This window comes from Bacillus sp. jun7, from assembly GCF_051034795.1.
In the GTDB taxonomy this organism is placed as follows: Bacteria; Bacillota; Bacilli; order Bacillales; family Bacillaceae; genus Bacillus; species Bacillus velezensis.
The window spans coordinates 1,547,501-1,662,843 of sequence record NZ_CP093219.1 but is presented as its reverse complement, the minus strand read 5'-3'; the positions used below and the strand labels follow the sequence as shown (position 1 = coordinate 1,662,843).

Below are 115,343 nucleotides of genomic sequence, written 5' to 3'. Positions count from 1 at the left end.
ACGGGAACAACCGGAGTGACTGGTGCAACAGGAGCGACCGGGCCAACGGGAGAGGCCGGTCCAACAGGAGTTACTGGCGCAACCGGATCAACAGGCTCAACTGGTGTAACTGGTTCAACAGGAGCAATAGGACCGACTGGGGTAACGGGACCAACCGGACCGACAGGAGAAACCGGCCCAACAGGAATCACGGGTCCAACCGGAGCAACCGGAGCAACTGGAGTAACAGGAGCCACTGGAGTGACTGGAGCAACGGGTGTGACTGGAGCCACAGGAGTAACAGGTTCAACCGGAGAAACGGGTCCAACAGGAGCCACTGGAGTGACTGGCGCAACAGGGGTAACAGGTTCAACCGGAGCAACTGGTCCAACTGGTGTAACGGGAATAACTGGTGTAACAGGACTAACTGGAGTAACAGGAGTAACAGGCCCAACCGGTCCAACGGGTGTGACTGGAGCAACGGGTGTGACTGGAGCAACGGGTGTGACTGGAGCAACTGGAGCAACTGGAGTAACAGGAGTAACGGGTGCAACCGGAGTAACAGGGCCAACAGGCTCAACCGGATCGACCGGAGTAACAGGAGCAACCGGAGCAACCGGTCCAACAGGGTCAACTGGTTCAACCGGAGAAACCGGAGCAACTGGAGTGACTGGAGCAACGGGGATAACAGGAGCAACGGGATCGACAGGCTCAACCGGCACAACCGGTGTAACGGGAGTGACTGGGTCAACGGGGATAACCGGAGCGACTGGAGTAACCGGGGCAACGGGGGTAACTGGAGAAACCGGCCCAACGGGAGAGGCCGGTCCAACCGGATCAACAGGCTCAACCGGAATAACAGGAGCAACAGGACCGACAGGAGCAACCGGTCCAACTGGAGTAACTGGCTCGACCGGGGATACCGGAGCTACTGGAGTAACCGGCCCCGCAGGAGCAACGGGATCAACCGGCGCAACAGGGCCAACAGGTTTAACAGGATCAACAGGAGCAACCGGAACCACGGGCTCAATTGGAGTAACAGGGACGACTGGAGAAACCGGCCCAACAGGGGCAACGGGGGTAACTGGAGAAATCGGCCCAACGGGAGAGACCGGTCCAACCGGAGTAACAGGTCCAACCGGCTCAACAGGTCCAACGGGTGTAACAGGAGCAACCGGGGCAACGGGGATAACCGGATCGACAGGAGCAACAGGAGCAACAGGTCCAAACGGCTCAACAGGTCCAACGGGTGTAACAGGAGCAACCGGGGCAACGGGGATAACCGGATCGACAGGAGCAACAGGAGCAACAGGTGTAACTGGCTCAACAGGCCCAACTGGCTCAACCGGAACAACCGGGGCGACGGGAGTAACCGGATCAACAGGAGTAACAGGCTCAACCGGTGCAACGGGATCGACAGGAGCGACTGGGGTAACTGGGACAACAGGAGTAACCGGTGCAACGGGAGAAACTGGGGCAACCGGAGTAACAGGGGCAACGGGGATAACCGGCGCGACCGGTATAACAGGTCCAACTGGATCGACAGGAGAAACCGGAACCACGGGCTCAACTGGAGTAACAGGGGCGACTGGAGAAACCGGCCTAACCGGAGTAACGGGTCCAACTGGTGTAACGGGATCAACCGGTGTAACTGGGTCAACAGGAGAAACCGGCGCGACCGGTGTAACTGGGTCAACAGGAGAAACCGGCGCGACCGGTGTAACTGGGTCAACAGGAGAAACCGGAGCGACTGGTGTAACTGGGTCAACAGGAATAACCGGAGCGACTGGTGCAACAGGAGTAACAGGCACAACCGGAGAAACCGGTGTAACAGGGCCAACAGGAGAAACCGGCGCGACCGGGGCAACCGGAGCTACTGGAGAAACCGGCCCAACCGGAGCAACGGGGGTAACAGGGGCGACTGGAGAAACCGGGTCAACTGGGGAGACTGGAGCAACGGGGATAACAGGAGCAACCGGCTCAACCGGAGTAACGGGTCTAACTGGTGTAACGGGCTCAACTGGTGTAACGGGCTCAACTGGTGTAACAGGAGAAACGGGATCGACAGGCTCAACCGGCCCAACCGGCACAACCGGTGTAACGGGAGTGACTGGGTCAACGGGGATAACCGGAGCGACAGGAGCAACCGGTCCAACTGGAGTTACTGGGGCAACTGGAGAAACTGGCTCGACTGGAGCAACAGGACCGACAGGACCAACCGGGTCAACTGGGGAGACTGGAGCAACGGGGATAACAGGAGCAACAGGCCCAACCGGAGCAACGGGTTCAACCGGAGTAACAGGTGCAACGGGAGAAACCGGTGCAACGGGAGTAACTGGAGCAACAGGACCGACTGGAGCAACCGGAGCTACTGGAGAAACCGGCCCAACAGGGGCAACGGGGGTAACTGGAGAGACCGGTCCAATCGGAGCAACGGGTTCAACCGGAGAAACTGGAGAGACTGGCTCAACAGGAGCAACCGGAATGACTGGAGTAACAGGAACAACCGGCTCGACTGGTGTAACAGGCCCAACAGGAGAAACTGGGGCAACCGGAGAAACTGGTCCAACCGGGATAACCGGCGCGACTGGCGCAACCGGTGTAACAGGCCCAACCGGCGCAACAGGGCCAACAGGAGAAACTGGAACCACAGGCTCAACCGGAGTAACTGGGGCAGCAGGAGAAACCGGTGCAACGGGAGTAACTGGAGCAACCGGTCCAACTGGAGTTACTGGGGCAACCGGTGTAACTGGAGAAACCGGCCCATCAGGGGCAACGGGGGTAACTGGAGAAATCGGCCAAACGGGAGAGACCGGTCCAACCGGAGTAACAGGAGCAACAGGATCGACTGGCATAACGGGTTCAACCGGCCCAACTGGTGTAACAGGTTCGACCGGAGAAACCGGCCCAACTGGAGTAACAGGTTCAACGGGAGAAACGGGACCAACCGGGGCAACAGGAGCAACCGGTGTAACGGGAGAAACCGGCCCAACGGGAGAGACCGGTCCAACCGGAGAAACGGGTGCAACAGGATCGACAGGACCAACAGGGCCAACAGGTGTAACAGGAGCAACAGGAGCAACCGGAACCACGGGTTCAACCGGAATGACTGGAGTAACAGGAACAACCGGTTCGACTGGTGTAACCGGTGCAACGGGAGAAACTGGCCCAACCGGCGTAACTGGTGCAACAGGAGTGACTGGGTCAACAGGAGAAACCGGCGCGACCGGTGTAACAGGGTCCACAGGAATAACCGGAGCAACGGGATCGACAGGCTCAACCGGCCCAACAGGTGCAACGGGAGTAACTGGAGCGACCGGAGTAACTGGCCCAACAGGAGAAACTGGTGCAACGGGAGAAACCGGCGAAACCGGCGCAACCGGTGTAACAGGGTCAACGGGAGTAACTGGAGCGACCGGAGTAACTGGTGCAACGGGAGAAACTGGCCCAACCGGAGTAACGGGTCCAACTGGTGTAACGGGATCAACAGGTGTAACAGGTGTAACAGGTGTAACGGGATCAACAGGTGTAACAGGTGTAACAGGAGCAACTGGAGTGACTGGAGCAACGGGGATAACCGGAGCAACAGGTGCAACCGGGCTAACTGGAATAACAGGCGCGACGGGCCCAACCGGTGTGACTGGACCAACAGGGGTTACTGGCTCAACAGGAGAAACCGGAGCAACTGGAGCGACTGGCGCAACCGGTACAACCGGCCCGACTGGTGTAACCGGCGCAACAGGGCCAACAGGAGAAACCGGAACCACGGGATCAACCGGAGTAACTGGGGCAGCAGGAGAAACCGGTGCAACGGGAGTAACTGGGGCAGCAGGAGAAACCGGTGCAACGGGAGTAACTGGAGCAACCGGTCCAACTGGAGTTACTGGGGCAACGGGGGTAACCGGAGAAATCGGCCCAACGGGAGAGACCGGTCCAACCGGAGTAACAGGAGCAACAGGATCGACTGGCATAACGGGTTCAACCGGCCCAACTGGTGAAACAGGTTCAACGGGAGAAACGGGACCAACCGGAGCAACCGGAGCCACGGGAGTAACTGGTTCAACTGGAATAACCGGATCGACCGGTCCAACCGGAGCGACTGGGGTAACGGGTGTAACCGGGGGAACGGGAACAACCGGACCGACAGGAGTAACCGGTCCAACTGGAGTTACTGGAGCGACCGGAGCAACAGGTTCAATCGGAGAAACCGGTCCAACCGGGGTAACAGGTTCAACGGGAGTAACTGGAGCAACAGGAGTAACCGGAACCACGGGTTCAACCGGAATAACTGGAGTAACAGGAACAACCGGTTCGACTGGTGTAACTGGAGAAACTGGCCCAACCGGCGCAACAGGGCCAACCGGAGAAACCGGAACCACGGGCTCAACCGGAGTAACAGGGGCAGCAGGAGAAACCGGTGCAACGGGAGTAACTGGAGCAACCGGCCCAACTGGAGTAACAGGTGCAACGGGAGAAACGGGTCCAACCGGAGCAATCGGCTTGACCGGTGTAACAGGCCCAACAGGTGTAACAGGCTCAACCGGAGCAACCGGTGTAACGGGAGAAACCGGTTCAACCGGAGCAACGGGTGCATCCGGGGCGACCGGCGCAACGGGAATAACTGGAGAAACCGGCCCAACTGGGGTCACGGGCTCAACTGGTGTAACAGGTCCAACTGGATCGACTGGTGCAACAGGAGTAACAGGCACAACCGGAGAAACAGGCTCGACCGGGGCAACCGGAGCTACTGGAGTAACCGGCCCAACCGGAGCAACGGGTTCAACCGGAGAAACCGGAACCACGGGTTCAACCGGAGTAACTGGAGCAACAGGACCGACTGGAGCAACCGGAGAAACCGGCTCAACCGGCGCGACTGGGGTAACGGGTATAACCGGAGAAACCGGCGCGACCGGCGCAACGGGAATAACTGGAGAAACCGGAGCAACAGGATCGACTGGGGTAACTGGTGTAACCGGGGGAACGGGAACAACCGGACCGACAGGACCGACAGGAGCAACCGGTCCAACTGGAGTTACTGGAGCGACCGGAGAAACTGGGGCGACGGGAGAAACCGGTCCAACCGGAGTAACAGGAGCAACAGGATCGACTGGCATAACGGGTTCAACCGGCCCAACTGGTGTAACAGGTTCGACCGGAGCAACCGGCCCAACTGGAGTAACAGGTTCAACGGGAGAAACGGGTCCAACCGGAGCAATCGGCTTGACCGGTGTAACAGGCCCAACAGGTGTAACAGGCACCACGGGTTCAACCGGCCCAACAGGAGTAACAGGAGCAACCGGTTCGACTGGTGTAACTGGTGCAACAGGAGAAACCGGAGCGACCGGTGTAACAGGAGAAACTGGCCCAACGGGAGAAACTGGCCCAACGGGAGAAACTGGCCCAACCGGAGTAACGGGTCCAACTGGTGTAACGGGATCAACAGGTGTAACAGGAGAAACCGGAGCAACTGGAGCAACGGGGATAACCGGAGCAACTGGAGCGACTGGCGCAACCGGTACAACCGGCCCGACTGGTGTAACCGGCGCAACCGGAGTAACAGGCCCAACCGGCGCAACAGGGCCAACAGGAGAAACCGGAACCACGGGATCAACCGGAGCAACTGGGGCAGCAGGAGAAACCGGTGCAACGGGAGTAACTGGAGCAACCGGTGTAACAGGAGAAACCGGCCCATCAGGGGCAACGGGGGTAACTGGAGAAACCGGCCCATCAGGGGCAACGGGGGTAACTGGAGAAACCGGCCCATCAGGGGCAACGGGGGTAACTGGAGAAACCGGCCCATCAGGGGCAACGGGGGTAACTGGAGAAACCGGCCCATCAGGGGCAACGTGGGTAACTGGAGAAACCGGCCCATCAGGGGCAACGGGGGTAACTGGAGAAATCGGCCCAACGGGAGAGACTGGTCCAACCGGAGTAACAGGAGCAACAGGATTGACTGGCATAACGGGTTCAACCGGCCCAACAGGAGTAACAGGATCAACCGGTTCGACTGGTGTAACTGGTGCAACAGGAGTGACTGGGTCAACAGGAGAAACCGGCTCGACCGGTGTAACAGGGTCAACAGGAATAACCGGAGCAACTGGAGTGACTGGAGCAACGGGGATAACAGGAGCAACAGGTGCAACCGGGCTAACTGGAATAACAGGCGCGACGGGCCCAACCGGTGTGACTGGACCAACAGGGGTTACTGGCTCAACAGGAGAAACCGGAGCAACTGGATCGACAGGCTCAACCGGTACAACCGGCCCGACTGGTGTAACCGGGGCAACCGGAGTAACGGGCCCAACAGGCCCAACAGGCCCAACAGGCCCAACCGGCGCCACAGGCAGTACACCAACCTTGCTCTTCACAAGAACCAACGGGCCGCTCACTGTTTATCCGCCGTTAAATACAGAAGTTCCCGTTGCTACGCTGGCAATCCCGGTTAATGCTTTGCAGAATGTAAAGCTGGATTATGCACTCAGTGCCGCGTTAACAACTGCAGCGAATTCAAACTTTGTTTTTGAAGTGAGATTATATAGGGGAGCAGTGCAAATTCATACAAGAACTCTGTCGCGAACTAATACTACCGCAGCTACGGATAGTTTTTCGATTGCTGATACAACAGTGGATACAGCGCCGACCGCAGGAACAAATACGTACCAGTTGAGAGTTGTTTTCACAACTGCAAATAATATAACAGCAGCGTCAGCTCTCAATATCGATTTTAACAGCATTCGTTTCCCGACAACCTAATGACAATAGCAGACTGATATTTTAAAGATGAAAGACCTGACTTATGCACAGTTAGGTCTTTTTTCTCTAAAAGCTGTGCATGGTGCAGCCTTAAGAACATTTGAAAATTCGCCCAATAGAAATGGGATTTTGCCACACCTTTTTCTTTTGCGGAAATATTATGCAAGAAGAGGTGGTGTAATGAGAAAAGGAGATACTTGGTATAACAGATACGACTCTTGGGATTACGACTGCCGGAATTGTAATGAGTGCTGCTGTCATTTTCAACATAAAAGAAGAAATCAAAGGCGCAGTTATCAAAAACGGGCCCATTGCTGTGAAGAATTCTGTTGCAAAACCTCTTGCTATCATGAAAGATGGTGTCCATGCTGTCATCCAAATCATTTTCATGTAAGAGGATTCACCGGAGCAACGGGGTGCACCGGAGCAACGGGGTGCACCGGAGCAACAGGGCTGACTGGAGCAACGGGGTTCACTGGAGCAACAGGGCTGACCGGAGCAACGGGGTTCACTGGAGCAACAGGGCTGACTGGAGCAACGGGGTTCACTGGAGCAACAGGGCTGACCGGAGCAACGGGGTTCACTGGAGCAACAGGGCTGACCGGAGCAACGGGGTTTACCGGAGCAACGGGCTCGACTGGTGTAACCGGTGCCACGGGAGCAACCGGCGTCACTGGAGATCCCGGCACGACTGGAGCAACTGGCGCCACGGGAGCCACGGGAGTAACGGGAGCAACCGGGGTAACCGGAGTTACTGGAGTAACGGGCTTGACCGGAGCAACCGGGATCACCGGAGTAACAGGCGCTACCGGAGTAACAGGCGCTACCGGAGTAACAGGCGCTACCGGAGTAACAGGCGCTACCGGAGTAACAGGAGCGACAGGAATAACGGGAGCCACCGGGGTAACAGGCGCTACCGGAGTAACAGGCGCTACCGGAGTAACAGGCGCCACCGGAGTAACAGGCGCCACCGGAGTAACAGGCGCTACCGGAGTAACAGGAGTAACGGGATCAACTGGAGTAACCGGGGTAACGGGAGTAACAGGAGCAACCGGGGTAACCGGAGCCATCGGAGCTACTGGAGTAACGGGCTTAACCGGAGCAACCGGAGCTACTGGATCTACCGGAATAACGGGAGCCACCGGAGTAACAGGAGCAACAGGAGATACTGGATCTACCGGAATAACAGGAGCCACCGGGGTAACAGGAGCCACCGGAGTAACAGGTGCTACCGGAGTAACAGGAGCCACCGGAGTAACAGGTGCTACCGGAGTAACAGGGGCTATCGGAGTAACAGGTGCTACCGGAGTAACAGGGGCTATCGGAGTAACAGGTGCTACCGGAGTAACAGGCGCTACCGGAGATACTGGATCTACCGGAATAACAGGAGCGACCGGAGTAACAGGAGCAACCGGGGTAACGGGAGTAACCGGAGCAACAGGAGCCACCGGAGTAACAGGTGCTACCGGAGTAACAGGCGCCACCGGGATAACGGGAGCCACTGGGATCACCGGAGCTACTGGAGTAACGGGCTTGACCGGAGCAACCGGGATAACGGGAGTAACAGGAGCTACAGGAGCCACCGGAGTAACAGGTGCTACCGGAGTAACAGGCGCCACCGGGATAACGGGAGCCACTGGGATCACCGGAGCTACTGGAGTAACGGGCTTGACCGGAGCAACCGGGATAACGGGAGTAACAGGAGCTACAGGAGCTACAGGATTAACGGGAGCAACCGGAGTAACAGGCGCCACCGGGATAACGGGAGTAACAGGAGCTACAGGAGCTACAGGATTAACGGGAGCAACCGGGGTAACAGGTGCTACCGGAGTAACGGGAGCAACCGGGATCACCGGAGCTACTGGAGTAACAGGCGCCACCGGGGTAACGGGAGTAACAGGAGCGACAGGAATAACGGGAGCCACCGGAGTCACCGGAGTAACAGGCGCCACCGGGGATACTGGAGCGACCGGAATAACCGGAGCAACCGGAGCTACTGGATCTACCGGAATAACCGGAGCGACCGGAATAACCGGAGCTACCGGAGTAACAGGAGCGACCGGAATAACGGGAGCCCCCGGGGTAACAGGCGCTACCGGAGTAACAGGCGCTACCGGAGTAACAGGCGCCACCGGGGTAACAGGCGCCACCGGGGTAACGGGAGTAACCGGAGTAACGGGATCAACTGGAGTAACCGGGGTAACGGGAGTAACTGGAGCAACAGGAGCAACCGGAGTAACAGGCGCTACCGGAGTAACAGGGGCTATCGGAGTAACAGGGGCTACCGGAGCGACCGGGGTAACCGGAGCTACCGGAGTAACAGGTGCTACCGGAGAAACGGGAGCCACCGGGGATACTGGAGCCACTGGGATAACGGGAGCCACTGGGATCACCGGAGCGACAGGAGTAACGGGCTTGACCGGAGCCACCGGAGATACTGGATCTACCGGAATAACGGGAGCCACCGGAATAACAGGAGCCACCGGGATCACCGGAGTAACGGGAGCAACTGGAGTAACCGGAGTAACAGGCGCCACCGGAGTAACAGGAGTAACAGGCGCCACCGGAGTAACAGGAGCGACAGGAATAACGGGAGCCACCGGAGTAACGGGAGTAACCGGAGTAACGGGATCAACTGGAGTAACCGGAGAAACGGGAGCAACCGGGATCACCGGAGTCACTGGAGTAACCGGAGAAACGGGAGCAACCGGGATAACGGGAGCAACCGGGATAACGGGAGCCACCGGAGTAACCGGAGTAACCGGGATCACCGGAGTAACGGGATCAACTGGAGTAACCGGAGTAACCGGAGTAACAGGCGCCACCGGAGTAACAGGCGCAACTGGGATCACCGGAGCAGGCGCGATCATTCCTTATGCTTCAGGTCTTCCCACTGCCGTGACGACCATTGCCGGCGGATTAATCGGAACGGTGAGCCTTGTCGGGTTCGGCAATTCTGTGACGGGCGTCAATGTCGGAGGGGGAGGCGCAATTGATCTTACCGGGGCTGGAGGAACTCTGCTGAACTTTGCTTTTTCTGCTCCGAGAAGCGGAACCATTACATCAATTGCCGCCTATTTCAGTACAACCGCAGCATTGTCGCTTGTCGGCTCGACTGTTACGATAACCGCACAACTATACAGTTCTACTGTGCCGAACAATACGTTCACGCCGATCCCCGGAGCATCCGTCACTTTAGCTCCTCCCCTCACCGGCGTATTGTCAATCGGCAGCATCAGCAACGGAATCACGACAGGGCTGAACATTGCGGTAACTCCTCAAACCCGGCTGTTAATGGTATTCTCCGCCACTGCGACAGGCCTTTCGCTTATTAATACAGTGGCGGGATATGCAAGCGCGGGAGTTACAATTTCCTGATAGATTGCAGACTGACTTCGGTCAGTCTTTTTTATGTGTTATATCAATTGTGTAAAAGTAAATATATACCTATCATCACCTTTTTGGTAAGCCGCAAGAGAAAAAGATCACGAAAATTCTCAAAAATGAGAAATAAAGATTTGAAAAATGGTATGATTTTAGGAGGAAAGGACGGCTGGTGCTGTGTTGGAAGCGAAGCGGTTTTATGTCTCTCTGCAAATGAAAATCGCCGGATTAATTACGGCTTTATTAATACTTGTTATCGGAACGCTCACGGTTATATTTGCCTTTCAGCAATTAAAGGAAGGGCAGAAGCAGGCTGAACAGCTGGCGGTGCAAACGGCAAAAACCATTTCATACATGCCTCCCGTAAAAGAGGCGTTCCGGCTTGCGGATCAAGAGGCTTTTACAAAGTTAGACGTCATTGAACAAATGAAAGAACAGGCAGGCGCGCACGCCGTCTACATCACTGATCAAAAAGGGCATGTTGCATTTCATTCGGCCCGAAGCAGTATTCCGAAAGAAAATCAAAATCTGCAAAACAAAACCGTCATGTTCGGCGGGTCTCCGGTTTCCGACGGAATGAAGGCCGTCCGGGGAAGCGCCCCGGTTATTTTGGAGGAAAAAAATCATAACGAAGTCGTCGGAACGGTGACAGTCGAGTTTCTACAAGATGAGATAGAAAAAGATATGAAAGCGCATCTGCGGCATTTAGGCTATTTTGCATGTTTGGTGTTTCTTATCGGCATCGGGGGAGCGGCGGCGCTCGCAAAAAGCATCCGTAAAGATACACTCGGCCTTGAACCGCATGAAATTGCAGCGCTGTACAGGGAACGCAATGCGATGCTCCTTGCGATTAAAGAAGGGATTATCGCCGTAAACAAAGAAGGCGCGGTAACCATGATGAATTTATCTGCGGCTGATATGCTGAATCTTCCGGAACCGATGATCGGAAGGCATATAAAAGAAATCATGCCGGGCGCAAAGCTCATGCCGGTGTTGGCAGGGGGAGAATTACCGCCGAACGTGGAGGTGCGTGCCGGAGATAAAGTATTTATCTTAAATGTGAAAGAAATGAAACAGACCGGACAAGTATACGGAGCGGTGATCAGCTTCCGCGAAAAAACGGAGCTCAAGAAACTGATCAACAAGCTGACTGAAATGAAAAAATACTCGGAGGATCTCCGGGCGCAAACGCATGAATTCTCGAATAAGCTTTACGCGATACTCGGTCTGTTAGAGCTGGGAGAATATAATGAAGCCATTGAACTGATAAAAGAAGAGTACGCCATCCAGAATGAACAGCATGAAATCCTCTTTCAAAACATTCATTCACAGCGGGTTCAGGCCATACTATTAGGAAAAATGGGAAAGGCGTCTGAGAAGAAAGTGAAGCTTTCAATAGATGAAAACAGCTTTTTAGAATCGCTGCCGGAGCATGTGGGTTCATCCCAGCTCATTACGATCATCGGAAATCTTATTGATAACGCTTTCGAAGCCGTCGCCGAAAAAGAGAAAAAAGAGGTATCCTTTTTCATGACCGATATCGGCAGGGATATCGTCATCGAAGTGGCGGACTCAGGAGACGGCGTGCCTCAGGAAAAAACAGAAACGATATTTGAAAAGGGCTACTCTTCAAAGGGGACTAGGAGAGGATACGGCTTAGCCAATCTGAAAGAAGCCGTCAGTGAATTGCAGGGATCGATAGAGATTTCGCAGCAAAAGAGCGGCGGTGCTGTATTTACGGTGTTTATACCGAAAGAAAGGCCAAAGGGGGAATCGGTGTGATTAACATCGCGATTGCAGAGGACGACTTTCGAATAGCGCAAATCCATGAAAAATTTATCGAACATCTTGATGGATTCAATGTCATCGGCAAAGCAATCAATGCCAAAGACACTATATCGCTGCTTGAGAAACGGCAGCCTGATCTGCTGCTTTTGGATATTTATATGCCGGATGAGCTGGGGACAGATCTGCTCCCGCTTATCCGCGGCCGTTTTCCTTCCGTTGATATCATCATTATTACGGCTTCTGCCGAAACAAGGCTGCTGCAGGAAGCGCTCAGATCAGGCGTTTCCCACTATGTCATAAAACCGGTGTCGGCACATAAATTTACAGAAGTGCTTTTGCAGTACCGTGAAAAAAGAGAATGGCTGCACTCACAGCCGGAGCTCAGCCAGTCTGTGATCGACATGTTTTTCGGAAGCGGTCAGAAAGAACAAAAACAGCACAATGATCTGCCGACAGGCATTAATTCGATTACGCTTCAAAAAATCAAAAACGCGCTCAGAACGGCCCAAAAAGGGATGACGGCTGAAGAACTGGGAGAAAAAATGGGCGCCTCCAGAACAACGGCGCGGCGCTACGCCGAGTTTCTCGTTTCTCGGGAAGAAGCGCTCGCTGAATTAGAGTACGGCATTATCGGCAGGCCGGAACGGAAATATTATTTAGCACATGAATAAGGGATGGGAGAAATGAAGCGGTTGGGAGTGCTTCTTGTCATGCTGGCGGCGCTGGTTTCTTTTGACGGACGGCAGATGGAGGGCTTCCGCTCAGCTGAAGGGCCGGTTGAAATTGTCGTCCCGGCAGCGCCTCAAGGGGGCTGGGACGTAACGGCAAAAGCTTTGCAATCGGTAATAGAGCGGAAGCAAATATTAGGCCGGCCCGTAAAGATCATCTATAAACCCGGCGGAGGCGGAGACAGCGGCTGGAAATATGTAAACGAACGAAAAACGGATGTCATCAGTATGAATTCAAGCCTGCTGTTAAGCAATGAAATTTTGGGACAAAGCCGGCTGAAGGCAGCTGATTTTACGCCTTTGGCCATTATCGCAAAAGAGTGGCAGACCGTCGCTCTTCCCAAGGATTCAAAGATAAAAAGCGGAAAGCGGCTGCTCGGCGATATTAAAGCAAATCCGGGCGGCATAAAAATCGGATTTGCGCCCGGCCTCGGAAATGATGACCAGCTCTCCTTTGCGAGAGCGGCGGAAATGGCCGGAATTTCTCCGTTTGATATCCGCTTTTTTCAATACGGAAGCAGCAATGAAGTCATTGAAGCTCTTATCAGTCACGAGATAGACGCCGCCTCAATGACCATTTCAGAAGCGAGAGACGCCTATCGGAAAGGGAAAATCACATTGGCGGCCGTTACGTCTGACAAAAGGCTCTCCGGCTTCAGCGATGTGCCGACATGGAAAGAGCAGGGGGTGCCGTTTGTCTTTGCGCACTGGAGAGGCATCATGGGGCCGAAAGACATGACCGAAGGCGAGATCGCCTATTGGGATCAGGCTTTGAAACAGATTACTTCATCCGCGGAGTGGAAGCAAATGTTGAAAAAACGGGATTGGGAGAGCTTTTATAAAAACAGCAGCGGCGCAAAACGCTTTTTAGAAGAGCAGACCGAGTTCTATAAAGAGATGATGAGCAGCGAAAAATAAGCCTTCCGCATATTTGCGGAAGGCTTTTGATTTATAAATGAACAAAATGAACGAAAAGGTTATAAAAAATTAAAAATCTTTAAAATCCAAAATATTTACTTCAATATCCAATTCTCATAAGATAGCAAAAAGGCGGATAAAGGGGATCGGGCCTTTAAAATGTAAGCGTATTCATAATAAGGGGGACATACTGTGTTAGCAATCTTAGGCTTTCTTATGATGCTTGTTTTTATGGTGCTGATTATGACAAAACGGCTTTCAGTGTTAACGGCGCTCGTATTAACGCCGATCGTGTTTGCGCTGATTGCCGGGTTTTCTTTTAACCGGGTCGGCGAGATGATGATCTCCGGCATTGAACAGGTGGCGCCGATCGCAGTGATGATTATGTTTGCGATTCTTTATTTCGGCATTATGATTGATACCGGTTTATTTGATCCGATGGTGTCGCGTATTTTAAAGCTGGTTAAAGGCGACCCGCTCAAAATTGTGGTCGGAACAGCCGTTTTGACCATGCTTGTCGCACTGGACGGAGACGGCTCGACGACGTATATGATTACGACAAGTGCAATGCTGCCTTTGTATATCATGCTCGGAATCCGTCCGATTATTTTAGCGGGAATCGCCGGGGTCGGCATGGGTATCATGAACACGATACCATGGGGCGGCGCGACGCCGCGTGCGGCGAGTGCGCTCGGCGTTGACCCGGCAGAGCTGACGGGGCCGATGCTGCCCGTCATCGCGAGCGGAATGGTGTGTATGATTGTGGTCGCTTATGTACTCGGAAGGATGGAAAGGAAACGGCTCGGGGTGATCGAATTAAAACAGCCGTCCCATACAAATGAAACGGCTGCGGCTGCGGAAGATGAATGGAAGCGGCCGAAACTGTGGTGGTTCAATTTACTGTTAACGCTTTCTTTAGTGGGATTTTTAGTGTCAGGAAAAGTGAATTTAACCGTGCTGTTCATCATTGCGTTTTGTATCGCGCTGATTGTCAACTATCCGAAACTTAACGATCAAAGGGAGCGCATTTCAGCCCATTCGAGCAATGTGCTTGCGATCGGTTCGATGATTTTTGCCGCAGGCGTGTTTACCGGAATTTTAACGGGGACGAAGATGGTTGATGAAATGGCCATTTCCCTCGTATCGCTTATTCCGGAACAGATGGGAGGTTTTATTCCGGCGATTGTTGCCTTAACGAGCGGTATCTTTACGTTTCTGATGCCTAATGACGCCTATTTTTACGGCGTGCTGCCCATTTTATCTGAGACCGCCGTGGCGTACGGTGTAGATAAGGTGGAAATCGCCCGCGCTTCGATTATCGGCCAGCCGATTCATATGTTAAGCCCGCTCGTGCCGTCGACGCATTTATTAGTCGGGCTTGCCGGGGTCACCATTGATGAACACCAGAAATTTGCGATGAAATGGGCGGTTCTTGCCGTTATCGTCATGACGGCCTTTGCGCTCATCATCGGCGCAATCACGATTTTTTAACATAAAACACCCGGTTCGTCGCACACTAAAGGCATCAGAGGAGGTGCCATGATGAGTGATCCGTTTATGCCGCTTTTTTCAGTGAGAAGCGGCGCCGGTTTTAAAGCGGCGGACGGCGTTTACGGACTGACCGTGCAGATTGCGAATGTTTACTTTATCGAAAATCCCTCAGCTCCGCGGGAAATCATTCTGGTTGACGCGGGAATGCCTCAATCGGCGGAGATGATAACAGAAGAAATGAAACGCCGATTCAAAGAGGGGTATGAGCTGAAGGCGGTCATTTTGACACACGGTCATTTTGATCATGTCGGTGCGATTGAAGAACTGCTTGAGCTTTGGGATGTGCCGGTTTACATTCATGAAAAGGAGCTCCCGTACGTCACGGGGAAAGCGGATTATCCGCCTGCCAGGCCCGATGCGAAAAAAGGGCTTGTCGCAAAGCTGTCACCGCTGTTTCCGCGCCATACGATCCGCATTCCGTCCGTTCAGGCACTGCCTTCAGACGGTACCGTTCCGTTTCTTGAGGAATGGAGATGGGTGCATACGCCCGGCCACACACCCGGCCATATTTCATTATTCCGGGATAAAGACCGCGTGCTGCTTGCCGGTGATGCCGTGATCACTGTTGAACAGGAATCGCTTGCGGACGTTGTCATACAAAAGCAAGAGCTTCACGGGCCGCCCGCCTATTTTACAGCGGATACGCAGACGGCGGCCGCATCCGTTCAGAAACTGGCGGAACTGGAGCCGGAAGCGCTTTTGACGGGTCACGGAATTCCGATGACGGGAAAAAACTACCGTGAGGATTTGCTTACACTGGCTGAAAAACTGCATTCCGTTTTGTGAAACACCTGCGAAAATCACAGGTGTTTTTTCTTTGCAGTTTCCAGTATGATACAAAAAAACCATTGTGTTCACACCTAAAAACGATACAATGGGAAACAGATGTAAATTGAAGGAGAGAGTTTTTTGAAACATACGGAAATACTTTGGGATGAGGCGAAGGATTTTATTGATGTCTGCTATCGGGAACTCGGAATGGAATCGCAAATCAACGCGCGACTGCACGCGATAAAAGATGAGATAGAGCGGACGGGAAGTTACGTCCATACGGCGGAAGAGCTTGAACACGGGGCGAAAATGGCGTGGCGCAACAGCAACCGCTGTATCGGGCGTCTGTTCTGGCAATCGCTGAACGTCATTGACCGGCGCAATGTGAACACGAAAGAAGAGGTGCGTGACGCATTATTTGAACATATTGAAATCGCCACGAACGGCGGAAAAATTAAACCGACGATTACGATTTTCCCTCCTGAGAAGAATGGGGAGAAACAAGTGGAAATCTGGAATCACCAGCTCATCCGCTATGCGGGATATGAGACTGAAAAAGGAAGAGTCGGTGATCCGGCATCATATGAGCTGACGGCTGTTTGCGAAAAACTCGGCTGGCGCGGGAAGCGGACCGATTTTGATATTCTGCCGCTGCTTTTCCGGATGAAAGGGGACGGGCAGCCGGTCTGGTATGACCTGCCTCAGACGCTCGTGAAAGAAGTGCCGATCACCCATCCGGATATTGAAGAGTTTGCCGATTTAAATCTCAGATGGTACGGGGTTCCGATTATCGCCGATATGAGGCTTGAAATCGGTGGACTGTCGTACAACGCGGCGCCTTTTAACGGATGGTATATGGGAACCGAAATCGGCGCAAGGAATCTTGCTGACGAAAAGCGGTATGATATGCTCAAAAAAGCCGCTTCGGTCATGGGGATTTCCGCCAGCCTGAATACTGACCTGTGGAAAGATCAGGTGCTGGTGGAACTGAATAAGGCAGTGCTCTATTCATACAAAAAACACGGTGTCAGCATTGTCGATCACCATACGGCCGCGAATCAATTTAAGCGCTTTGAAGAACAGGAACAAGACGCGGGCAGAAAGCTGACGGGCGACTGGACCTGGCTGATTCCGCCGATCTCGCCGGCTTCCACCCACATTTTTCATAAATCATATGACGATACGATTGTGAAGCCGAATTATTTTTATCAGGACAAGCCTTATCAGTAACTGATGGAAAAGGTGCGGTACCCTTTCAGACGGTGTGATTCTTCGATGGTTACGTTTGTGACATTTGAGAAGGGGCTGCCTTTTCTGACCGCTTCGGCAAATTGTTTTAACGACTCTTCAGGGCCTTCGGCAAGGATTTCCACCCGGCCGTCATCACGGTTTTTTACCCAGCCGGCTATCTTATGTCTGTCGGCTTCCATCTGGACGAAGTAGCGAAAACCTACGCCCTGAACCCGGCCGTCTGCAATCATATGATACTGAAGCATGGAAAAACCACCTTTTTCTTACTATGATAAAGGAAAGATAGGATATTTCGCAAAGGATGTGAACGAGATGACGCAAGACTATTCTGTCTTATCTATCAATCTCGGAAAGCCCGCAATTCATGAATTTGCCGGCAGACAAATCAATTCAGGCATCATCAAGCGGCCCGCAGATTCTCCCGTCATGCTGTATAAAACCCATTTTGACGGGGACGGGCAGGCTGATCTGAAGCATCACGGAGGTCCCGATAAAGCGGTGTGCGTGTATCCCGCCGAGCATTATTCATATTGGGAAACAACGCTCGCGAGAAAACTTCCCGCCGCCGCGTTCGGAGAGAATGTAACGGTCAAAGGACTGGCCGAACAAGACGTGTGGATCGGAGACGTCTTTCAGCTGGGGGAAGCCGTCGTTCAAGTAAGCCAGCCGCGCCAGCCCTGCGTCAAACTCGCGCTCAAATATGGCATCAAAGATATGGTGCTCCGTGTACAGCAGACGGGATTTACCGGCTTTTATTTCAGGGTGCTTGAAGAAGGATATGTCGATCCGCGTCCCGTCCTCAAGCGTCTGTCGAGAGGCAAAGAAAGCATTTCCGTCTGGTATGCGAACGAAGTGAAATACCGTGATTCAGGCAATCTGTCAGCGATTGAAGAAATACTGCGGGAAGAAGCGCTGTCAGAAAGCTGGAGGGGAGTCCTTCCTTAAAAAAAGGGACAGGCTCACTAATGTATAGAAAAAAAGCCGTGCTGCACTGACAGCACGGCTGATTTACGTTATGCTTGTTTCTTTGTTTCCAGCAGATTGGCAAGGAAGTACTTTTTGAAGCTTTGAAGCTTTCTTCCTTCATAGTGGGTAATTCCTTTTTTCTTTAACTCTTCTACATACCAGCCTTTGCTGCCATAATGCATGTCAGAAAACTCCTTTCTCCGTTCTCCCGCTGGGGAGAGTTTCTTAAGTTTTTGCCAAACTTTTGGCATTGTAACATCTATAAAAAGACGCTGAAAAGGGATAACGCAAAAACTGAGCCTTTCGATTCAGAGATGTAAAGCTTTCTTACATATATATGTAAAGGGCAGTCTTTTCATGCTTAATGGCCGGTTAATTTTAACAGCACCGTTCCGAGTGTCATGATTCCGAAAACGACGCCGAAATAAATCAGCATCCCCTTCTTTTTCTTCACCCCGTAAACGGTAAGAATGATGCTTTCAATAAAGAAAATAAACCCGAAGATAATAAACCACATGTTGAAAAATGGCTCCTTTCACAGACATATGTCCAGTGTAGCACAACTCTTATAACGGAGCATAAAAAAGCCGGGCACTGTATCAGTGTCCGGCAAGTTTGACGAGAAGCTGGGCCAAATGCTGTTTTTCATTGTCATCCGCAATGTCCCACAGTTCTTGTAAAAGTTTTTCTTCCGCATTGCGGGGCTCCTCGTGTTTGGCGAGATAGTCCCCGAGGATGGCGGCGCTTTTAATGATTTTGCTGTCATCCAGACCCAGTTTTTTTCCGGCGGAAATTTTCTGATGAAGGTACGCCTTAAATTCCTCGAAATCCTCTAAAATCTGCTGTTTCGTTACGCCGTGCATGGCGTGTATTTCGTTTTCGATTTTGATTTTTTCTTTATCTTTTTTCATGCGTCTCCCTCCTTCGGGTTAGTTGTTGTATACCTGTTCGGGAGGGAGATGAAACATTACAATGCAGTTAAAATAATCGGTTTGTCTTTTGTGATCACGATGGTGTGTTCCACTTGGGCGACAAGGCTTTTATCCGGCGTTTTATACGTCCAGCCGTCTCCCGCTTCAACAATCGTTTCCGCTTTCGTGGAAATAAACGGCTCAAGCGCGATCACGGTTCCGTTTTTAAACAGCGCGTTATCAAACGGATCGTAGTAATTCATGATGTGGTTCGGCGCTTCATGGAGGTTTCTGCCGATTCCGTGGCCCGTCAGCGTTTTAATGACGGTAAATCCGTTGGAGCGGGCCTCATGGTAGACGGCTCTGCCGATCTGGTTTTGACGTTTGCCGGCTTTTGCCTGATCCAATCCTTTCTGAAATGCGGATGCTGCGCAGTTACAAAGCTTTTGCAGACGTTCATCGCCTTCTCCGAGCACAAATGAAATGCCCGTATCGGAATAAAAACCGCCGAACTCCGCCGAAATATCGATATTGACAAGATCTCCGGCTTTTAAGATTTTAGAGGCGCTCGGAATGCCGTGAGCGACTTCGTCATTTACGCTGATGCATGTCACGCCCGGGAAATCGTATTCCTTCTCCGGAGCAGAAGCGGCTCCGTGCTCGTCAAGCACCGCCTTTCCGATCAGGTCAAGATCTTTCGTGCTCATGCCGGGCTCGGCTTTTTTCTTCATTTCTTCACGCGCCAGCGCGACGATTCTGCCGATTTTTTTAAGGCCTTCTAATTCTTGATCGTTCGTTACAATCATTGTCATTCCCGCTTTCTATTTTTAATCATCTGATTCAAGCTTACCACAACTGGTTTATAAATAGAAAACCAACAAGCCTTATGTGAATAAATGAAGGAAAATTGGTATAGATCACTAGATAACTTATGTGGTATATTTAAGAAAAAAGAAGGGGGATGGGTAAAATGCTTCAATTTTTGCAAAAACTCGGAAAGTCTTTTATGCTTCCGATTGCCGTTCTGCCCGCCGTTGGTATTATTTTGGCCATCGGCAGAGAGGACTTATTAAATATTCCGTTCATTTACGCGGCGGGGACCGCGGTATTTGATCATCTGCCGCTGATTTTCGCGATCGGAATCGCGATCGGGATTTCGAAAGACAGCAACGGGGCCGCCGCTCTGTCGGGAGCCATTTCTTATATCATGCTGGACGCGGCTGTAAAATCAATCAATTCGACAAATAATATGGCCGTTTTCGGAGGGATTATCGCGGGGTTAATTGCGGGATACACGTATAATCGCTTTAAGGATACGAAGCTGCCCGAATATCTCGGTTTTTTCAGCGGGCGCAGGCTCGTTCCGATTGTAACGGCGCTGATTACCATTATTTTGGCGGGGATCTTCGGATTTGTGTGGCCGCCGATTCAGTCGGTGATTACGTCCTTCGGGGAATGGATGATCGGGCTTGGCGGGATCGGCGCCGGGATTTACGGGATTTTTAACCGGCTTTTGATTCCATTCGGTCTTCATCATGTGCTGAATAATATTTTTTGGTTCCAGTTTGGCGATTTTCACGGAAAAACGGGAGATCTGGCCCGCTTCTTTGCGAAGGATCCGACGGCGGGGACTTATATGACGGGATTCTTCCCGATTATGATGTTCGGGCTTCCGGCCGCATGTCTGGCAATGATTGCCGCGGCTAAGCCAAGTAAGCGCAAAGCGACGGCCGGAATGATGATCGGTCTCGCGCTGACGGCATTTATTACCGGAATTACAGAGCCGATTGAATTTGCATTTATGTTTTTATCACCGCTTTTGTACGGGGTTCATGCTATATTAACCGGGTTCTCTTTATTTATCGTGAATGTTCTCGGAATCAGGTCAGGTTTTTCATTCTCGGCGGGGGCGATCGATTATCTCCTCAGCTACGGCATTGCCGAAAAACCGCTTTTGCTGCTCGTTGTCGGGCTTTGTTATGCGGTGATCTATTTTGTCGTCTTCTACATGCTCATCAAAACGTTAAACTTGAAAACACCGGGACGGGAAGATGATGAGGAAGAGGAAGAAGTGCTTAGTGAAGATACGGCCGGTTCCGTCGAAGAACATGCCATGCTCAAGGGGCTCGGCGGCAGGCAAAACCTCGAAACGATTGATCACTGTGCGACCCGCCTCAGGCTGACCGTGCAGGATACGTCTCTCATTAATGAGGCGGCGCTTAAAAAAGCGGGAGCAAAAGGGGTTATCAAAACGGGGAATAAAACGGCGCAGGTCATTATCGGGCCGAACGTCGAATTTGTCGCGGAAGAGCTGAGAGAAGCCGTCCGCCTTGACGATCAGAAGCAGACTTGAAAAATCCGGATCACCTATGTGATCCGGATTTTTTTGAACATATATCAAGTTTCACATAATGTACAAAAAACAATGTTTTCTTCTATGTTAAGATTCATGTAGAACAAGTATGGAGATGATGTAAGGTGACATGGATTGCAGTTGTTTCAATTGTTGTCATAAGCCTGATTAAGATTGTGCTGACATGCCTTCCTACCGGAGCGGTGGAATGGATCCTCCGCAAGTTTGAAACCCATTCAAAGCTCAGTGACGAGTCCGCTGCCGTTTCCCTCGGCGGAAAACGTCTGGAAGGCGAAGACAAACGACGGGTGATTGATGATTTTAACGAAGCCGTGTTTATCGAACGGCATTATATATACCCAGGGGATGAAGAGCGTTATCTTCATCCGCAAAACGGAGCCGATCCGCTTGTCATTAAGACGAGAAAAGGAAAAAAAGATGTGACGGTGTTTGTATACAGCTACGAAGATCATGTAGATGTCGTCAAACAGCAGAAAAAGAAAGTCGTCGCTTATTCAGTTCTTTCCGACAGCCTGCAAAAGCGCACTATGGCCGCCGCCGGGAGCTGAACATAAAAAAGCCAGATCATATCAATGATCTGGCTTTTGTTTATTCTTTTTGATCGTCTGCTGAGGAATCTTCACGCTTCGTATAATCGAATTGTGACGGATCCACTTTCTTGAAGCCTTTCGGCTGATAGAAACGAAGCAGATCGCCGTTGATGATCTTATCAGACATTTCAAGCTCGGTCTTGACGAGAGAGTCTTCTTTTTTGTCGACTTCTGAATCATCTAAAAGTCTTCCGGTTTTCGTATCGTAATACTTGCCGGACACTTTCGTATAGTTCGGCGAGATGAAGTCTCCGTTACGGAACGGAATGACTTCTCTGTGCTCTTTCGATAAGATATCAGAACCTGACATGAGATAATCTTTCGTATCGACGCCGAGCAGATGAAGAACGGTCGGCGCGACATCGACTTCACCGGCAAATTTATGATTGCGGCCGCCTTTCACGCCGGGAGCGTGGATAAAGAGCGGCACCCGCTGAAGCTGGGCATTGTCGTATTCAGTGATCTCATCTTTGCCGAGCACTTTCGCCATCGCTTTATTATGGTTTTCGGAGATGCCGTAGTGGTCTCCGTACATCACGATAATCGACTTATCGTACAGGCCGTCTTTTTTCAGGTCATTAAAGAACTGTTCAATTGATTCATCCAGATAGTTCGCGGACTGGAAGTAATTATTGACGACTGAATCGCCAAAGTCTCCCGCCGGGAAGTCCGTGTCTTCTTTATCCATTCCGAACGGGAAGTGGTTGGACAGCGTAATGAACTTCGTATAGAACGGCTGCGGCAGGCTCTTTAAGAGCGGCATGGATTCTTTGAAATACGGTTTGTCTTTCATGCCGTAGTTTTTCGTGTTTTCTTCGCTCATGTCATAATAAGCGGAATCGAAAAACTTATCGATGCCTTCCGATTTGTACATTTCGTTACGGTTCCAGAAAGTCTGCGTATTTCCGTGGAAAGCGGCAGATGTGTACTTTTTGCCTTTTAAGATCGCAGGAACGGACTGCAGCGTGTTTTGCGCTTTATTGACGAAAACCGAACCTTGCGAAAGCGGGTACAGAGAGTTCTCCATCATAAATTCCGCATCAGATGTTTTACCTTGTCCCGTTTGGTGGAAAAAGTTATCAAAGTAGAATGTTTGATTATCGTGCGCCAGTTTGTTTAAAAACGGCGTCACTTCCTTGCCGTTAATTTTGTAATCAATGATAAAGGACTGCAGAGACTCTAATGAGACGTAGATGACGTTTTTTCCTTCGGCTTTTCCGAAGTAGACGTTATTCGGCACGTCATAGTTGGCCTTCATATAGTTTTCCACATCCGTTACATCGCTTGAATCGGCAAGCGCGCGCTGGCTGTTTGATTTCACATTCTGCACGGCATCGTAAATCGTAAAGTTGTACGTGCCCAGGTATTTCACCAGATAGTTTCGGTCAAATGAGCGTGTCAAAAGCTCAGGACGGTCTGATTCCGCGACGGCGAGGTTGATCAGGAACACAAGCACGGCGGAAGCCAAAACGATTCTGAATGATTTCTTCGCCGGTTTTTCAGCCGGTTTTTTCATCTTAAGGGCCAAAATAATCAAAATGACGGTATCCAGGAAGTAGAAGGCGTCTGTCCATCTCATTAACGAGAACGCGCTGTCTCCGAGCTGGCCGCCGTTTGTCTTTGCCTGCATCATGACCGGGATGGTAATGAAATCATTAAAGAATCTATAATAGACGATGTTTGCAAAAAGCAAAAAAGACAATAAAAAATGAATCACAATAATGGCTGTCTGCTGTAATTTCTTCTTGAAAAGAAGCCCAAATCCAAGAAAGAACAAGCTGGAGCTCAGCGGATTCACAAAAAGCAATATTTTCTGGATCGTGTTGTCTATGCCGAGGTTAAAGTTTAAAATATAAGCGACATATGTTTTCACCCACAATAACACGACCGCTATCAAGAAGAAGGCAAGTCCTCTTTCTTTTATAAATGTTTTCATTGTTACACTCCTTTTTTCCGATCACGGTTTACACGGAACGATAGAAAAAACGAACGTAATCAATATACCATGAAACCAGCAAATAGAAAAGGTGGAAAAGGCTCATCGGAAAAAGGGCGAAAAACGCTGTCGCAACAGCGGTTCATCTGTTGAATGACAGCTTTAAAAAACACAAATGGCACAAACTGGGATGTGAATTTCCGTATGATCACACCCGGTTCTATTGAAAAAAGAGGTGAACAGTGATGGATATTGCCCATATCGTGGCTGAAGATAAAATCAAGCGCGCCATTAAGGATGGAGAGTTCGCCGGCATCAAAGGAATGGGAAAGCCCCTGCCGAAAGACGATGCCGCACATCTTCCGGAGTCGCTCAGAATGGGCTACCGCATATTAAAAAACGCCGGGATCGCCGAGGATGAGGGCGCGCTGAAGAAAGAGCTGATGACGCTCGATTATTTGATCGCCAAGTGCCGCAATGAACAGGAGCGGGATCACCTGCGGAACAAACGGACGGAAAAACAAGTCAGACTCGACAAACTGACGGAGGAGAAAGCCATGTTCTCAAAACCCGCATCTTCTCATTATAAGGAGAAAGTGTACAGACGGCTGGGCCGCCCGTAAGCCGGCTCTTTATATTTTTTTCTGAAAAGGAATGTGCTCCATAAGGCGCGGGTAGGAAATGTGGAGCAGGCCGTTTACGCACTGCGCCTGTAACAGGTGGGGCTCAGCCGGTTCAGGAAGCTCAATCGTCTCATCGATTTCCCCGTAATACCGGTTTTGGCAGACGCCCATGTTCTTCGGAAAAAGGGGTGTGATGTTTCCTCTTATATGCAGCCGTGTTCTTGACAGCAGCCTCAATGTCAATTCTTCTTCGTAAACGCCGGGCATTTCCACAATGACAAATGTGTGCTGTTCATCCTGATAAATATCATAAGTCAGGGTGTTTTTTTGTAAGGAGAAAAAATCTTCGGGAGATTTCCGTTTCAGGACATTGGTCCAAAAGTCGCTGGGCTTGTGCTCGTTCGTAATCTCAAGCCACTTTCTCATTTTTTCGATATCCACTTCGGCAGAACCTCCCTATATTTGATTTGCGATCGGCATTGACGGGTTGGCGATCTGATCCTGATCGCTCACGTCAGGGTCAAGATGGCCCGAATTCAAACATCCGGCGGCCGGCGAAAAATCCCCTAAAGAAAAGTTTGCGCCGACAAATTTGCTGTTGGCGGTGTGGCTGTTTTGTACGGTCTGACCGATATCGACGTTTCCGTTTTGCGTTGCTCCGTTTACTTTTATATTGACGACGTTAATTTGGTAAGGCATTCATAAAAACCCCTTTAATCTATAATGGGCGGCACCGGCGTAATATTTGCGGTATCTGCGGTTCCGATGGCTGTCTGGTCGTTGACATCAGGATCATTTAACAAGTTCTCCATCATCGATTCTATAGGTGACGTATCGCCGAATGAAGAGTTCAGTCCTTGTGATTTGTTATTTGTGGTGGGACTGTTGTATGCCGCTTCCCCAATCGTAATAGATCCGTTGCCAGAAATACTGTTAATCTTCAAATAGTACAGGTTGATAACAGTGGATGGCATCTCTTCACACCTCTTTAACTTAGTTGTACAGTACTGTATGCTTTTTGTGCTCCTGTTGTGAATTCCGCCCGGACATGTTCCCGACCAAACAAGAAGTTAAGGCCCGGTTCCGGCGGGGCTTTTTTTGTTTCAGGGTCTTTCGCAGTATATTTGTGATGAAAGCGCTATAAAAATAGATTGACGACATGTATATACATCATTACAATAGAGTCATAAACATGTATATACAAGTTTTTGAGACGAAATGAAAACGGTTACGGAGGGGTTGGCATGGGTGAGTTTAACCGGGCTGCGAGGCAGATCGCTGAAGCTGTCGGCGGAATCGAAAATATTGAGGCGGCGACTCATTGTGTGACGCGTTTGCGGTTTGCATTAATAGATGAAACCAAGGTAAACCAAAAAATGCTTGATGCAATAGACATTGTTAAAGGATCTTTTGCGGTAAACGGGCAGTTTCAAGTCGTGATCGGGCAGGGGACGGTCAACAAAGTATATGCGGAATTAGTGAAGGAAACGGGTATCGGTGAAGCGTCCAAGGATGACGTGAAGAAGGCGGCAGCGCAAAACATGAATCCTTTACAGCGTGCTGTGAAAACGCTTGCGGACATCTTTATTCCGATCTTGCCGGCGATCGTCACGGCCGGGCTGTTAATGGGTCTGAACAATATCTTAACGGCGGAAGGCATTTTTTACAGCACGAAATCGATTGTTCAAGTGTATCCGCAATGGGCGGATCTTGCCAATATGATTAATCTGATCGCGGGGACGGCCTTCGCTTTTCTGCCGGCTTTAATCGGCTGGTCGGCAGTGAAGCGGTTCGGAGGAAGCCCGCTTTTGGGCATCGTGCTCGGGCTGATGCTGGTGCATCCTGATCTGTTAAACGCATGGGGCTACGGGGCCGCCGAGCAGAGCGGCGATATTCCGGTGTGGAACTTGTTCGGCCTTGAGGTGCAGAAAGTTGGGTATCAAGGTCAGGTGCTCCCGATTCTGCTGGCGTCTTATTTACTTGCCAGGCTTGAGCTCTTTTTGACGAAACGGACGCCGGAGGGCATTCAGCTGTTGGTCGTCGCGCCGGTGACGCTTTTGGTCATCGGTTTTCTATCCTTTGTTATCATCGGTCCGATCACCTTTGCGATCGGTAACGCGCTGACGGCGGGATTGATTGCCGTTTTCGGCCAATTCTCCGCCATCGGAGGCCTGCTGTACGGAGGGCTGTATTCGGCGCTTGTGATCACGGGGATGCATCATACGTTTCTCGCGGTCGATCTTCAATTAATCGGATCAAAGCTCGGCGGCACATTTTTATGGCCGATGCTCGCATTATCAAATATCGCTCAAGGATCGGCGGCTCTGGCCATGATGCTCATTACAAAAGATAAAAAACAGCGGGGGCTTTCACTGACGGCCGGCATTTCCGCATATTTGGGCATTACAGAGCCGGCGATTTTCGGCGTGAATCTGCGTTACAAATTTCCGTTTGTGATCGCTATGATCAGTTCGGGGATCGCGGGGATGTTCATCTCCGTCAAAGGCGTTCTCGCAAGCTCGGTCGGAGTCGGCGGCGTGCCGGGGATCTTCTCCATTATGAGCCGGTACTGGGGTCCGTTTGCGATCGGAATGCTGATTGTGCTGATTCTCCCGTTTGCGGGAACATACGGGTATGCGCGGCTGAAACGGCAAAAATAGAAAACCTGCGGGGCGCCTTCTAACAGGCTGTCCCTTTTCCCTTTCCATTCAAAACAATACAGGCGGTGAAGAAAAATGAAAACAGACAGCACACCATGGTGGAAAAAGGCAGCGGTATATCAAATTTATCCGAAGAGCTTTAATGATACGACGGGAAACGGGATCGGTGATCTGAACGGTATTATCGAGAAGCTTGATTATTTGCAGAAGCTTTTGATTGATGTCATTTGGCTTACGCCGATTTACGATTCGCCGCAGAATGACAACGGTTATGACATTCGCGATTACTGCACCATTTATGAAGAATACGGAACGATGGAGGATTTTGAACGCCTTCTTGATGAAGCGCACAAAAGAGGAATCAAGGTCGTCATGGATCTTGTCGTAAACCATACATCAGTCGAGCATCGATGGTTCAAAGAAGCGGTCTCGTCACCCGACAGTCCGTATCGGGATTTTTACATTTGGAAAGACGGAAAGGAAGACGGCCGGGCGCCGAACAACTGGGAATCAAAATTCGGCGGTTCCGCTTGGGAGCTCGACCCGGCGTCAGGCCAGCACTATCTGCATTTATTCGATGTGTCGCAGGCCGATTTGAACTGGGAAAATGAAGAGATGAGAAAACAGGTTTACGACATGATGCATTTTTGGTTCCGAAAAGGGATCGACGGTTTCCGGCTGGATGTGATCAACCTCATTTCTAAAGACCAATCGTTTCCTGATGCCGAGGATGGCCGTGACGGACGCCCTTATTATACGGACGGGCCGCGCGTGCACGAATTTCTTCATGAGATGAACCGGGAAGTGTTTTCGAAATATGACAGCATGACGGTCGGTGAAATGTCCTCGACAACGGCTGACCACTGCATCCGGTACACAAACCCTGAAAATAAAGAACTCGATATGACCTTTAACTTTCATCATTTAAAAGTGGATTATCCGAATGGTGAAAAATGGGCGCTCGCTCCGTTTGATTTTCTGAAGCTGAAACGGATTTTAGCGTTTTGGCAGACGGAGATGCAAAAAGGCGGAGGCTGGAATGCATTATTCTGGTGCAATCATGACCAGCCGCGGGCTGTATCCAGATACGGAGACGACGGCGAATACCGGACGAAATCAGCCAAAATGCTGGCGGCGGCCATTCATATGATGCAGGGCACGCCCTACATTTATCAAGGTGAGGAGATCGGCATGGGCAATCCGAAGTTCGATGACATCGGCTCATACCGCGATGTCGAATCACTGAACATTTACAAAAAGATGAAGGAAGAAGGCGTGTCAGAAAAAGACATTATCGCCATTTTAAAAGAGAAATCAAGAGACAATGCAAGAACCCCCGTTCAATGGAACAGCGGACCGCACGGCGGCTTCACGACGGGAACGCCTTGGATTCCGGCGGCGGATGATTATCGGGACATTAACGCGGAAGCGGCTTTGCGGGACCCGGATTCAATTTTCTACCATTATCAGAAGCTCATCAAGCTCAGAAAGGAATATGACATCGTGACTGAAGGAACGTTTGAGCTGCTTGCTGAAGATGATCCGGCGGTTCTGGCGTACGTCAGACACGGCAAGGATGAAAAACTTCTGTGCATCAACAACTTCTACGGGAAAGAAGCGGACTTTACGGTTCCGCTTAAAGACACGGACGGCTGGCGGTTTATGGTGCTGCTGACGAATGATGAACCGAGGGAAGGGCGGCCGGAACGATTGACGCTCCGTCCGTATGAATCGATCGTTTATCATCTGACAAAAGCGTGATACACTAATCTGGGTGGTCATGAATGAAAGTGAATAAATATATCACAATCTATAAAGATATGGTGCGGCAGATCGAAAGCGGCCAGCGGAAGGCTGAAGACGTTCTTCCGTCTGAAAATGATTTGTGCGATCAATACGGCACATCACGAGAAACCGTCCGTAAAGCGCTCAATATGCTGGCGCAAAACGGCTACATCCAGAAAATCAAAGGCAAAGGCTCCGTCATATTAGACAGAGAAAAAATGCGCTTTCCCGTCTCAGGCCTGATCAGCTTCAAGGAGCTTTCGGAAACGCTCGGAAAAGAGACGAGAACGGAGGTTCACCGTCTCGGGCTGATCCTGCCTCCCTCAGAAGCCGCAAAAGAGCTTGGTACAGAAGCGGATGAAAAGGTGTGGGAAGTCGTCAGATCAAGACGGATTGACGGAGAACATATTATTTTGGACAAGGATTACTTTGTGAAAAAACATGTGCCTCTATTAACGAAGGCGATTTGTGAAGATTCGATCTATGAGTATCTCGAAGGAGAGCTCGGCCTGTCCATCAGCTACGCGCAAAAGGAAATTGTCGTGGAGCCGGCGGGGGAGGAAGACCGGAAGTATTTGGATCTCGGCGAGTTCAGCCATATGGCGGTCGTGAAAAACCGCGTTTTTTTGGAGGATACCAGCCTCTTCCAATATACGGAAAGCCGGCACAGGCTCGATAAATTCCGTTTCGTCGACTTTGCGAGAAGAGAAAAATAAAAACGGACTGCCGCGGCAGCCCGTTTTTTTGTCAGTATCAAAATGAATACTATCCAACAAAAATGTGCGTACTGGTACTTTCAAAAATAATGGCTACAATAGTACATAACGAGATGAAAAGGAGAGATCATGAATGTCAGATAAAAAACAGCAGATCATCGAAGCGTATCAATTCAGACACGCCACAAAGGAATTTGATCCTGAGAAAAAAATTTCAGAAAGCGATTTTGAATTCATTTTAGAAACGGGAAGATTATCCCCAAGCTCACTCGGTTTGGAGCCTTGGAAATTTGTTGTCGTTCAAAATCCGGAGCTTCGTGAAAAACTCCGCGAGTTCACATGGGGGGCGCAAAAGCAGCTGCCGACCGCAAGCCATTTCGTACTTCTGCTTGCCCGGACGGCAAAGGATATCCGTTTTGACGCCGACTATGTCAAAAACCACTTGCGGGAAGTCAAAAAAATGCCGGAAGATATGTATGAAGGCTATATCAGCAAAACGGAAGACTTCCAGAAAAATGATTTCAATCTGCTTGAATCAGATCGCTCGCTGTTTGACTGGGCATCCAAACAGACTTACATCGCCCTCGGCAATATGATGACAGCCGCTGCGCAGATCGGCATCGATTCCTGCCCTGTTGAAGGCTTCAACTACAAAGAGATCCACCGGATTCTTGAAGAAGAAGGGCTTCTGGAAAACGGAAGTTTCGACATCTCTGTCATGGCCGCATTCGGCTACCGTGTCAGAGAACCGCGCCCGAAAACAAGATCTGCCTCAAAAGACGTTGTAAAGTGGGTATAAGATAAAAAAAGCTGCCGGGCGTGTCCCGGCAGCTTTTAATGTTTATTTGGTTTTGCTAAAAAACAGGCGGTGATCCAGGACGTAACGGGAATGATGATGCCGATCCCGATTCCGGCGCAAAGAATGGTGACGGCTTCCGCACTGAATACTTTTGAGTTCACTATTTTTTCAGCTGAGTATGATAAGTCTTTAAACCAGATAATTAAAGCCAAATAGCTGCCGAAAAAAGCAAAGAATAACGTATTCGTATTCGTTCCTAAAATATCTCTCCCGATGCTTAATCCGAATGTGTACAGTTCTTTTCTGCTCATGGACGGATTATGACTGTAAATTTCCCGCATGGGTGAAGTAATGGAAATCGCGACATCGGTAATCGCCCCAATCGTGCCCATGATGATCATAGCTGCGGTAACCTTTACAAAATCCACCCCGACAAACAGTGTGAATATGCCGATATCCCCCAATTCTTCTTCACCGAATCCCTGAATCGAAGTATGTTTTGTTACGGCCATAATAAAAAACAGCAGCAATGCAATGGTCAGCATCGCAGAAATAAAGGCAGTTACGGTTTTGACGTTTCCTCCATTAATATAAAAAAGAGTAATGCTGCAAATCACGGCGGAAGAGAGCAATGTTAAAACAATCGGATTGATATGCGGATCTGTCATGAAAATAATGGTGAGAAAGAGAACCCCGAAATTTAAGAATAACGCAATAAAAGACCTCGCTCCTTTTTTTCCGCCGATAATGACCATTAATAGAAATAAAATCGCCGCGAGAATTACGATGACATTCATGAGCTTGCCTTCTTTCGTTTAATAAAAAAGACAGAAGCATACAGACTGGCGGGTATGGTTAATACAATTCCGATCCCCCCGGCCAATGCTCTGGCTATTTCCAAGGAAATGTTCATAGAAAGAGTGAATCCTATCGGGGAATCATTTTTCAAATACAAAAGCATCATCGGAATAGAGCCGCTTATATAAGCAAAAAACAGAATGTTGGTCATCGCCCCCATGATGTCTTTTCCGATCTCCATCCCGGAACGTCTGAGAGCTTGTAATGAGATACCCTTGTTTTCTTCATATAATCCGAAGACAGATGACGTCATGGTAATGGCCACATCCATGACCGCTCCCAGTGATCCGATAAATACCCCGGCCATAAACACCGTGTGATAAGGGCGGGTTAAATACTGCATTTCCTCATATCTGAGACCTTTCTCTCCGGTTGCCAGCATTACCAGATACGTAATCAGCAGGGAAACGAACGTGCCTGCGAGCGTCGCGGCTATGGCGGCGTATGTTTTCGCGTGAAAACCGCTGACAAGCAGCAATGAGATGACAGTAAAGATGAGAATACAGATACCGCAGATGAAAATTAACCCTATATTAGGATGCTTCCTGTACAAATCTAATGCAAACGACAGTAAAACGGCGTTAAACATCAGGCTGACGATCGAAAAGAAGCCTTGTTTTTTGCCGACGATAAGCAAGGTGAAGATGAAAACCCAAGCGATCAGCAAAATCTGTTTATCCCGTTTTTTATCTATAATGCTTCCCGATATATCTTTGTTTGATGGTTTCCCTTTATCAATAGAAACGAATACTTCATCGCCAATCGAATATTTCTGATCATTCGCTCCGGATAAAGAATACTGATTGGACAAATGAATGAGCTGTCCTTTCTGACTTCCGTTTTCAAGTCTGGCTGTGATCGTCTGAGTGAAAATCTTATCTTTGTTTTTATGCATGTCCTGTACGTCAGACTGATGTTCCAATGTTGTTTTCGTCACTTTGGCAATCGGCCGCTCATAAAAAGAAGCGTTGTGAGTGACAAAAATGAGCGAGCTGATAAAACAAAGCGCTGTTATCACGTATAACAGCTTTTTCTTGTAAGACATGCGGTTTCGTTTGTTTCCTGTAATCTTCAAAAAAAGTCCTCCAAACAGGCGGCGCCGTGTGAAAGAGAGGCCCTGCCGTGAAGTGTTGAACGATGCGGATGCAGTCTTTCGCGAATAACGTTCATATTTTATCACTCGGCCATACGGCTGTCGACTCAGAGGGGGGACCGGCAGAAAAAGCTCTCCTGATATCAGATCAGGAGAGCTTTTGGGATGAACCGCCTGATAAAAGCGGTCTTTTTATGCTTCGTTCACTTTTTTTGCTTTTCTTCTTTGATACAGATACAGTGCCGTTCCGAGCGCGCTGATGAGTAACCCGGCAAGAAGGATGGAATACATCGTTGTGGCCGTATCAGGAAGCAGGCCGCCCGGCGATACTCCGTCCTGCGCAGGGCCGGATGACGGTTTTTGTCCGCTTGGCTGCTTTCCGGAGCCGTGATCTCCGCTTGTCGGCGGCGCGCTCTTCGTGTTTGCGTTTAATATGGTGTATTCACTGAAATGATTTGTATAGCCCGTGACGAGATCGTGTGAAACCGAACCGTTGTCTGTTTTTGTATAGACGTTCTTTTTCCGGTCTACATGATAAATGCCGGGCTGTTTCGCCTTTTTCATATTCTCAATGCGCAGGGTGAGCTTTACCGGCGCATTGAATGTTTTGATGTCTTTGTTTTTCTGCTTCATTGTAAAGTCGTATACATTTGAAAGCGCCCCGCTAACTTTTCCTTTCGGCGCCACGCCGAATCGTGTATCAGCTGAAGCGGCGTTTGCCATCGGCATTTTCATGCTGAACTTGTCATGCAGGATCGTAAGGGAAGAATCCGATGTTCTGTCCTTTAACAGGCCGATTTGTTTTTTGGTCACGTTGAGATCAATCGGCTTTTTGGCGCCGTCATTCTTATCGTAATACACGATCGGCGTGTTGGCGTTTTTGGCATAGACGGCAAATGCGCTGTCATCTTCAAGCGTCCACGAACCGTTTTTTTGTTTTGTCGGCAGGTACACTTCCTGCGCGCGGCCGTCAACTTTCGGTTCCACCGCTTTTCCCGCTTTTTCAAGCTGCTCAACGAAGACCTCATAGTCGGCAAAGCCAAGGTCTTCTTTATGGGACGCTTCGTTAAAGACGGAATATCCGTCTCCGCCTTCACCGACAAAGTTACTGGTGGCGACTCTGTATGTCTTCTTATCAGAAATCGGCTTTACACTGCCGTCATCCTGTACGGCCGCAGCTTGAAGAACACGGTGTCCCGGCTTTTTATTCAGTGTAAACGTGTATGTTAAACCGGCAACTTGAGGGAAGGCGCCGCCTTGAGCCTCAATTCCGCTTAACCCTTGTTCCAGGGCTTGTTTGATCTGTTTTCCGGTTAAATCCGCGACGTAAAGCGTGTTGCCGAACGGCATCACATTCAGCACGTCGCCGAGGGTGATGTCTCCTTTATCAATGCCCGCGCGGATGCCGCCCCCGTTTGTAATCGCGATTTGGGCGCCGGCGGCTTCCTTCGCTTTTTGCAGCATGCCGTCCGCGATGAAGTTTCCGAGATTGGTTTCTTTGGAGCGGACATGCTCGCGCTGGCCGTCAAGTGCGACCTTCGTTGAACCGACTTTTTCATTTTTAACTGAGACGAGCTCTTTTTTAAACGGATCAAGCTCTTTTTTCAGATCCGGGTCTTCTTTCGTCTGCTCATTCACCGGCAGCGCTTGAAGAGAGGATTGTTCCGGCAGGACGACGCCGTTTTTGTCAAATGCGACATCGACACGGCCTAAATATTCGCCGTATTCTTTTGCCTGGGCGACGATGGTCGGCTCTTCGTTTTTGACAATTTCCATTTTATCTACAAGCGTATGCGTATGTCCGCCGACGATTAAGTCGATGCCTTTTACCTTTTTGGCGAGATCGAGATCACGCTGATGCCCGATATGGGTCAGGGCGATAATTTTATTGACATGTTCCTTGTTCTGTATTTCTTTTACCGTATCTTGTGCGGATTGGAAGGCATCATGAAAGACAATGCTTTTTCCCGGGCTTGATGTGACGGACGTATCTTCTGTCGTCAAGCCGAACACGGCGACTTTTTCTCCGTTTACATCAAGCAGAATATATGGATAGATGCCTGCTTTTTTCTTTTTCCCTGCCGTAAATGTGTCTGCTTTTTTCATGAATGGTCTGAGTTTTGACTCTTTGGACACATCGACATTTGAGCTGACGAGCGGAAAGTCAGGCGCTTGAAAATTGTATTTTCCGGACGGGTCAGACGCGCTCCCGTTACCGCTCAGGAAGCTGGCGAGAGCACCCGGACCTTTATCAAACTCATGATTTCCGAAGGTCATTGCGTCGTAGCCCATGCTGTTCATCAATTTTAAATCAGCCAGCCCCTGCCACTTTGTGAAATAGAGATCGCCTGAGAAAACGTCTCCCGCATCCAGCAAAATGCTGCGGTCGGTTTCGCTTCTGATTTCTTTGATTTTCGTCATCCGCCTCGCCGCGTTATCAAGGTGGGCGTGCGTGTCATTAGTATGCATAACGGTGAGTTTCCATGCGTCATCTTTCGGCGGATCTGTGCCCGGTTCATCATCTTTGAATTGGAGCTTGTACTGTCCGTAGCCCGCGTTTTGTGATTCACCGATATAGGCGACGTCATCTGCGCGGTCGGCAAACGGCTTTGCGGCCAAGGAAGATTCAAATGTCAGGTTTGTCCCTTTGACCGGAAGGATGGACCAGTTATGATCAGCCTGCGGATTAATCGTTTTCTGCTGGATGATGTAATCCATTAAGACCTGCCTGTTCTCATCGGCAGAAGAGTATACGATTTTATCATTGCTTAAGTGAGGGAATCCTCCGCCGCCTGAAGCGCGGTAATTATTTGTGACGATCAGAAATTCCTGCTTGGCGCTGACGGGCTTTCCTTGATAAGAAAGGTTGACGATCCGGCTTGCATCGGGATGAATGACTGTTCCGTTTTCGTTGTATTTCGCCGGTTTTGTGACATCGACCTGATAGGTGACACCGTCAATGACATCAAAATTGTATGAGCGGTAGGCGTCATTTAAAAGCGCTTGGCTGCCGCCTTTTGCCTGATCGATCTGATTAAATTGCCCCGCGGACATTTCGAGCCAGTCTTTCACTTCGCTTCCGTTCAGCTTGACGATCTGAACCGTGTTGTCATACAGGTACAAATCGCCGATGTTTTTGATGGCGAGGTCGCCAGCGGAAATGTTTGTATAGTAGTTTGAGCCGTTCCGCCCGCCGGCTTTAAACGGGGCGCCCGCCGAGAGGATAGGCAGATCTTTGTACTCCGTATCCTTCATCTTATTTTCGACGTACCATTTTTGCGCATCCGTTACGATTTGAATGGACGGATCATCTTTTACTTGGGCGAAGAAACTGTTGATATCGGCTTTTGTCTGGCCGACGGGTTCTCTGATGTATTTTAAAGTGCCTTCGTGCGCTTTTTTGACGGTATTGACGACGGTCTCGTTTTCCGAAGTCACATTGCCGGCAATCGGCTCGATGCTTCCTTTTGCATCTTCCACATGCCACGCGCTGTCTGTTTTTTCAAGCCTAAGGTCGATGACGCCCGCATATTTGCCCCAGCTGCTTGACATAACAACGGGGATGCCGTTAATCGTGCCTTTATCGACGTCGAATTGAGCAGCGCCTTTGTATTCGGCATCAGGGAAAAGCCCGTGCTGATGGCCGGATACGATCGCGTCAATTCCGCTGACTTTCGTTGCCAAGTCAAAAACGGCGTTTTCCGCTCCGGAAGACTGCGCTTTTTTTTCGATACCGCTGTGGGCGAGGGCGATGACGATATCAGCACCTTCAGCTTTCATTTTCGGAACGGTTTTCTTTGCGGATTCCACAATGTCCTCGACCTGAACGCGGCCTTCGAGATTTTTCTTATCCCACGTCATGATCTGAGGAGGAACAAAGCCGATGTAGCCGACTTTTATCTGATGCTTGCCGCCGTTTTCATCCGTGACGGTTTTGTCTTTTATGACATAAGGCGTATAACGGTTTTCGCCGCTTACTGTTTTCACATTGGCGTTAACGATCGGATAATCAGCGCCTTTGATTGTCCCGTCCAGGAATTCAAGCCCGTAATTAAATTCATGATTGCCGAGTGTTCCTGCGTCATAATGCAGACTGTTCATCACTTCAATGATCGGATGGGTCTTTGCGCCTGAAATGATATCATTTTTCTCATATTTTACGGCATATTCTCCGAGGGGATTGCCCTGAATCAGATCTCCGTTATCGACAAGCAGCGTATTCGGGTTTTCGCGCCTGTGCTTCTCAATAAGCTGAGCCGTTCTGGCCAGTCCGAATTCCGTTGTCGGTTTGTCGCTGTAGTAATCGTAGTCCATCATGTTAGCGTGAACGTCAGTTGTGGCTAAAATGCTGAGATTCACACTGGAGGATTTGTTTTCTTCTGCTTTAATGGGTGATGTTGGGAGGATTAGACTAAGTATCATAACTAGGGGCAGCAGAATACGGAGTGTCATATTGACGCTGCATCGTCTTTTCTGTATTCTCACCTGTTCTCCACCTTTCAACAAATTTTGTCATGCAGTACCATTGTAAGAATATTTTGTGAAAGTTTATATAGATTTCATGATGATTCTTGTAAAAAGATAAAAAATGAGGATAATGACCTATGTAAAACAGGCGGGCGGTAAACGCGTTACCTATGTTTGATGTTAGTGTGGCTGGGGTACATGGATTTATGTAGACTTCATCAAGCAGGAGGTAGTAACTATGGGTAAAAAAATTGCAGTTGTATTAACGGATTACTTTGAGGATGTCGAGTATACTGAACCTGCGAAAGCTTTTAAAGATGCGGGTCATGAATTAACCGTAATTGAACAGGAAAAAGGAAAAACAGTCAAAGGCAAACAAGGGGAAGCGGAAGTGAAAGTGGACGCGTCCATCGATGATGTGAATCCGAAAGACTTTGACGCATTGCTGATCCCGGGCGGATTCTCACCTGACATGCTGCGTGCGGATGACCGTTTCGTCCAATTTGCCAAAGCGTTTATGGATGATAAAAAACCGGTGTTCGCCATCTGCCACGGACCTCAGCTTCTCATCAACGCGAAAGCATTGGACGGGCGCAAAGCGACAGGATTTACTTCAATCCGAATCGACATGGAAAACGCGGGCGCGAATGTGGTGGATGAAGAAGTCGTCGTCTGCCAGAACCAGCTGGTCACAAGCCGCACACCGGATGACATTCCGGCATTCAACCGCGAATCATTAAAACTGCTTGCGTAATATAAAAGCGGAGCGCCGTATCAGGCGTTCCGCTTTTTTTGTGAAGATTCCCGGATGACCAGCTCAGGCGCCAGAATAATGCGTTGTTTTTTGTGCTGGGAATTGGTGATTTTATGATGCAGCAATTGAGCCGCTTCTTTTCCCGACTGCCGCGGAAAGGAAGAAACGGTTGTAAGCGGGGGATAAGAAATTTCAGCTTCCGGCACGTTATCAAAGCCGATAATGTCAATATCTTCGCCCGGAACGAGCCCGGCTTTTCTGATCCCTTGCATGACGCCGAACGCGACCAAATCACTGAAGCAGAAAATCGCGGTCGGGCGCTCAGACCGGCGGAGGAGCACCGTCACGGCGTCACAGCCTGCTTCGCGGGTCGGCGCGCTGTCAATGACATATTCATTTTTCACTTCCAGACCCGCTTCACGGAGCGCTTTTTTAAACCCTTTCATACGCTTCGTCCATGTTGATGAGTGCTTCACGCCGCCCAGAAACGCAATCTCCTGATGGCCTTTCTCAATGAAATGACGCACTGCCTTATAAGTGCCTTCTTCATAATCGGCTCCGACAAAATCACAGTCTGCATCGGCAATCTCCCTGACGGCGAGCACGACCGGAATGTCAAGCTGCTCAAGGCGGGAAAGGGTTTCCTCAGCCGCACCTGAAACCGGACACAAAATCAATCCGCCGACCCTGTGCTCCAGCATGGTCGAAATCAGCTGCTCCTGCTTGGCGACGGAATCAAATGTCGTGCCTAACAGCACCGTTAATCCGACTTCCTCAAGCGTATTCTGAACGCCGATCAGAAACTCTGAGAAAAATGTATTGGAAATGTCAGTGATAATCAATCCTACCGTTGTGGACGTCTGTGATCGTAAATTCGCGGCGACCCGATCATATACGTACCCCAGCTCCCGCATGGATTGCAGCACTTTCTCACGGGTTGCTTCGGAAATTCGGGGGTTGTTGCGGACAATTAATGAAGCGGTGGATGTTGAGACGCCGGCATGTTCGGCGACCTGCTGCAATGTCACCCGGCGTTTTTTTTGCTGTTTCATACGTCGCATTCCTCACTTGGTTTTTATTCGTTACATCCATTATAAGCGTTTTGGCGCATGAGAAGAAAGAGAGAGGAGGGGGAAAAAAGATAAAGCGCCGGAAGACGGATTGTCCTTCGGCGCTTCTGTCACAATAGGTTATTCAAACATTTGCTCTTTAATATACTGAACCGGCATTTTACGGCCTGTCCAATATTCAAATGCCATGGCGCCCTGCCAAAGCATCATGCCGAGACCGTTAATGGTTTTGCAGCCGGCCGCTTGAGCTTGTTCAAGCAATTTCGACGTAACGGGGTTGTAAACGACGTCTGTCACAATCAAATCCGGACGGAGCATGGATGTATCTTCAATAACGCTCAAGCCTTCAAGCGGTTTCATGCCGACACCTGTTCCGTTTGTGAAAATATCGCTTGAAGCGATTTCAGCACGCAGCGCATCTTGATCTTCGAGCGGGAAGACTTTCGCTTTACAAGAAGATCCCTTCATTTCTTCATTGATGATGCGGACATTTTCTTCCGCTTTTTCGAAAAACGCGTCATTGCGGGCGAAAATAGAGATTTCTCCGAGGCCTTCCAATGCGGATTGAATCGCTATCGGAGTGGCGGCCCCGCCGGAACCGACCAGCGTCATTTTTTTCCCTGTGATATCGATGCCGTGTTCTTTTAAGTTGCGGACGTATCCCATACCGTCAGTGGAGTGTCCGATCAGTCTGCCGTTTTCATTAACGACTGTATTTACCGCGCCGGTGAATTTCGCTGAATCCGCGAGTTCATCGAGATAAGGGAGAATGTTCATCTTGTTCGGCATCGAGACATTGAAGCCTCTGACGTTTAAGGCACGCATTCCCGTTACCACATCTTCCAGCTGTTCATTGCCGACTTCAAACGCGAGGTAAGCGTAGTTCAATCCTAATTTTTTAAACGCCAGGTTGTGCATCGCCGGAGATAAAGAGTGTCCGATCGGTGTCGCGAATAATCCGATAAGCTGAGTTTTTCCGTTAATCCGTCCTAATTCTTTCTTCATGATGTATTCCTCCGTTAGTCCATTCATTTGTTTTTCAACCCGCTTTGAGGGCAAAAAACGCTGATTACATATGTTTATTTAAAATGCTGAGTACGCTGCGCAATTCCTCAACGGGAATCTGCCCGGGCGCTGATGCTTCTTTGCCCGCGCCGAACGTGCACGCTGAGCCGAAGACTTCGCCGGCCAGGCGGCTGATCAGGCCTGTTCCCGCCATTGACATCGTGATGATCGGCCGGTCCGCGTATTGTGTTTTCATCGTGTGAGTGGCATCCAATAAGACGAAAACATCTTCCGTGCTTTGCGGCATCACCGCGATTTTCGGAATGTGCGCGCCGTACGCCTGCATGTTCCGCAGCCGGGAAATGATTTCTTCTTTTTTCGGTGTCTGATGAAAATCATGATTGGACATGACGACATATACGCCGTTGTCTTCAGCGGTTTTCACAATTGATTTGACTTCCGCTTCTCCCGTAAACAGCTCAACGTCTGCAAGGTCAATATGTTTTGTTTCGATGGCGGTTTTAAGCAATTCAATGTAAAAGCGGTCATCAATAACTTTATTTCCGCCTTCTTTATGGGTTCTGAATGTGAAAAGCAGCGGGGTTGCGCCTGCGGCTTTCCGCAGCTTTTCAAGCATGCCTTTTACGGCGTCCAGGCTGTCAACATGCTCGTATACATCCGCCCGCCACTCAATGATATCCGGGCGAAGCCCGTTGACGGCTTCAATTTCTTCGAGCAGCTCTTTCTCTCCGGCCGCCATCAGCGGCACAATGATCTTCGGAAGCCCTTCGCCGATGACCGTATTTCTGATCGTGATAGATTGCATGATAAATCCTCTCCCTTATAAAATAGTCAGGCTTTCATCACTTGCTTAAAGCGGATTCCGATAAACAATGCGAGAAGGGCGCTGACGGCCGCAATTCCGATATCAAGCAGAAAAACAGGCGTCAGGCCGGCGGCTTTGGATATCGCTCCCGTTACAAGCGGAATGACAATAAAAGATAAGCTTGATGCTATATTAACAAAAGATGTGATTGTACCTTTATTTTTAGGGAATAAAACAGCCATAACCGTCATCGCCAATTGCAGAATGCCCGCAGTTGAAAGTCCGATGACAAAGGAGCTGATGACCGATACGGCCGGCTGCTGAATGAAAATCAGAGCAAGCAGCGCGATTGCCGCGATCACAGGGTACAGCACCATTACCGTAATCGGCTGAATCACTCTGTTTAACAGCACAGCCAGCAATAACACGGACACAAGCGCCCCGATGCTGTAATAGCTCAACAATTTGACGGCCTGCACCTCAGGCATGCCCAAAACGGATTGCCCGAACTTAGGAAGCCATACTTGAACGAGCATAAACAGCGCCGTTGATGAAAAGCCTAACAGAATGATCGCAAGGCCTTCGCGCCATATCGACGGCTGTGATGTGAACGCGTCATCAGACGGAGAGGCTTCCGTCCGGCCGCCGTCTTCTTTTTGCTTATGATTCGGAAACGGAACTTTCAACAGAAAAAAGCCGTTCAGGAAGAAAATAATGCCCGGTACGAAAAACGTCCAGCCGTAAAACAAATGCCTGTCCGCAATAAACGCGATAAAAAACGGAAGCACCGTCGCGCCGATGGATACAAACGCTTTGATTAACACGGTTGCAGAGCTTGCGTTTTTCGGAAATCCTTCAATAAGCGCCGGATATGTCCCGGAATCCAAAAAGGAATTGGCGATCCCGGCGAAAATGGCGAAGATAAACGCGGCCGTATAGTTTGTCGAAAGCGGAATTCCGATTAGGAAAATCAGATACAGAAAGGCGCCCGACACGATAAACGGCCGTCTCCCGAATGTATCCGAAAGCTTCCCGGCAAACAGAAGCGAAATCAGCTTCCCGATCCCGATGGCGGAGACCAAATAGCTGACCCCTGCCGCGGAAGTATGAAGCTGTTTTGATAATGCCTCCATATTGGATGCAATAATAATATTGATCATGCCCAGCAGGAAATAGTTAATATAAAGACCCGCTGCCATTTTGGTGTATATGTTTTTCATGATGACATCCCCTAATGCGGTTAATAAAGAATTAAATTATTTTTTTAATTGATAAAAGCACAGCACCAATCCCCTTTATTGAACCACTGCCTTTCTTTGAAAACTGGTTTGATAAAACGATTGCATAGACAAACTTGAATAACGCTGATATCACAATGAGTATATCGTTCTACTAAACAAAAAAAGATAAGCGGCCCGCTCATTTAGTATATCGTTCTACCAAGTTCACAGTTACTATACTCCTTCTTTTTATATGTGTCAAACCGATGAACTTTTATTTTTTACTTTTTTAAATCAAGAAAAGACCTGCCGTTTTTCGGCAGGTCTGACATGGGTTTATTTTCTGAGAGAAGCGAGCTCCTCGGCAATGGCCTGCATTTCACTCGGGCTGAATGATGCTTTTTTCATGACCATTTGATGAAGGTATGTAAGATCTTCTATTTTTTCATCACTGAAATCTTCCGCTCTGATGACGCCGACATTGAGCATGTTGAGCTTTTGCGAAATGTCTTCAATCATTTTGTTTAACGTTTCTGTTTGTTGGCTCGGCAAATTCATGCATCCTTTCATGACCGTTTTCGTACCCTTTATTCTAACAGAATTCATTTAGAATAAAAGCTTATTTCCACAGCCGCAGAAAAGTTGCTAAGATGTTGATAAGGTTTTTGATCCTCAAAATGCGGGGAAAGAATAGGGAGGTTATCGATATGATACATGTGCTGTTTGTCTGTCTGGGAAATATTTGCCGGTCGCCTATGGCAGAGGCGGTATTTTCTGATATGGTGAAGAAAAACGGGCTGAACGGGCAGATTAACATTGATTCAGCGGGAATCGGCGCCTGGCATGCGGGAAATCCGCCGCATGAAGGGACAAAGGAGATCCTGAAGAAGAAAGGGATCAGCGCAAGCGGCATCACGGCGAGGCAGGTCCGTGAGTCTGATCTGACCGATTTTGATTACGTCATTGCGATGGATGCAGAAAATATCGGACATCTGCGCAGCATGGCAGGTTATAAAAAAGCGGCGCCGCGTATTGCAAGGCTGCTTGATTATGTACCGGAGTCGGACCTTGCCGACGTGCCCGATCCGTATTATACCGGAAATTTCAGCGAGGTGTACGCTTTGGTCGAGTCCGGGTGCCGTCATTTGCTGGAGATAATAAAGAAAGACCATCATTTATAAGGGGGATTGACCGATGAAGCAGACACGCATCATGGCAAAAGCGATTCTGATCGGCGCTGCCGCCGGCGGAGCACTGTCCTTATTACATAAGCCGACGAGAGAGGCATGTTTCCGGAATATGGACGCGTGCAGGCGGCGTGCGGCATTTTACCGAAAACATCCTGAAGCCCTGAAACAGCAGGCTTCCGCAAAACTGGATCAAGTGAAAATCATCGCCAATACCGTATCGGACGATCTGAGTTTTTTAAACGGGCAGATCACCAAGCTGAAGCAGACGACACCGCAGGTCATTGACCTGTTAAAAGAAACGAAGGAGCATTTTTCGAAAAACGATCATTGAGGTGGGATGTCATGAGTTTTATAAAGGAGCTGTTTGCAAGGTTTTCTCTGCATGAAGGACAAAGTAAATCGGCGGAGCTGGCGTATTTTTTCCTGCTGTCATTGTTTCCGTTAATGATTTTCATGCTGACGCTCACCGCCTATCTTCCCATATCGGCAGAAGACGTGCTCGGGGCGGTCGATCAATACGCGCCCGACAGCGCCATGTCCATGGTGAAATCCATAACGGAGCAAACGCTGAACAAGCGCAGCGGCGGACTTTTGTCATTCGGGATTATCGCCGTCATCTGGTCGGCTTCGAATGGTATGAACGCGATTGTCAGAGCATTTAACCATGCCTACGAAGTCGAGGAAAACCGCTCATTTATCATCATTCGCCTGACCTCAATTTTTTTAACCATTGCGATGGTGGTTACGATTTTAATCGCATTGCTTCTGCCGGTGTTCGGCAGAGAAATCGGAATGCTGGCCGCGGATTTTATCGGCGCCTCCGGCCTATTTTTGCAGGTGTGGTCGGTTGTCCGCTGGGGTATCAGTCCGCTTATCCTGTTAATCGTGTTTACCGCGCTTTACATTTTCGCGCCGAATAAAAAGCTTTCCCTCCGTTTTGTGCTGCCGGGAGCCGTGTTCGCGGCAGCCGGCTGGATTATCGTCAGTATGCTGTTCTCATTTTACGTCGGCACCTTTGCCAACTACAGCGCCACATACGGGAGCATCGGGGGAATTATCGTCCTGATGATCTGGTTTTACCTTACGGGAACCCTGCTGATTTTAGGAGGAGAAATCAACGCGCTTTTACATAAACGTAAAAAGCTTCCTGATGAAAATCCGTACCGCGGGAGCAAGCTATAGAGGAACGGATGACGTTCAAGCTGAAAAACGGAGGGAATCGGCTATGACCAAGCATACGAAAAAAGGCGGAAGCCATAATAAACAAAACTCAAAAAACGGCCCGAAGAATAAAACAAGCGGAAGCGCTAACGGGCAGAACGGATACCACTAGAAAGAAGCCGCCTGGCTCAGATCAGGCGGCTTTTTTATGAGACCGGAAAAGAATGGGATTCGGAAGCGGGGCTGTGCTTTGTTTTTCCGAAGACGAGCGCAAGCCAAATACAGACCAGAATCACCGTAATAAAGTAAAACAAGTTGGCGCTTTCAAACCGCTGCATATACCAGCCGCCCGCCACCGGGCCGATCATGCTGCCGAGGCTGAAGGAAATGCCGCAGAGCAGATTGCCCGCCGGCAGCAGATGGGACGGCAGCAGGTCGCTCATATAGCTGATGCCGAGGGAAAACATACTGCCGACCGCCATTCCCGCCGTGAAAAAGCAGCAGCCGATGACAGAAGGCGACGGAAACAGTCCGGCTGTCAAAAAGCAAAGGGCACCCGTTAATAAGATGACGAGCAGGACAGGTTTTCTCCCGAATCGATCGCTTAATAAACCGAGAGGGAACTGGAATACAATACTTCCGATGGCAAAAGCGGGCAATATCAGCGCGACGGCATCAACGGATATACCTAAACGAAGGGCGTACACGGGAAAGCTTCCGTTCAGCGCCGTTTCTAAAAAACCGTACCCGAAAGCCGGGAGAAAAGCGACCCAGCCGAAAAGAAGGGCGCGGTAAAACCGTTTTGCGCTGTTGTCTCCGGATGTTTCATCCGGACCTTGCGCCGGGTACTCGTTACGTAAGGCAAACACAAACAGCCAGGCACAAAGACTGATACAGCCGGATACGATAAACGGAAGGGACGGACTTGTTTTCACAAGAGGGACCATGAACGGGCCGACAGCGAATCCAAGCCCGAAGGACAGTCCGTACAGCGAAATGTTTCTTCCTCTGTTTCGGGGCGTTGACTTGGAAGTCACCCACGTTTGGGTTGAAAAATGCAGCATATGATCCCCGATTCCGATAAGCAGCCGAAGAAAAAACCATAACCATATGGATTGAAGCCAAATAAAACTGAATAAGCTGATGATAACAAGAAATCCGCCCATGACCATCAGAGGTTTGAATCCGAGCTTGCGCAGCGGGGCCTCCATAAACGGCGACGCCAGAAGCACGCCGATATAAAGGCCGGTTGCGTGAAGTCCGTTTATGGCTGCGGATTCTCCGTTCGTTTCAAAAATGACGGAGATCACCGGCAGAAGCATGCCTTGGGAAAATCCGGAGATGGAAACAAGCAGAACCAAAATAAAGAAGTACAGTTGTGACATCGCGTATTTCTCCTTCTTCAGTATCTTTCTTGATCGTACACGGATTTTCCGCGTCCGGCAACCTGAAAATGCCAATTCGGGCTGCCGAGGAAGTGTAATTGAGGGAGTTTTTGAGAAGGATATAAAAAGACTTATTCGAAAAAAGGAGCCAGGCAGATATGAATCGGATTTTTTTCTTTACGGCTGCGGCGGGAGTTCCGCTTTCAGTCATCGGCGGCCTGATGCACTGGCCGTCAGCGGTTTTGTTTATTATTTATTGCTTGACGATTATTGCGCTTGCAAGTTATATGGGGAGAGCGACTGAATCTCTTGCCATTATCGCGGGACCGCGGATCGGCGGTCTGCTGAATGCCACGTTCGGCAATGCGGTAGAGCTGATTATATCGCTTTTTGCCCTAAAAGAAGGGCTGACGGGCATCGTTCTTGCTTCACTGACCGGTTCGGTGCTCGGCAATCTTTTGCTCGTCGCGGGATTGTCATTTTTTATCGGCGGTTTGAAATACAAGCGGCAGGAATTCAATATTCATGATGCCCGGCATAATTCTGGCCTGCTGATTTTTGCCATTATCGTAGCTTTTGTCATTCCCGAAGTGTTTTCCATGGATATGGGGGAAAAAAACAAGCTTGATTTGAGTGTTGGCATCAGCATCATCATGATCCTTTTGTACGTGGCAGCTCTTTATTTCAAGCTCGTCACCCACCGCGGTGTTTATCAGCCGAATCAGCCGGAGGCAAAGAAAGAAGAGGAGCAGCCTGAGTGGTCAGGGAAAAGAGCGACGGCCGTCTTATTTATCTCCACCATTATCGTCGCCTACATATCTGAAAACCTTGTCCATACGTTTCATGCGGTGGCTGAACAGTTCGGCTGGAGCGAGCTGTTTATCGGGGTGATTATCGTCGCAATTGTCGGAAATGCCGCAGAGCATGCGTCGGCGATTATTATGGCGTACAAAGACAAGATGGATGTCGCCGTTGAAATCGCGGTAGGTTCGACTTTGCAGATCGCCATGTTTGTAGCCCCGGTTCTTGTGATCTGTTCCATCTTTTTTCCGGTCAATATGCCGCTTGTATTCACATTGCCCGAGCTTGTGGCGATGATATCATCCGTCCTTTTGATGACGATGATTTCAAATGACGGTGATTCGAACTGGTTTGAAGGGGCTACGCTCCTTGCCGCTTATGTCATTATGGCGATCGGTTTTTTCCTGCTTTAACCTGTAAAAAATGCGGATAACAACGATTGCGGAGGAAAAGACTAAAGGAAAATGCTATAGAAAGAGTGATATGATGAGAAAGCTGTTTCATGCCACATTGATTCTGCTGTTATCCTTTAGTTTTTTCGCAATGCCGTCTGCCGGTGCAAAGAAACCGTTTAAGGTTCCCAACTCTGTCGTAAGCATTTCAAAGGAAAATACGTATCCGAATGCTTCACAGGACCAGCCGATGCTTCAGCCGAGCAAACTGGCAAAGGAATTGTTAGATACATCCGAGATCAATATCGAAAATCCGCATCTGATAAAGATGCTGAATGAATCCTCGGTTTCCGGTTCACCGCTTGCCATCGGATATCGGGCGACAATATTTCTCGGGAAATGGGCGCTCGGCTATCAATCGAACGAAACGGTCGCCAACTGGGAATATAAAAAAATTAACACAAACAGAGCGGATAACCGGGGCGGACAGCAAACCGCGGTTATCTCATACGCCCAAGAACAGCAATACAAAATCAAAGGCGGGCTCACAGCGAAGGTGCCGAACGCAGAAGACGTAAAAAGTATGATGATGCAAAAAGCGATGAAGAAAACAAAACTGCCGCTCGCTTTTGAAACGGTTATCGGCGCAGGCACAAAACGCGATCAAACCTACAAAATTTCTCCGCAGCGGCTCGGCTACCTGCACGCCTACGCTCCGGCCGTTAATGAAAAAGGAAAAGTAACATACGGTGAAGTGTATTTGGTGCTGAAAGGCAGCAAGCGGAAACTTGTCGTCAAAAATGTGACTTCGCAAGGAATCGGGGCTTGGATTCCGGTACAGGATCACGTTACATTCGGTTTTCAAATGACAGCGCAGCCGAGATAACTAAAAAAAGCTGATTCCGGTTCGGGAATCAGCTTTTTTGTGTGTGATACATTTCCTCAAGCAATTGCACATTGTTGTTGTACAGCTCCCGGGCAAGAACGCGTCTCACCGCAAGGCTCGCCGAGAAGTATTCTTTATCTTGAACCATGCCTTTGACGGTAAATTCTATGCCTCTCGTCAATTTGTTCAGGCTCATGATTCCATGCACTTGAAACGGCTCCGTCGCATTGAGAAATTCATCTCGCTTCAGTGAATCGCGAAGCTCATCATTGAGCATGTCGCAGGCTTTTTCTAAGACGGCATATACCCGCTCGGGATCTTCTTTATAACTGATCACGACGGACTCGGTAATCCGCATAAAATCAATGTTATAGTTTTGAAGCTGTCTGACCTCACCGTTTGAAATGGTAAGCAGCTTGCCGGTCCACTCACGGATCTGAAGGGAACGGAGCCCGATTTCTTCGACTGTGCCGTTGAACAGATTGTTAATCGTCACGTAATCGCCTTTATGAAGCTGGCGTTCGTATATCAAAAAGACACCGGCCAATATGTCCTTGATTAACGACTGGGCGCCGAAACCGATGACGATACCGGCAACACCCGCCCCGGCTAAAATTCGGCCGAAATCATGAACGAATAAAGAAATGACGTAAAAGATAAAACCGATCGTCGCCGTATACTGGGTGATGGATCGGACGAGGCTTTCAATCGTTTTCCCTTTCCGTTCCTCCAAGAAATCTATGCGTTTAAATAACACCTGGACAAAGCGGTTGATCAGAAAAACACCGGCGTAAAGCACGAGAGCGACGATGATGATCTCAACCACTTTGCTTTTCAAAATGTCCGTAATTGTCGTTTCCATCTTCTGTTAACCTCTGGCTTTTCGTAATGAAAAATCCGTGTCCTGATAATAACTGTTTTTGACAAGGACGTTCGGTCCGAGGCACCGGACGTTTGTGCAGCGGCAGTTCAGCTCTTTGCTCAGCTTCGTCTGTCTCCACTTGTCATATGCATTGGGAAGGCTGTCTGTTTTAATATTGCCGAGCGGCGGTGTATCGCCGAAATCCGTGACAATGATATTTCCGTCAAAAATGTTCACATTCAGGCGGGAGCGGCCGTCAGGGTCGTTTCGCACCGTAACGTTTTTCGCTTCCCGCAGGCGGCGGAGGAGCTTCTGGTCTTCTTCATCAGGGCTGCATGCGTAAAACGGGAGCGTGCCGAACAGCATCCATGTCTCTTCATCGCGAATGTCGAGCAGATGATGAATGGCCTGTCTCATGTCCTTCAGGCTGAGTGATTCAAGCGCGCTGGCGAAATCACTCGGATACATCGGATGGACTTCGTGCCGCTGGCATTTCATTTCTTCCGTAATCTGCCGGTGAATATGTTCAATATGCGGCAGCGTGCGTTTGTTCAGCATCGTTTCCGCTGAAACCATTACGCCTGCTTCGACCAGCGTGCGGCTGTTTTCAATCATTTTGTCAAAATAGCGCGCCCGCTGTTCAAATGTCGGTTTCTTCTCCATCATCGCAAATCCGATGTCGGCAAAGTCCTCGACCGTTCCCCAGTTGTGGGAAATGTGAAGAACGTCCAAATAAGGAATAATCCGTTCGTAGCGCCCGATATCAAGCGTCAGGTTTGAATTGATCTGTGTGCGCACGCCGCGTTCATGCGCATATTTCAAAAGCGGGACGACGTATTCCTTTACCGATTTCAGCGAAAGCATCGGTTCGCCGCCCGTAATGCTGATAGAGCGCAACAGAGGAATTTCATCAAGCCGCTTTAATAAAAGGTCAATCGGCAGCGCATTCGGGTCTTTCGGCTGGAGCGTGTACCCGACGGCGCAGTGCTCGCATCTCATATTGCACAAAGTCGTCGTTGTGAATTCAACGTTCGTCAATTTCATATCTCCATACTGGTCGACATCCATGTACGCTTCCCAAGGATCGTACTCCGGTGTGATCGGACGCAGTGTTGTGTTTTGTGTCATGACTATCTAACTCCTTTATAAATGGGGCATACTAACGTCTGCCAACTGTTAATTTTAGACCTGATCTGCCAAGATCGCAAGTAGCGGAACCATTGAAAAACGCCAAAAAATACGCTACCATTATAAAAAATGAATGGAGTGGAAGTATGGGGAATGCAGTAAACAGCAAAGATCAGCAGCTCGATTACCTGAAGAACAGACTCGATATGTTTATGAATGTCATTGATTCATTAGACCCTGAATCAACGGACGTTGAAGATATAGACCGGCTCATCGGCATGCTTGATGATCTGGAAGCAAAATACGAACGCTTTAAAAAGGATTGGGAATAACCCCCGGCGGATGCCGGGGTTTTTCTTTTTCCATAATGCGGCTGTATAAAAGGGCAGGGCCTACTGCAAAATAAGGAAAAATGCAGAAGGAGTGCTGGTCATGAAATGGTTTTGTTCAATTTGCTGCATGGCCGTTTTACTTGCAGGAGGCATCAACAGCGCAGAAGCCGTGCCGAATGAACGGATAAACTGGGGATTTAAACGCAGCGTCAATCATCAGCCGCCGGATGCCGGCAGACAGCTGGACAATCTGGTCAAAAAATATGATGCCTTTTATTTGGGCAATACGAAAGAAAAGACCATCTATTTAACGTTTGATAACGGATATGAAAATGGGTACACCCCGAAAGTGCTTGATGTGTTAAAAAAACATCACGTCACGGGCACTTTTTTTGTCACGGGTCATTTTGTGAAAGAGCAGCCTGATTTGATTAAACGGATGTCAAAGGAAGGCCATATCATCGGCAATCATTCTTTTCATCATCCTGATCTGACGACAAAAACGGGCGATCAGATTCAAGACGAACTCGATTCCGTCACGGAAGCTGTGTACAACATTACCGGAAAGCGGGACAACCTGTATCTCCGTCCGCCGCGCGGCGTATTCAGCGAATATGTCCTCAAAGAAACGAAGCGTCTCGGCTACCAAACCGTTTTCTGGTCCGTCGCATTTGTCGACTGGAAGGTTAACGAGCAAAAAGGGAAAAAATACGCCTATGATCACATGATAAAACAGGCGCATCCCGGCGCGATCTACCTTCTCCACACTGTTTCAAAGGACAATTCAGAAGCTTTGGACGATGCCATTACCGATTTGAAAAAAGAAGGCTACACGTTTAAAAGCATTGATGACCTGATGTTTGAGAAAGAAATGAAGCTGCCGCGCCTGTAAAAAACACCTCTCCTGGTAATGGAGAGGTGTTTTGTTATTTGATACATTTAATCAAAGCGGCCCAATCCAGATCCCCGAAGCCTTGTGCGATCCCGCTTTCAAAATGGCTCTTGGCCAGTTCGGCAAGAGGGAGTTTTGCGGAAACCTGTTCTGCGGCGGCGAGCGCCAGATTGGTATCTTTCAGCCCTAAAGACATTTTGAAGCCGGCCGGCTCAAATTTCTGCTCGGCCATTATGGTTCCGTAATTTTGATAGACGGGAGAGCCAAAGAGCGCACCGGCGATTTCTAAAAATTGTTTTTGTTCTAAACCGAACTTCTCCATCATTAAGAATGATTCAGATAACGCCTCCAGCATAGAAACGAGCAAGAAATTGACGCTGATTTTCGCGGCATTGGCCGTTTTTGTTTCTTCACCCGTATCAAATACTTGCTGACTCAGGATGTTAAGCAGCGGTTCGGCCTTTTTCTTCGCTTCTGCCGGTCCGGCTGTGATGATGCGAAGCTCGGCCTTCTCGGCGGCATCGGGGCGGCCGAGGACGGGAGCGGCAATAAAGGACTGCCCTCTGCCCGAATGTGCAGCGGAAAGCTGTTCTGACAGCGCCGTACTGATCGTGCTCATTGAAATATGAATGCCGTTTTCAGATAACCCGGCAATAATGCCGCAAGCTCCGAACGTCACGCCTGTTACAGCTTCATCGTCTGACAGCATTGAAAGCACAATGTCCGCATGTTCAGCTGCCTGGCGGGGCGTTTCGGCATATTCGGCCCCTTTATCCAGCAGGTCAGCCGCTTTTTCTTTCGTCCGGTTATATACAGTCAGGCTGTATCCGGCTTTCATGATATTTTCGGCGATGGGGCGGCCCATATTGCCGAGTCCGACGATGGCGATCTTCATTTGACAGTCCCTCCAATGAAAAGTTTTCCACCATTATACATGCGAAATGGTTATTCTGCTGTGTACAGGATTGCCACTTTCAGTTCAGGTTCTGAAGACCATCCGGAGTCTGAGGCGGCTTTCCCCTTATAAAATCCGCTAAACCGCGTTTTGATGATTGTTTTTGAACGGGGTTTTACAGTGAACGTTTTTGATTTGAATGTGACGTCCTTTATGTTTTCTGATAAATCCGGCGTGACAGAAATGGTTTGTTCCCCTTTTCCATAATGATTGATATAAAGCGTGCAGCTCATGCCCGCTCTTTTTCGCTCAATCAGATGGCTGCATTCGCTGCGGTGCTTCAAATATTCGACAGCCTCTTTTTCGGGCGCGAACTGTTTTAAGGAAAAAGCGGCATATTCGGTGGCAGGACTGATACCGGAAGCGGCCCCCATACTGAGAAAGATCAGAAACAGCCCCGCCGCGGGAAGCGTCCGCCTGAACGCGGCGGCACACCAGATTAACGCCGCAAAGTAAAGGACGACCCCGGGAATGACGGAGATATGGGCTCCGTCTTCAGACCAGGAAGAAAAGCCGAGCGACTCAAAGATGTAATCAGACACCGTACAGCCGTTATACAGCGGGGCAATGGACATAACACTGAATAGCAGGAGGACAGAAGAAATGATTTTGTGAGAAAAGATGGTAACGGCGCACACCTCTTTACGTTTTTTTCCAACATATCATGTTTTCTCAAAAAAAAGAACAGCCGGCAGCCGTTCTTACTTGAAAATATTAAACCAGCCTTTGCGGGCGAACCAAAACAGCATGGCGGCCACAAGAACGGCCATGACGCCCAAAACGATAAAATACCCGTATTTCCAATGAAGCTCAGGCATGTTATCGAAATTCATGCCGTAAACCCCCGCGATGAACGTCAGCGGGATAAAAATGGTCGAGACGATGGTTAATGTCATCATAATGGCGTTCATCCGGTTTGAATTCAGCGTCACATAGCTGTCCCGTAAATCTGACGTCATATCACGGTTTGACTCGATCAGCTCGGCCAGTTTTAACAGGTGGTCATAAATATCGCTGAAATATGCCTTCGTTTCACGGCTTTCTTTTACATGGTCAAGGCTCAAAATCCGGTACATTAAATCGCGCATCGGAATGATCGTCCGTCTCAGGTTCAAAAGATCAGTCCGCAATTCAAACACTTCATTCATTAATGTGCCGTAAGATTTATGGGTTCTGCTGTCTTCAATTTCATTCAGCCGGTCTTCAATTTTGTACAGCACGGGGAAATATTCATCGACAAGCTGATCCATAATCATATAAGTGATGTGCCCCGGCCCTTTTTTGGCTAATCCCGGAGAAGCGAAAAACCGTTCTCTCACCCTTGAGACGCCGGGCGATTCGTGCAAATGGAAGCTGACGATGAAACGGTCGGACTGAAAAATGTCCACCTCTTCCATTTCCAGTGTGTCCGGGTTCAAGGCGTGGAGCACATAAAAACGGTAGCCGTCATAATGGTCGATCTTCGGCCGCTGCATGTGCTGAAAGCAATCCTCGATCGCAAGCGGATGAAAGTGAAAATAATCCCGCAGCAGCTCGGTTTCATGCATCTCAGCGCCGAAAAAATCAATCCAGTACCATGCGATGTCCGGTTGTTCTGTACGTGATAGGGGGATATTATCTAATATCTCATTATGTGTTGTGATTGCGGTTATATGTATCATAAACAACCCTCCGCCTGCCATTATATCATGCGGCGTTATGAAGAAAAGTATACGAATTGCCGCCCGGCCGCTTCATGATATACTTGGACAAAAAGGGGTGGAGCATATGTGGAAGGAAACGGTTTCGGTCACGCCGCCGTATCATTTTGATAAAGTCCTTGAAAGGCTGTCGCTCGATCCGCTGAATGCGGTCGATCTTCATGCAAGATCAATCAAAGTGCCGCTCAGAACACGGGACGGCAAACTGTCCGTCATCACGGTTCAAGCGGAAGGCACCGCCGCAGACCCGGTCTTCCTCGTCAGCGGAGAAACGGACCGCGAGGAGATGATTGAACGGATCAAACACATTTTTCAGTGGGAACAGCCGCTTCAGCCGGTGCTTGATCATTTCTCAAAAACAAATCTGTCGGCGCTTTTTGAGGAGCATGCGGGAACCCCGCTCGTCTTGGAATATGACGTCTACAACTGTCTCATGAAATGCATCATCCACCAGCAGCTCAACCTGTCTTTCGCATTTACCTTAACGGAACGGTTCGTCCATGCCTTCGGTGAACAAAAAGACGGCGTCTGGTGCTATCCCGAACCGAAAACGATTGCGGCGCTTGAGTATCAGGACTTGCGGGAGCTCCAGTTCAGCATGAGAAAAGCGGAATATGCGATTGACATTTCACGCATGATTGCAGACGGAGCGCTCAATCTGGCGGAACTTACCCATTTATCGGATGAAGACATTATGAAAAAGCTGATCACCATCAGAGGCATCGGCCCGTGGACCGTCCAAAACGTGCTCATGTTCGGCCTCGGCCGCCCGAATCTGTTTCCTTTGGCGGATATCGGCCTGCAAAATGCCATCAAACGCCGCTTCGCCCTTGAGGATAAACCGTCAAAAGACGTGATGCTTCAGGTAAGCAGCGAATGGGCGCCGTATTTAAGCTATGCGTCCTTGTATTTGTGGAGAAGTATTGAATGAAAAACCGCTTTGATCATTTTTTGGAAACTTCCAGTGAAAAACATGAAGGAACCGCCGGCTGCATGTTATACTGAAAAGATGTGATATTTCAAATCAGCCGTTTTCCCAGGAGAAAGGCTTTATATAGAAACGGAGAGAAAAAAACGTGAATCAACATCAAAAAAAGGCGCCTGCCGAATTGAAAATCGGGCAGACATTTCCGCTGACCATCAAACGTCTCGGCATTAACGGAGAGGGCGTCGGCTATTTTAAGAAAAAAGTTGTCTTCGTTCCCGGCGCTCTGCCCGGGGAAGAAGTCGTTGCCGAAGCGACAAATGTGCAGCCGAAATTTTCAGAAGCACGCGTCAAAAAAATCCGCAAGCCGTCTGAACACCGCGTCACGCCGCCATGCCCGGTCTACGACCAGTGCGGCGGCTGTCAGCTTCAGCATCTGGCATACACCCAGCAGCTTCGCGAAAAACGCGACATCGTCATTCAGTCTCTGGAACGTCATACGAGATTCAATGTCGAAGAAATGAACATTAAAGATACGATCGGAATGGACAACCCTTGGAATTACCGGAACAAAAGCCAGTTCCAAGTCGGACGCTCGCAAAGCGGCAGCATCATTGCCGGCTTATACGGACTTGATTCCCATAAAATCGTCCCGATTAAGGAATGCATTGTCCAGCATCCGGCGACAAACAAAACAACGGGTATCGTCCGCCGTATTTTGGAAAAACACAACGTATCCGTTTATAACGAACGGTCCAAAAAAGGCGATGTCCGCACCATCGTGACGAGAGTCGGTTTTGAAACAGGCGAAGTGCAGGTCGTGCTTGTCACTGCGAAAGAGACACTGCCGAATAAAGATGAGATCGTCAAAGCCATTCAGAACCGGCTGCCGGAAGTGAAATCGATTATTCAAAACGTCAATGGCGCGCGCACATCCGTCATTTTCGGTGACAAAACAAAAGCGCTGGCCGGAAGCCATGCCATTCAAGAAGTGCTCGGTGACGTGTCATTTGAACTGAGCGCCCGCGCTTTCTTCCAGCTCAACCCTGAGCAGACGGTCAAGCTGTATGACGAAGTGAAACAAGCGGCTCAGCTGACAGGAAAAGAAAAAGTCGTAGACGCGTATTGCGGCGTCGGTACGATCGGCATGTGGGTTTCAAGCGGCGCAAAAGAGATCCGCGGCATGGACGTCATTAAAGAATCAATTGATGACGCGAAGAAAAACGCCAAAAAACACGGCATCAAAAACGCGGCATATGTCACAGGAACAGCCGAACACTGGCTCCCGAAATGGACGAAAGAAGGCTTCCGTCCTGACGTAGTCATCGTCGACCCGCCGAGAACGGGCTGTGACAGAACATTTTTAGATACCATCAAAAAAGTAAAACCGAAACGCTTCGTCTACGTATCCTGCAATCCTTCCACACTGGCGAAAGACTTGCAGACGCTGTCGAAGGACTATCGCGTCGAATATATTCAGCCTGTGGATATGTTTCCGCAGACGGCTCATGTGGAAGCCGTGGCGAAGCTTGTGTTGAAATCGTCTAACTAAAATAAACAATTCGTAATCAGACCTGGATTCGGTATAAACATTTCCGATTTCCGGGTTTTTTTTATGCGGAGCCTTTGCCCTGGCTGTCTTTTCTAAACTTTATGTTTCTTCTTTTCTCGGAGATCTTTATTTAAACTGACGAAAAGAGTTGAAAAACGTGTGGAAAAGCGAGTGAAAAACAGCCAATTTTGACCTCGTTTGTATAATGACGCTGTGGTGTATTATGACATTATTGGGATAATGTAAAATAATTTGATATCATTGGTTTGAAATGAAGTTGTAACATTATTCAACTGTAAAGTATTTATCATGCCAAAGTAAGTAGGTCTTTAATAAAAGATAAACAGGAGGTGAAACCGAATGAGAGATATTGGAATTTCAACAACTGAACGAAGGTTCTGAAGTAGAAGCTGTAAAAGGCAAGGGTGCTTACTTACACTAATCACCAGCGGCAGTTGGCACATCGATAAAAGATCAAACACACTAAAAAAGCATGTTTGGTCGTTATACATAATATGAAAGCCTAAACAGGAAAAGGACCCCAATTATTTCTCTTGTTCCAAAAAAAGGAATAAATATGAGGCGGAACCGCAAGAGATAACAACTCTTACAGTAATACCTGCGATGGTTATATTCTTAATAAGTAATTATTGCGACAATCATGCTTCATCATATAATGATGTTAGATTGACACTAGGCTAAAAAGTATTGCAGAAAAGGAAATGGATAATGAAATGGGTAAAGTATATAAAAGAAGTTGGTTTCACACGTTGTTGGCATTTTTAATATCACAGCTTTATTTTAATTTTGTAGAATTAACGGGATGGGGTCCGAATTATAGAGAAATGAATGGATTCCCAGCAAACATAGTTGAACTGGATTTCTTTCAAACATATCTTTCATTCTATGATAATCCATGGTTTAATATTGTCACTGTTTTCTTGGGGGTTTTCACTGTTATACAAATCATTACAGGTATAACAAAGAATATTCGAAATGAAAGCAATAACTTCTGACGCCTTATTTAATGATGAAAGAAAATGAACACTTTCTTATTAATCTTATGAATGAAGACTGCGGCACTTAGTCAGCAGTCTATTTTATTGGTTTTGGATCAGGATTACCGGATCGTAACCTTATACAAATATATATAGGTGATTGTATAAAGATATTAACATATGGGCTTTGAAAGCCGATCGACCCTTAGTACATATACTGTATAGAGCCAGAAGCCACTTGCTGCGTTGGTTATTTCTAAACCATGAGCAAATCCGAAAAGATCCAGATTGAAGTTCTTGAATTCTGTTAAGTTCAAGTTTATTTTCTCTTCCCATCCTCTTTACTTCATGTGATTCACAATCGGCAAGTTAAGGCTTTTTCTTTTTACATTCTCTTCAGTACTCAGATATACCCCCCCCCCCCCAGCCCCATTTGCTTAATCAACTTATTTCTTGAAATTTGTTTTATGGTAATAGGGAGAACTCATATGATATTCTATTTAGGTTGGACTCCTTTTTATCCAAAAAGAGCAAAAGTAAGGCCGCTAAGAAAGATGAAGGTCAGCGCTAATCTTAATAAACCACAATATATATAAAAATTAGGTGTAGATAATCATCACACTTTTTTCTCTCTCAGACCCTTTTAAAGGTTAAGGAGTTGACTGAGTTGATCAGAAATGAACGATATGGGGTTAACTATAGCGATAGTCTATTACGTTAACTCAATTAATGTGTTCTACTCCAGTTTGCTTTTTCACTTTTTAAGGTGTAAAAAGTGAAATGTTCAAAATTTACTATCGTTTGATAAGAAGTGCTGACACATGCTATAAGTGTAAAAGAAGCATGGTCAGTTTTTAATTTTGGGATAAAGGTTTGGCTGTATCCCATCATGAAAGGATTTGGATTTGTTATGACAGATAATTTCTGGCGTGAATTACCGCGGCCATTTTTTGTACTGGCACCAATGGAAGATGTGACGGATGTCGTTTTTCGCCATGTTGTGAGTGAAGCAGGCAGACCTGATGTGTTTTTCACAGAGTTTACAAACTCAGAAAGCTATTGTCACCCGGATGGGAAGGATAGTGTACGCGGCCGTTTGACTTTCACGGAGGATGAACAGCCGATGGTTGCCCACATATGGGGAGATAAGCCTGAAAACTTTCGCCAAATGAGTATTGGGATGGCGGAATTAGGGTTTAAGGGCCTGGATATCAATATGGGCTGTCCTGTCCCTAATGTGGCGGGGAATGGAAAGGGAAGCGGCCTGATTTGCCGTCCTGAAGTTGCGGCAGAATTAATACAGGCGGCGAAAGCAGGAGGTCTGCCGGTAAGTGTGAAGACGAGACTTGGCTACACGGATGTTGACGAATGGCGCGGCTGGCTGACACACATACTGAAACAAGACATTGCGAATCTTTCTATTCATCTGCGTACAAGAGCGGAAATGAGTAAAGTAGATGCGCATTGGGAGTTGATTCCGGAAATTAAGAAACTTCGTGACGAGATTGCGCCAGATACCCTTTTGACGATCAATGGGGATATTCCTGACCGGGAGACCGGCTTGAAACTCGCTGAACAATACGGTGTTGACGGGATTATGATTGGACGAGGCATTTTTACTAATCCGTTCGCCTTTGAAAAGGAGCCGAGAGAGCATAGCAGTAAGGAATTGCTTGATCTTTTGAGATTGCACCTGGATCTCCATGATGAGTATTCAAAAGAAGAAGCTAGAGCATATAAACCGCTCCCTCGCTTTTTCAAGATATATCTCCGCGGATTCCGGGGAGCAAGTGAATTAAGAAATCAATGCATGAATACAAAGTCAACAGATGAAGTGCGTGCATTGCTCGATGACTTTGAGAGAAAGTATCTTGATGGGATGGAGCAAGAGTGACATAAACAACTCTTCATCCGGCCCGGAGTTCGGTTTGAATTCCGGGTTTTTTGTGTGCAGCTTTACCCAGACAGATCCATGGCCGGTTTCGTCATGCAGAAATAAACGAATAATGGTACATTGATAGGACATACATCATAAAGGGGGGAGAGAAAAATGAAACGACTGTGCATCATCCCCTGCGGCAAGAAAAAAAATTTGGGATGTCCATTCAGATACAGGGCCGGTAAGGGCGGAAGACGCTTATCTCAGCCCGTTTCATCAGGCGTGCGAGCGATATGCGAAAGCATTTTTCGATGAGTGGGTGATTTTGTCGGCGAAGTATGGATTTCTTCGTCCGGATGATACTGTTCCCGGAAATTACGATGTCACTTTTGGAACCGGTCACCCGGAGATCATGGCAGCGGACGAGCTGCGCCGTCAATTTCATGAAAAAGGCTTTTCCGACGTCGAAGAGCTTGTCATGCTTGGCGGGAAAAAATACCGAAGCGTTCTAAACGCCGTCATCGGAGAGCATCAGCATATCACCTGGCCTCTGTCATCGTATAAAGGCATTGGTTACATGCTTCAAGCACTGAATCGGGCTGTTGAAGAAAAGGATGAACTGCAGCGCGTGGATATGAAAAAAAGAGTGTAACCACTCAAACGCCGTGATAGACTGTATGCGGAAGAATGAAGCAATAAAAGATTTCCGAGGAAATAAATACGTCGATCATTGTCAAAGACAGGGTGATGCCCGGTCTTTTTTGTATGCCATAAAACGAGACAAAGGGAACAGATCGAGACAAAATGAGACACCTGTCTCAAACTGTCTCCATTGAAAAAATAAAAACATTCATTTTACGGGCTTCAAAGGCTGGCATGCTTCTTGCATTTATAAGTGTGAACCCTAAATAGAAGGAGGCGCACAAAATGGAATTGTTAAAACGAGAAGGCTTGTCATTAACTGAGGAAAAAGCGCTGTGGATGTACCAAAAGATGCTGGAAATCAGGGGCTTTGAAGACAAAGTGCATGAACTTTTCGCGCAAGGAGTGCTTCCCGGATTCGTCCATTTGTATGCCGGTGAAGAAGCGGTAGCTGCGGGGGTGTGCGCTCATTTAGATGATGGCGACAGCATTACAAGCACACACAGGGGACATGGCCATTGTATCGCCAAAGGCTGTGATCTGGACGGCATGATGGCGGAAATATTCGGAAAAGCGACCGGACTGTGTAAAGGCAAAGGCGGTTCTATGCACATTGCGGATCTTGATAAAGGCATGTTAGGCGCAAATGGAATCGTCGGGGGCGGATTTACGCTCGCATGCGGATCAGCGCTCACGGCTAAATATAAACAAACTAAAAATGTAAGCGTTTGCTTTTTCGGAGACGGAGCCAATAACCAAGGCACCTTCCATGAAGGGCTGAACTTAGCGGCAGTATGGAACCTTCCTGTCGTGTTCATCGCCGAAAACAACGGCTACGGCGAAGCCACGACATTTGAGTACGCGTCAGCCTGTGATTCAATCGCCGATCGGGCGGCTGCCTACAACATGCCGGGGGTCACGGTGGACGGAAAAGATATTTTAGCGGTTTATCAGGCAGCCGGGGAAGCGATAGAAAGAGCAAGAAACGGCGGAGGCCCGTCTTTGATTGAATGTATGACTTACAGAAACTACGGCCATTTCGAAGGCGATGCCCAAACTTATAAAACAAAGGATGAAAAGACTGAGCATCTTGAAGAAAAGGATGCTATCCAAGGCTTTAAAAACTATCTTCTAAAAGAAACAGATGCAAATAAATTGTCAGACATTGAACAGCGAGTCAGCGAATCGATTGAAAAAGCCGTCTCGTTCAGCGAAAAGAGTCCTTATCCGAAAGAGTCTGAGCTGTTGACAGACGTCTACGTGTCATATGAAAAAGGGGGAATGTGAGATGGCGAGAGTCATAAGCATGTCGGACGCGATCAATGAAGCAATGAAGCTTGCGATGAGAAGAGATGAAAATGTGCTTGTAATCGGTGAGGATGTCGCCGGGGGAGCGGCGGTCGATCATTTGCAAGATGATGAGGCATGGGGCGGTGTACTCGGGGTCACAAAGGGTCTCGTACAGGAATTCGGGCGCAGCCGAGTGCTGGATACACCGATTTCTGAGGCGGGCTATATGGGTGCGGCCATGGCTGCGGCATCCACGGGGCTGAGACCGATTGCCGAGCTGATGTTTAATGATTTTATCGGAACGTGCTTTGACCAAGTGATTAACCAAGGGGCGAAATTCCGCTATATGTTCGGCGGTAAAGCGCAAGTGCCGATCACCGTCCGCACCACATACGGAGCCGGGTTCCGGGCAGCGGCTCAGCATTCGCAGGCGCTGTATGGCCTGTTCACCAGCATCCCGGGTCTGAAGACGGTTGTGCCGTCCAATCCGTATGACGCCAAAGGTTTGCTGCTGGCGGCAATAGAAGACAATGATCCGGTATTCTTTTTTGAAGACAAAACGTCCTACAGCATGAAGGGCGAGGTGCCGGAAGATTATTATACAATTCCGCTCGGAAAAGCGGATATCAAACGCGAAGGCAGCGACATCACGCTGTTTGCGGTCGGCAAGCAGGTTAATACCGCGCTTGAAGCGGCTGCACAGCTTTCTGAGAAAGGCATCGACGCCGAGGTGCTTGATCCCCGGAGTCTGTCTCCTCTAGATGAGGAAGCGATTTTCACATCGTTAGAAAAAACAAACCGGCTGATCATCATTGACGAAGCCAATCCGCGCTGCAGCATCGCCACGGATATTGCTGCGATTGTCGCCGATAAGGGCTTTGATTTGCTTGATGCGCCGATTAAGCGGATTACAGCGCCGCATACACCGGTGCCGTTTTCGCCGGTGCTTGAAGATCAATATTTGCCGACACCAGACCGTATTGTCAGCGTCACACTTGAATTGCTTGGCGAGCCGGCAATGAATTAAAGGAGGGATATAGAATGGCTGTAAAAGTAGTAATGCCGAAGCTTGGAATGGCGATGAAGAAAGGTGAAGTATCCGTCTGGAATAAAAAAGTCGGCGACCCGGTTGAAAAGGGAGAGAGCATCGCCAGCATCAACTCGGAAAAAATAGAAATGGAAATAGAAGCGCCTGAAAGCGGCACGCTTCTTCACATTAAAGTCAAAGAGGGAGAAGGAGTCCCCCCGGGAACGCCCATCTGTTATATCGGGGAAAACGGCGAAGAAGTGCGGGAGAAGGAGGCACCGGCTCCTGAAAATGCAGGGAAACCGCAAGCTGAACCTGAACATATTCCCGCTCCCAAAGCCGGGCAAAAGCGTAAACACCGCGTGAAAATATCTCCCGTTGCCCGAAAAATGGCGGAGAAAGCCGGGTTGAAAGTTGATACGCTGAACGGGACGGGTCCCGGAGGCCGAATTGTAAAAGCTGACGTCATCAAGGCGATGAAGACGGAAGCTGAACCGCAGTCTTCGGTTCAGACGGCACAGCCGGAGGAAAAACCGGCTTCAGCGATGAGAAAAGTGATTGCAGACCGAATGCACAAAAGCCTGCAAAACAGCGCCCAGCTGACGTTGACGATGAAAGCGGACATTACGGAGCTTGTAAAATGGCAGCAGCAGCTCGCCGACAGCGCGAAAAAGCGGAGCGGTGTTAAACTGACGGTCACACATTTCGTATCCCGGGCCGCGGTGCTTGCGCTGAAACAGCATCCTGAGCTGAACAGCTCTTATCAAGAGGAGCGGATCATCACCTATCCATATGTCCACCTCGGGATGGCGGTTTCTCTTGAAAACGGTCTCGTCGTGCCGGTGATCCGGGATGCGGAAAAGCTTTCATTCCTTGAGCTTGCGGATCACATCAGCACATCGGCACGCCGGGCGCGGGAAGGCAATGCTTCCGGAGATGACCTGCACGGATCGACATTTTCTATTACAAATCTCGGGGGTTACGGAATTGAGCATTTCACCCCGATTCTTAATTCGCCTGAAGCCGGTATTCTCGGAGTGGGCGCAAGCTATGAAACGCCGGCATTTAAAGGAGATGAGCTTGTCAAAAGCATCATGCTGCCGCTGAGTCTTACCTTTGATCACAGAGTATGTGACGGCGCCCCGGCTGCGGACTTCCTGAAAACGGTCAAAGCGCTGCTTGAAGAGCCTGCCGGTTTGATTTTATAGAGAGAGGTGAAAAAATGAAACTAGCCATTATCGGCGGCGGGCCGGCCGGATATGCAGCTGCCGTGACTGCCGCGCGGAGAGGAGCAGAAGTCGTTCTGATCGACAAAGGGCCGCTCGGAGGCACTTGTCTCAATGAGGGGTGCATCCCGACAAAGTCGCTTTTGGAAAGTGCGAATGTGCTCGATAAAATCAGGCATGCAAATACATTCGGCATCGAACTGCCGCAAAACATTACACTCAATTGGAACCGCATGCAGGGGCGCAAACGGCAAATCGTCAGCCAGCTCGTGCAGGGAATTCAATACTTAATGAAAGCAAATCAGATTAAAGTCATCAGCGGGACAGCCTCATTTCTCACAGAGCAGACATTGCTTGTTGAAGAAGAAGGAGGCGCAAAAGACATTCTGGAAGCGGACCGGATATTGATTGCATCCGGATCTGAACCGGCGGAGCTGCCGTTTGCCCCATTTGACGGCGATTGGGTAATCGACAGCAAAGATGCGCTTTCTTTACAGAAAATCCCTTCGTCTCTGCTCATTGTCGGGGGAGGTGTGATCGGCTGCGAATTTGCCTCTTTATTCAGCCGGTTTAAAACGAAAGTGACGGTGATTGAATCGGCTGACCGGCTGCTCCCGGCAGAAGACGGGGAAATCGCCGCCGCTTTCGAAGACTCTTTAAGAGACAGCGGGGCTGATATTCAGACAAAAGCCGCCCTTCAGCGGATTGACAAAGAAAGGAAAACCGCCGTGTGGACAAAAGACGGAAAAGAAATTGAGGCTCAGGCTGATCACATTTTGGTTGCAATCGGCAGAAAGCCGCGTTTGCAAGGGGTGAATTTGGATCAAGCCGGCATCCGGTATTCTCCGCGCGGGATTGAAGTCAATGACCATATGCAGACCAATGTGCCTCATATATATGCGTGCGGCGATGCGGCCGGAGGGATGCAGCTAGCGCATGCCGCCATTCATGAAGGAATCACAGCCGCCGCGCATGCCTCGGGAAAGGACAGCAAAGTCAATATGCGGGCGGTGCCCCGCTGTATTTATACATCGCCGGAAATGGCAGCTGTCGGGCTGACGGAAACACAGGCGAGAGAGACATACGGAGATGTGAAAATCGGAGAATGCTCATTTTCTGCTAACGGAAAAGCGTTAATTAAGCATCAGTACGGCGGCAAAATGAAAATCATTGCCGAGCCGGAATTCGGAGAAATCGTCGGGGTGTCAATGATCGGGCCGGACGTGACGGAATTGATCGGTCAGGCGGTCATGATGATGAACGGTGAAATGACGGCGGATATGTCGGAGCACTTTATCGCGGCGCATCCGACTCTGTCAGAAACGCTTCAGGAAGCCCTGCTGAATGTCACCGGACTTGCGGTGCATTCCGTATAACCGGAATACCCTTTCTCAGATGAGAAGGGGTATTTTTCGTTGAAAGCGCTTTACTTTTCCCCTACAATATATGAAAAGATGGTCTGAACAGGGGGGAGCGAATACAATGAATGTCATTCGGAATGATTTTAAAACCTGGAAGCGTTTTGTGAAAGAAGGCGTGCTCGATGAATCCCGTATTCAGAAGCGGGTGGCCGCTTCATGGCACCGCTGCAAAAAAGCCGACGTCAACCCGTATCTAGAAAAGGGACCGAATGTAATGCCGGCAGATCATTTAGAAAGGCAGGCCGAAAAGCATGCGTTATTTTTAGCGGCCTCAACGCCGCACGCAGAAAGAATGAAAACGGCGATGCGGGAAATGGAAATGATGGTTCTTCTGATTGATTCTGACGGCGTTGTCCATTCAGTTGACGGCCACCCGCGCACCATTCATGAAGCGAACCGCATCAATTTCTTAAAAGGCGCCCGCTGGACGGAAACGGCCGTCGGCACGAATGCGATCGGGACAGCTCTTTATACAAATGAACCGGTCATGATACACGGCTCTGAACATTATTCGCTCGCTTCTCATCAATGGAGCTGTTCCGCCGCGCCCATCCGTTATGAAGACGGGCGGCTGGCGGGTGTCATTGATATTTCCTGCCCCGCCGCCCGCGCTCAGCCTTTTATGCTCGGAATTGCCTCCTCCATCGCTTATACGGCGGAACGGGAGCTTGCCCTAAAGATCAAAATGACAGAACTTGACATGATCAGCAAATTCGCCGGGCTTACCCGGTCTCACGATCCGATCGTGCTTTGCAATGAAATGAGCCGGGTTATCGCCGCAAGCCGTCCCGTTCAGCATTTTACCGGACATATGCTGCGCGAGCTTGAGGAACAGGGCTATCATATCAAGCAGACGAAGCGGGAGGAGAACGGCTTCTCATGCATTTACTTATCTAAACGAGAAGAAAAGCCGTCGTTTATATTTCATGGTGCGGCAGGCAAAAGCCCGTCATCCCGACATATGCTCCAGCAGCTGGAGCTTGTCGCCCGAACGGACGCAACCGTTTGTCTTACGGGAGAAACCGGGACGGGAAAGGAGATTGCCGCCCGGGCGATTCACAACAACAGCTCCAGGAAAAACGGCCCGTTTATCGCTGTCAACTGCGGGGCGGTCCCCGAAAAGCTGATTGAAAGCGAACTGTTCGGCTACTCGGAAGGCGCCTTCACCGGAGCCAAACGGAAAGGACATAACGGCGCTTTGCAAAAAGCCGATAAAGGCACGCTTTTCCTCGATGAAATCGGAGAAATATCACACTCCATGCAGGTCGCTCTGTTACGGGTGCTGCAGGAGCGGAAAGTCACCCCGGTCGGCGGGACAAAAGAGATTCCCGTTGACATCAGAATTATCACTGCCACCCACACTGATCTGAGACAGCTTGTCGAATGCAAAAAGCTGAGAGAAGATTTATTTTACCGGCTTCACGTCTGTCCGATCCACCTCCCTCCATTAAGAGAACGCACCGAAGACATTCCCGGCCTCTTCCTTGAATTTCAGCGAAATCGCGGCTGGCGGGGGGAGCTTCCTGATGATTTTTTAGACCTATTAAAGAGCCGGAAATGGCCGGGGAACATCAGGGAATTGTTTAATGTATTTGAACGTCTTTCCGTCATGTTCCCGGACGGACGGCTGTCAGGGCGCCCCATCGCAGCCCTGCTTGAAGCGTCAGGTCTTAAAGAGGCGGCCGAGTCTTATGAACAGGAAGAAGCGTCCCCTGTCTCCATCCGGGAGCACATTCAGAAAAACATCATCGTAAACGCGCTTGAATCAGCGAAGGGGAATGTTACACAGGCCGCCAAAATGGCCGGAATCCCGCGGAGCACGTTTTACAAACGCCTCAAAAAATTCAAACTCACCGCCGGACAATTGTAAGAAACAAGCATACTTCTCTTGGCTGCCGGACACGTTATGTGTGAGGCCTAAAGGAGGTTTGAGACGTGAATACACAGCGTGCGAAAGACATTTCGGAATCCGCCGCCATGGCGTATGTGACGTATGAAGGAGTTCCGATTTATATTCAGCATGTCAACGAAGACAAGGAAACAGCCAGGATTTTTCCGATCGGAAATCCACAATTTGAGCAGGAAGTGCTGCTTTCTGATTTACAAGAGCATTTTTGAGAAGGGGTCTGCTGATGACAGCAGGCCTTTTTTGTACCTGTGGGAACTTTCCCGATTTTTGAGAAAAATAACTAAAAATGATCAAATGATCTAACTCCTCCAAACCCGGTACAGATCGGACCTTCTCATGATATAAATAAAATGTAAACGTTATCAGAGGAGGGCTTCACATGACAGACAAATCATTCTCAATCGTTATTGCAGGCGGCGGCAGCACATTTACCCCCGGAATTGTATTAATGCTTTTGAACCACCTGGAAGAGTTTCCGATCAGAAAGCTGAAACTTTATGACAATGATAAAGAAAGGCAGGAGCGGATTGCGGGTGCGTGTGAGGTATTCATAAAAGAAAAAGCGCCGGACATTGAATTTTTGGCGACTGATGACCCAGAGACGGCTTTTACGGATGTTGACTTCGTCATGGCGCATATCCGCGTTGGAAAATATGCGATGCGCGCACTCGATGAACAAATCCCGCTGAAGTACGGCGTGGTCGGCCAGGAAACATGCGGGCCGGGCGGAATCGCATACGGCATGCGCTCTATCGGCGGTGTTCTGGAGATTCTTGATTATATGGAAACGTACTCGCCTGACGCATGGATGCTGAATTACTCCAATCCGGCGGCGATTGTGGCCGAAGCTACACGGCGCCTCAGACCGAATTCAAAAATATTGAACATCTGCGACATGCCGGTCGGAATTGAGGATCGCATGGCGAACATCCTCGGATTATCTTCACGAAAAGAAATGAACGTCCGTTACTACGGCTTGAACCACTTTGGCTGGTGGACGTCCATCACCGATCGAGAGGGCAATGATTTAATGCCGAAGCTGAAAGAGCATGTCCGTGAATACGGCTACGTTCCGAAGACGGAGGCCGAACAGACTGAAGCAAGCTGGAATGACACATTCAAAAAAGCGCGCGACGTACAGGCGGCTGATCCGGATACGCTTCCGAACACATATCTGCAATATTACTTATTCCCGGATGATATGGTGAAAAAATCAAACCCGAACCATACGAGAGCCAACGAAGTCATGGAAGGGCGGGAAGCTTTCATTTTCAGCCAATGCGATATGATTACGCGCGAACAATCATCGGAGAACAGTGAAATTAAAATTGATGATCATGCTTCCTATATCGTCGACCTTGCCCGGGCCATCGCTTACAACACAGGGGAGAGAATGCTGTTAATCGTTGAAAATAACGGCGCGATCGCAAACTTTGATCCGTCAGCCATGGTTGAGATTCCTTGTCTCGTAGGTTCAAACGGACCGGAACCGCTCTCAGTCGGGAACATACCGCAATTTCAAAAAGGCCTGATGGAACAGCAGGTGTCTGTCGAAAAACTGACGGCTGAAGCGTGGGAAGAGCGGTCGTTTCAAAAGCTGTGGCAGGCGCTGATCCTGTCAAAAACAGTGCCGAATGCCCGTGTGGCAAGACTGATTCTTGAAGATCTGATGGAGGCTAATAAAGACTACTGGCCTGAGCTTGATGTAAGCCCGTCTCCTATTTCCTGATGACAATCTTCCCCGTTTTCTTTATCTGTTATTCTATATAATAGAAAGAAAACGGGGGGATTTTTGGGATGAGTCTTGAAGAACTGGTTAATCAGCATTACGCGAAATTAAATGACAACGATTTTTATATTTTAAAATATATATTGAATCATAAGCATACGTGCTACCATCTCGGTATCAATGACATGGCGAAAGCCTGCAATGTCTCTCGGTCTTCCATCCTGCGGCTCGCCCAAAAACTGGGCTTCAGCGGCTATAGTGAATTCCGTGTTTTTCTGAAATGGGAGGATCAGCCTGAAGAGGGCGAGAATATGACGTTTGAAAAGCTGCTGGATGATATTGAAGCCAATGTAAAATACGTGAAGTCAAAAGATATGACGGAGATGTGCCGGCTGATAGATGAAGCAAAACGGATTTTCGTTTACGGATCGGGGACGGCTCAGAGGGTGTGCGCCCGTGAGCTGCAGCGGATGTTTGTATCCCGGCGGAAGTATCTGATTTTAATTCAGGACATCACAGAGTTTGATATCATGTGTGATGATTTTAAGGTTGATGACGTATTCATCATTATTTCTTTATCAGGCGAAACACCCGAATTAATTCCGCAGGTAAGGACCCTGTCCGCAAAGGGAGTTCCGTTTATTTCAATCACCAATCTGAAAAACAACGTCCTGGCGCAAACGACGCCGTATAATCTTTATGCGACCAGCAAGCCGGTGACGTTAAGCGATAAAACGGAAATCGTCGCATTTGCCCCGTTTTTTCTGGTGGGCGAAGCGTTATTCCGTGCATATGTTGATTATAAAGAGCTCGAAAATTTTGATAAATAGCGGGAGGTCACGTGAAATGATGCAAAAAGTCCAGCGCTTCGGCAGCGCGATGTTTGTGCCTGTTTTGTTATTTGCATTTTCCGGTATTATTGTCGGTCTGAGCACGCTGTTTAAAAATAAAACGCTGATGGGGCCGCTGGCTGATCCTGACGGGCTTTGGTATCAATGCTGGTACGTCATTGAACAGGGCGGCTGGACCGTCTTTAATCAGATGCCGCTCCTGTTTGCGATCGGCATACCTGTCGCCTTAGCGAAAAAAGCGCAGGCGCGGGCTTGTTTGGAAGCGCTTACAGTTTATCTGACATTCAATTACTTTATCAATGCGATTCTGACGGTTTGGGGCGGGGCTTTTCATGTCGATATGACTCAGGAAGCCGGCGGAACGAGCGGGCTGACGATGATCGCCGGGATCAAAACGCTTGATACGAATATTATCGGCGCCATCTTTATTTCATCTATTGTCGTGTATTTGCACAATCGTTATTTTGATAAAAAACTGCCGGATTTTCTGGGGATTTTTCAAGGCTCTTCCTACATCGTTATCATTTCTTTCTTCATTATGATACCGATTTCACTTGCGGTGGCATACGTATGGCCGATGGTTCAGTCCGGAATCGGCTCGCTGCAAAGTTTTCTCGTTTCTTCCGGGGCGATCGGCGTGTGGATTTACACCTTCCTGGAGCGGATTTTAATTCCGACCGGCCTGCATCATTTTATTTACTCGCCGTTTATTTACGGTCCGGCTGTGGCTGAAGGCGGTATCGTCACCTATTGGGCCCAGCATCTCGGGGAATACTCTCAAAGCGTCAAACCGCTGAAAGAATTGTTCCCGCAGGGGGGCTTCGCGCTTCACGGCAACTCGAAAATCTTCGGCATTCCGGGAATCGCGCTCGCTTTTTACGCCACGGCTTCAAAGGAAAAGAAAAAAATCGTCGCCGGCCTTTTGATCCCGGTCACCTTGACGTCCATTGTCGCAGGGATTACAGAGCCGATTGAATTTACATTCCTTTTTATCTCGCCGTTTTTATTTGCGGTTCATGCTTTGCTTGCCGCTTCCATGGCAACCGTCATGTATATGGCCGGCGTCGTCGGAAATATGGGAGGCGGTTTGATCGAAGCTGCGACCTTGAACTGGATCCCGCTGGCGTCAAGCCACGGCTTGACGTATGTATACCAGATCATCATCGGGCTGTGTTTTACCGCTGTTTACTTTTTCGTCTTCCGTTTCCTCATTCTCAAATTCAACATCGCCACACCGGGCAGAGAAAAAGAGGAAGGGCAGGAAACAAAGCTTTATTCGAAAAAGGAGTACAGAGAACGGAAGCAGGCTTCAAAAGAAACGGCTGCGGCAGACGAAACACAGCGGGATACAGCCGCTTTGTATATTGAAGCGCTGGGCGGAAAGGACAATATTACGGAGGTCACCAATTGCGCCACCCGTCTACGCGTCACTGTCGCTGATGAATCAAAGGTCAAAAGTGACGCCGATTTCAGAGAGCTGGGAGCCCACGGCGTCGTCAGAAAAGGCAGGGCGCTTCAGGTCATTGTCGGATTAGGCGTTCCGCAAATGCGGGAGCGCATTGAACAGCAATTGGATCAATAAGGTCAAAACCTTCCCCTCCCCGGGAAGGTTTTATCTTTTTCGCAGATTATTAAAAAAACGGCACACCAAATTTCTTTATTCATTTGCCGGAAAGGCATAAAATAATAATATTGAACAAAGGATTTGGAGGCTTACACATGTCAAAGGCTTTATCATATGTAAAACCGTATTCCCTTTTGGCGGGAATCGCTCTGTTTTTCATGCTCATCGAGCTTGCGGTAGAGCTGATACAGCCCCTGCTGATCGGGAAAATCATTGACGAAGGAATTTTAAAGCAGGATCTCGGTACGGTTTGGCTGTGGGGCGGCGTGATGATCGGACTGACCGCGGTTTCATTCGCATCGGGAATTTTAAATTCATTCTACTCCGCCCACATCAGCCAGAGCTATGCGTATGATACGCGAAAAGGGCTTTTTCAAAAAATTCAATCCTTCTCTTATTCGACGTTTGCGCAATTCTCATCCACATCGTTTATCACCCGGCTGACAAACGATGTGACGCAGGTCCAGAATATGCTTTTCATGAGTCTCCGGTTTATGCTTCGTGCGCCGTTAATGATCGCGGGCGGCATTATTCTCTCGCTGACCGTCAATGTGAAACTCGGGTTTTTTCTGCTGATCACGGTGCCGATTTTGCTTTTGTTTTTGCTGTGGGTGCTGAAAAGAGGCGGCGCGCTGTTTCGGTCTGTGCAAAAGCGGCTTGATCAGGTCAACACGATCATGCAGGAAAACCTGACGGCGATCAAACTGATTAAAGCGCTCCTCCGTGCAAACCACGAAGTGAAACGTTTTTTGAAATCGAATACGAAGCTGATGGAAAAAACGGTCTCCGCTTTTCGTCTCGTGGAAGCGGCGATGCCGATTTTAATGCTGCTGATGAACAGCTGCATTTTGTTTATCTTATGGTTCGGCGCCAAAAGCATTGCTCAGGGCGGAGCGCAGGTCGGCGATGTCGTTTCCGTCATTAACTATGCGACGCGGATTACAGGCGCGCTGTCCGTCCTGCCATTTCTCATTATGGTATTTTCCCGGGCGAAGGCTTCCGGAGAAAGAATCGGCGAGGTGCTGGAAACAGAAGGCGGCGAGGGAACGGGGCACGACCCGGCACGGGCGCTTGCAGGCGGGATTGAGTTTCGCGAAGTGTCCTTCCGCTATCCGGACATGGAAAAAGACGCGCTGCATCACGTGTCCTTTTCTGCCAGCCCGAGAGAAACGGTTGCCATTATGGGCGCGACAGGTTCAGGGAAATCAACGCTTTTTCAGCTGATTCCGCGCCTGTACACGGCTGATTCGGGCAGTATTTTCATAGACGGCAAACCGATCGGTGAATTCTCCGCTTGCGGGCTGCGCAGGGAAATCGGCTATGTGCCGCAGGAAGTGCTTCTGTTTTCGGGCACAATCCGTGAAAATATCGCCTGGGGACGGGAGGATGCTTCACTAGATGAAGTAATGGAAGCGGCCAAAGACGCGCAAATCCATGACACGATTATGAAACTGTCAAACGGATACGACACGGTGCTGGGACAGCGGGGCGTCAATTTGTCAGGCGGGCAGAAGCAGCGGATTTCCATCGCGCGCGCTTTTATCAGAAAGCCGTCCCTCCTGCTGTTAGATGACAGTACGAGCGCGCTCGATCTTCAAACGGAAGCGAAGCTTTTACAAGCCATCAGATCCTATGAATGCACGACACTGCTTATTACGCAGAAAATAACGACCGCGATGAAGGCTGACACCATCTTATTGCTTGAAGACGGCGAACTGCTGGCAAAAGGCACGCACAAAGAGCTGATGGCACAGTCTCATCTGTACCGGCAGATTTATGAATCACAATTCGGAAAGGAGGGAGCTGACAGTGGAGAAAGACATTCGTAAACCTTTCCGATATCCGAAAATACCGCTCAAACCAAATGAAGGCGGCAGAAAACGCGCGAAAGCAAAAGATACAAAAGGCACGCTGCGCAGAATCTGGTCGTATGTAGCCGAGAAAAAAGGGCTTTTAACCCTTGTGATCATCATGGTAGTCATAAGCGCCATATTCGGCCTGCTCGGACCGTTCGTCATCGGGAAAGCAATTGATCATTTTATCGTCGGACGGACGACGGACGGATTGGCGGGGGTGCTGTTCTTGCTGTTTGGGATTTACCTCGTGCAATCATTGTCCTTATGGTTTCAAAACTATTGGATGATCAATATTTCGCAAAGCACCGTGTTTAAAATGCGGAGCGAACTGTTCACCCATCTGCATGAGCTGCCGATACCGTTTTTTGATAAACAGCGCCTCGGCGACTTGATGAGCCGGGTTACCAATGATATCGAAAATGTCAGCTCCACTTTAAATACATCCGTCATTCAAGTGCTGTCGAGCGTCATTACATTCGTCGGCACAATCGCCGTCATGCTGTACATGAGTCCGCTTTTAACATTGATCACGCTTTTGATTATTCCGATCATGCTTTTGAGCATTAAATGGATCACCAACCGGACGGGACTCCTGTTTAAGCAGCAGCAGAAAAACCTCGGCGAGCTGAACGGTTTTATTGAAGAGTCGATATCAGGAGCGAAGGTCATTAAAGCCTATTCGAGGGAAGACCGCGTCATGGAGCAATTTTTAGAAAAAAACGCGGCGTTACAATCATCAGGGTTTTGGGCGCAGACAATTTCGGGATTCATTCCGAAAGTCATGAACTCTTTAAACAATTTAAGCTTTACGATTATAGCGGCGGTCGGCGGGCTGTTTGCGCTGAAGGGGTGGATTTCGATCGGTTCCATCGTCGTATTCGCAGAATACTCGCGGCAGTTCACGCGCCCTTTAAATGATTTAGCCAATCAGTTCAATACGATGTTATCGGCCATCGCCGGGGCTGAACGGGTGTTTGACGTGCTGGATGAAAAAGAGGAGCGGGAAGATGAAGAGCATGCGACGCACCAGCCGATCAAAACGGGAGAGATTGAATTCCGAGATGTCTCCTTCGGCTATCAGGAAGACAGCCTGATCTTAAAACATCTGTCCTTCAGCGTTCCGAAAGGACAGTCAATCGCCTTCGTCGGACCGACCGGAGCGGGTAAAACGACCGTTACGAGCCTGATCGCCCGCTTTTACGAGCCGAATAACGGGAAAATCCTCATCGACGGAACGGACATCAAAAAACTGACGAGATCCAGTCTGAGAAAAAACATGGGGTTTGTCCTGCAGGATTCCTTTCTCTTTCAGGGCACCATCAGGGAAAATATCCGTTACGGCCGTCTGGATGCATCTGACCAAGAGGTGGAGGCAGCCGCAAGAGCCGCCAATGCCCACGGATTCATCGAACGGCTCCCGAAAGGCTACGATACCGTCCTTACCCAAAACGGCGCGGGCATCAGCCAAGGACAAAAACAGCTTATTTCCATCGCGAGAGCTGTGCTGGCGGACCCTGTGCTGCTCATTTTGGATGAAGCGACGAGCAACATTGATACGGTGACGGAAGTGAAAATACAAGAAGCGCTCGGCCGTTTAATGGCGGGCAGAACAAGCGTCATCATCGCTCACAGGCTGAATACGATTCAAAAAGCCGATCAGATTCTTGTGCTGAAAGACGGCGAAATGGCTGAAAAAGGAACCCATGCCGAATTGCTCAGCCAGAACGGGTTTTACCGGGAATTATATGAAAGCCAGTTCCGGGAATCATAGATAGGGAAAAAGACCTCCGACAGAGTGCGGAGGTCTTTTTTTGCGAAGACAAATAGTACTTTTAAGTTATTTTCGTTAAATGTAACAAAATTACTTGACGTAAATAAGTTATGTATATATACTAGCTTACATAAAGTAAGTGATAATAATTTTCAAGGAGGATTTTATGAATAAATCATTCGAAACAGGAACACTGCTTTTAAGGGTTGTAACAGGTATTATCTTTTTTGTTCACGGTTTATCCAAGTTTCAAGGGTTGGAAGGAACTACGCAATTTTTCCAGAGCATCGGGCTTCCGGCCTTTATGGTCTACGTCATCGCGACGATTGAGCTTGTCGGCGGGGTTCTGATCTTTTTCGGTTTGGCGACGCGCATAATCGGCGTTCTGTTTGCCCTCACATTAGTCGGCGCCATCTTCACGGCGAAGCTTTCCTCACCATTTATGGGCGGATCGGAATTTGATTTCATCTTACTGGTTGCGTCAATTCACTTAGCGCTTTCAGGAAGCCGACTGCTTTCATTGGATCAGCTCCTTTTCAAATCAAAAAAGGGAGAAACTTTTTCAGCATAAGAAAGAAGGCGTTCAAATGACCGGCATTCATCAAGATACGGCAATCGGTTATGTCAAATTGACCATTAAAAATATGGAACGGTCGCTCGGCTTTTATCGGAATGTCATCGGCCTTCAAGTCATCTCGCAGACAGATCGTTCTGCAGAACTGTCAGCAGACGGAAAACGCGTCCTGCTGGTGCTTGAAGAAAATCCGAGCGCCGTCGTTCTGCCGGAGCGGTCTGTCACCGGCCTTTACCATTTCGCGATACTTCTGCCTGACCGGAAAGAACTCGGCATCGCATTGGCCAGGCTGATTGAAAACGGCATCGCGCTCGGGCAGGGGGATCACGCAGTCAGTGAGGCTCTTTACCTGTCTGATCCGGACGGCAACGGCATTGAAATATACGCCGATCGTCCCCGCAGCACGTGGCGCCGGGATGCAGAGGGCAATTACGTCATGCAAACGGCGCCCGTCGATGTGGATGGGCTTTTGGAAGAAGCCGGAGCTGAACGGAAAAGCCGTCTCCCGGAAGGAACCGTAATCGGTCACATCCATCTTCATGTGACGGATTTACAGGAAGCCAAAGCGTTTTACACCGATATCCTCGGTTTTGACATTGTCGGCAATTACGCGGGCATGTCCGCTCTGTTTGTTTCAGCGGGAGGGTATCACCATCACATCGGTCTGAATATATGGGCCGGAAAACATGCGCCGCCGAAACCGGGAAATGCAAGCGGGCTGGATTATTACACCATCGCGCTGCCGCATCAAAAAGAGCTGTCACGTGTGACAAAAGCGCTGACCGATGCCGGCTTTGAGATCGAAGAAAAAGAAGAGGGCGTATTCGTCAAAGACCCTGTATCAGGGGCGGATATCGCATTTACACTGTAAGAAACAACCCTTGCCGTCTAACCGGCAAGGGTTTTTATTTTTCCGAAGTTTTCTTGGGAAGGCTCGGGAAAGAAGAACGTCGATTTGCAATATACACACGGCTTTTGTGTGACTGAAGAGAGCGAACATCTCAGTGAGGCGCAAAAATGATGCGTGGAGCCCGCCATCGCCTGCCCGGGCTCAGGGCATCCGCTGGATTGAAAATGGTGTCCGTTCGGCGGATCAGGGAGCAGTATGGGCAGACTTTGAATAGAAAAAGGGAAAAGCCGCATCCGGTCACAAGATGCGGCTTTTCATATACAATTTACAATTGTGTGAAAAATGCCCAAAATAAATTGTGCTTCCTGATTCTTCCTGATATGATAAGCCGAAAAAGGAGAACCTCAACAAATGAATTCAAATGCAGCACAGACGGAACAGTCTATGAAGCATAACGGAAACCGGATGACGGTCAAGGACTTTATCATTCTTGCCAAACCGGGGATTATCATCTCAAATTCACTCGCCGCATTAGGCGGATTTTGGATCGCGTGGCTTCAGTCGGAAAGGACGGGCGGAGGGCCCGGTATATTTGCCGCCATGGCGGTTGCCATGATCGGAACGGCGTTAGTCATGGCGTCAAGCACTGTTTTTAATAACTTCTTTGACCGCGGCATGGACGCAAAGATGGCGCGAACCCGCACCCGCGCCAGCGTCACGGGAAAAATACCGCCGACGGTCATGATCCTGTACGGCACATGTCTCGGCGCATGCGGATTCATCATGCTTGCTTCGCTTAATGTACTGACCGCCGTTCTTGGCCTGCTTGCATTTTTGCTGTATGCCGTCGTTTATACGCTTTGGTTTAAAAGACAATCCGTCTGGAGCACATTTGTCGGCAGCTTTCCCGGGGCGGCTCCGCCTTTAATCGGTTATTGCGCGCTGGCCGGGTACATTGATATGCCCGCGATTTTGTTATTCGCGATTATGTTTTTGTGGCAGCCGCCGCATTTCTGGGCGATCGGAATCAGGCGAAAGGAAGAGTATCGTGCCGCCGGCATTCCGCTTTTGCCGATCATAAAAGGCAATCGCGTCACAAAAATAAAAATGCTGCGCTATATCGCCGTTCTGACTGCGGTTTCGCTGCTCGTTCCTCTTTATATAGACGTCAGCCCGTTTTATACCGCAACCGCTCTCCTGCTCGGGGCCATCTGGCTGTACCGGAGCGTCAAAGGCTTTCAGGCGGCGGATGACACGCAATGGTCGAAGGGGATGTTTTTTTATTCGATTGTTTATTTCAGTCTGCTTTTTCTTATTTTAATGGCTGATTCGTTTATCAATGCGGTTCTCAGAACGTAAACAGGCGGCCTGCAGATACAGAGCCGCCCCGTTTTGTTTATGCTTTTTTGATGAGAGCCAAAATATCTTCAAGCCAGGAAATATAATTCCGTTCCCGCTCAAGCGCTTTTGTCAGCACGAGATAATGGCCGAAATCAGGAGAAGAAAATGAATCCGCCTCCGCGGACGATGTCATCAGTTCTTGATAACTGTTTTCCAGATCGGACAATTTCTCCTTCCGTTTTACGAGCTGATCGGTGAATAGCTCATCAGCTTCTTCCTGCGTCAAAGCTGAGATGAAATAAGCCTTCAGCATAAATTCATCCTTCACCGTTTCCGGAATCGGGTCTTTTTTCGTCAGCCAGGCAGCAAGCTCCAGCTCTCCCTTGTCAGTCAGCGTGTACATTTTTTTCTCAAGCTTCGTTCCTTGAATCGCAGTGCGAAACGTAATAAATCCCTCAGCCGTCAGTTTTTTTAATTCCGGATAAATCTGGCTGTGCTTTGCGCTCCAAAACTGGCCGAGCTCTTCCTTAAAATAGCTCGATATATCATATCCGCTCAATTCGCCTTTTCGCAAAAGCCCTAAAATCGCGTACTTTAAAATTCTCATGTTGTCCTCCAAGCCCATTCATTTGACAGCTAGTATACCATACGGCCGCTTAAAAACGCAGAAGCGCCGGATGCTTGTCATTGAATCCGCGGCGGCAAAATCAGCAAAATATGCAGAAAGGGGTTATCGAAACGGCAGCAGAACTGGAAAAAGCCTTTCTCGTGTCTTTGCCTCATTCATATGACATCATGATATAATCATTGTAAAAATTAATAAATACTGGGAGGGACATATGAAGACGGTGATTGTGTATGCAAACCCGGATGAGAACAGTTTCAATGCGGCTCTCGTAAAATACGTCGCCATGGCTTTAAAGGACAGCGGCCAAAGCTATACGGTCATTGATTTATACGCCGATCAATTTGATCCCGTGCTGAAGTACGGCGGCGAAAAAAAGCGCTCTGACATGAACCGGGACACTGAAACGAAGAAATACCGGAAACTGATGAAAGAAGCGGATCATCTCATTTTCATCTACCCGCTGTGGTGGGGAGGCGTTCCGGCGATTATGAAAGGCTTTTTTGACAGAGTGCTTGTCGCCGGAGAAGCCTACACATATGAAAACGGCCGCGTAAAAGGACTGCTCCGGGCAGAGACGGCACAGGTCTTTTATACGGCGGACTCCCCGGGCTGGTACTTAAAGTGGTTCCGGAAAAACTCGGACTGGATTACGCTGAAAAAAGGCATTCTGCAATTTTGCGGCATTCAAAAAGCCGAGCGGAACCTTTTTTCTGTCGTCAGAACGAGCACACCCGAACTGCGGGAAAAATGGCTGCGCCAAGCATACGCCAAAGTCCGGCGCGCTTGTGAAAAAGGAGCGGCCGCATGCAGATAAAAGAAATTTTCGTAATTCGCTGCCTGTCCTGTTTAAGTGTCGTTCTGCTTCACGCAGTTTCAATGGTGCTGATGATTCAGGAAGAGTCCTTAGCCAGTGCCGCCCATACGGTTGATGCGTTTCGGACCCTGTTGATGTTCAGCACGCCGGCGTTTATCTTTATTTCGGAATTTCTGCTTGCCAGGTCATACCCGAAAGGCGTTCCAGCGGGTTTTTTAAAGAAAAGGGGCAAAGTCATTTTCGTGCCGTTTCTGTTTATTGCCGCGGTGGATGCCATTTTAATGAAAAGCGTGGCGGAAGAAGGAGCCGGATTCGTTTCAGTGATCGGTAAATTTTTAGAAAATGTGTTTTTAGGAAACTTCATCGGCTACTTCATTCTTGTGATCTTTCAATTTTACATTCTCCATATGCTGCTGCACCGCTGGCTGAACAACACATCCCCAGTATGGGTGCTGTCTGTTTCGTTTATCATCAACGCCGTCTATCTGGCTTACTTTTCGATCTTTCATCCGCCGGCATCATCGGGGCTTGATTCTATTTTTCCGTTCTTTTGGGTTCCGTTTCCGGGCTGGGTGTTTTATTTCTGTCTGGCATTTTATTGCGGAAAGGAATATCCGCGTTTTTTATCGCTCATCAATCAGTACCGTTATGCGGTTTACTTCAGTGCGGCCGTATCGGCAATATTGATTGTGGCCGTTTCATATATCAGCGGCGGCTCCATTTCCTCTAAGCGTCCGGATATTATGATTTACGCGGTCAGTATGATCTTTCTGTGTTTTCATCTGTTTTCAAAGCTCAAAAAAGTGCCCGCGATTGTGATGATGATCAGCAACTATTCGTTTTCAATCTATCTGCTGCACTCCTACTTTTTAATCAGCGGATATCTTCTGGAAGGCTATTTGCGGTCAATGCCTTTAGCGGCTGCCATTCTTCTTTTATTTTTGATCTGCACGCTCGGTCCCATTTTCGTATCGTGGGGGTGCAACCATTTCAGATACGGATACCTGTTTGTCGGGAAAGTGTATCAGCCGAAGCAGACCAAAAGAAATACGGCGGCGCATCAAGGCCGCACAGTCTGAAAAAAAGGCGGCGCTTCGGCCGCCTTTTTGATACGGGTCCGCTTTATCCGGCACGAGGACGGATAGTTGTACATCCTGCAAACAAAGCCCCCGCCTGCGGCTGTTTTGACGGATGCATTTATGACAAAATAACGCCATTGATTTTCTCCCTTGTGAAGACCGATATATTGTATACTTGTAGGAAATACTTTCAAAAAAAGTGAAAAAGAGAAAAACTGTGAGCTTGGATGAACGACTAAAAAGGAGCGGGGACATTATGAATGACTGTGTCAAAACATTCGGAGAACTTCCGGCCGAACTTTATTCCTTTGCGGGAGGAAAAGGAAGCATTCTCTCTAAAATGTATCAAAGCGGGTATCCTGTGCCTGAAGGGTTTGTGATTTTGCCGTCAGCCTTTCAGGACGGACAGCTCCGCCATCAGGCGAGAGAGGCTGTTGATCAATATGTGAATTCCATCCGCAGCCGCCATGCATCTGCGTTGTTTGCCGTACGCTCATCCGCGCTGAGCGAGGATTCCGCTCAGGCTTCCTTTGCCGGAGAATTCGATACGGTGTTGAATGTCAAAACAGATCAAGACATGTCCAGGGCGATTGATGAAGTCCGCCGGTCGGTACAGTCAGAAAGAGTAAAAGCGTACAGCGCCGTTCAGGGAATGGAAGATGAGCATGAAATCGCAATCGTCATCCAGCTGATGATACCGTCTGAGATATCCGGAGTGCTGTTTACCGCAGATCCGATTACGGGGAGCAGGCGGGAGATGACAGGCAATTACGTCTACGGTCTCGGGGAGCAGCTCGTTTCCGGGGAAGCCGATGCCTATTCTTTTAAACTGGCACGGCCCAAGAAAAAATATGACGGCCCCGGGGAATTTCGCAAATATGCGTCAAAGCTCTATAAACTGGCGAAAAAGCTGGAAAAAGATCTTGGAGGGCCGCAGGATATTGAATGGGCCGCCGCGGGCGGGACATTGTATATTCTTCAATCCCGCCCGATTACGACCTTACAAGCCGGAAATCTGGAAACCTATGAATGGAACGATTCTTTCAGCGGTGATTTTTTATGGACAAACACAAATATAGGAGAAGCGATTCCCGATGTGATGACGCCGCTGACATGGTCGCTCCTCCGGAATCTGGATGAAGAGTCGGGCATCATTCCGGGCTATTATGTCTGGTCCGGCAATATTTGCGGCAGAGCCTATAACAATATGAGCCAGCCTCTTTCCGTTCTCGCCGCTTTCGGTCTGAATCCGAAAGGCGGAAAAATTGGAAAAATGATGAGCGATACATTGGGAGAAATCCCGGCGGAAATGAAGATTCCTTTATATCCGTTCTCAAAGTATGAACTTTTGAAGATCATCCCGAAAAAACTGAAACCGTATCTGTCGAAAATGAAGCAAGCGAAAAAAAACATGTCCTCCTACTTGGACGAATCGCCGGAGTGGTGCCGGAATATTGAGGAAAAGCTGAAACGCGCCGAAACGGAGCGGGCATTATTAGCGATATGGAACAATGAGATCTATCCGTATTTATGCAACGCGTGGTTTGCGTTAATATCCGGCGGGCGTGATTCTGCGCAATCCTCTTCGTCGTTAACCTCTCAATTAACAAAACTCGCAGGCATAGAAGATGCGAATCTCCTGCTTTCCAATCTGAGGGGAAAAGGCGGACTGGCCAGCCTGGAGCCGATTATCGGCATTGATCAAGTCATGAAAGGCCGTATGAGCGAGGAAGAATATCTCAGGAACCAAGGCCACCGTGGTCCGCATGAATACGAACTTTCCATACCGCATCCGGGAGAAAACCGGGATTGGCTGACGAAGCAGATCAAAGAACACAAGGAGTCGGGTATTGATGCCGAACAACTGCTTTTGAAACAGCAGCGGGCGCATGAACAGGCCTTCCGAAGATTTGAAAAAAAGTTTCCTCATAAGGTCAAATGGCTCAAAGCCAAAATGGAAAAAGCGTCAGAATACGCGAATATGAGAGAAACAACCAGATCCGAATTTGTCAGGGTGTACCGGACAGCCAGAGCATTCGCGCTCAGAGCGGCGGAAATGACCGGCATGAAGAACGATATTTTCTTCCTGTATCTGCATGAAATAACCGATCTGCTCGCGGGGAAAGAGCCGGCGGTTGCATCGATTCAAGCGAGAAAGCAAAACTATGAAACCTATAAAAAACTGCCGCCGTTCCCATCCGTTATTAACGGAAGATTCAATCCGTTTAAATGGGCTGAGGATCCTGACAAAAGAGCGGATTATTACGATGCTTTTATGCCTGCGGAAACGGATGATGCGCATACTTTAAAAGGTTTCGCGGGAGCGGCCGGGAGAGTGGAGGGCATTGTCCGTGTCCTTGATGCTCCGGAAGACGGTGATTCTTTTGCGGCGGGGGAAATTTTAGTGACGTCGACAACCAATGTAGGCTGGACCCCGCTTTTTCCAAGAGCGGCTGCTATCATAACGGACGTCGGCGCCCCTTTGTCCCACGCGGCGATCGTCGCCCGGGAACTGGGGATTCCTGCCGTTGTCGGGTGCGGAAATGCAACGTCAAAACTGAAAACAGGGGACAGGGTGGCCGTTGACGGCGGGCAAGGCATCGTCCAGCTGGAACCGCGGCAGACTCCGGTCACTTCTGAAGAGGAAAATGGTAAACTGATAGAATAGAATCAAGAGAAAGGAGCCGCGCATGAATAAAGCAGTTATTAACGGGGAGCAAATCAGAAGTATGAGCGACCTGCACCAGACATTGAAAAAGGAACTTGCCCTTCCTGAATACTACGGTGAAAACCTTGACGCTTTATGGGATTGTCTGACCGGCTGGGTGGAATATCCCCTCGTTTTAGAATGGAGACAGTTTGAACAAAGCAAGGAGCTTACAGAAAATGGCGCCGAGAGTGTGCTTCAGGTCTTTCGTGAAGCGAAAGCGGAAGGCTGCGACATCACCATCATACTTTCATAATACGATCAGCGGGAGAGAGACAAAAATGGAAAAACAAACCCTCAGCTATCCGATTGGAGAATATCAGCCGGCTGAATCGATTTCGTCCGGACAGAAACAAGAATGGATCAATGCGCTGGAACACGCTCCGGCCAAACTGAAACAAGCTGTCAGAGCGATGTCGGACAGTCAGCTTGATACGCCGTACCGCGAAGGGGGATGGACTGTCCGCCAAGTGGTTCACCATCTGGCGGACAGCCACATGAACGGCTATACCCGGTTTAAATTGAGCTTAACGGAGAATGAACCGGAAATCCGTCCTTATGATGAAAAAGGCTGGGCCGATCTTCATGATTCCAAAACCGCCGCTTGCGGGGATGCGCTTGAGCTGTTAACAATCCTGCACAGAAGATGGGCCGCTCTTTTGCACTCCATGACGGAAGCCCAATTCAAACGGACGTACTTCCATCCTGTATCTAAAGAGACGGTTACGCTGGAACAGGCGCTCGGGCTATATGTCTGGCACTCTGAACAACACATCGCCCATATTACTGAGCTTTCCCGGCGGATGGGCTGGCATCTGTCTTAGAGGATGCCGGCTTCCGGAAAAACGCCAAAACAGCCGCAGACACGATCGTGCATAATGAAATGACGGCGGCTGCCGTATAAAGATGGTGGTAGCCGCTGGAAATGCCCGCTTCAATCGCATCAGAAACCGCTTTTTTGACGGCGGGAACGGGGATTCGGCTTACCTGCTCCTGCAACGAAGAAAGTTCGCCGCCAATATCGGGCGTTTGCGCCTGATCAGCGGGAATGCCGCTTTTCATTAAGCGGTTTTTAATGTCCTCTCCGATCCGGTCAAAGCCCGCTGTAATGAAGCCGGCATATAAAGCCGGAGCGAGCGTCAGCCCGACCTGCCTTACGAGTGACAGCGTGCCGAGCGCTGTTCCTTTGTTTTGGCCCGCCGTTTCTGATACAAGCACATTCAGCGGAGCCCCGAGCAGAAATCCGAAACCGATCCCCGCAATGACACTCGCCGTGACAAATTCCCATTTATCCGTCACCCATAACGGAAACAGGCTGAATCCGGCAAAGGCGATGGCGCCTGATACAGCCGCGGAGAAGACCGGCCCTTTTTTATCCGTGACCGCCCCGCCGAGCCACGCTCCGATGCCTGACGCCAACGCAAGCGGCGTCATCCAATAACCCGCTTTCTCCGCCGATACGTGCAAATATTGCTCCGCATAAGAAGGAATAAAAATGACCGCAGCGAGCAGCCCTCCCGATAAAAATCCGATGACGAGCGTCCATTGAAACACTTTATTTTGCAGCAGCGAGTAGGCGAGAATCGGATCGCCCCCCCGGTTTTCAACCCGCTTTTCGACCTTAAGCAGCACCAGAAAGAGAAGTGCCGCTCCCAAAAGATAGCCGTACACCTTTACGTCCATTATGCTTTCTGACAGCTTCGCCCCATTGAGATTCGTGATACCGATCATACAAGATAAGATCGCAAGAGACAGCAGCATTGTCCCGGCGAGATCAAGCCGTTTCGCCTCAGGCTCTTTCGTTTCAGCGATAAACAAACCGCCGCACACAACCAAAGCGGCGGCAATCGGCAGGTTAATCAAGAACAGCCAATGCCACGACCCGGTTACATCAAGCAAAAAGCTCCCGATATTCGGTCCGAGGACGGCCGCCATACCGTTCATCGCCCCTAAAAGCCCGAGAGCTTTCCCCTGTTTCTCCTTCGGAAGCACGGCCAGCACATGCGAACTCCCGATTATAAAAATTCCGCCGCCGCCAAGCGCCTGAATGAGCCGTGCCGCCAAAAACATCGGGAAGCTCTGACTGAGTGCGACAAGCAAAGAGCCGAGTCCGAACAGGCCGACTTCCATCATAAACAGTTTTTTCCGCCCGTATCGGTCCGACAGCTTGCCGACAATCGGCACACTGACACTGAGTCCCAATGTGTAAAGGGTCACTCCCCACGATCCCCATGAAGGAGAAACATCAAAAGAGCTGTTAATCGTCGTCAGAGCAGCGGAAATAATTCCGTTGTCCAGCGCCGCCATGAACACACCGATCGTAAAAAGAGTGATGGCCCGGCTCTGGTTTTTTTCTGTTTGCAATGGATCCGGCATACTGATCAATCCTTCCGTTTTAATTCACTTCGAATATATTATTCACTTAGAGTGAATTAAATGTCAAACAAAAAAAGGCCGCCGATACCGGCAGGCCTTTATCATCTCTATGCCTGTTTGGAAGAATCAAGCGCTCTTGCCAAAATGGCAAGCCCTTGATTGACCGTTTGTTTTTCTTCAGCGGTCAGCGTTTCCAATGAACGCTTCAATTTCACATGTCCTTTTTGATAAAGGCTGCGGAATATATCTTTTGCGTTTTCTGTTAATTGAACGACGACTGAACGGCGGTCTTCTTCTGACGGAGCGCGTGTAATGAAACATGATTTTTCTAAACGGTCAAGCAGCCCCGTCGTATTTGAAAGGGAAGCGCCCATTTTCTCTGCTATGTCACTCACCTTAAGAGTTCCGTGGTTGTTCAGAAGCATCAGCACCTTCATTTGCGGCATGCTCATATCCAGTTTCATCCACTCCGACACATCGCCGAGTCCCGCCGATGTCATCACTTTCATGTACAGCACCCAAATATCCCGTTCCTCAGGAGAAAAAATATCGCCGCCTAATACCGTTGTATCATGCAGATTATAATCCATCGTCTCACTTCCTCATTCATACTCCTGCATACCATATTACTGATTTTAATCAGAGAAAGAAAGTTGCAGACGAGTTTTGTTTGAATGTGAGGTGGTAGTGTATAATATGTTGGAGATTATTGGGGGAATTATAATAAATAAGCTATTTTATGATGATTGGAGAGAACATTGCTGACTAAAAAGAATGCCTTATCGATATTAAAAGTATTATTTCCTATTGCAGTTTTGCTTTTAGTCATTTATCAGTCCAAAAAGGAATTGACAGACCTTTCTTTTAAACGAACGCTGTACATTATTAACGGGATTGAGCGTTACGATTTATTTATTCTCGTTCTGCTCGGTCTCCTTGCCGTCAGCGCGATGTCCTTTTATGACTTTGTGCTGAAACGGACGCTTCGCCTCGACATTCCGAATTGGAAAGTATTCAGGGTCTCCTTTATCGCCAATTCCTTTAACAATGTCCTTGGATTCGGCGGTCTGGCGGGCGTCGGGCTGCGGACGATGCTTTACAAAGAGCATACGAATGACGTAAAACGCCTCGTCGCAGGCATCGCCTGGCTTACGTCCTCAGCGCTGCTCGGGCTGTCCGTCTTCAGTATCCTGACCATTGCCCGCATTCTGCCGGTCGGAGAGATTACAGGTGAGAAACCGTGGCTGTGGGCTGTTATCGCCGGAGTGGCGCTTATTGTGCCGGCAGCCTTAATCGCCGCTTGGATCAACAATAAAAAAGCTGGCGCAGAAGACGGTGAAGCAAAACCGAGGCATCCGGTTTTTTCTTACATCGGGGCATCGTTTGCCGAATGGTTTGCGGCGGCCGTCGTCATGTATTATTCCCTGTATGTCATGGGGATTCACGCGGATGTCCGCCATGTATTCGGTGTATTTGCCATTGCTGCTATCGGGGGAATCATCAGCCTTGTGCCGGGAGGATTCGGTTCGTTTGACCTTCTGTTTCTGCTCGGCATGCAGAATATGGGCTTTCCGCAGGAGGCGGTTGTGACATCCATCGTTATCTACCGGATTGTGTATTCATTTATTCCGTTTGTGTTCGGGCTGTTCTTTGCGGCCGGCGATTTAACGGAAAATACGCTTAAACGGCTGGAATCAAATCCGAAGATGGCGCCCGCCGTGGAAACGACGAACGTGCTTCTCGTATTCCAGCGCGCCATCTTAATCAGAGTGCTTTACGGTTCGCTGTCGCTTTTGGTTTTCATGGCGGGAGTCGTTGTGCTGGCATCCGTCGCCCTGCCGATTGACAGGGAGACGGTCATCCCGCATATTCCGCGCCCGGCGCTCCTTGCGTTTAACGCGTTATCGTTAAGCGCGGCTTTGATTCTTTTAATCTTGCCGATTGAATTATACAAACGGACGAAACGTTCTTATTCAATGGCGGTTGCCGCGCTGGTCGGCGGTTTTGTGTTCAGTTTCTTAAAAGGATTGAACATCAGCGCGATCTTTATTCTGCCTGTCGTCATCGTATTGCTGGTGCTGTTAAAGCGGCAGTTTATCAGAGAGCAGGCCTCGTATACGCTCGGCCAGATGATTTTTGCCGCCGCTCTGTTTATTATCGCCTTGTTTAACTACAATCTCATTGCCGGCTTTATTTGGGATAAAATGAATCGGCTGCTGCGCCACGATTATTTCGTTCATAACAATTCGCACATTACATATGCCACGATGACGGCCATTATTGTTGTGCCGCTGTTTTTCCTTTTGTTTACGGTCTTTTATCATAAAAGATCGGAGCCGATCGGAGAAAAGGCCGATCCTGAACGGCTGAAGTCCTTTTTGGCGGAAGAAGGCGGAAACGCCCTCAGCCATCTCGGCTTTCTCGGGGATAAGCGGTTTTATTTCTCAAGCGACGGCAAAGCGCTTTTATTGTTCGGCCAGATTTCCAGAAGGCTTGTCGTGCTTGGTGATCCGTCAGGACAGAGAGACTCTTTTCCGCTTGTGATTGAGGAATTTCTGAATGAAGCGCATAAGCAGGGGCTGAGTGTCATGTTTTATCAGATCGAACGTGAAGATCTGGCGCTGTACCATGACTTCGGCTATAACTTCTTCAAGCTCGGAGAAGAGGCGTTCGTGGATATGGAAGCATTTACGCTGTCAGGTAAGAAAAAGGCGGGGCTGCGGGCGATTAACAACAAATTTGACCGCGAAGGCTACACATTTCATGTCGGGGAACCGCCGTTTTCCTCCGAGTTTATCGCCAAGCTGAAAGACATATCGGACGAATGGCTCGGACCGAAAAAAGAGAAAGGTTTTTCTCTCGGTTTCTTCGACCGGGATTATCTGGAACAGGCGCCGATTGCTTACGTGAAAGACGCGGAAGGGGAGATCATCGCTTTTGCCAACCTGATGCCGATGTATCAGGAAGGCGAGATATCAGTCGACTTGATGCGTTATCGGAAAAGCGCGCCGAACGGTATTATGGACGCGCTTTTCATCCGTCTGTTTCTCTGGGCGCAGGAAAAAGGCTATACCACCTTTAATATGGGCATGGCGCCTTTGTCAAACGTAGGAACGGCTTTTACATCTTTCTGGTCGGAAAGAATCGCGGCCGTCATTTTCAACAACGTCCGGTATATGTACAGCTTCAGCGGGCTGCGGGCCTTTAAAGAAAAATACAAACCGGAGTGGCGCGGGAAATACTTGGCGTACCGCAAAAACAGATCGCTGTCCGTCACGATGATTCTCGTCACCCGCCTGATCGGAAAAACCAAAAAAAGACGCCGTTAAAAGGCGTCTTTTTTTGAAGAATTAACTAAAAATTCTAATTTTACTCTGTTATACTGAATAACATGATCATAAGGTGAAAGGAAGGCTGATGAATGAAACAGGCAACCGTGTTTAAATATGAAGCGTTTACCGATATTCCTGATTTGGGAAATCCCGCGGGAATCGTCTTTAACGGAGATGATTATTCAGATGAAGAGATGCAGATGATCGCCGAAATGGCAGGGTACAATGAAACCTCATTTCTCTGCAAAAGCGGAGAAGCCGATCTGCGCATCCGCTATTTTACACCCGGCCACGAAATGAATTTATGCGGACATGCTACCGTCGCCTCTCTTTACGCATTAATTGAAAAGGGAAGGCTTCAGGCTGATCAGACATATCAAATTGAGACAAAAGCCGGTATTCTTCCCGCAAAAGCCGCTGAACGAAACGGCCGGGTATACATCACGCTCAAACAGGCACCCCCGCAATTTCTGCCGTTTACGGGAGACAAAGAAAAGCTTGCGGCCTCGCTCGGGATTACGGCTGAGGATTTTCACAGCGAGCTGCCGATTGTTTACGGATCAACGGGGATCTGGACACTGATTGTTCCGCTGAGATCACTTCAAGCATCACGGAATATGGTGCCGGACAACGCACAATTCCCCGCTGTTTTGCGCGATCTTCCGAAAGCGAGCGTTCATCCGTTTTCTCTGGAAACCGTTCATCCGGAAATTGATCTGCACGGACGCCATTTTTCTTCCCCTTTCTCCGGAACGACCGAAGATCCCGTCACGGGAACCGCTTCAGGCGTCATGGCAGCCTATATGCGGCAATACGGAGGCTCTGAAGCCGAATGCCTCACGATCGAACAAGGCCAGGAAATCGGGAAAGACGGAAAAGTGGAAATCAGGATTACAGAAGATAACGAAAAGATGAACATCGAGATGACGGGAACGGCCGTGTATGCCGAATCAATCAATTTTCAGCTTCCGTAACGGTTTACAAAAGACGGTCGTATCCGTTATATTATAAATGATAATCATTTTCAATTGAATAGGAAGGTGAATCCGCATGCCGAAAACCGAACAATTACAGCAAAACGAAAGTCTTACACATACAATCAGAAACAGAAGATCCATCCGGTCGTTTAAACCGGAAACCGTACCTTCTGAAGTCATATTAGATATGCTTGAAACGGCCGTTTACGCGCCGAACCACAGACTGACGGAGCCATGGCGTTTTATCTACGCAGCAAGCGAAGCGGGAAAAGCAAAGCTTGCGGACAGCTACGTCTCATTTTTCAAAAAAATAAAAGATGATTTCAACGAGGAAAAAGAGCGGAACATGAGAAAAAACCTCAGCGCCGTTCCGGGATTTTTGCTGGTCGTCTTAAAAGAAGATGAAAATGAATTTACGAGAAACGATGATTTCGCGGCGCTGAGCGGCATGATTCAAAACCTTCAGCTTCTCGCACATGAAAACGGCATCGGCATGGTCTGGAAAAGCGGCCGCATCATGTATGACAAACAGGTTCACCAAGACTTCGGCCTTGCAGACAATGAGCGCTTCGCCGCCATCATTCAAACGGGCTATCCGGATGAACAGCCTAAGGCGAAAGAACGGACGCCGGCAAAGAGCCTGTTTACCGAGTTGTAAAAAAATCCCCGTCTCCATACAGAGGCGGGGATTTCGTATTAGCGGGTTTTGCTTTTAGCTCTGTTGTCAGCGGCTTTCATCCGCGCCTGCGCTTCGCGGTCAGCGGAATCAGCAAGCTCGCTTGAATATTCCTCGTACGTGCCGTCTGTTTCGCGTTTCAAAGCATCCGGAACTTGAGGAAGTTTTTGTTTGTTTTTATCACGGTTTTTGTGAGTATGATTTCTGCCCATATCAATCGCCCCCTGAAAAAAGTGATATCAAACAAACATAGTATCTGCCCGGTCCCGATCTTTATTCAGTTTATTTCCGTTTGGCTGCTCTTTCCGCTTTTTTGAATTCACCGGAATAAAGGACTTCCTGCATTTTTTTCAGATTGGCTCCCTGCTGATGTTTTTCGCGCTTCTTTTCCATAAAAGAAGACCCTCCTTCAAAACAGAATACCAATAGGATTGGCTTTTATTTCCGTTTTTATGCAGATAAGAGATCCTTTAAAGCCAACTCAAGTTCTTCATACGTAAATTGAAAACCGGATGTCAGCGCCTGCTTAGGCAGGGCGCGCTGGCCTTTTACGATCAGCAGGCTCATTTCTCCCAAGGCCTTCTCCAGAAAAAATTCCGGTACGGGAATCCAATGGGGGCGGTGCAGGACGCTTGCGATCGTCTTTCCGAATTGCTTCATTTCTACGGGGTTCGGCGATGTCACATTCATGGGACCGGACAAGTCATCATGCTCCGCCGCAAAAGCAATAAGTTCCGCGGCGTCATCGACATGAACCCATGACAGCCACTGCCGTCCAGAGCCGACGGTGCCTCCGGCTAACAGCTTATAAGGAAGAACCATGAGCGGCAGGGCGCCTTTTTCACCGAGCATCACCCCGAATCTGGCATATACCGTCCGAATGCCGAGCGCTTCAATTTTCTGGCCTTCACGCTCCCACATATGAGCCGTATGACTGAGAAAGTCTTCATTTGACGTATCGGACTGCTCAGTGAACGTTTTCTCTGTGCTGGTGCCGTAAATGCCGACGGCGCTTGCCTGAATTAAAGCCCGGGGTTTTTTCGGCTGCTGCTTCATAATCCGTCTGACTTCTCTCGTCGCTTCTATTCTGCTTGAAATGATTTGTTCTTTCGTTGTGTCCGTCCAGCGGTCAAAGATGGATTTGCCTGCGAGGTTCACCCATACATCAATAGGGGGGAAGCTCGCGCTCAGGCGCCGCGTTTTCGGCCAGCCATTGAACATATGTCACATTTTTTTGTTCGGTTTCTCTCTGTTTTCTTGATAAAATATAGACATGATGTCCCCGGCGGGTAAGCACACCTGTCAGATGCCGGCCCAGAAAACCAGTGCCGCCTGTCATCGCGATATTCATATCCATCTCTCCTTACACGTTGATACATATACTGTACCTCATTTGCCAAAAAGAAAAACGCCTGAACATCGGGGCGGGAAAGGAGACCGGGATGCCGTTTATTACAAAAATATCGACCCAAAAGAAAAATACCGAGCGCTTCAACATCTTTCTTGATGAGAAATATGCATTCAGCGTCGACGCCGACGTACTTGTGCGTTTTGACCTGAAAAAAGGGATAGAACTGGACGAGCTTGACATTCTTGAGATCCAGCACGGCGATGACGTGAAAAAAGCCTTTAACCGCGCCGTAGAATTTTTATCATACCGGATGCGCTCTGAAAAAGAAGTCCGGGATCACCTGAAGAAAAAAGAAACACCGGACATGGTTATTTCTGAAGTCATCCATAAACTGTACGATTACCGCTACTTAAATGACAAAGAATTTGCCGAAGCCTATGCGAGCACCCACAAAAAAACAAACGGCAAAGGTCCTGACGTCCTATTCCGCGAGCTGAAAGCGAAAGGAATAGACGACGATACCATCAAGGAGACGCTCAGCGCGTTTACATTTGATGAGCAGATACAAGAAGCGCTGAAACATATCGGCAAAATCCTCAAAAAAGACAAAAAGCTGTCCACAAAAGAGATCAGACAGCGGGCGCAGATGCAGCTTCAGCGAAAAGGTTTCCCTTTCGACGTCATCAATGCCGCTCTGGAGCAGACGGAGTATGAAAATGATGATGAAGCCGAGATGGAAGCTCTGAAGGCTCATGCGGAAAAAGCGATCAGGAAATACCGCTATGACGGCAGCTATGAAAGCGGAATGAAGGTCAAACAGTACTTATTCAGAAAAGGATTCTCGATTGACGATATTGATCAATTCTTGCAGGAAGAGGAGTAAACTGAAATGGACAAACGATACAGTCAAATGACGCCTCATGAACTACAGACAGAAATTGCGGGACTGACGGAAAAAGCGCGAAAAGCGGAACAGATGGGCATTGTAAATGAACTGGCCGTGCTTGAACGGAAAATGACGATGGCCAAAGCTTACATGCTGAACCCGGAAGACTTTCGGCCCGGCGGGGTGTATCAGATAGAAGGTTCTGATGACACTTTCCGCATTGATTACATCAACGGCGTATTCGCCTGGGGACACAGATCTTCCCCGTCTGACGGGGAAGAAGCACTGCCGATTTCCGTTTTAAAAGAAAAATAATAACAAAAGAGGCCGGTTCCGGCCTCTTTTTCTTTTCGGGCACATTCGTTTCAACCTTTCAGTAAAAAATGATTGAATTCATTTTTGATATCTTTTAAGATGGAATTCGTTGTTTTTTAATAAAAAGGAGGCGATTTGCGTTGAATATCAAAATGAAACAGCCATCTGTGAAATTAATGATTTTTGTTTTAATGATTTGCACATTTTCCATCGGGTATACGGAATATGCTGTCATGGGTATTCTGACGTCGATTGCCGATGACTTTCATATACATGTATCTTCAGCGGGCATGCTTGTTACGGCGTACGCGGCAAGCGTCTGCCTGACGGGCCCGATCGTAACCATTATCGCGGTTAAGCTGCCGAGAAAGCCGGTGCTGCTAGGGTTGATGGGCATCTTCGTCCTTGCCAACCTGATGAGCGTCTTTGCGCCGAACTTCGCCGTGCTGGCGATTTCCAGAATTTTATCCGCATCCATTCACGGAGCTTTTTTTGCGATCGCCATGGTGTTTGCGAGTGAAATGGTGCCGCCTGAAAAACGATCCGCCGCCGCGGCTTCCATGAACGGCGGATTAACCGTGGCGCTGATGCTCGGCGTTCCGTTCGGCTCTTATTTAGGGGATGCCCTTAACTGGCGGGCCGTCTTTTTCATTATTTCCGTTTTAGGCTTGATCGGGCTGATCGGACTGATGCTGGTCGTACCGAACCGAAAACCGAAAGTGATTCCGATGCTGATGAATGAATGGAGTGTCTTTAAGCATAAACAAGTGATTTTTTCCTTTGCGATCACCATTCTCGGCTACTCAGGCGTATTTATCGCTTACACGTTTATTGAGCCGATTTTAAGAGATTCAGCGGGGTTCGGCACAGTCGGCATTACAGGCGCATTATTTGCTTACGGTCTCGGCGGAGTGGCGGGGAATTTCTTCGCGGGGAAAGTGCCGCTCAAACTGCTGACGCGCACGATGATCGGTGTGATGATCGGCTTGATCGGCGTCTTGGCGATTTTCCCTTATATCGCTGTCTTTCCCGCCGCCGCCGTTTCAGCGACATTTTTGTTCGGCGCCTGTGCGTTCGGCACGCCGCCGCTTTTGCAGACCAAGGTTATTTCTTCCTCTGAAAACGGCACGACAATAGCCGCTGCGGTGAGCGTTTCCGCCTTTAACCTGGCAAACGCGCTCGGCGCCTGGATCGGCGGATTGATTCTCGGGGGAACGGGATCTTACTCATGGCTGTTTGCCGGCGGTGCGCTGATGACGGCTCTCGGCCTTGTGCTTTCCACGTTCGCTCATCTGTCTGAGAAGAAAGATGTTTATGAATACCAAGTGCATAAAGGATAACAAAAAGCTTGCAGGGGATATTCCGCCTGCAAGCTTTTTTCAGTGTTTCAATGTAATGCTGATCACCGTATGTTTATCACTCTCAGCTAAGGAAATATTCCGGGTTTCCGGTACTCCGTCTTTTTCAAAAACGACGGCATAGGTTCCTTTCGCGCCGCTTTTCCATGCAATATCGCCGTGGTGATCAGTCTTGCCTATTATCTCTCCGCGGTCTATATTCGGCTGATGATCTGACTCCGCCGCTTTCATCACGGTAACCGTCACACCGGCCGCCGGTGAACCGTCTGCATGCTCAACATGGAGTGTAACGGGCATTGCCTTTTTGGCGGCGGAATCATCCGCTTTGCCGCATCCGCATAAAACGGCCGCCGCGAGAAAGATAACAAAAGCTTTATTGATTTGACCAATATTGAATGTTGTCGAATACACTGTTTGTCACCCTTGTTCCCAGATTGTAAGACGACCCGCCGTTTGTATGAATGGCAATGGCGGTCTGGCCGGTGTCGCTGTAATTGCGGTAAACGGGCGATCCGCTCTGGCAGCCGAACGTATCTGTCGTGTAAGTGAGTTTATATGTCTCGGCAGAACGTATCGGCTTGCTGTCCGACCACATGGAACCGGACACTTTGTCGCACGGATATCCTGTCACGGTTGAGGAAAGCCCGGCCGGACTGGAACTGTTGGTCGTCCGGTAGCCGTACCAGCCGACAGTATTCCCGGGCGACCCGTTTACTTTGATTGCGCCGTAGTCGTAGTTTGTGTCACCGTTTTCTGTCCACCCTTTGACACTGTAGAATGTCTTGCCTGAATAAGAGCCGTACGGGTACGATGACCCGTTGCGGCCGGGAGCTGCCGTAATTTTCGATGCCCAGCCGTTTTTCTGATCATACACGCAATGTCCCGCCGTAACGATCGTGTCGGCATTGACAAAAAAACCGGTGCATCCGTAGGTGCTTGTGCTGCCGCTGTATGTAACGGTCAGCTGTGCTGTCGCGCGATATGGAAATGATGTTGTGGGAGAAATTCTGATTCGTTCGTCTGTCCCAATAATACTGGAAGGCTTTAATGACTTGATGTCAGCTTTGCTGTTTTGTGCAAGCTGTCTTTTGGTGAGGCCCGTTCCTTCATAAGCGGGGGATGTCTGTGTTGTTTGTACAGGCTGATTCTGATTTGCGTCAAACTCCTCACCGCTGTTTGATACAGATGTCTGCGGGCTGCCCGCTGCTTCAGCTGAAACAGCAAATAATGAAACTGACAGTAAGAATGCGGTAAGGCTCAGCAATCGTTTTGAAACTGTCTTCATTTTATAAAACCCCCTCCTTTTTTGTCTACCGGCTTTCGTTTTAACATTTAACATATTATGGAATTTATTTAGCGTTATGACCGCAAGAGGATGTTTTTTTTCGCAAAAAAAAAAGACCGGGTCATTCCCGGTCTCTTACGGTGTGTGTTATCGTCTGCCTGAAGCTCTCATGCGCTCTTGCGGGTGCGAATTAATTGAACCGTCCGCCCGTTTAGAAGCGTAGTCATCCTTTGCCCGCGGTTCGCCTTCAAACTTATTATTGTTCTGATTAGGAAATCCTTTTGCCTTGTTCCGGACCATTTGTTTTCCCCCTCGGCCAATATCAAAAGGTTGCGCCTTCTGGACTGAAGACGTAAAGTTAGTATATGCCTGTGACGAGCTGCGTAAAAGCAGCAGGTTTTCCCAAGGAAAGGAGACAGAGACATGAATACATATATCGACAAACTGACGAATTTGCTGCTTGAGAAAAATGACATGCTCAGCTATTTGCAAGCGCGAACTTGGGTTGAGCTTTTATGGGGAGATTTCGAAGCGACTTACGCAAAAGCCGGTCGCCCGTATCAAGGAGAGCAAATGACGGAACGCGTCGTCAAGGAATGGATCGAATCATACGGCAGCAAGCTCCATATGTTCCAGAGCGTTCGGGAAGACGTTTCTCATTATTTGGATCAAAGCAGGGGTCTCCTGCATTAATATAGCAGTGCGCCCGCCGGATACCGTCCGGCGGTTTTTTCTTTTTATAAAAGAAATGGGAAAATCATGTTTGACGACCGGCGGAATGTGGAAATGTGTAATAACTTATAAAATAGCGGGGAGGAACCACAATGAACATGAAAAAGGGGTTAACCGCATTTATTCCGGCCGCAGGACTTTGCTTATTTTTAGCCGCAGGCACCGTTTTTTTTGATCCGGCAGCGAATGCCGCAGCAGTTCACCAGACAAAAATAGACACCGCAGCAGATACATATATCGTGAAAGCAGGAGAACTTAATGTCCGCAAAGAACCCAATAAACAAGGGCGGATTATCGGCACGCTTCGTTCAGAGGATTCCGTAAAGGTTAAACGGCTTCAAGGAGCAGATTGGGCTGAAATTGACTACAAAGGTCACAAAGCCTATATTTCCACGCATTTTCTGATGAAGCAGCCGGTGAAGGCGGTGACCGCGAAACAAACCGATTTTTATACGCCGACTTTGGAAACCGGCAAAAAAGGGTCTGTTAAAGCGGGTGAAACCGTCAATGTGCTCGGCTGGGGGTTCAGCCATGACGGAGGGTTTGACCGTAAATGGGCGTACGTCACATACGGCGGGAAAGCAGGTTATGTGAAAACGGCCGACTTAACTCAAAAGTAAAGATTCAGGCGGGCGAATAAGCCTGCTTTTTTTCTGAAACTTTTCGCCTTTCCTTTCGTAAAAGATGAAAAGGAGAGTGACGGATATGATAATGGTAATCGGCGGCCTTCTGATGGCTGCGGCCGGCATTTCAGTCACGTTTTTTCCGCCGAAGTCGATCAACAGCCTGTACGGATATCGGACGAAGCGCTCTATGGCGGATGAGTCGCAGTGGAAAGAAGGCAATCGATTCAGTGCGCTCCTCATGATTCTGTTCGGCCTTATTTCGGCGGCAGCTGGATTTGCGGGCAGCCTGCTTATCCGGCAGACTCAGCCGTTCGCCCTGATCGTTCAGGCCGTATTGTTGATTGCGATCAGCGTACTGATCATCGTCTTAACAGAAAGAAGATTGAAACAAACGGGGAGGAGAATCGATGAATGACATTACGTTTCACATGATCGAAACAAACGGAGTGACGCTGCACACGGCTTCAGCCGGTCCGAAAGACGGTCCTTTGGCGGTGCTGCTGCACGGGTTTCCGGAATTCTGGTACGGCTGGAAGAGTCAGATCAAACCGCTGGCGGATGCCGGATACCATGTTGTCGTGCCTGATCAGCGCGGCTATAATCTCAGTGACAAACCGGAGGGCATTGAAAACTATACCATTGATACGCTCAGAGACGACATTATCGGGCTGATCACTCATTTTACAAATGACAAAGCCGTCGTCATCGGACATGATTGGGGAGGAGCCGTGGCCTGGCATTTGGCATCCACGCGGCCGCAATACGTTGAAAAATTGATCACGGTCAATATCCCGCACCCGGCGGTTATGCGGAAGGTCACACCGTTCTACCCGCCGCAGTGGAAGAAAAGCTCTTATATCGCTTTCTTTCAGCTTCCGGAAAAGCCGGAACGGAGATTGTCTGAAGACGATTACCGCGTATTGGATCACGCGATCGGCTTATCCGAACGCCCGGCGCTTTTTTCACGGGAAGATGTCGACAGCTACAAAGAAGCATGGGGCAGAAAAGGAGCGCTCACGGCGATGCTGAACTGGTACCGGGCGATCAGAGCCGGCGGTTTAGGCCCTGCCGTTCCGCTTAAAATGCCCGTTCCGTACCGGTTAATATGGGGCGTCAACGACCGCGCGCTGAGCAAAAAGCTCGCCAAGGAAACAAAACGGATGATTCCAAACGGCGACTTAATCTTCATAGATGATGCCTCACATTGGGTCATTCACGAAAAACCGCGCATCGTCAGCCATTTGATTCATGAATACCTTCAGCAATAAAGTCTGTCCCGCGTACAGACTTTTTCTTTTTTTTCTCATATCTGCCGAAAAACATGACAAAATATAAACCATATGCAGAAAAAAATTTCTTTCCCTGTAACAAAAAAAGGGTTTAAACGTCATTAAAAAAAGGAAAAGCCTTACTGAAGTTTTGCGGACAATTCCTTTAAGGCCGTCCTAAAAAAAGAATAATACAAAGAAGGTGCCTTCATGAAACAAAGGTTAATCTCAATTATTATTCCGTCTTACAATGAAGGAAACAACGTCAAGCTCATCCATGAATCTTTAAAAAAAGAATTTCAGACGATTCATTATGACTATGAAATTTTCTACATCAATGACGGAAGCGCGGATGACACCCTTCAGCAGATTAAAGAACTGGCCGCCAGAAACCATCGCGTCAAATACATATCTTTTTCCCGCAACTTCGGGAAAGAAGCGGCCATTCTGGCAGGATTTGAACACGTGCAGGGCGAAGCGGTAATCGTGATGGACGCCGATCTGCAGCATCCGACCCATCTGCTGAAAGACTTCATTCAAGGCTATGAAGAAGGGTATGACCAAGTCATCGCGCAGCGCAACCGAAAAGGGGACAGCCCCGTGCGTTCCGTGCTTTCTTCCCTGTATTATAAATTTATCAACAAAGCCGTCGAAGTGGACCTGCGTGACGGGGTCGGAGATTTCCGCCTGCTGAGCCGGCAGGCCGTTGATGCTCTTTTGAAGCTGAGTGAAGGGAACCGTTTCTCGAAAGGGCTGTTCTGCTGGATCGGGTTTGACCAGAAAATCGTATTTTATGAAAATGTCGAAAGGAAGAACGGCACGTCCAAATGGTCATTCAGCAATCTGTTCAACTACGGAATGGACGGTGTCGTCTCCTTCAACAACAAGCCCCTCAGGGTATGCTTTTTCACCGGTATTCTGATATTGCTTCTGTCGATGGTTTATATTGTAACAACCTTTGTTCATATTCTGACACACGGCGTGTCCGTACCCGGATACTTCACCATTATTTCCGCCGTGCTGTTTTTAGGGGGCATCCAGCTTTTGAGTCTCGGCATCATCGGAGAATACATCGGCCGGATTTACTATGAAACAAAAAAACGCCCGCACTATTTAATTAAAGAAGCGAATATAACGTACGGAGAACAAAATGAAACGAATTATACAAAAAAGCGCAAGTGGAACCATTAAACAGCCGCCGCTGTGCGCAGGGTCTGGGGACGTTGTATGAAAAAAAAATAAATGGATCTTGCCGGCAGCCTGTGTGCTGGCTGCGGCAGCCGCTCATATTTTTTTTCTTAAAAGAGTGGTCGGCAGGCCGCTATATGACGGGGTCTGGAGACGGGATCGCCCAAATGGCGGTCTTCAAAAAGCTGCTGTTTGATCAATATATGAACGGCAGGCTGTTTTACAGCTATTCGTTCGGACTGGGCGGGGGAGTGTACAGTCAGCTCGGCTATTATTTCTCTACTTCTTTTCTATTCCTGTTTATCTCCGCCGCTGTCCGCTTTTTGCAGCTTATTCAGCTGACGGGTGAGGCTGATGCGCTGTTTTGGGCGCAGGCCTCCGTTTTTATCAGCATCGCCAAGCAGAGTTTTATCATATTCACGGCGGCGTGTGTGTTCCGCTATTTCGTCAAACGGACGGTGCCTGCTTTTGCCGGCGCCGTGTTGTACGGGGTCTCGATTATCTACTTCCGGCATGAGGTGTATTGGGACTTTTTCACTGACAGTATGGTGTGGCTGCCGCTGCTCGTGCTCGGCGCGGAAAAAATCATCAGGGAAAAAAAGCCGGCGTGGTTTATCTTCGCCTGTGCGCTGACATTGATCAACAACTTTTATTTTGCGTATATTAATCTGATTTTCATCGGCATTTACATCTTATTCAGATGGACCATTCATCTTGAAGACAATGAAGTCAAAAAGCTCACTCAATGCAGAATGTTTATTCTGTCAGGCCTTCTCGGCTTCGGCATAAGCGCAGTCTCCTTTATCCCTGTCGTATACGGATATCTTCATAATCTGCGGCCGCCGTATTCAGAGCAGATTGCATGGCTTGATTTTTCCGACAACATTTTATTTTCAAGCCGGATAATCATTCTGCCGGCGGTTTTTTTACTTTTTCTATTTACATTTTCTTTATATAAAAACCGGCTGTTCCGGCTGTTTGCGGGAATCAGTCTGCTGTACATTCTGTTTCACTTCAGTCCGTTTGCGGCAAGCGCCTTTAACGGTTTTTCAGCTCCGCAAAACAGGTTTGAATACGTCCTGTGCTTCACGATTGCGGGAACGGTTGCAGCAGGGCTTTCTAAGCTTTCAGACATCAGCATGAAGAGTATGCTGATATCCGCCGTACTCGCCGTTCTGCTCTATTGGAGCCAAGTGAGACGGTTCAGCCTGGATATTTCTGATCAGGCCAACCTGCCTATCCTGCTCCTTCTGGGGCTGACCATTGCCGCTTTCCTTGCAGCAAAGACAAGACTGAAAGGCGCGGTGCCCGCCGTCTATGCCGTCATTCTCTTGACGGCGGTGCTGACGGCTAATACATATGAAAAATATGCGTTATCAGAAGGCGGGAAGATTTATACGGTATCGCATACCTTTATGACGGGTCCTGACTATAAGGGCAAAGAACAAACAGAGCTTATTCAGCGTCTGAAAGAAAAAGACCCTGATCCGTTTGCCCGTTTAGATTGGATGAACGGTGTTTTCAATAACACCCCGATCATTTACGGGTTCAACGGATTCAGCGTATACTCAAGCATCCTGAACCGCAATCTGCTGTCCTTTTACTGGAACGATCTCCGGATTGATATGGGCAGAGAAAGCGTCAGCCGCTATGCGACATTAGGAAACAGGGCTAATTTATACAGCCTGCTTTACGGAAAATATTATATGACGGAAAAAACAAACGAGGCCGGCGTGCCGTACGGGTTCAAAAAAACCATGGAATCATCCCATTATGCGGTTTATCAAAATCAATATATGCTTCCGTTCGTACGGACAGCTGATCGCGTATATAACGAGGACGGTCTGAAAAAAGCGCCCGCCCTTGCCAGAGAACGGGCAATGCTTGACGGGATCATCACGGAATCAAGCACAGCCAACACGAAAAAAGCGCCTGAGGCGAAAAATATGATCCGTCAGGCAAAGGTAACGGCCGACCATGCGGATTATCAAGACGGCATCCTGACGGTAAACGAAGACGGCGGCGGCCTGATCATTACGCCGCAAGCCGCTAAGATGGACGGCGGCGATTATTACGTCAGCTTTTATTTGAAGAATAAAGCGAAGGACCAGGGCTTTACATTAAAAGTGAACGATTACACGACAACGAGAAAATCGAATCAATCCATTTACAAAACAGGTGTCAACGATCTTACTGTCAGAGTGCCGAAAACAAAAAATATCCAAATCCGTCTGCCGAAAGGATCGTATCAGCTTGACAGACTGGCGCTTTACGAAGAACGGTACGATACGCTGAAAAACGCATACCGAAAAGCGGAAAAAGAACCGCGGGCCGATCTCAGATGGCGCGGAAATACGCTTCATATCTCGTATGAAAACAAAACCCGCGCACCGTATATCATGCTTCCGATTCCATATGAAAAAGGCTGGGAGCTGAAGATAAACGGCAGAAAAGAACAGATTGAAAAAGCGGATTATTCCTTTATCGGATTTAAAGCGCAAAAAGGAAAAAACGATATTCAATTAACGTATTACCCGCCGTTTTTTAAACCCGCGGCCGCCCTATCGGTGATCAGTCTCGTGTTTGCCGCTATATATGTGAGAAGACAAAAAAAGCTCGGCTCTTAAACAGAGCCGAGCTTTAATTTTTTCTGCAGTTTTTCCTCGCTGAAAATCCAGCCCGTGTAGGAAGAGAGAAGCTCTAAATCATGACTGAGGTGGACGATGGCGACAAAAGGATAGTGGCCTTTGCTCCGGTAGCGCAAATCAATAAAGCGCACCTCATAATGATCTTTAAAAGTATCGACCTCCCACCTGTAAACGGGGGAAAATGAAAGAAAGGCTGCAATATTTTCGTCCTGTTTCGCGGCCTTCATCACATCGGTTTCCGGAACGGGCACGCGGTTGAATGTATCCAATATCACGACATGGCCGTCAAGGCTTCTGCCGACATAAAAGGCATGCGCCGTTGTCACGGCGATACGCCATTGCCTGAATTTCATCGTCGGCGAAATAATGATGGTTTCAATCTCCTCTTCAATCATTTCGCGCAGCCTTCGCTTTATCCGCAGCTGCATCAAAAACCGGACGGCGTAATATCCTGCGAGGATGATATAAAGCATCAGAAATGTCACGCCCGGATGACCTCCGATATACCACACGGCAATCGCGGCCAAATGGCTGACGAAAATAAACGGATCAAAGGTATTGATTAAACCGAGAGCGATCCATTTTCTCGAAAACGGGCGGATGGCCTGTGTGCCGTACGCGTTAAAAATGTCAACAAACACATGCAAAACGACAGCCAGAAGCGTCCACAGCCACAGGTGCAAAAAGTTCGCTTCCGGATAAAACATAAACAAAATGCCCGGAATCAGAACGGACCAAAATAATACGGCGGGAATGGAGTGCGTGAATCCTCTATGATTTCGAATATAAACGGCATTATTTTTCAGCTTCAATATGGTATCAATATCAGGTGCCTGAGAGCCGGCAAGCGCGGCGATCATAACTGCCTGAGACATGGGGGTGTGCATGCCGACGGCAGGATCAAGAGTTGCGATTCCGCCAAGCGCGATACCCATGACAACGTGAGTGCCAGTATCCATTGTTGACCTCCTAGCAGGCGTTAAAAATCAGCCGCCCGCATATTTCGCATTATAAGATATTCCCCATTTTCTGTTTGCCCAATCATGGCGTTTATCCGCCGTTCTCATATGTTTCCGCTTTTTCTTTATCACTATTTAATGTAACATATTATCGTAACGTGCCCTTAGTTTACACCAAAATACAGTGTCAAGAAAAGCGGAACCCGAAACATCTGAGGAGAAGATATGAACGCACTTGAAGAAAAAATGAAACAAAAAGATATAGACAAATTTCGCGAGGACTTAATTACATGGTTCGAAAGAGAACAGAGAATTCTGCCGTGGAGAGAAAATCAGGACCCGTATCGGGTGTGGGTGTCAGAGGTGATGCTGCAGCAGACGCGCGTAGATACCGTCATTCCTTATTTCCGGCGGTTTGTTGAGCAATTTCCGACCGTTTCGGCGCTCGCTGAAGCCGATGAGGAAAAAGTGCTCAAAGCCTGGGAAGGGCTAGGTTATTACTCCCGTGTAAGAAATCTGCAAAGTGCCGTAAAAGAAGTGCATGAGCGGTACGGGGGAGTCGTCCCTGCCGGGGAAAAGGAATTTGGCGGACTGAAAGGCGTCGGCCCTTATACAAAAGGCGCCGTGCTCAGCATCGCATACAACAAACCGATTCCCGCCGTAGACGGCAATGTGATGCGTGTCATGTCGAGAATTCTTTCCATATGGGACGATATCGCAAAACCTAAAACCAGAACCATTTTCGAACAGGCGGTATCCGCTTTCATTTCTCATGAAAAACCATCTGAATTCAATCAGGGTTTAATGGAGCTCGGCGCGATCATCTGCACCCCGAAATCGCCGTCATGCCTGCTTTGCCCCGTACAAAAGCACTGTTCGGCATTTGCGGAAGGGACAGAGCGGGAGCTGCCCGTTAAAAGCAAAAAGAAAAAGCCCGGAATAAAAACAATGGCAGCCGTTGTGCTGACAGACGAACAAGGCGATGTCTATATTCATAAACGGCCGCCAAAAGGCTTGCTCGCCAACTTGTGGGAGTTTCCGAATACCGAAACCCAGAAAGGAATCAAAACCGAAAGAGAGCAGCTTGAAGCCTATTTAGAAAAAGAGATGGGAATAACCGCTGAAATCGGGGAGCTGGAAGGCATCGTAGAACATGTTTTCACCCATCTCGTCTGGAATATTTCGGTCTTTTTCGGTAAAGTAAAACAAGTGTCGGATACAACGGAATTCATACGGGTCACAAAAGAGGAGCTCAAGGAATACGCATTTCCCGTTTCCCATCAAAAGATATGGAAAATGGCGGAAGAAAGCGGCCGCTAAAGAGCGTCAGTCATAGCTGACGCGAGTGCCGTGGCCGTAATCCGCTTCATTCCGTTTCAGTCCGCCGCGGGCTTCGATTTCCTGAATCAGTTCCCGGTATTTGGACTGGCCTTCTTCGTTTAAATACGGCATAATTTGCTGGAAGGCATGATGGAAATAGGCGAGCTCTGAATCTCTCCAATCTTGTTTGGGCATCATGGCCAATTCGCCCATATCACGTCCGACATACATATAAAAGACCCCTTTCAACACATATTGCTTTTATTGTTTGTTGAATGAAAAGAACTATACACAGCAAGGAGCTGAGGAAAAATGGAACAAAATAAATGCGCACTGATCACGGGAAGCAGCCGAGGCGTCGGGAAAGCTGCCGCCATCAGACTCGCGGAAAAAGGATACAATATCGTCATCAATTACGCCCGCAGTAAAAAAGCGGCATTAGAAACCGCCGAAGAAATTGAAAAACTCGGCGTTAAAACGCTCGTCATTAAAGCTAATGTCGGCCAGCCGGCAAAAATCAAAGACATGTTTCACCAGATTGACGAAACATTCGGCAGACTGGACGTGTTCGTCAATAATGCGGCTTCAGGCGTGCTGAGACCGGTTATGGAACTCGAAGAAACACACTGGGACTGGACGATGAATATCAACGCGAAAGCATTACTTTTCTGCGCTCAGGAAGCAGCAAAGATGATGGAGAAAAACGGAGGCGGCCACATCGTCAGCATCAGTTCGCTAGGCAGCATCCGCTATCTTGAAAACTATACGACGGTCGGTGTCTCAAAAGCTGCTTTAGAATCGTTAACCCGTTATCTGGCGGTTGAGCTTTCTCCGAAAAACATCATCGTAAACGCGGTGTCAGGCGGAGCGATTGATACGGACGCGCTGAAGCATTTCCCTAACAGAGATGAACTGCTGGAAGATGCCCGCCAAAATACGCCGGCCGGCAGAATGGTCGAGATTAAAGATATGATCGACACGGTGGAGTTTTTAGTTTCTTCAAAAGCGGACATGATCCGCGGCCAGACCATCATTATTGACGGCGGACGCTCTCTGCTCGTATAAGTTTTAAAAAAGATGAATAGTCTTATCGTCTCCTGCGCATTCTAAAGTGCGTGGAGGTGATAACAATGGCAAACTCAAAATACAGCAAAACAGACGTTCAGCAGGTGAAAAAACAAAACCAGCAATCAGCTTCCGGTCAGGGTCAATACGGCACTGAATTCGGCAGTGAAACTGATGCGCAGCAGGTTAGAAAGCAAAACCAATCTGCTGAACAAAACAAACAGCAAAACAGCTAATCACTGAAACGAAAAAGCACTTCATCTTCGGATGGAAGTGCTTTTTTCTGTTGCCAAAACGACAAAACTTGTGATTCCTCTACAGAATGAGTCAAAGGGTTTTCCGGCGTAAAATCGAAATGGTAAGGAGTATCAACCTAAAAGCCTAAGGAGGAACCCGATGTCAGAGTTTGAAAAGCTTGTAAGTGAACAGATGAAAATCATGGATCAGCTTCTCGAGCTGCAGTCAGAACTTGACCGCTGCCGGCAGGTGGAAGCGGAACTCATCAGTCTGGAAAGAGACGCAAAGCTGGACAATGTACAGGACGAAATTGCGACAAAGCGAAAAGACCTGGCCGGCATACAGGAGTTATTCCAAAGGCAGACAGAGCAAGTCATCCAGTCTTATCGCAGCACGGAAAAGCCGTCTTCCTATGTGCAGAAATGAATGTGCCATTCCGGAAGCGGAGTGGTTCTTTTATTTTCATTTTTTAATTCGTAACGTTATAATAGTGAAAAGACTTGTCGGAAAGCAATTGCGGCTGCATTGACTGCAGGGCTTTACAGAAAGTAGGGGAGAAATATGGGATATCCCAAGGAAGGAGAAACCATTCAAATTCACAGCTATAAGCATAACGGGCTGCTTCATCGAATTTGGAATGAAACGACGATTTTAAAAAGTACGGAATTGTGTATCATCGGAGCTAACGACCGGACAATGGTGACGGAATCCGACGGACGGACGTGGGTGACGAGAGAACCGGCGATCTGCTACTTTCATGCCCGTCAGTGGTTTAACGTCATCGGAATGCTGAGAGATGACGGGGTACACTATTATTGCAACATCAGCTCGCCGTTCGCTTATGACGGAGAGGCCATCAAATATATTGATTACGATTTGGATGTCAAGGTGTTTCCGGATATGACATATAACATTCTTGACGAGGATGAATACGATGACCACCGCAAATCAATGAATTACCCTAAAGAGATCGACAGCATTCTGAAGGAGTATCTGAATACGCTGCTGCACTGGATTCATCAGCGGAAAGGACCGTTTGCTCCGGAATTTGTTGATATGTGGTATGAACGGTATCTGCGCTATACAAAATAAAGAATACAATAAAAAACCTGTTGGGGTGTCAACAGGTTTTTCACATGGGCTCACACGCCTTAAAGAGAGAGGGGGATAAAGTGTGGGCGTAATCAGACGCTATATGCAATTTGTAAAACCTTATAAAAAACAAATTTTTATCACAGTGTTAATCGGCATTATAAAATTCTCCATCCCGCTGGCTCTCCCGCTTCTGTTAAAATACGTGGTCGATGACATTATTCAAGGGAGCGGAACGGCAAGCGCTAAAACATCATCGCTATTCACGATAATGGGCATCATGTTCGTGCTGTTTTTAATTCTGCGTCCCCCGGTAGAGTACTATCGGCAATACTTCGCGCAATGGACGGGCAGCCGGGTGCTCTACGATATCAGGGGGGTATTGTTCGATCATATTCAAAAATTGAGCCTGAGGTTTTATGCCAACACGAGAACGGGCGAAGTCATTTCCCGGGTGATAAATGATGTCGAACAGACAAAAGACTTTGTCATAACGGGACTGATGAATATCTGGCTTGATATGATGACGGTGCTGATCGTCATCTGTATTATGTTTACACTCGATGTGAAGCTGACATTGATATCTGTCATTTTGTTTCCGTTATACGGAATTTCAGTGAAATACTTTTACGGCCGTCTCCGAAAACTGACACGTGAGCGTTCTCAGGCACTCGCCCAAGTTCAGGGACATTTGCACGAAAGAGTTCAGGGGATGCCCGTTATCAGAAGTTTCGCCATTGAAGATTATGAACAAGCCAATTTTGATGAAAAAAACGGACATTTTCTGGACAAAGCGATCCGTCATACGAATTGGAACGCGAAAACGTTCGCAGTTGTGAACACCATTACGGATTTGGCGCCGCTGCTCGTTATCGCATTTGCGGGTTATTTTGTCATAAACGGCCCGCTGACGGTAGGGACGATGGTTGCGTTCGTCGGCTATATTGACAGAATGTACAATCCGGTCAGAAGATTGATCAACTCATCGACGACGCTGACCCAGTCGATCGCTTCAATGGACCGCATATTTGAATTTATCGACGAGCCGTATGAACTGACTGATAAACCGAATGCACTAAAAGCTGACGGCATTAAGGGCGAAGTTGAATTCCGAAATGTCTCGTTCCGTTATGAGGAAGGAAAAGAAACGATTTTGCAGGACGTTTCCTTAAAGGTGACAAAAGGGGAAACCGTCGCGCTCGTCGGAATGAGCGGCGGCGGAAAATCGACGCTTGTCAGCCTCATACCGCGTTTTTATGATGTATCCGGCGGCAGTCTGCTGATTGACGGCACAGATATTCGTGATTATGAAGCGAGAAGCCTCCGCAATCAAGTCGGAATGGTGCTTCAGGATACGTTTCTGTTCAGTGAGACGATTCGTGAAAATATCGCCATCGGTAAACCGGGAGCGTCTCTGGATGAGGTGGTTGCGGCTGCGAAAGCAGCAAATGCCCATGAATTTATTATGAACTTCCCCGAAGGCTACGAAACCAAAGTCGGCGAACGGGGCGTCAAATTGTCAGGCGGGCAGAAGCAGCGGATTTCGATCGCCCGTGTATTCTTAAAAAATCCGCCGCTGCTGATTTTGGATGAAGCGACATCGGCTCTTGATCTTGAAAGTGAACACTACATTCAGGAAGCGATGGAAAAGCTTGCGAAAAACCGGACGACTTTTATCGTCGCCCACAGGCTGTCCACGATTACGCACGCGGATAAAATTGTCGTCATGGAAAACGGCGCCGTCGTCGAAACCGGCACGCACGAGGAATTAATGGCCCGAGGCGGCCAGTACAGACACTTATTTACGATTCAGAATTTGAACTGATACAAAAACGTATGCCGTCCGAATGGGTGGCATACGTTTTTTTGAATGCAAAAAAACCCGGTTTTACGGAAGCACCGGGTTACTCTTCGTCTGTTTCTAATTCGCTGTCTTTCGGGTGGTATGTCTGAAAACTCGTAATTAATGTATCGAGATGCTCCAGCTGCTCGCGGTATTCCGCAACCGCAGCCATAATGCTGAGCATATTGTAATCAAGCAGTTCATCCTCGCAGTTCTGCTGATTTTTCAAGAAAGACTTCGTCAAAAGCTGTTTATATCTTATGCTTTCTTCAGCATCGTCATCATGCGGTTTGATCTTGCCGACCGTCCGCATCAGAATCCTTTCGTGCCAATGAAGCAGATAATCAATTTCTTCTGTCAGCGTCTCCTGAAATTCCTCCGGCATATGATAAATTTCGTTTTCATAGCGGTGCAGCTTTTTCAGCGTATCAAGCGCCCGATTTGCCGTAATAATCGCCTGTCTGAATAAAACAAGCTTGCGCGACTTTACATACGTCGTTTTCTTAAAGTAGCTTCTCTCCTCTTTATAAAGAAGGTACGTATGATCAAGCTTCATCATCTTTTCCTTCAGCTTCTCAATATCCTCTTTCAATATCGAGTGTTCCGTGGACTGACGCATCGTCAGCCTGATCCATTTCATGATCTCATCGGTATATTCAACCGTATGATGAGTCAGCTTCGTTTCGTATTTCGGCGGAAGAAACACAAGGTTCACAATAAAAGAAGACAGCACGCCTAAAATAACGGTGCTTGTTCGTATCAGAGCGAACGTCAGGAAGCTGTTTCCCGGTGTTTCTAAAATCGCGATAACCGTCACGAGCGCAATCGAAATGGTGTGTTCAATTTTCAGTTTTAACATGATCGTGATGACAATCACTGCGGTCAATCCGATCATAATCGGACTCGGTCCGAAAATCAGTCCGAATACCGTAGCGATGACAGCGCCGATGATATTTGCCTGAACCTGATCAATAATGATAAGAAAAGACCTGTAAATAGAGGGCTGTATGGCAAATATAGCTGCAATCCCGGCAAAGATCGGCGACGGAAGTCCGATCCATGATGCTAAGTAGAGCGCGAGCGTAATCGCAATCCCTGTTTTAAAAATGCGGGCACCAAGTTTCATTGGTTTGTGCGTGCATTCCTTTCTCTAATAAATTATGTGCCGAACGAACGGCTGACACTTACATTTCCCTGTCGGCTGATTTGCTAAACAATAAAGTAATATACAGGGATCATACCAATTATTCAAGGTCTTTTTTTGAAAAAACCATTATCTCACAAATCGGACAAAAAGAAAAAGCGGAAGCCCCGGGCTCCCGCTTGTTTCAGCAGTTATTTTTTCATATGTCTGAACGCATCTTCAACGGCTTGTAAAGTGGCGTCGATATCCTCTTCAGTATGTGCGGTTGTGATAAACCAAGCTTCATACTTCGATGGAGCGAGATTGATGCCGCGCTCAAGCATCAACTTGAAGAACTTGGCGAATGCTTCTCCGTCCGTATTTTCCGCCTGCTCGTAATTGACGATCTTTTCATCAGTGAAGTAAACCGTGAGCGCGCCTTTTAAACGGTTGACGGTGATGGTAATGCCATGTGTCTCCGCATGGGCGAGAATGCCCTGCTCAAGTCTGGCGCCGAGCTCATCAAGCCGCTCGTAAACGCCTTCTTCCTTCAGCACTTCCAGGCAGGCGATGCCTGATAGGATAGATGCCGGGTTTCCGGCCATCGTGCCGGCTTGATATGCCGGGCCGAGCGGAGCAACCTGCTCCATGATCTCTTTTTTGCCTCCGTAAGCGCCGATCGGCAAGCCGCCCCCGATAATTTTACCGAGCGCCGTTAAATCAGGCTTCACTTGAAGAAGATCCTGCGCGCCTCCGTACATAAAACGGAATGCCGTGATCACTTCATCATAAATGACGAGCGCGCCCGCTTTATGGGTCAATTCATTTACCTGTTCTAAAAATCCTTTTTCAGGTTCAACGATGCCGAAGTTGCCGACGATCGGCTCGACGAGAACCGCTGCAATTTCTGAACCCCATTTATCCAGCGCGGCTTTGTAGCTTTCAATGTCATTGAAAGGAACGGTAATCACCTCATTGGCGATGCTTTTCGGCACGCCGGCGGAATCAGGGGTGCCGAGCGTAGACGGGCCGGAACCCGCAGCGACAAGTACGAGATCAGAATGGCCGTGATAGCAGCCGGCGAATTTAATGATTTTTGTCCGGCCTGTATAAGCGCGTGCAACCCGGATCGTTGTCATCACCGCTTCAGTGCCTGAGTTTACGAATCGTACTTTATCAAGTGAAGGAATGGCCTCCTTCAGCATTTTGGCGAAAGTGACCTCATGTTTGGTCGGCGTCCCGTACAGCACGCCGTTTTCAGCCGCTGTTTTAATCGCTTCAGTAATATGCGGATGGGCATGTCCGGTAATAATCGGGCCGTAAGCCGCTAAATAATCGATATACTGATTCCCGTCTACATCCCAGAAATAAGCGCCATTCGCTTTTTCCATCGCAACGGGTGAACCGCCGCCTACCGCTTTATAGGATCTGGACGGGCTGTTCACGCCTCCGACGATATGCTCTAACGCTTCCTTATGAAGTTCAACTGATTTTGTATACAAAAAATGACCCTCCTAATATCTCCTTACATCATGTTCTATTGTAGCATGCTTCATTGCGAGCACAACGGGTTCATGCTTCCAGAAAAGAGCGGGGGGATAACGGTTGTAATCTTAACGTGAATTGGATACGCTTAATAAAAAACCCGGAGGTATAAGAAATGACGATTGAAATCGGACAAACAGCACCGGATATGAAATTAGTGAATGACAGCGGGGAAGAAGTAGCATTGACGGATTTTAAAGGGAAGTACGTCGTTCTCTATTTTTATCCGAAAGACATGACACCCGGATGCACGACGGAAGCATGTGATTTCCGTGATCAGCACGAAAGCTTCGCGGGACTTGATGCGGTTATCATCGGAGTAAGCCCTGACAGCCGTGATAAACATGAAAAATTTAAGCAAAAACACGATCTTCCTTTCCAGCTCCTTGTTGATGATGAACATAAATTGGCGGAAGCTTTTGATGTGTGGAAGCTGAAGAAGAATTTTGGGAAAGAATATATGGGTATCGAGCGATCCACTTTTTTGTTAGACAAAGAAGGCCGTCTTGTGAAGGAGTGGAGAAAGGTAAAAGTGAAAGATCACGTTGCGGAGGCGCTTCGCGAATTGGAACAAATTGCGTCTAATTAATGGACAAATGCTGAACTCACGGGGTTTTCTTCAGATTACATTTGACAGGAGACCGGAAAAAGATGTACACTAATTATAAACATTATAAAGTAAGAATCTTTTTTAGAAGAGAGGTGCATGACGGATGGCTGCACATGAATTAAAAGAAGCCTTAGACACGTTGAAGGATACGGGAGTCCGGATTACTCCTCAACGTCATGCCATTCTGGAATATCTCGTGGATTCTATGGCACATCCGACAGCGGACGATATATATAAAGCCTTGGAAGGGAAATTCCCTAATATGAGTGTTGCGACAGTGTATAACAATTTGCGTGTATTCCGGGAAGCGGGGCTTGTAAAGGAACTGACGTACGGAGATGCGTCCAGCAGATTTGACTTTGTCACCTCTGACCATTATCACGCCATTTGTGAAAGCTGCGGAAAAATCGTGGACTTCCATTACCCCGGGCTTGACGAAGTGGAACAGCTTGCTGCTCACGTCACAGGGTTTAAGGTAAGCCACCACCGTTTGGAGATTTACGGCGTCTGCCAAGAATGTTCCAAAAAAGAAAACCACTAAACGAAGCTGACCGCTTTGATACGGTCAGCTTCGTTTATTTTACACTGTTTTTTCTGTTATAAGACTCATCGAACGCTTTGCCTTCCAATCCTTTATCCAATGTAAGCGGCTCTCTGCAATGCATGCACATATCCACTCTGCCCAGAATCTTCGTTTCTTTCTCGCAAGCGGGGCACATCACCCGGACCGCTTTTGTGGACAGCATGCCGATCCAAAAATAAACGGCGGTGCTGAGTCCGATCGACAGCAGGCCGAGAATCATAAACAAGCTGGCAAGCAAAACAGACTGCTTAAAGAACAGCCCGATGTACATAATGATAAACCCAACGAAAACCAAACTTAACGCAAACGTTCTGATCTTATTAATTTTGCTTGAGTATTTCGCCATGTCCATCCCCCTCTCGTTTAACTATAGCACAAAACAGATGGCATATTCTTCATGTTTTCGTAAGAAAAGGGAAGAATAAATATGGCACCTGAAAGGAAATTTGTTATAATAGTGCAATGTGTTTAGAAAAAAGGACTTTCATGTTTTATCATAGAAATGTAGAAACAATAGCTAGTGAAACAATCGCATTGGAGGAATCGTAATGGACAATCTTCTCCGTCCAATTTACCAAGAAAGAGCAAGTCATCCCGATACGCTGGCCGTCCTTATGATTGAGAGAAGGAGTAAAGCATCATCCATCACGGATAACTTTGATGCGGTCATGCTTGTCATTGTCAAACAGGCTGATGAACCTCTTTTTATAAAGCATTATGAATTCGAACACAAAACCGCTTCTTTACATATTGTAACGGATGCTCTGCTTCAGGAATGGATTCTGCTTGGGACAAATAGAAGAGTCATAGATTGGATCATCAACGGTAAAGTGCTGTTTGACCGCAATGAATATATATCTGAACTCAATGACCGGCTCAGCACTTTTCCTTTCGCCGAGCGGAAATTAAAGATCGGAATGGAATACGGCAAGCTGATCAGAAGATTTGTAGAAGGAAAAGCGTTTTTTGAAGCTGATCATTTTCTGGATGCATATTATGCGGTAGTGCACGCTCTTCACCACTTGGCCCGCATAGAAGTGATTGACCGGGGGTTTTATCCCGAAACGACAGTCTGGAACCAGGTCCGTCACATTGAGCCGCAGGTATATAAGCTATATTCCGAACTTGTCGAGAGTCACGAAAGCTTGGAGAAAAGGCTTGAATTATTATTCTTAGCAAATGATTTTCTCATCCATTCAAAAGCTGAAATCGGTTCTGCGCACCTTTTTCAAGTGATGAAAGAAAAAGAAATGTGGCAGTTTGGAGAATTGCTTCAGCACCCTGAACTGGTGCACTTCACCCAAGATCTCGGTGTCATGCTTGATTACCTGACGGAAAAAGGCTTTGTTGAAGTATCTCAAATAGAGACCAAAGGGCAGGAAGTATTTCATCGAGGATATTCTTTCAAAAAAAGTGTTGACGCTGAATCATAGGCATGGTATATTATTAAACGTCGCTGATGCGCTTCACCAAAAAGCTCACAGCGGCGGAGAAATAAAAATAAAAAACATTTGACAGCAAAGTGCTGAAATGTTATACTGAAAAAGTCGCCTCGAGATGAGGTTGAGATGATCTTTGAAAACTAAACAAGACAAAACGTACCTGTTAATTCAAAGTTTTAAATAAATCGCACAGCGATGTGCGTAGTCAGTCAAACTAAGGTCTGCATGATGCAGATCACACAGACGTTACTGCAGGATGCAGTGAACTTAGTCTGTGATCCATTTATCGGAGAGTTTGATCCTGGCTCAGGACGAACGCTGGCGGCGTGCCTAATACATGCAAGTCGAGCGGACAGATGGGGGCTTGCTCCCTGATGTTAGCGGCGGACGGGTGAGTAACACGTGGGTAACCTGCCTGTAAGACTGGGATAACTCCGGGAAACCGGGGCTAATACCGGATGGTTGTTTGAACCGCATGGTTCAGACATAAAAGGTGGCTTCGGCTACCACTTACAGATGGACCCGCGGCGCATTAGCTAGTTGGTGAGGTAACGGCTCACCAAGGCGACGATGCGTAGCCGACCTGAGAGGGTGATCGGCCACACTGGGACTGAGACACGGCCCAGACTCCTACGGGAGGCAGCAGTAGGGAATCTTCCGCAATGGACGAAAGTCTGACGGAGCAACGCCGCGTGAGTGATGAAGGTTTTCGGATCGTAAAGCTCTGTTGTTAGGGAAGAACAAGTGCCGTTCAAATAGGGCGGCACCTTGACGGTACCTAACCAGAAAGCCACGGCTAACTACGTGCCAGCAGCCGCGGTAATACGTAGGTGGCAAGCGTTGTCCGGAATTATTGGGCGTAAAGGGCTCGCAGGCGGTTTCTTAAGTCTGATGTGAAAGCCCCCGGCTCAACCGGGGAGGGTCATTGGAAACTGGGGAACTTGAGTGCAGAAGAGGAGAGTGGAATTCCACGTGTAGCGGTGAAATGCGTAGAGATGTGGAGGAACACCAGTGGCGAAGGCGACTCTCTGGTCTGTAACTGACGCTGAGGAGCGAAAGCGTGGGGAGCGAACAGGATTAGATACCCTGGTAGTCCACGCCGTAAACGATGAGTGCTAAGTGTTAGGGGGTTTCCGCCCCTTAGTGCTCGCAGACTAACGCATTAAGCACTCCGCCTGGGGAGTACGGTCGCAAGACTGAAACTCAAAGGAATTGACGGGGGCCCGCACAAGCGGTGGAGCATGTGGTTTAATTCGAAGCAACGCGAAGAACCTTACCAGGTCTTGACATCCTCTGACAATCCTAGAGATAGGACGTCCCCTTCGGGGGCAGAGTGACAGGTGGTGCATGGTTGTCGTCAGCTCGTGTCGTGAGATGTTGGGTTAAGTCCCGCAACGAGCGCAACCCTTGATCTTAGTTGCCAGCATTCAGTTGGGCACTCTAAGGTGACTGCCGGTGACAAACCGGAGGAAGGTGGGGATGACGTCAAATCATCATGCCCCTTATGACCTGGGCTACACACGTGCTACAATGGACAGAACAAAGGGCAGCGAAACCGCGAGGTTAAGCCAATCCCACAAATCTGTTCTCAGTTCGGATCGCAGTCTGCAACTCGACTGCGTGAAGCTGGAATCGCTAGTAATCGCGGATCAGCATGCCGCGGTGAATACGTTCCCGGGCCTTGTACACACCGCCCGTCACACCACGAGAGTTTGTAACACCCGAAGTCGGTGAGGTAACCTTTATGGAGCCAGCCGCCGAAGGTGGGACAGATGATTGGGGTGAAGTCGTAACAAGGTAGCCGTATCGGAAGGTGCGGCTGGATCACCTCCTTTCTAAGGATTTTAACGGAATATAAGACCTTGGGTCTTATAAACAGAACGTTCCCTGTCTTGTTTAGTTTTGAAGGATCATTTGATTCTTCGAGATGTTGTTCTTTGAAAACTAGATAACAGAAGTAATTCACATTCAATTAGTAATGCAAGATATCACGTAGTGATTCTTTTTAACGGTTAAGTTAGAAAGGGCGCACGGTGGATGCCTTGGCACTAGGAGCCGATGAAGGACGGGACGAACACCGATATGCTTCGGGGAGCTGTAAGCAAGCTTTGATCCGGAGATTTCCGAATGGGGAAACCCACCACTCGTAATGGAGTGGTATCCATATCTGAATACATAGGATATGAGAAGGCAGACCCGGGGAACTGAAACATCTAAGTACCCGGAGGAAGAGAAAGCAAATGCGATTCCCTGAGTAGCGGCGAGCGAAACGGGACCAGCCCAAACCAAGAGGCTTGCCTCTTGGGGTTGTAGGACACTCTGTACGGAGTTACAAAAGAACGAGGTAGATGAA

101 protein-coding genes, 2 rRNA genes and 6 pseudogenes (2 of these 109 running past the window's edge) are annotated in these 115,343 nt (G+C 48.7%); 72 read left to right on the top strand and 37 right to left on the bottom strand.

Going from position 1 to position 115,343, the window contains the following annotated elements; all coding sequences use genetic code 11:
- From MJQ52_RS07820 to nosA, 8 genes are all read left to right on the top strand, one after another.
- On the top strand, window positions 1-6,732 hold the 3' portion of the coding sequence (locus tag MJQ52_RS07820; protein WP_434181914.1) for an NTTRR-F1 domain. The gene continues 795 nt to the left of window position 1, outside the view; only the last 6,732 of its 7,527 coding nucleotides appear in the window; the start codon falls outside the window, past its left edge; the stop codon is at window positions 6,730-6,732.
- 180 nt (window positions 6,733-6,912) lie between these two features.
- Entirely contained in the window at window positions 6,913-10,110 is a 3,198-nt protein-coding gene (locus MJQ52_RS07815) for a hypothetical protein (RefSeq protein WP_094247163.1), read from the top strand.
- Between the two features lie 183 nt (window positions 10,111-10,293).
- Window positions 10,294-11,898 (top strand): sensor histidine kinase, encoded by a 1,605-nt coding sequence (locus MJQ52_RS07810; RefSeq protein WP_003155621.1) that lies wholly within the window; start codon window positions 10,294-10,296, stop codon window positions 11,896-11,898.
- The gene (locus MJQ52_RS07805; RefSeq protein WP_046559422.1) at window positions 11,895-12,575 is read left to right on the top strand and encodes a response regulator; all 681 of its coding nucleotides are present in this window, start codon (window positions 11,895-11,897) and stop codon (window positions 12,573-12,575) included. The genes MJQ52_RS07810 and MJQ52_RS07805 overlap by 4 nt, the downstream gene beginning before the upstream one ends.
- A 12-nt stretch (window positions 12,576-12,587) precedes the next feature.
- The gene (locus tag MJQ52_RS07800) at window positions 12,588-13,550 is read left to right on the top strand and encodes a tripartite tricarboxylate transporter substrate binding protein (RefSeq protein WP_032868872.1); all 963 of its coding nucleotides are present in this window, start codon (window positions 12,588-12,590) and stop codon (window positions 13,548-13,550) included.
- 192 nt (window positions 13,551-13,742) lie between these two features.
- The gene (locus MJQ52_RS07795) at window positions 13,743-15,041 is read left to right on the top strand and encodes a citrate:proton symporter (RefSeq protein WP_003155615.1); all 1,299 of its coding nucleotides are present in this window, start codon (window positions 13,743-13,745) and stop codon (window positions 15,039-15,041) included.
- Window positions 15,042-15,092: 51 nt separating this feature from the next.
- Entirely contained in the window at window positions 15,093-15,887 is a 795-nt protein-coding gene (locus MJQ52_RS07790) for an MBL fold metallo-hydrolase (RefSeq protein WP_031378875.1), read from the top strand.
- A 123-nt stretch (window positions 15,888-16,010) separates the two neighbouring features.
- Window positions 16,011-17,102, top strand: a complete 1,092-nt coding sequence (gene nosA / locus MJQ52_RS07785) for a nitric oxide synthase (protein WP_015417020.1) — start codon at window positions 16,011-16,013, stop codon at window positions 17,100-17,102.
- Here the strand turns inward: nosA and MJQ52_RS07780 are convergent.
- Window positions 17,096-17,368, bottom strand: a complete 273-nt coding sequence (locus MJQ52_RS07780; RefSeq protein WP_003155611.1) for an acylphosphatase — start codon at window positions 17,366-17,368, stop codon at window positions 17,096-17,098. The two genes, nosA and MJQ52_RS07780, sit on opposite strands and share 7 nt — an antisense overlap.
- A 67-nt stretch (window positions 17,369-17,435) precedes the next feature.
- Between MJQ52_RS07780 and MJQ52_RS07775 the strand changes: the two are divergent.
- Window positions 17,436-18,096 (top strand): annotated as a pseudogene (locus MJQ52_RS07775) (MOSC domain-containing protein).
- A 40-nt stretch (window positions 18,097-18,136) separates the two neighbouring features.
- Here MJQ52_RS07775 and MJQ52_RS07770 read toward each other — a convergent pair.
- The 4 genes from MJQ52_RS07770 to map all read right to left on the bottom strand — a co-directional run bounded on the left by MJQ52_RS07770 (window position 18,137) and on the right by map (window position 19,806).
- A complete protein-coding gene (locus MJQ52_RS07770) occupies window positions 18,137-18,271 on the bottom strand; it encodes a YflJ family protein (RefSeq protein WP_003155609.1) in 135 nt (44 codons plus the stop codon).
- Window positions 18,272-18,450: 179 nt separating this feature from the next.
- Complete coding sequence (locus MJQ52_RS07765; RefSeq protein ID WP_003155608.1) at window positions 18,451-18,606, bottom strand: hypothetical protein; 156 nt, start codon at window positions 18,604-18,606, stop codon at window positions 18,451-18,453.
- 82 nt (window positions 18,607-18,688) lie between these two features.
- Window positions 18,689-19,000, bottom strand: coding sequence for a DUF3243 domain-containing protein (locus MJQ52_RS07760; RefSeq protein ID WP_003155607.1), 312 nt, complete (start codon window positions 18,998-19,000; stop codon window positions 18,689-18,691).
- Window positions 19,001-19,056: 56 nt separating this feature from the next.
- Window positions 19,057-19,806, bottom strand: coding sequence for a type I methionyl aminopeptidase (gene map / locus MJQ52_RS07755; RefSeq protein ID WP_003155605.1), 750 nt, complete (start codon window positions 19,804-19,806; stop codon window positions 19,057-19,059).
- A gap of 164 nt (window positions 19,807-19,970) precedes the next feature.
- Here map and nagE point away from each other — a divergent pair, with 164 nt between their 5' ends.
- Entirely contained in the window at window positions 19,971-21,353 is a 1,383-nt protein-coding gene (gene nagE, locus MJQ52_RS07750; RefSeq protein ID WP_012117066.1) for an N-acetylglucosamine-specific PTS transporter subunit IIBC, read from the top strand.
- Window positions 21,354-21,478: 125 nt separating this feature from the next.
- Window positions 21,479-21,922 carry a YfmQ family protein gene (locus MJQ52_RS07745; protein WP_003155601.1) on the top strand — a complete coding sequence of 148 codons (444 nt, stop codon included), beginning with the start codon at window positions 21,479-21,481 and terminating at the stop codon, window positions 21,920-21,922.
- 40 nt (window positions 21,923-21,962) lie between these two features.
- Here the strand turns inward: MJQ52_RS07745 and MJQ52_RS07740 are convergent, their stop codons facing one another.
- Complete coding sequence (locus MJQ52_RS07740) at window positions 21,963-23,900, bottom strand: LTA synthase family protein (RefSeq protein WP_003155599.1); 1,938 nt, start codon at window positions 23,898-23,900, stop codon at window positions 21,963-21,965.
- Between the two features lie 245 nt (window positions 23,901-24,145).
- Here MJQ52_RS07740 and MJQ52_RS07735 point away from each other — a divergent pair, with 245 nt between their 5' ends.
- Window positions 24,146-24,523, top strand: a complete 378-nt coding sequence (locus MJQ52_RS07735; protein WP_007610033.1) for a DUF1992 domain-containing protein — start codon at window positions 24,146-24,148, stop codon at window positions 24,521-24,523.
- A gap of 9 nt (window positions 24,524-24,532) precedes the next feature.
- On the opposite strand, the gene MJQ52_RS07730 is transcribed toward MJQ52_RS07735, so the two are convergent.
- From MJQ52_RS07730 to MJQ52_RS07720, 3 genes are read right to left on the bottom strand one after another with little or no spacing between them, the layout of a single operon-like run.
- Window positions 24,533-24,964 carry an Hsp20/alpha crystallin family protein gene (locus MJQ52_RS07730; RefSeq protein ID WP_003155596.1) on the bottom strand — a complete coding sequence of 144 codons (432 nt, stop codon included), beginning with the start codon at window positions 24,962-24,964 and terminating at the stop codon, window positions 24,533-24,535.
- Between the two features lie 15 nt (window positions 24,965-24,979).
- Window positions 24,980-25,222 carry a spore germination protein gene (locus MJQ52_RS07725; RefSeq protein WP_003155595.1) on the bottom strand — a complete coding sequence of 81 codons (243 nt, stop codon included), beginning with the start codon at window positions 25,220-25,222 and terminating at the stop codon, window positions 24,980-24,982.
- A gap of 14 nt (window positions 25,223-25,236) precedes the next feature.
- Entirely contained in the window at window positions 25,237-25,497 is a 261-nt protein-coding gene (locus MJQ52_RS07720) for a spore germination protein (protein WP_007408496.1), read from the bottom strand.
- A 270-nt stretch (window positions 25,498-25,767) separates the two neighbouring features.
- Here MJQ52_RS07720 and treP point away from each other — a divergent pair, with 270 nt between their 5' ends.
- The 4 genes from treP (at window position 25,768) to MJQ52_RS07700 (ending at window position 30,483) form a co-directional block, all read left to right on the top strand.
- A complete protein-coding gene (treP, locus tag MJQ52_RS07715; RefSeq protein ID WP_191073295.1) occupies window positions 25,768-27,183 on the top strand; it encodes a PTS system trehalose-specific EIIBC component in 1,416 nt (471 codons plus the stop codon).
- Between the two features lie 75 nt (window positions 27,184-27,258).
- Window positions 27,259-28,944, top strand: a complete 1,686-nt coding sequence (gene treC, locus MJQ52_RS07710; protein WP_191073296.1) for an alpha,alpha-phosphotrehalase — start codon at window positions 27,259-27,261, stop codon at window positions 28,942-28,944.
- A 23-nt stretch (window positions 28,945-28,967) separates the two neighbouring features.
- On the top strand, window positions 28,968-29,684 hold the full coding sequence (treR, locus tag MJQ52_RS07705; protein WP_146283724.1) for a trehalose operon repressor: 717 nt from the start codon (window positions 28,968-28,970) through the stop codon (window positions 29,682-29,684).
- Window positions 29,685-29,817: 133 nt separating this feature from the next.
- The gene (locus MJQ52_RS07700; RefSeq protein WP_146283723.1) at window positions 29,818-30,483 is read left to right on the top strand and encodes an NAD(P)H-dependent oxidoreductase; all 666 of its coding nucleotides are present in this window, start codon (window positions 29,818-29,820) and stop codon (window positions 30,481-30,483) included.
- 35 nt (window positions 30,484-30,518) lie between these two features.
- Here MJQ52_RS07700 and MJQ52_RS07695 read toward each other — a convergent pair whose 3' ends face one another.
- From MJQ52_RS07695 to MJQ52_RS07685, 3 genes are all read right to left on the bottom strand, one after another.
- Window positions 30,519-31,280 carry a YibE/F family protein gene (locus MJQ52_RS07695; RefSeq protein ID WP_094247161.1) on the bottom strand — a complete coding sequence of 254 codons (762 nt, stop codon included), beginning with the start codon at window positions 31,278-31,280 and terminating at the stop codon, window positions 30,519-30,521.
- The gene (locus tag MJQ52_RS07690) at window positions 31,277-32,416 is read right to left on the bottom strand and encodes a YibE/F family protein (protein WP_096034920.1); all 1,140 of its coding nucleotides are present in this window, start codon (window positions 32,414-32,416) and stop codon (window positions 31,277-31,279) included. Before MJQ52_RS07690 ends, MJQ52_RS07695 begins: the two co-directional genes overlap by 4 nt.
- Before the next feature lie 210 nt (window positions 32,417-32,626).
- Window positions 32,627-36,919, bottom strand: coding sequence for a multifunctional 2',3'-cyclic-nucleotide 2'-phosphodiesterase/3'-nucleotidase/5'-nucleotidase (locus tag MJQ52_RS07685; RefSeq protein ID WP_434181913.1), 4,293 nt, complete (start codon window positions 36,917-36,919; stop codon window positions 32,627-32,629).
- A gap of 220 nt (window positions 36,920-37,139) precedes the next feature.
- On the opposite strand from MJQ52_RS07685, the gene MJQ52_RS07680 reads away from it, so the two are divergent.
- Complete coding sequence (locus MJQ52_RS07680; RefSeq protein WP_003155578.1) at window positions 37,140-37,655, top strand: type 1 glutamine amidotransferase domain-containing protein; 516 nt, start codon at window positions 37,140-37,142, stop codon at window positions 37,653-37,655.
- Window positions 37,656-37,675: 20 nt separating this feature from the next.
- Here MJQ52_RS07680 and MJQ52_RS07675 read toward each other — a convergent pair whose 3' ends face one another.
- From MJQ52_RS07675 to MJQ52_RS07655, 5 genes are all read right to left on the bottom strand, one after another.
- A complete protein-coding gene (locus tag MJQ52_RS07675; RefSeq protein ID WP_094247159.1) occupies window positions 37,676-38,707 on the bottom strand; it encodes a LacI family DNA-binding transcriptional regulator in 1,032 nt (343 codons plus the stop codon).
- Window positions 38,708-38,845: 138 nt separating this feature from the next.
- Window positions 38,846-39,730 (bottom strand): shikimate dehydrogenase, encoded by an 885-nt coding sequence (locus MJQ52_RS07670; protein WP_094247158.1) that lies wholly within the window; start codon window positions 39,728-39,730, stop codon window positions 38,846-38,848.
- Window positions 39,731-39,794: 64 nt separating this feature from the next.
- A complete protein-coding gene (gene aroD, locus MJQ52_RS07665) occupies window positions 39,795-40,556 on the bottom strand; it encodes a type I 3-dehydroquinate dehydratase (protein WP_003155574.1) in 762 nt (253 codons plus the stop codon).
- Between the two features lie 26 nt (window positions 40,557-40,582).
- Window positions 40,583-41,776 (bottom strand): MFS transporter, encoded by a 1,194-nt coding sequence (locus tag MJQ52_RS07660; RefSeq protein ID WP_014304620.1) that lies wholly within the window; start codon window positions 41,774-41,776, stop codon window positions 40,583-40,585.
- A 336-nt stretch (window positions 41,777-42,112) separates the two neighbouring features.
- Window positions 42,113-42,328: a DUF1128 domain-containing protein gene (locus tag MJQ52_RS07655; RefSeq protein WP_003155571.1), complete on the bottom strand. Its 216-nt coding sequence runs from the start codon at window positions 42,326-42,328 to the stop codon at window positions 42,113-42,115.
- A 155-nt stretch (window positions 42,329-42,483) separates the two neighbouring features.
- Between MJQ52_RS07655 and MJQ52_RS07650 the strand changes: the two genes are divergently transcribed.
- From MJQ52_RS07650 to MJQ52_RS07640, 3 genes are read left to right on the top strand one after another with little or no spacing between them, the layout of a single operon-like run.
- The gene (locus tag MJQ52_RS07650) at window positions 42,484-42,957 is read left to right on the top strand and encodes a low molecular weight protein-tyrosine-phosphatase (RefSeq protein ID WP_003155569.1); all 474 of its coding nucleotides are present in this window, start codon (window positions 42,484-42,486) and stop codon (window positions 42,955-42,957) included.
- A gap of 13 nt (window positions 42,958-42,970) precedes the next feature.
- The gene (locus tag MJQ52_RS07645) at window positions 42,971-43,297 is read left to right on the top strand and encodes a hypothetical protein (protein WP_063095962.1); all 327 of its coding nucleotides are present in this window, start codon (window positions 42,971-42,973) and stop codon (window positions 43,295-43,297) included.
- An 11-nt stretch (window positions 43,298-43,308) separates the two neighbouring features.
- Window positions 43,309-44,148: a YihY family inner membrane protein gene (locus MJQ52_RS07640; protein ID WP_033574984.1), complete on the top strand. Its 840-nt coding sequence runs from the start codon at window positions 43,309-43,311 to the stop codon at window positions 44,146-44,148.
- A gap of 185 nt (window positions 44,149-44,333) precedes the next feature.
- Here MJQ52_RS07640 and MJQ52_RS07635 read toward each other — a convergent pair whose 3' ends face one another.
- Window positions 44,334-45,512 (bottom strand): MFS transporter, encoded by a 1,179-nt coding sequence (locus tag MJQ52_RS07635; protein WP_407708074.1) that lies wholly within the window; start codon window positions 45,510-45,512, stop codon window positions 44,334-44,336.
- 158 nt (window positions 45,513-45,670) lie between these two features.
- On the opposite strand from MJQ52_RS07635, the gene cax reads away from it, so the two are divergent.
- Together cax and MJQ52_RS07625 are read left to right on the top strand one after the other, a co-directional pair.
- The gene (cax, locus tag MJQ52_RS07630) at window positions 45,671-46,726 is read left to right on the top strand and encodes a calcium/proton exchanger (protein WP_073981957.1); all 1,056 of its coding nucleotides are present in this window, start codon (window positions 45,671-45,673) and stop codon (window positions 46,724-46,726) included.
- A 70-nt stretch (window positions 46,727-46,796) separates the two neighbouring features.
- Complete coding sequence (locus tag MJQ52_RS07625; RefSeq protein WP_088005349.1) at window positions 46,797-47,591, top strand: YfkD famly protein; 795 nt, start codon at window positions 46,797-46,799, stop codon at window positions 47,589-47,591.
- 28 nt (window positions 47,592-47,619) lie between these two features.
- Here the strand turns inward: MJQ52_RS07625 and MJQ52_RS07620 are convergent, their stop codons facing one another.
- Together MJQ52_RS07620 and yfkAB are read right to left on the bottom strand one after the other, a co-directional pair.
- Entirely contained in the window at window positions 47,620-48,453 is an 834-nt protein-coding gene (locus MJQ52_RS07620) for a mechanosensitive ion channel family protein (RefSeq protein WP_015388541.1), read from the bottom strand.
- A gap of 6 nt (window positions 48,454-48,459) precedes the next feature.
- Window positions 48,460-49,581, bottom strand: coding sequence for a radical SAM/CxCxxxxC motif protein YfkAB (yfkAB, locus tag MJQ52_RS07615; RefSeq protein WP_229153888.1), 1,122 nt, complete (start codon window positions 49,579-49,581; stop codon window positions 48,460-48,462).
- 146 nt (window positions 49,582-49,727) lie between these two features.
- Between yfkAB and MJQ52_RS07610 the strand changes: the two genes are divergently transcribed.
- Window positions 49,728-49,913: an SE1561 family protein gene (locus tag MJQ52_RS07610; RefSeq protein ID WP_003155558.1), complete on the top strand. Its 186-nt coding sequence runs from the start codon at window positions 49,728-49,730 to the stop codon at window positions 49,911-49,913.
- 100 nt (window positions 49,914-50,013) lie between these two features.
- Window positions 50,014-50,805 (top strand): delta-lactam-biosynthetic de-N-acetylase, encoded by a 792-nt coding sequence (gene pdaA / locus MJQ52_RS07605; protein WP_016936758.1) that lies wholly within the window; start codon window positions 50,014-50,016, stop codon window positions 50,803-50,805.
- Window positions 50,806-50,839: 34 nt separating this feature from the next.
- On the opposite strand, the gene MJQ52_RS07600 is transcribed toward pdaA, so the two are convergent.
- The 3 genes from MJQ52_RS07600 to corA all read right to left on the bottom strand — a co-directional run bounded on the left by MJQ52_RS07600 (window position 50,840) and on the right by corA (window position 53,421).
- The gene (locus tag MJQ52_RS07600; RefSeq protein ID WP_094247155.1) at window positions 50,840-51,700 is read right to left on the bottom strand and encodes an NAD(P)-dependent oxidoreductase; all 861 of its coding nucleotides are present in this window, start codon (window positions 51,698-51,700) and stop codon (window positions 50,840-50,842) included.
- Window positions 51,701-51,750: 50 nt separating this feature from the next.
- Entirely contained in the window at window positions 51,751-52,398 is a 648-nt protein-coding gene (locus tag MJQ52_RS07595) for a hypothetical protein (protein WP_094247154.1), read from the bottom strand.
- 63 nt (window positions 52,399-52,461) lie between these two features.
- Window positions 52,462-53,421 carry a magnesium/cobalt transporter CorA gene (gene corA / locus MJQ52_RS07590; RefSeq protein ID WP_003155549.1) on the bottom strand — a complete coding sequence of 320 codons (960 nt, stop codon included), beginning with the start codon at window positions 53,419-53,421 and terminating at the stop codon, window positions 52,462-52,464.
- 106 nt (window positions 53,422-53,527) lie between these two features.
- Between corA and MJQ52_RS07585 the strand changes: the two genes are divergently transcribed.
- The 20 genes and pseudogenes from MJQ52_RS07585 (at window position 53,528) to cyoE (ending at window position 76,943) form a co-directional block, all read left to right on the top strand.
- A complete protein-coding gene (locus MJQ52_RS07585) occupies window positions 53,528-54,391 on the top strand; it encodes a DNA-3-methyladenine glycosylase family protein (protein WP_024085017.1) in 864 nt (287 codons plus the stop codon).
- 145 nt (window positions 54,392-54,536) lie between these two features.
- On the top strand, window positions 54,537-55,937 hold the full coding sequence (gene rlmD, locus MJQ52_RS07580) for a 23S rRNA (uracil(1939)-C(5))-methyltransferase RlmD (RefSeq protein WP_094247153.1): 1,401 nt from the start codon (window positions 54,537-54,539) through the stop codon (window positions 55,935-55,937).
- Between the two features lie 734 nt (window positions 55,938-56,671).
- Window positions 56,672-56,953 carry a YfzA family protein gene (locus MJQ52_RS07575; RefSeq protein WP_094247152.1) on the top strand — a complete coding sequence of 94 codons (282 nt, stop codon included), beginning with the start codon at window positions 56,672-56,674 and terminating at the stop codon, window positions 56,951-56,953.
- Window positions 56,954-57,845: 892 nt separating this feature from the next.
- Window positions 57,846-58,829 (top strand): tRNA dihydrouridine synthase, encoded by a 984-nt coding sequence (locus MJQ52_RS07570; RefSeq protein ID WP_057080401.1) that lies wholly within the window; start codon window positions 57,846-57,848, stop codon window positions 58,827-58,829.
- A gap of 156 nt (window positions 58,830-58,985) precedes the next feature.
- A pseudogene (locus MJQ52_RS07565) lies at window positions 58,986-59,466 on the top strand (DUF6884 domain-containing protein).
- A 275-nt stretch (window positions 59,467-59,741) separates the two neighbouring features.
- On the top strand, window positions 59,742-60,743 hold the full coding sequence (gene acoA / locus MJQ52_RS07560) for an acetoin:2,6-dichlorophenolindophenol oxidoreductase subunit alpha (RefSeq protein ID WP_003155540.1): 1,002 nt from the start codon (window positions 59,742-59,744) through the stop codon (window positions 60,741-60,743).
- 1 nt (window position 60,744) lies between these two features.
- Complete coding sequence (gene acoB, locus MJQ52_RS07555; RefSeq protein ID WP_094247150.1) at window positions 60,745-61,773, top strand: acetoin:2,6-dichlorophenolindophenol oxidoreductase subunit beta; 1,029 nt, start codon at window positions 60,745-60,747, stop codon at window positions 61,771-61,773.
- Window positions 61,774-61,787: 14 nt separating this feature from the next.
- Window positions 61,788-62,981, top strand: coding sequence for a dihydrolipoamide acetyltransferase family protein (locus MJQ52_RS07550; protein WP_094247149.1), 1,194 nt, complete (start codon window positions 61,788-61,790; stop codon window positions 62,979-62,981).
- A gap of 14 nt (window positions 62,982-62,995) precedes the next feature.
- Window positions 62,996-64,375: a dihydrolipoyl dehydrogenase gene (gene lpdA / locus MJQ52_RS07545; RefSeq protein ID WP_094247148.1), complete on the top strand. Its 1,380-nt coding sequence runs from the start codon at window positions 62,996-62,998 to the stop codon at window positions 64,373-64,375.
- 106 nt (window positions 64,376-64,481) lie between these two features.
- The gene (locus MJQ52_RS07540) at window positions 64,482-66,290 is read left to right on the top strand and encodes a sigma-54-dependent Fis family transcriptional regulator (protein WP_063637095.1); all 1,809 of its coding nucleotides are present in this window, start codon (window positions 64,482-64,484) and stop codon (window positions 66,288-66,290) included.
- 65 nt (window positions 66,291-66,355) lie between these two features.
- Window positions 66,356-66,538 (top strand): H-type small acid-soluble spore protein, encoded by a 183-nt coding sequence (locus MJQ52_RS07535; protein WP_003155535.1) that lies wholly within the window; start codon window positions 66,356-66,358, stop codon window positions 66,536-66,538.
- Window positions 66,539-66,708: 170 nt separating this feature from the next.
- Window positions 66,709-68,058 carry a maltose-6'-phosphate glucosidase gene (gene glvA / locus MJQ52_RS07530; protein WP_003155532.1) on the top strand — a complete coding sequence of 450 codons (1,350 nt, stop codon included), beginning with the start codon at window positions 66,709-66,711 and terminating at the stop codon, window positions 68,056-68,058.
- Between the two features lie 68 nt (window positions 68,059-68,126).
- Complete coding sequence (locus MJQ52_RS07525; protein WP_007408530.1) at window positions 68,127-68,888, top strand: MurR/RpiR family transcriptional regulator; 762 nt, start codon at window positions 68,127-68,129, stop codon at window positions 68,886-68,888.
- Window positions 68,889-68,904: 16 nt separating this feature from the next.
- Complete coding sequence (locus tag MJQ52_RS07520) at window positions 68,905-70,491, top strand: alpha-glucoside-specific PTS transporter subunit IIBC (protein WP_015388532.1); 1,587 nt, start codon at window positions 68,905-68,907, stop codon at window positions 70,489-70,491.
- Between the two features lie 137 nt (window positions 70,492-70,628).
- Window positions 70,629-72,362 carry an ABC transporter ATP-binding protein gene (locus MJQ52_RS07515; protein WP_070081512.1) on the top strand — a complete coding sequence of 578 codons (1,734 nt, stop codon included), beginning with the start codon at window positions 70,629-70,631 and terminating at the stop codon, window positions 72,360-72,362.
- Complete coding sequence (locus MJQ52_RS07510; RefSeq protein ID WP_094247147.1) at window positions 72,343-74,160, top strand: ABC transporter ATP-binding protein; 1,818 nt, start codon at window positions 72,343-72,345, stop codon at window positions 74,158-74,160. The genes MJQ52_RS07515 and MJQ52_RS07510 overlap by 20 nt, the downstream gene beginning before the upstream one ends.
- Before the next feature lie 166 nt (window positions 74,161-74,326).
- The gene (locus MJQ52_RS07505) at window positions 74,327-74,731 is read left to right on the top strand and encodes a DoxX family protein (RefSeq protein ID WP_014304646.1); all 405 of its coding nucleotides are present in this window, start codon (window positions 74,327-74,329) and stop codon (window positions 74,729-74,731) included.
- A gap of 16 nt (window positions 74,732-74,747) precedes the next feature.
- Complete coding sequence (locus MJQ52_RS07500) at window positions 74,748-75,605, top strand: VOC family protein (RefSeq protein WP_094247146.1); 858 nt, start codon at window positions 74,748-74,750, stop codon at window positions 75,603-75,605.
- Between the two features lie 78 nt (window positions 75,606-75,683).
- Window positions 75,684-75,752, top strand: a pseudogene (locus MJQ52_RS07495) (hypothetical protein); the annotation flags it as partial.
- 243 nt (window positions 75,753-75,995) lie between these two features.
- Window positions 75,996-76,943, top strand: a complete 948-nt coding sequence (gene cyoE, locus MJQ52_RS07490) for a heme o synthase (RefSeq protein ID WP_070081515.1) — start codon at window positions 75,996-75,998, stop codon at window positions 76,941-76,943.
- A gap of 37 nt (window positions 76,944-76,980) precedes the next feature.
- Here the strand turns inward: cyoE and MJQ52_RS07485 are convergent, their stop codons facing one another.
- Window positions 76,981-77,532, bottom strand: a complete 552-nt coding sequence (locus MJQ52_RS07485) for a PadR family transcriptional regulator (RefSeq protein ID WP_012117104.1) — start codon at window positions 77,530-77,532, stop codon at window positions 76,981-76,983.
- Between the two features lie 232 nt (window positions 77,533-77,764).
- Here MJQ52_RS07485 and MJQ52_RS07480 point away from each other — a divergent pair, with 232 nt between their 5' ends.
- From MJQ52_RS07480 to bstA, 5 genes are all read left to right on the top strand, one after another.
- Window positions 77,765-78,367 carry an NAD(P)H-dependent oxidoreductase gene (locus MJQ52_RS07480; protein ID WP_070081516.1) on the top strand — a complete coding sequence of 201 codons (603 nt, stop codon included), beginning with the start codon at window positions 77,765-77,767 and terminating at the stop codon, window positions 78,365-78,367.
- On the top strand, window positions 78,358-79,446 hold the full coding sequence (locus MJQ52_RS07475; RefSeq protein WP_003155518.1) for an acyltransferase family protein: 1,089 nt from the start codon (window positions 78,358-78,360) through the stop codon (window positions 79,444-79,446). Before MJQ52_RS07480 ends, MJQ52_RS07475 begins: the two co-directional genes overlap by 10 nt.
- Before the next feature lie 256 nt (window positions 79,447-79,702).
- Entirely contained in the window at window positions 79,703-82,114 is a 2,412-nt protein-coding gene (locus MJQ52_RS07470; RefSeq protein ID WP_094247145.1) for a PEP/pyruvate-binding domain-containing protein, read from the top strand.
- Window positions 82,115-82,136: 22 nt separating this feature from the next.
- Window positions 82,137-82,409 carry a ribonuclease inhibitor Barstar gene (locus tag MJQ52_RS07465; RefSeq protein WP_094247144.1) on the top strand — a complete coding sequence of 91 codons (273 nt, stop codon included), beginning with the start codon at window positions 82,137-82,139 and terminating at the stop codon, window positions 82,407-82,409.
- A gap of 25 nt (window positions 82,410-82,434) precedes the next feature.
- Window positions 82,435-82,977, top strand: coding sequence for a bacillithiol transferase BstA (gene bstA, locus MJQ52_RS07460; RefSeq protein ID WP_094247143.1), 543 nt, complete (start codon window positions 82,435-82,437; stop codon window positions 82,975-82,977).
- Here the strand turns inward: bstA and MJQ52_RS07455 are convergent.
- Window positions 82,937-84,529 carry an MFS transporter gene (locus MJQ52_RS07455; protein WP_094247142.1) on the bottom strand — a complete coding sequence of 531 codons (1,593 nt, stop codon included), beginning with the start codon at window positions 84,527-84,529 and terminating at the stop codon, window positions 82,937-82,939. The two genes, bstA and MJQ52_RS07455, sit on opposite strands and share 41 nt — an antisense overlap.
- Before the next feature lie 107 nt (window positions 84,530-84,636).
- Entirely contained in the window at window positions 84,637-85,119 is a 483-nt protein-coding gene (locus MJQ52_RS07450; RefSeq protein WP_003155512.1) for a MarR family transcriptional regulator, read from the bottom strand.
- Between the two features lie 168 nt (window positions 85,120-85,287).
- On the opposite strand from MJQ52_RS07450, the gene mprF reads away from it, so the two are divergent.
- The 3 genes from mprF to MJQ52_RS07435 all read left to right on the top strand — a co-directional run bounded on the left by mprF (window position 85,288) and on the right by MJQ52_RS07435 (window position 89,496).
- Complete coding sequence (mprF, locus tag MJQ52_RS07445) at window positions 85,288-87,858, top strand: bifunctional lysylphosphatidylglycerol flippase/synthetase MprF (protein ID WP_070081520.1); 2,571 nt, start codon at window positions 85,288-85,290, stop codon at window positions 87,856-87,858.
- 92 nt (window positions 87,859-87,950) lie between these two features.
- Window positions 87,951-88,835, top strand: coding sequence for a PhzF family phenazine biosynthesis isomerase (locus MJQ52_RS07440; RefSeq protein WP_094247141.1), 885 nt, complete (start codon window positions 87,951-87,953; stop codon window positions 88,833-88,835).
- A 76-nt stretch (window positions 88,836-88,911) separates the two neighbouring features.
- Window positions 88,912-89,496: a nitroreductase family protein gene (locus MJQ52_RS07435; protein ID WP_094247140.1), complete on the top strand. Its 585-nt coding sequence runs from the start codon at window positions 88,912-88,914 to the stop codon at window positions 89,494-89,496.
- A gap of 38 nt (window positions 89,497-89,534) precedes the next feature.
- Here the strand turns inward: MJQ52_RS07435 and MJQ52_RS07430 are convergent, their stop codons facing one another.
- The 3 genes and pseudogenes from MJQ52_RS07430 to MJQ52_RS07420 all read right to left on the bottom strand — a co-directional run bounded on the left by MJQ52_RS07430 (window position 89,535) and on the right by MJQ52_RS07420 (window position 90,865).
- Entirely contained in the window at window positions 89,535-89,726 is a 192-nt protein-coding gene (locus tag MJQ52_RS07430) for a YfhD family protein (RefSeq protein WP_003155508.1), read from the bottom strand.
- A gap of 70 nt (window positions 89,727-89,796) precedes the next feature.
- Entirely contained in the window at window positions 89,797-89,907 is a 111-nt protein-coding gene (locus MJQ52_RS07425; RefSeq protein ID WP_003155504.1) for a YfhE family protein, read from the bottom strand.
- Between the two features lie 57 nt (window positions 89,908-89,964).
- Window positions 89,965-90,865 (bottom strand): annotated as a pseudogene (locus tag MJQ52_RS07420) (TIGR01777 family oxidoreductase).
- A 91-nt stretch (window positions 90,866-90,956) separates the two neighbouring features.
- On the opposite strand from MJQ52_RS07420, the gene recX reads away from it, so the two are divergent.
- The 3 genes from recX to MJQ52_RS07405 all read left to right on the top strand — a co-directional run bounded on the left by recX (window position 90,957) and on the right by MJQ52_RS07405 (window position 93,406).
- The gene (gene recX, locus MJQ52_RS07415) at window positions 90,957-91,748 is read left to right on the top strand and encodes a recombination regulator RecX (RefSeq protein WP_094247138.1); all 792 of its coding nucleotides are present in this window, start codon (window positions 90,957-90,959) and stop codon (window positions 91,746-91,748) included.
- A gap of 6 nt (window positions 91,749-91,754) precedes the next feature.
- Complete coding sequence (locus MJQ52_RS07410; RefSeq protein ID WP_025650230.1) at window positions 91,755-92,066, top strand: YfhH family protein; 312 nt, start codon at window positions 91,755-91,757, stop codon at window positions 92,064-92,066.
- 146 nt (window positions 92,067-92,212) lie between these two features.
- Window positions 92,213-93,406, top strand: coding sequence for an MFS transporter (locus tag MJQ52_RS07405; protein ID WP_025650229.1), 1,194 nt, complete (start codon window positions 92,213-92,215; stop codon window positions 93,404-93,406).
- A 39-nt stretch (window positions 93,407-93,445) separates the two neighbouring features.
- Here the strand turns inward: MJQ52_RS07405 and MJQ52_RS07400 are convergent, their stop codons facing one another.
- From MJQ52_RS07400 to MJQ52_RS07390, 3 genes are all read right to left on the bottom strand, one after another.
- The gene (locus MJQ52_RS07400; RefSeq protein ID WP_094247137.1) at window positions 93,446-93,835 is read right to left on the bottom strand and encodes a DUF2606 family protein; all 390 of its coding nucleotides are present in this window, start codon (window positions 93,833-93,835) and stop codon (window positions 93,446-93,448) included.
- Window positions 93,798-94,709 carry a trypsin-like serine peptidase gene (locus MJQ52_RS07395; RefSeq protein WP_003155497.1) on the bottom strand — a complete coding sequence of 304 codons (912 nt, stop codon included), beginning with the start codon at window positions 94,707-94,709 and terminating at the stop codon, window positions 93,798-93,800. Before MJQ52_RS07395 ends, MJQ52_RS07400 begins: the two co-directional genes overlap by 38 nt.
- Before the next feature lie 147 nt (window positions 94,710-94,856).
- A complete protein-coding gene (locus tag MJQ52_RS07390) occupies window positions 94,857-95,009 on the bottom strand; it encodes a small, acid-soluble spore protein K (RefSeq protein ID WP_003155495.1) in 153 nt (50 codons plus the stop codon).
- A gap of 123 nt (window positions 95,010-95,132) precedes the next feature.
- Between MJQ52_RS07390 and MJQ52_RS07385 the strand changes: the two genes are divergently transcribed.
- The 6 genes and pseudogenes from MJQ52_RS07385 (at window position 95,133) to MJQ52_RS07360 (ending at window position 101,150) form a co-directional block, all read left to right on the top strand.
- Window positions 95,133-95,402 carry a YfhJ family protein gene (locus MJQ52_RS07385; protein ID WP_003155492.1) on the top strand — a complete coding sequence of 90 codons (270 nt, stop codon included), beginning with the start codon at window positions 95,133-95,135 and terminating at the stop codon, window positions 95,400-95,402.
- A gap of 131 nt (window positions 95,403-95,533) precedes the next feature.
- Window positions 95,534-96,061, top strand: coding sequence for an SH3 domain-containing protein (locus MJQ52_RS07380; protein ID WP_025854031.1), 528 nt, complete (start codon window positions 95,534-95,536; stop codon window positions 96,059-96,061).
- Window positions 96,062-96,146: 85 nt separating this feature from the next.
- Window positions 96,147-96,482 carry an SdpI family protein gene (locus MJQ52_RS07375; RefSeq protein WP_094247136.1) on the top strand — a complete coding sequence of 112 codons (336 nt, stop codon included), beginning with the start codon at window positions 96,147-96,149 and terminating at the stop codon, window positions 96,480-96,482.
- A complete protein-coding gene (locus MJQ52_RS07370) occupies window positions 96,475-97,335 on the top strand; it encodes an alpha/beta fold hydrolase (protein WP_070081525.1) in 861 nt (286 codons plus the stop codon). The genes MJQ52_RS07375 and MJQ52_RS07370 overlap by 8 nt, the downstream gene beginning before the upstream one ends.
- 210 nt (window positions 97,336-97,545) lie before the next feature.
- The gene (locus tag MJQ52_RS07365) at window positions 97,546-98,526 is read left to right on the top strand and encodes a glycosyltransferase family 2 protein (RefSeq protein WP_003155484.1); all 981 of its coding nucleotides are present in this window, start codon (window positions 97,546-97,548) and stop codon (window positions 98,524-98,526) included.
- Window positions 98,527-98,581: 55 nt separating this feature from the next.
- Window positions 98,582-101,150, top strand: a pseudogene (locus MJQ52_RS07360) (YfhO family protein).
- Here MJQ52_RS07360 and MJQ52_RS07355 read toward each other — a convergent pair.
- Window positions 101,147-102,130 carry a metal-dependent hydrolase gene (locus MJQ52_RS07355; protein ID WP_003155481.1) on the bottom strand — a complete coding sequence of 328 codons (984 nt, stop codon included), beginning with the start codon at window positions 102,128-102,130 and terminating at the stop codon, window positions 101,147-101,149. The pseudogene MJQ52_RS07360 and the gene MJQ52_RS07355 sit on opposite strands and share 4 nt — an antisense overlap.
- Before the next feature lie 225 nt (window positions 102,131-102,355).
- On the opposite strand from MJQ52_RS07355, the gene mutY reads away from it, so the two are divergent.
- A complete protein-coding gene (gene mutY, locus MJQ52_RS07350; protein ID WP_003155480.1) occupies window positions 102,356-103,450 on the top strand; it encodes an A/G-specific adenine glycosylase in 1,095 nt (364 codons plus the stop codon).
- A gap of 6 nt (window positions 103,451-103,456) precedes the next feature.
- Here mutY and MJQ52_RS07345 read toward each other — a convergent pair whose 3' ends face one another.
- Window positions 103,457-103,681, bottom strand: coding sequence for a hypothetical protein (locus MJQ52_RS07345; RefSeq protein WP_003155479.1), 225 nt, complete (start codon window positions 103,679-103,681; stop codon window positions 103,457-103,459).
- 81 nt (window positions 103,682-103,762) lie between these two features.
- On the opposite strand from MJQ52_RS07345, the gene fabL reads away from it, so the two are divergent.
- From fabL to MJQ52_RS07320, 5 genes and pseudogenes are all read left to right on the top strand, one after another.
- Window positions 103,763-104,515: an enoyl-[acyl-carrier-protein] reductase FabL gene (fabL, locus tag MJQ52_RS07340; protein WP_070081527.1), complete on the top strand. Its 753-nt coding sequence runs from the start codon at window positions 103,763-103,765 to the stop codon at window positions 104,513-104,515.
- A gap of 83 nt (window positions 104,516-104,598) precedes the next feature.
- A pseudogene (locus tag MJQ52_RS07335) lies at window positions 104,599-104,751 on the top strand (gamma-type small acid-soluble spore protein); the annotation flags it as partial.
- Between the two features lie 160 nt (window positions 104,752-104,911).
- The gene (locus MJQ52_RS07330; protein ID WP_003155476.1) at window positions 104,912-105,178 is read left to right on the top strand and encodes a YgaB family protein; all 267 of its coding nucleotides are present in this window, start codon (window positions 104,912-104,914) and stop codon (window positions 105,176-105,178) included.
- 135 nt (window positions 105,179-105,313) lie between these two features.
- A complete protein-coding gene (gene ntdP / locus MJQ52_RS07325; RefSeq protein ID WP_003155475.1) occupies window positions 105,314-105,844 on the top strand; it encodes a nucleoside tri-diphosphate phosphatase in 531 nt (176 codons plus the stop codon).
- A gap of 82 nt (window positions 105,845-105,926) precedes the next feature.
- Window positions 105,927-107,669, top strand: a complete 1,743-nt coding sequence (locus MJQ52_RS07320) for an ABC transporter ATP-binding protein (protein WP_145956745.1) — start codon at window positions 105,927-105,929, stop codon at window positions 107,667-107,669.
- Window positions 107,670-107,748: 79 nt separating this feature from the next.
- Here the strand turns inward: MJQ52_RS07320 and MJQ52_RS07315 are convergent, their stop codons facing one another.
- Both MJQ52_RS07315 and MJQ52_RS07310 read right to left on the bottom strand, forming a co-directional pair.
- Entirely contained in the window at window positions 107,749-108,813 is a 1,065-nt protein-coding gene (locus MJQ52_RS07315; RefSeq protein ID WP_003155468.1) for an aromatic acid exporter family protein, read from the bottom strand.
- A gap of 209 nt (window positions 108,814-109,022) precedes the next feature.
- A complete protein-coding gene (locus MJQ52_RS07310) occupies window positions 109,023-110,312 on the bottom strand; it encodes a glutamate-1-semialdehyde 2,1-aminomutase (RefSeq protein ID WP_094247134.1) in 1,290 nt (429 codons plus the stop codon).
- 158 nt (window positions 110,313-110,470) lie between these two features.
- Between MJQ52_RS07310 and bcp the strand changes: the two genes are divergently transcribed.
- Both bcp and perR read left to right on the top strand, forming a co-directional pair.
- Window positions 110,471-110,944: a thioredoxin-dependent thiol peroxidase gene (gene bcp, locus MJQ52_RS07305; protein ID WP_003155466.1), complete on the top strand. Its 474-nt coding sequence runs from the start codon at window positions 110,471-110,473 to the stop codon at window positions 110,942-110,944.
- Between the two features lie 124 nt (window positions 110,945-111,068).
- Window positions 111,069-111,506, top strand: a complete 438-nt coding sequence (gene perR / locus MJQ52_RS07300) for a peroxide-responsive transcriptional repressor PerR (protein WP_003155465.1) — start codon at window positions 111,069-111,071, stop codon at window positions 111,504-111,506.
- Between the two features lie 34 nt (window positions 111,507-111,540).
- On the opposite strand, the gene MJQ52_RS07295 is transcribed toward perR, so the two are convergent.
- Window positions 111,541-111,894, bottom strand: a complete 354-nt coding sequence (locus MJQ52_RS07295; protein WP_007408568.1) for a YgzB family protein — start codon at window positions 111,892-111,894, stop codon at window positions 111,541-111,543.
- Between the two features lie 202 nt (window positions 111,895-112,096).
- Between MJQ52_RS07295 and MJQ52_RS07290 the strand changes: the two genes are divergently transcribed.
- The 3 genes from MJQ52_RS07290 to MJQ52_RS07280 all read left to right on the top strand — a co-directional run.
- Window positions 112,097-112,981 (top strand): nucleotidyltransferase-like protein, encoded by an 885-nt coding sequence (locus tag MJQ52_RS07290; protein ID WP_070081531.1) that lies wholly within the window; start codon window positions 112,097-112,099, stop codon window positions 112,979-112,981.
- 292 nt (window positions 112,982-113,273) lie between these two features.
- Window positions 113,274-114,825: ribosomal RNA gene (locus MJQ52_RS07285) — 16S ribosomal RNA — on the top strand.
- 175 nt (window positions 114,826-115,000) lie between these two features.
- A 23S ribosomal RNA gene (locus MJQ52_RS07280) occupies window positions 115,001-115,343 on the top strand (it continues 2,587 nt past the right edge of the window).
- Together the 16S and 23S rRNA genes form the textbook arrangement of a ribosomal RNA operon.

What these genes read in the sequence shown, in the direction of transcription:
- MJQ52_RS07815 (WP_094247163.1), top strand. Translation starts at nt 6,913, where the DNA reads ATGAGAAAAGGAGATACTTGGTATAACAGATACGACTCTTGGGATTAC.
- MJQ52_RS07800 (WP_032868872.1), top strand. Translation starts at nt 12,588, where the DNA reads ATGAAGCGGTTGGGAGTGCTTCTTGTCATGCTGGCGGCGCTGGTTTCT.
- MJQ52_RS07790 (WP_031378875.1), top strand. Translation starts at nt 15,093, where the DNA reads ATGAGTGATCCGTTTATGCCGCTTTTTTCAGTGAGAAGCGGCGCCGGT.
- MJQ52_RS07780 (WP_003155611.1), bottom strand. Translation starts at nt 17,368, where the DNA reads ATGCTTCAGTATCATATGATTGCAGACGGCCGGGTTCAGGGCGTAGGT.
- MJQ52_RS07770 (WP_003155609.1), bottom strand. Translation starts at nt 18,271, where the DNA reads ATGCATTATGGCAGCAAAGGCTGGTATGTAGAAGAGTTAAAGAAAAAA.
- MJQ52_RS07765 (WP_003155608.1), bottom strand. Translation starts at nt 18,606, where the DNA reads ATGTGGTTTATTATCTTCGGGTTTATTTTCTTTATTGAAAGCATCATT.
- MJQ52_RS07760 (WP_003155607.1), bottom strand. Translation starts at nt 19,000, where the DNA reads ATGAAAAAAGATAAAGAAAAAATCAAAATCGAAAACGAAATACACGCC.
- map (WP_003155605.1), bottom strand. Translation starts at nt 19,806, where the DNA reads ATGATTGTAACGAACGATCAAGAATTAGAAGGCCTTAAAAAAATCGGC.
- nagE (WP_012117066.1), top strand. Translation starts at nt 19,971, where the DNA reads ATGCTTCAATTTTTGCAAAAACTCGGAAAGTCTTTTATGCTTCCGATT.
- MJQ52_RS07740 (WP_003155599.1), bottom strand. Translation starts at nt 23,900, where the DNA reads ATGAAAACATTTATAAAAGAAAGAGGACTTGCCTTCTTCTTGATAGCG.
- MJQ52_RS07735 (WP_007610033.1), top strand. Translation starts at nt 24,146, where the DNA reads ATGGATATTGCCCATATCGTGGCTGAAGATAAAATCAAGCGCGCCATT.
- MJQ52_RS07725 (WP_003155595.1), bottom strand. Translation starts at nt 25,222, where the DNA reads ATGCCTTACCAAATTAACGTCGTCAATATAAAAGTAAACGGAGCAACG.
- MJQ52_RS07720 (WP_007408496.1), bottom strand. Translation starts at nt 25,497, where the DNA reads ATGCCATCCACTGTTATCAACCTGTACTATTTGAAGATTAACAGTATT.
- treP (WP_191073295.1), top strand. Translation starts at nt 25,768, where the DNA reads ATGGGTGAGTTTAACCGGGCTGCGAGGCAGATCGCTGAAGCTGTCGGC.
- treC (WP_191073296.1), top strand. Translation starts at nt 27,259, where the DNA reads ATGAAAACAGACAGCACACCATGGTGGAAAAAGGCAGCGGTATATCAA.
- treR (WP_146283724.1), top strand. Translation starts at nt 28,968, where the DNA reads ATGAAAGTGAATAAATATATCACAATCTATAAAGATATGGTGCGGCAG.
- MJQ52_RS07700 (WP_146283723.1), top strand. Translation starts at nt 29,818, where the DNA reads ATGTCAGATAAAAAACAGCAGATCATCGAAGCGTATCAATTCAGACAC.
- MJQ52_RS07695 (WP_094247161.1), bottom strand. Translation starts at nt 31,280, where the DNA reads ATGAATGTCATCGTAATTCTCGCGGCGATTTTATTTCTATTAATGGTC.
- MJQ52_RS07680 (WP_003155578.1), top strand. Translation starts at nt 37,140, where the DNA reads ATGGGTAAAAAAATTGCAGTTGTATTAACGGATTACTTTGAGGATGTC.
- MJQ52_RS07675 (WP_094247159.1), bottom strand. Translation starts at nt 38,707, where the DNA reads ATGAAACAGCAAAAAAAACGCCGGGTGACATTGCAGCAGGTCGCCGAA.
- MJQ52_RS07670 (WP_094247158.1), bottom strand. Translation starts at nt 39,730, where the DNA reads ATGAAGAAAGAATTAGGACGGATTAACGGAAAAACTCAGCTTATCGGA.
- aroD (WP_003155574.1), bottom strand. Translation starts at nt 40,556, where the DNA reads ATGCAATCTATCACGATCAGAAATACGGTCATCGGCGAAGGGCTTCCG.
- MJQ52_RS07660 (WP_014304620.1), bottom strand. Translation starts at nt 41,776, where the DNA reads ATGAAAAACATATACACCAAAATGGCAGCGGGTCTTTATATTAACTAT.
- MJQ52_RS07650 (WP_003155569.1), top strand. Translation starts at nt 42,484, where the DNA reads ATGATACATGTGCTGTTTGTCTGTCTGGGAAATATTTGCCGGTCGCCT.
- MJQ52_RS07645 (WP_063095962.1), top strand. Translation starts at nt 42,971, where the DNA reads ATGAAGCAGACACGCATCATGGCAAAAGCGATTCTGATCGGCGCTGCC.
- MJQ52_RS07640 (WP_033574984.1), top strand. Translation starts at nt 43,309, where the DNA reads ATGAGTTTTATAAAGGAGCTGTTTGCAAGGTTTTCTCTGCATGAAGGA.
- MJQ52_RS07635 (WP_407708074.1), bottom strand. Translation starts at nt 45,512, where the DNA reads ATGTCACAACTGTACTTCTTTATTTTGGTTCTGCTTGTTTCCATCTCC.
- cax (WP_073981957.1), top strand. Translation starts at nt 45,671, where the DNA reads ATGAATCGGATTTTTTTCTTTACGGCTGCGGCGGGAGTTCCGCTTTCA.
- MJQ52_RS07625 (WP_088005349.1), top strand. Translation starts at nt 46,797, where the DNA reads ATGATGAGAAAGCTGTTTCATGCCACATTGATTCTGCTGTTATCCTTT.
- MJQ52_RS07620 (WP_015388541.1), bottom strand. Translation starts at nt 48,453, where the DNA reads ATGGAAACGACAATTACGGACATTTTGAAAAGCAAAGTGGTTGAGATC.
- yfkAB (WP_229153888.1), bottom strand. Translation starts at nt 49,581, where the DNA reads ATGACACAAAACACAACACTGCGTCCGATCACACCGGAGTACGATCCT.
- MJQ52_RS07610 (WP_003155558.1), top strand. Translation starts at nt 49,728, where the DNA reads ATGGGGAATGCAGTAAACAGCAAAGATCAGCAGCTCGATTACCTGAAG.
- pdaA (WP_016936758.1), top strand. Translation starts at nt 50,014, where the DNA reads ATGAAATGGTTTTGTTCAATTTGCTGCATGGCCGTTTTACTTGCAGGA.
- MJQ52_RS07600 (WP_094247155.1), bottom strand. Translation starts at nt 51,700, where the DNA reads ATGAAGATCGCCATCGTCGGACTCGGCAATATGGGCCGCCCCATCGCC.
- corA (WP_003155549.1), bottom strand. Translation starts at nt 53,421, where the DNA reads ATGATACATATAACCGCAATCACAACACATAATGAGATATTAGATAAT.
- MJQ52_RS07585 (WP_024085017.1), top strand. Translation starts at nt 53,528, where the DNA reads ATGTGGAAGGAAACGGTTTCGGTCACGCCGCCGTATCATTTTGATAAA.
- MJQ52_RS07575 (WP_094247152.1), top strand. Translation starts at nt 56,672, where the DNA reads ATGGGTAAAGTATATAAAAGAAGTTGGTTTCACACGTTGTTGGCATTT.
- MJQ52_RS07570 (WP_057080401.1), top strand. Translation starts at nt 57,846, where the DNA reads ATGACAGATAATTTCTGGCGTGAATTACCGCGGCCATTTTTTGTACTG.
- acoA (WP_003155540.1), top strand. Translation starts at nt 59,742, where the DNA reads ATGGAATTGTTAAAACGAGAAGGCTTGTCATTAACTGAGGAAAAAGCG.
- acoB (WP_094247150.1), top strand. Translation starts at nt 60,745, where the DNA reads ATGGCGAGAGTCATAAGCATGTCGGACGCGATCAATGAAGCAATGAAG.
- MJQ52_RS07550 (WP_094247149.1), top strand. Translation starts at nt 61,788, where the DNA reads ATGGCTGTAAAAGTAGTAATGCCGAAGCTTGGAATGGCGATGAAGAAA.
- lpdA (WP_094247148.1), top strand. Translation starts at nt 62,996, where the DNA reads ATGAAACTAGCCATTATCGGCGGCGGGCCGGCCGGATATGCAGCTGCC.
- MJQ52_RS07540 (WP_063637095.1), top strand. Translation starts at nt 64,482, where the DNA reads ATGAATGTCATTCGGAATGATTTTAAAACCTGGAAGCGTTTTGTGAAA.
- glvA (WP_003155532.1), top strand. Translation starts at nt 66,709, where the DNA reads ATGACAGACAAATCATTCTCAATCGTTATTGCAGGCGGCGGCAGCACA.
- MJQ52_RS07525 (WP_007408530.1), top strand. Translation starts at nt 68,127, where the DNA reads ATGAGTCTTGAAGAACTGGTTAATCAGCATTACGCGAAATTAAATGAC.
- MJQ52_RS07520 (WP_015388532.1), top strand. Translation starts at nt 68,905, where the DNA reads ATGATGCAAAAAGTCCAGCGCTTCGGCAGCGCGATGTTTGTGCCTGTT.
- MJQ52_RS07515 (WP_070081512.1), top strand. Translation starts at nt 70,629, where the DNA reads ATGTCAAAGGCTTTATCATATGTAAAACCGTATTCCCTTTTGGCGGGA.
- MJQ52_RS07505 (WP_014304646.1), top strand. Translation starts at nt 74,327, where the DNA reads ATGAATAAATCATTCGAAACAGGAACACTGCTTTTAAGGGTTGTAACA.
- MJQ52_RS07500 (WP_094247146.1), top strand. Translation starts at nt 74,748, where the DNA reads ATGACCGGCATTCATCAAGATACGGCAATCGGTTATGTCAAATTGACC.
- cyoE (WP_070081515.1), top strand. Translation starts at nt 75,996, where the DNA reads ATGAATTCAAATGCAGCACAGACGGAACAGTCTATGAAGCATAACGGA.
- MJQ52_RS07485 (WP_012117104.1), bottom strand. Translation starts at nt 77,532, where the DNA reads ATGAGAATTTTAAAGTACGCGATTTTAGGGCTTTTGCGAAAAGGCGAA.
- MJQ52_RS07480 (WP_070081516.1), top strand. Translation starts at nt 77,765, where the DNA reads ATGAAGACGGTGATTGTGTATGCAAACCCGGATGAGAACAGTTTCAAT.
- MJQ52_RS07475 (WP_003155518.1), top strand. Translation starts at nt 78,358, where the DNA reads ATGCAGATAAAAGAAATTTTCGTAATTCGCTGCCTGTCCTGTTTAAGT.
- MJQ52_RS07470 (WP_094247145.1), top strand. Translation starts at nt 79,703, where the DNA reads ATGAATGACTGTGTCAAAACATTCGGAGAACTTCCGGCCGAACTTTAT.
- MJQ52_RS07465 (WP_094247144.1), top strand. Translation starts at nt 82,137, where the DNA reads ATGAATAAAGCAGTTATTAACGGGGAGCAAATCAGAAGTATGAGCGAC.
- bstA (WP_094247143.1), top strand. Translation starts at nt 82,435, where the DNA reads ATGGAAAAACAAACCCTCAGCTATCCGATTGGAGAATATCAGCCGGCT.
- MJQ52_RS07455 (WP_094247142.1), bottom strand. Translation starts at nt 84,529, where the DNA reads ATGCCGGATCCATTGCAAACAGAAAAAAACCAGAGCCGGGCCATCACT.
- MJQ52_RS07450 (WP_003155512.1), bottom strand. Translation starts at nt 85,119, where the DNA reads ATGGATTATAATCTGCATGATACAACGGTATTAGGCGGCGATATTTTT.
- MJQ52_RS07440 (WP_094247141.1), top strand. Translation starts at nt 87,951, where the DNA reads ATGAAACAGGCAACCGTGTTTAAATATGAAGCGTTTACCGATATTCCT.
- MJQ52_RS07435 (WP_094247140.1), top strand. Translation starts at nt 88,912, where the DNA reads ATGCCGAAAACCGAACAATTACAGCAAAACGAAAGTCTTACACATACA.
- MJQ52_RS07430 (WP_003155508.1), bottom strand. Translation starts at nt 89,726, where the DNA reads ATGGGCAGAAATCATACTCACAAAAACCGTGATAAAAACAAACAAAAA.
- MJQ52_RS07425 (WP_003155504.1), bottom strand. Translation starts at nt 89,907, where the DNA reads ATGGAAAAGAAGCGCGAAAAACATCAGCAGGGAGCCAATCTGAAAAAA.
- recX (WP_094247138.1), top strand. Translation starts at nt 90,957, where the DNA reads ATGCCGTTTATTACAAAAATATCGACCCAAAAGAAAAATACCGAGCGC.
- MJQ52_RS07410 (WP_025650230.1), top strand. Translation starts at nt 91,755, where the DNA reads ATGGACAAACGATACAGTCAAATGACGCCTCATGAACTACAGACAGAA.
- MJQ52_RS07395 (WP_003155497.1), bottom strand. Translation starts at nt 94,709, where the DNA reads ATGAAGACAGTTTCAAAACGATTGCTGAGCCTTACCGCATTCTTACTG.
- MJQ52_RS07390 (WP_003155495.1), bottom strand. Translation starts at nt 95,009, where the DNA reads ATGGTCCGGAACAAGGCAAAAGGATTTCCTAATCAGAACAATAATAAG.
- MJQ52_RS07385 (WP_003155492.1), top strand. Translation starts at nt 95,133, where the DNA reads ATGAATACATATATCGACAAACTGACGAATTTGCTGCTTGAGAAAAAT.
- MJQ52_RS07380 (WP_025854031.1), top strand. Translation starts at nt 95,534, where the DNA reads ATGAACATGAAAAAGGGGTTAACCGCATTTATTCCGGCCGCAGGACTT.
- MJQ52_RS07375 (WP_094247136.1), top strand. Translation starts at nt 96,147, where the DNA reads ATGATAATGGTAATCGGCGGCCTTCTGATGGCTGCGGCCGGCATTTCA.
- MJQ52_RS07370 (WP_070081525.1), top strand. Translation starts at nt 96,475, where the DNA reads ATGAATGACATTACGTTTCACATGATCGAAACAAACGGAGTGACGCTG.
- MJQ52_RS07365 (WP_003155484.1), top strand. Translation starts at nt 97,546, where the DNA reads ATGAAACAAAGGTTAATCTCAATTATTATTCCGTCTTACAATGAAGGA.
- MJQ52_RS07355 (WP_003155481.1), bottom strand. Translation starts at nt 102,130, where the DNA reads ATGGATACTGGCACTCACGTTGTCATGGGTATCGCGCTTGGCGGAATC.
- mutY (WP_003155480.1), top strand. Translation starts at nt 102,356, where the DNA reads ATGAACGCACTTGAAGAAAAAATGAAACAAAAAGATATAGACAAATTT.
- MJQ52_RS07345 (WP_003155479.1), bottom strand. Translation starts at nt 103,681, where the DNA reads ATGTATGTCGGACGTGATATGGGCGAATTGGCCATGATGCCCAAACAA.
- fabL (WP_070081527.1), top strand. Translation starts at nt 103,763, where the DNA reads ATGGAACAAAATAAATGCGCACTGATCACGGGAAGCAGCCGAGGCGTC.
- MJQ52_RS07330 (WP_003155476.1), top strand. Translation starts at nt 104,912, where the DNA reads ATGTCAGAGTTTGAAAAGCTTGTAAGTGAACAGATGAAAATCATGGAT.
- ntdP (WP_003155475.1), top strand. Translation starts at nt 105,314, where the DNA reads ATGGGATATCCCAAGGAAGGAGAAACCATTCAAATTCACAGCTATAAG.
- MJQ52_RS07315 (WP_003155468.1), bottom strand. Translation starts at nt 108,813, where the DNA reads ATGAAACTTGGTGCCCGCATTTTTAAAACAGGGATTGCGATTACGCTC.
- bcp (WP_003155466.1), top strand. Translation starts at nt 110,471, where the DNA reads ATGACGATTGAAATCGGACAAACAGCACCGGATATGAAATTAGTGAAT.
- perR (WP_003155465.1), top strand. Translation starts at nt 111,069, where the DNA reads ATGGCTGCACATGAATTAAAAGAAGCCTTAGACACGTTGAAGGATACG.
- MJQ52_RS07295 (WP_007408568.1), bottom strand. Translation starts at nt 111,894, where the DNA reads ATGGCGAAATACTCAAGCAAAATTAATAAGATCAGAACGTTTGCGTTA.
- MJQ52_RS07290 (WP_070081531.1), top strand. Translation starts at nt 112,097, where the DNA reads ATGGACAATCTTCTCCGTCCAATTTACCAAGAAAGAGCAAGTCATCCC.